This window comes from Paragemmobacter amnigenus, assembly GCF_009908265.2.
Lineage (GTDB): Bacteria > Pseudomonadota > Alphaproteobacteria > Rhodobacterales > Rhodobacteraceae > Paragemmobacter > Paragemmobacter amnigenus.
In genome coordinates, this window is sequence record NZ_JAAATX020000007.1 from 165,858 (window position 1) to 266,545 (window position 100,688).

Below are 100,688 nucleotides of genomic sequence, written 5' to 3' on the forward strand. Positions count from 1 at the left end.
CGAATCCTCGGCCGAACCGTCCCACTGGCGGATCGCCGCGAAGATCTCGTTCAGCTTCAGCTCATGCGCCTTGGACCCGGCGACGAGAGAGGCGACCTTCTGCTCCTCGATCACCTTCCAGTTGATGAACTGTTCGATATCGGGGTGATCCATGTCGCAGATCACCATCTTGGCCGCGCGGCGCGTGGTGCCGCCCGACTTGATCGCACCCGCCGCGCGGTCGCCGATCTTGAGGAAGCCCATCAGGCCCGAGGATTTGCCGCCGCCCGACAGTTTCTCTCCCTCGCCGCGCAGCGACGAGAAGTTCGTACCTGTGCCCGAGCCGTATTTGAACAGACGTGCCTCACGGACCCAGAGGTCCATGATCCCGCCTTCGTTCACCAGATCGTCGCTGACAGACTGGATGAAGCAGGCATGGGGCTGCGGATGCTCATAGGCGGAGTCCGACTTCGTCAGCTTGCCCGTCTGGTAATCGACGTAGAAATGCCCCTGCGACGGGCCGTCGATGCCATAGGCCCAGTGCAGGCCGGTGTTGAACCACTGGGGCGAGTTCGGCGCGGCCATCTGGCGGGCCAGCATGTAGCGCATCTCGTCGAAATAGGCACGAGCGTCGGATTCGGTGGTGAAATAGCCGCCCTTCCAGCCCCAATAGGCCCAGGCCCCGGCCAGACGGTCGAAGACCTGCTTGGCCGAGGTTTCGCCGGTGAACCGTTCGCCCTCGGGCAGGTCGGCCAGCGCCGCCTCGTCGGGGACCGAGCGCCACAGGAATTCGGGCACGCCCTTTTCCTTCACGCGCTTCAGACGCGCGGGAACGCCTGCCTTGCGAAAGTATTTCTGGGCCAGAACGTCCGAGGCGACCTGGCTCCAGCCTTCGGGAACCTCGACCGCCTCGTTGCGGAAGACGACCTTGCCGTCGGGGTTGCGGATTTCGGAGGTGGTGGTCGAAAAGGCCATCGCGCCATAGGCGCCGGTTGCCTCAGAGGTAAACTTGCGTTCGATCTTCATCGCTGCCCCGTCTCCAAATTCTTGCGGGGCCTGCGCCCCGTCCGGTTAAATCCCATCGCGGCAGGCAAAGCTTTTCCGTCCCTGCCCCAAGGGGGCAGGACCGCGGCATCCTGACCGATGCCGAACCCATGGTTGACTGAATGCCTTGCCTGTCAGACTGCCACTACATCTTGTGGCCTCACCGCTCACGTCGTCAAACTGTCGTAAACCTTGATCACGTTCAACGGGAATTTTTGGGGTTCCATGGTGATTTTCCGCTTGACGGTTTTCGTGCCACAGGGGCCGTGTCGGCACTCCGGCTGTGGACAGACCGGTGGATGATCGCGGGGATGGTGAAGGGAAATCCGCGAATTCTTGCGCGTTGGGGATGGTTTGGCACCGCAGGCTCAGCATGCGTGTGAATTGCGCCGGCGCGCGCCCTGCCCCGCGAAGCCGATTCTCAGCGCCGGTTGATCAGCACGATCCCCGCGCCGACCAGCGCGGCCGAGGCCACAAGGGAGGGCGTCACCGACTCACCAAGGAACATCCAGCCCAGAAAGATCGCAAGCACAGGGGTCAGAAAGGAAAAGCTCGCCACTGTCGCGGCCGGATAGACGGAAAGCAGCCAGAGCCAGCCGATGAAGCCCCCCGCCACGACGATAGAGGACTGAAAGACCAGACCCACAATATGTAGGGGTTCCAGATCCCGGATCAGCGGACCGAAAAGCGGCGCGGCCAGCAACAGGATCGGGGCCGATACCAGCACCATCCAAAACAGCTGCATCTCGGCCCCGATGTCCCGCAGCCGCGAGGCGCGCGCCACCATGGCCGTGGCGGCCCACCCCAACGCACCGCCAAGCGCCAGCAGATCGCCTGCAAGGCTGCCCCCTTCCAGCCCCGCCGCCCCCGAGCGCGACAGGATCGCCAGCGCCGTGCCCCCGAAGGCAAGCGCCAGCCCGATGCCCCGCAGCCGCGTGATCCGCTCGCCCGGCAGGGCGACATGGGCCATCAGGGCAAACCAGACCGGCATCGAATAGAAGATGACCGAGGCACGGCTCACCGCCGTCAGATCGAGCGCGAGGAACAGGCACAGGAATTCCGCCGCAAAGACGGTGCCGATCAGAAGGCCGGGCAGGATATGGTCGCGTCGCAGCACGGGCGGCCGCCCCCGCCAGACAAGCCAGCCGCCCACGAACAGGATCGCCAGAGCCGAACGCGCCCCCGCAAAGAAGACAGGTTGCAGACCCGCATTCACCCATTTCACGATGATCTGGTTGAACGCCAGAAGCAGCGTCACCCCGAAGAGCGCCGAAACCCCGAAGGCATCCAGCCTGTCCCTGCGCGCCATCCGCGTCCCCTGCCCGCCCGTGCCACCCGTCCGTCCCGCAAGACCCTGCGGCGCATTCCCCGCAGGCGCAAGCCGTGGGAACCATTTGAGAATCGTTAGCACTGGAACCGAAGGGGGATGATCCCGTAAACCCCAATCAAGGGAACGTGAATGAGGCAGGAGATGGCGGATATCATCGCCCGCTGCGAGGCCAAGGGCCTGCGCATGACAGACCAGCGCCGCGTCGTCGCGCGTGTCATCGGGGACTCGGACGATCACCCCGACGTCGAAGAACTCTATTCCCGCGCGGCCAAGGTCGATCCCCGAATCTCCATCGCCACCGTTTACCGGACCGTAAAACTGTTCGAAGAGGCGGGGATACTGGACAAGCTGGAATTCGGCGACGGCCGTGCACGGTATGAGGATGCCGAGCGCGACCACCACGACCACCTGATCGACGTGAATTCCGGCGACGTGATCGAATTCGTCGACCCCGAGATCGAGGCGCTGCAGGAACGGATCGCGGCGCGGCTCGGCTACAAGCTGGTGGGGCACCGTCTGGAACTGCTTGGCGTTCCGGTCAAGAAATCCTGACCTTGGACCAGTCTGCATCGAATCTCCGCGGCATCGCGCTGATGGTCGCGGCGATGGCGCTTTTCGCGGTCGAGGACATGTTCCTCAAGATTGCCGCCGCCGATCTGCCGGTGGGGATGGTGATCTTCGTGGCGGGGGCCTTCGGCGCGCCGGTCTTTGTCCTCATGGCACGGACCGAAGGGAGGCGGACCTTTACCCGCGCCGCGCTCCACCCTGCCGCCTTGGCCCGCAACGGGGGCGAGATGGCGGCAACCTTCGCCTATATCAACGCCTTGGCCGTGGTGCCGCTGTCCACCGTCTCGGCCGTGTTGCAGGCGCTGCCGCTGGCCGTGACGCTGGGCGCGGCGCTGTTCCTGCGCGAAACGGTGGGCTGGCGGCGCTGGCTGGCCATCGCGGTGGGTTTCGGTGGCGTGATGGTGGTGATCCGGCCGGGCTTTGACGGCTTTCGCCCCGAGGCGCTGTGGGTGCTGGTCACCGTGGCGGGACTGGCACTGCGCGATCTGGCGACGCGGGCGATCCCGCGCGACTGCTCCTCGGCGCAGGTGTCGGCATGGGGGCTTTTGTCGGTCGCGCTGCTGGGTCTTTTGATGATGATCCCCGGCGGGGCGGTGATGCCCGAACCGGTGCAGGCGGCCACCCTCTTTGGTGCCGTGATCTTCGGCACGGTCGGCTATTGGCTGGTCGTCTCCGCCTCGCGCACGGGCGAGGTCGCGGTTGTGGCGCCGTTCCGCTACACGCGCCTTGTCTTTGCCATCGCCATCGGCTGGGGCGTCTTTGCCGAAACGCCAGATGCGCCGATGCTGCTGGGGGCGGCCATGATCATCGGCTCCGGCCTTTACGCGCTGGCCCGCGAGCGCGCGCGCAAACGTGCCCTTTCCTTGCAGGGCGGCAGCGTTTAAAGCGGCGGACGAGAGCACCCATCGTTCCGTCAGGGAGGCAGTTACGCCCATGAGCACGATCATCGACATCCACGCCCGCGAGATCCTCGACAGCCGCGGCAATCCCACCGTCGAGGTGGACGTCCATCTGGAAAGCGGCGCCATGGGCCGTGCGGCGGTTCCCTCGGGCGCATCGACCGGCGCGCATGAGGCGGTGGAACGCCGCGATGGTGACAAGGCGCGCTACAAGGGCAAAGGCGTGCTGGAGGCAGTGGCCGCCGTCAATGGCGAGATTGCCGAAGAAATCGTTGGATTCGATGCACTTGAGCAGGTCGGCATCGACCGCACCATGATCGAGATGGACGGCACGCCGAACAAGGGCCGTCTGGGCGCGAATGCCATCCTGGGCGTGTCGCTGGCCGTGGCCAAGGCCGCGGCGGAACATACCGGCCAGCCGCTGTTCCGCTATGTGGGCGGCACGTCGGCCCGTGTCCTGCCGGTGCCGATGATGAACATCATCAATGGCGGCGAACATGCCGACAACCCGATCGACATCCAGGAATTCATGATCATGCCGGTGGGTGCCGAGAACATCCGCGACGCGATCCGCATGGGGTCCGAGGTGTTCCACACCCTGAAGAAAGAGCTTCAGAATGCGGGCCACAACACCGGGATCGGCGATGAGGGCGGCTTTGCGCCCAACCTGAACTCTGCCCGCGATGCGCTTGATTTCATTCTGAAATCCATCGAAAAGGCGGGATATCGTCCGGGCGAGGATATCTATCTGGCGCTGGACTGCGCGGCGACCGAATACTTCAAGGGCGGCCGGTATGAGATGAAGGGCGAGGGCAAGTCGCTGTCCATCGCCGAGAATGTCGATTTCCTTGCCGGTCTGGCCGCCGACTATCCGATCATCAGCATCGAGGATGGCTGTTCCGAGGATGACTGGGAGGGCTGGAAGCTGCTGACCGACCGTCTGGGCGGCAAGATCCAGCTGGTGGGCGACGACCTGTTCGTGACCAATCCGCGCCGTCTGGCCGAAGGGATTTCAAAGGGTTGCGCGAATTCGATGCTGGTCAAGGTGAACCAGATCGGGTCGCTGACCGAAACGTTGCAGGCCGTCGATATGGCCCATCGCGCGCGCTATACCAACGTGATGTCGCACCGGTCGGGCGAGACGGAGGATGCCACGATTGCCGATCTGGCGGTGGCCACCAATTGCGGGCAGATCAAGACCGGATCGCTGTCGCGGTCGGACCGTCTGGCGAAATACAACCAGCTGATCCGGATCGAGGAGATGCTGGGCGAGACGGCGGAATATGCGGGCCGGTCCATCCTGAAGGGCTGACCGGTCGTACCGCCGGCTGTGCCGACGGTTGTGCAGACAGCTGTACATACGCAGCGCACGGTCGCAACGGGCCATCGGCAATGCCGGTGGCCCGTTTCCGTTTCACCCGAAGAAGCGCGCGGGGCGGAAGGGGGCAAGCTCGGGCCGGTCGCCCTGCCCCGTCAGTTCGGCGGCCATGAGGTCGGCCACCACGGCGGCCAGCGTCGCGCCGGAATGCATCACGGCCATGGAGAGGCCGTCGGTTACGGGGCCGATGGCGGGCAGGCCGTCGGGCGGGACGGGACGGTCGGCCAGCATCAGCGCATCGGGGCGGATGTCGGCGGCGGGCAGAAGCGCGCGCAGGCGTGACAGGGTGTCGTCCATCGCCCCCTGCGGGTCGGGCGGGGTGTCGGCGCTGTCGGACTGATGCGCGGCGGCGGCGGGGGCGATGAGGTGGCCGGAGGGGAGTTGGCGCACCTCCTGCCATGGCGTGGCGAGGATGTGGTTCAGGACCCGAGGCAGGGGCTGGCTGCGGAAGATCGCGCCGGGGCGGTGCAGCATCGGGAATGGCAGGCCGAGGGGGGCGAGCAGCGCAGGCGTGCCGGTGCCGGTGGCGAGGAGCGTGTGGTGGGCGGTGATCTGCCCCGACGCGGTGCGGATGCCGGTGACGCGGCGGTCGTCATGGATCAGCGCGGCGGGGCCGGTGCCGGTGATGACCTGCGCCCCCTGCGCGGTGGCGGCCGAGAGGAGCCGCGCGGTCAGCGCGGGCAGGTCGAGCGCGGATTCGGTCGGGAAGAGCAGCGCGCGGTCGGGCGGCGCGGCTAGGGCGGGCTCAAAGGCGGCGATCCCCGCGCGGTCGAGGAGGCGCAGGGGATAGCCGAGGTCGGCGAGCGTGTCGCGGGTTGTGTCGAAGGCGTCACCCTGATCCTCGTACCACAGGCAGCCCTGAGGGGTGGCGGTCAGGCCCAGTTCGGCGGCAAGGGCGCGGTGGGCGGCCATGCCGGCAAGGCGCAGGTGGTAATGGGCGGGGGTCAGGTGGAAGCTGGCATTCACCCAGCCGAAGCTGCGGCCCGAAGCACCGCTGGCGGGGGGCATGGCATCGACCACGGTGACGGATGCGCCGAGCGTCGTGAGGCGGTGGGCCAGTGCCGCGCCGATGATGCCTGCGCCGAGGATGAGGAAGCGGGGTTGCATGGGTCCTCCCTTGCGCCGCAATCTGGCAGGGCTTGGCGTCGGGGGGAAGCATGGATCAGGCGGAACGCATCATCGCGGAACTGGGATTGCAGCCGCATCCCGAGGGCGGCTGGTACCGCGAGACATGGGCCGCGCCCGAGGTCGCGGGCCGCGCGGCGGGGACTGCGATCTATTTCCTGCTGCGCGCGGGCGAGCGGTCGCATTGGCACCGCGTGGATGCGGGCGAGGTCTGGCTGTGGCATGCGGGGGCGCCGCTGGATCTGCTGATGGCGGCGACGGAGGCGGGGCCTTTGTCCGTCACGCGGCTGGGTGGCGATGTTTTGGGCGGGGAGCGGCCGCAGGCGGTGGTGCCTGCGGGGTGGTGGCAGGCGGCCGAGGCGCGCGAGGGCTGGGCGCTGGTGAGTTGCTGCGTCGCGCCGGGGTTCCGGTTCGCGGGGTTCGAACTGGCGGCGGCGGGGTTCACCATCGGCGGGCGCTGAGGCGAAGTCTGGCGCAGAAACCGGCGGGAGGCGGGCGCGCGAGGCCGCATTATTGGATGACCTCTAGCTCATAATTTTTGACTATTGCTACCGTCACAATTCCGCATTGGCGCTTTGTGCAGCAAGCCGTTAGCACGGGGGGCATGAGCGATCCCGTCCCCACCCCGCCAAAGAACGAGGACAGCCCGAAGGGGTTGGTCCTTGCCGTGACCGCCTATCTGATGTGGGGGTTCCTGCCGCTTTACATGAAGGCGCTGGCCGACGTGCCGGTGCTGGAGGTGCTGGCCCATCGCGTGCTGTGGTCGGTGCCGGTGGCGGGGGCGATCCTGATCTGGCTGGGGCGGACGCGGGATCTGCAGACGGCGCTGCGGTCGCCGCGGATGATCGGGATGGCGGCGCTGACGGCGGGGCTGATCTCGGTCAACTGGGGGATCTATGTCTGGTCGATCCAGTCGGGGCAGGCGCTGGAGGCGGCGCTGGGCTATTACATCAACCCGCTGTTTTCCATCTTTCTGGGGCGCGTGCTACTGGGCGAGCGGATGAGCCGCGCGCAGGGGGCGGCGATCGCGCTGGCCGCGCTGGCGGTGGCGGTGCTGACATGGGAGGCGGGGCGGGTGCCGGTCATCGCGCTGGGCCTGACGGTCAGTTGGGGGTTCTATGCCTATCTGAAAAAGCGCCTGCCGCTGGGGCCCAATCAGGGCTTCATGCTGGAGGTGCTGATCCTGTCGCCGCTAGCGGCGGGGTGGCTGGTCTGGATCGGCGCGCAGGGGACGATGGTCTTTGGCGCGGATGCGTGGCTGACGGCGCTCCTGCTCTGCGCGGGGGTGGTGACGGCGGTGCCCTTGATGATCTATGCCAACGGGGCAAAGCTCTTGCGCCTGTCGACCATCGGCATCCTGCAATATATCGCGCCGACGATGATCTTCCTGACGGCGGTTCTGGTGTTTGACGAACCTTTCGGGATGGCGCGGGCGGTGGCTTTTCCGATGATCTGGGCGGCGCTGGTCATCTATACGGGGTCGATGATCCGGCGGAAGTAGGCGATGCACCTGCCCGCACGGGGTATTTGCGCCGGGATGAAGGGGCGGGTCAGTCGGGATGGCTGACCTTGCCGCCGCCGACGAGGGCGGCGACGCCCGTGGTGGCGGGGCCCGAGGTGGGCAGGCCGCGCGCGACGCGGACGGCGAGGAAGGCGAAGGCCTGCGCTTCCAGCATGTCGCCGTTCAGGCCTGCGGCTTCGACGGGTTCGACATCCGCGCGCAGGCGGGTGGCGAGTTCGGCCATGAGGGCCGCGTTGTGGCGGCCCCCGCCGGTGACGAGGAGGCGGGTGACGGGCACGGGGAAATGTTCCGCCCCCCGCGCCACGGCGGCGGCGGCGGCGGCGGTCAGGGTGGCGGCGGCGTCTTCGAGCGTGAGGTTGCCCACATCGAGCGCGGCGTGGAAATCGTTGCGGTCGAGCGATTTGGGCGGCATCCGGTGGAAGAAGGGATGGGCGAGGAAGGCGGCGAGGCGGTCTTCGTCCGGCCTGCCCCTGAGGGCGGTTTCGCCGCCGGGGTCGAGCGGTTGGCCCGTGCGGGCCTGCATCAGGTCGTTCAGCGGCGCATTGGCGGGGCCGGTGTCGAAGGCCAGAAGCGCGCCGTGGGATTCGGGGGCGGGCTGGCGCGGGTCGATCCATGTGACATTGCCCACGCCGCCGAGGTTGAGGATGGCAAGCGGCCGGTCTGCGCCGATATGGCGGGCACAGGCGAAGTGGAAGAAGGGGGCAAGCGGCGCGCCCTGCCCGCCCAAGGCCACATCCGCCGTGCGGAAGTCCCAGACCACGGGCAGGCCGAGCGCGCGCGCCAGAAGCGCGCCGTCGCCCGTCTGGTGCGTGCCCCTGCCCCGCGGGTCATGGGCCAGCGTCTGGCCGTGGAAGCCGATGAGGTCGGCCCCCGAGAAGCGGCTGAGGAGTTCGGCATGGGCGGTTTCCACCACCTCTGCCGCTGCGGCCACGCCCTCCTCGCCCGGCCAGCGGCCAAGGGCGGCGCGGATCGTGGCCTGTTCGGCGGGGGTATAGGGGCGGAAGGCGGTGGGGCCGAAGTCGAGGATGCGTTCGCCATCGGTGAGCAGCATGGCCGCATCCACCCCGTCGAGCGAGGTGCCCGACATGGTGCCCAAGGCCCAGACCGCACCGCCTTTCAGCATCTTCCTTTCACTCCCGCTGCCCGCTATACCGCCAGCGCAGTTTAAAGCACGGGTGCCCCATGACCTACCATCCGAAATCCGACTTCATGCGCGTGATGATCGAGCGCGGCTATCTGGCCGACTGCACCGATTATCAGGCGCTGGACGAGGCGTTCCTGAAGGGGGTGGTTCCGGGCTATATCGGGTTCGATGCCACGGCGAAGTCGCTGCATGTCGGCAGCCTGATCCAGATCATGATGCTGCGCTGGTTGCAGAAATGCGGGGGCAAGCCCATCGTCCTGATGGGCGGGGGGACGACGAAGATCGGCGATCCGTCCTTCCGCGCCGAGGAACGCCCGCTGCTGACCGATGCCCAGATCGGCGAGAATATCGCGGGGATCAAGCGGGCCTTCACGCCTTACGTCACCTTTGGCGACGGGCCGAATGATGCGGTGATGGTGAACAATGCCGAATGGCTGGATGCGCTGAACTACATCGGTTTCCTGCGCGATATCGGGCGGCATTTTTCCGTCAACCGGATGCTGTCCTTTGAATCGGTGAAATCGCGGCTGGATCGCGAGCAGTCGCTGTCCTTCCTCGAATTCAACTACATGATCCTGCAGGCCTATGACTTTCTGGAGCTGCACCGCCGCTATGGCTGTCTGTTGCAGATGGGCGGGTCGGACCAGTGGGGCAATATCGTCAACGGCGTGGACCTGACGCGGCGGGTGATCGAGCACGAGGTTTACGGGCTGACCTCGCCGCTTCTGACCACGAGCGATGGCAAGAAGATGGGCAAAAGCCAGAATGGCGCGGTCTGGCTGAATGGCGATCTGCTGTCGCCTTACGAATTCTGGCAGTTCTGGCGGAATACGACGGATGCGGATGTGGGGCGGTTCCTGAAGCTTTATACCGAATTGCCGCTGGAGGAATGCAACCGTCTGGGGGCGCTGGCAGGGTCCGAGATCAACGCGGCCAAGATCGTGCTGGCCAATGCGGTGACGACCCTTCTGCACGGGGCCGAGGCTGCGGCGGCGGCAGAGGCCACGGCGCGGGAAGTGTTCGAGAAGGGCGGGATCGGGGACGACCTGCCCACCGTGGCGCTGACGGTTGCGGAAGTGGCCGAGGGCGTGGGGATCGTGCAGCTTTTCGTGCGCGCGGGGCTGTCGGCATCGGGCAAGGATGCCAAGCGGCTGATCGCCGAGGGCGGGGCCAAGGTGAATGACGAGATCGTCACCGATGCGGGTCTGCGCTTTGGCGCGGGCGATCTGGCCGAGCCTGTGAAGCTGACCGCGGGCAAGAAGCGCCATGCGCTGGTGGTGATCGGGTAAGGCAGCCCGAGGAGGGCGGCGGTGACGGGCGGACCGCGTCAGGCATTGCCTGACTTCCCTGCCCCCTGTCCCTGCCCCACCCTTGGCGGATGAATTATCAGGGTATCCTGTACCGCGCGGTCGATCCGAAATACTGGCACCGGCCGCTGTCGGGCGAAGGGGCCGCGGCGCAGGCGCAGCGGTTCAATGCGCGGGGTGTGCCCGCGCTTTATACCGCCGCCGATCCGCAGACCGTCCTGCGCGAGAAGATGCAGGAGGGGCTGCTGCAACCCTTGCTGATCGTGGCGATCCGGGCAGAGGCGGGGCTGCTGTTCGATGCGCGGGACGCGGCGGCGCTGGCGGAGTATGGCATGAGCCCGCACGAGATCGGGCAGGAGGACTGGCGGGACGAGGCCGCGCGCGAGGGCTTGTCGCAGGGCCAGCGTCTGGCCGAGGCGCTGCGTGCGGCGGGGTATCCGGGGATGGTGGTGCCCTCCTATGCCGAGGGGGCCACGGCGCGGGATGTGAACCTTGTCTTCTGGCGCTGGGGTGTAGCCGGGGGCGCGCGGCTGGAGGTGGTGGATGACGCGGGCTGCCTGCCGGCAGGGGCGCGGGCCTAGCCTTCCTCCAGCGCCTGCCAGCGGACGCGGATCAGGCCCGGTTCGGCGGCGAGGCGTTGCACGGCAAGTTCCAGCATGTCATCCGTCACGCCTTCGCCCGAGATGGTGGCGGAAAGCTCCAGCCCCTCGCCCCCCTCGCCCGCGGCGACGGCGATTTCCGACAGGTGCAGTCCGCCGATGGTGAGCGTGCGCAGGATGAGCGCGCGCACCGCCGCCTCCTGATCGGGGCGGCAGGAGATGGCGACGCGGAAGGCGCGCAGAAGGGGCGTGCCCGCGCGGGTCTTGCGCTTGATCCATTTGACGAGCGGGCGCAGGCCGAGGTTGACGAAAACCACGAGGCCCGTGAGGAGCAGCGCATGGGGCCATGCCCCCGCTCCCGACATCATGCCGACCGCCGCCGAACACCAGAGCGTGGCGGCCGTGTTCAGCCCGTGCACGTTGAAGCCGTCGCGGAAGATGATGCCCGCGCCGAGGAAGCCAATGCCGGACACGATCTGCGCGGCGACGCGGGTGGGGCTAACCTCGTCGGGGTAGAGGCCGGAGAAGACGACGAAGGCGGCGGCGCCGAGGGCGACGAGGGCATTGGTGCGAAGGCCCGCCATGCGCTGGCGCACCTGACGTTCGGACCCGATCACCGCCCCGCAGGCGAGCGCAACGGAGAGGTTCAGCGCGGCGATTTGCAGGGCGGGCGGGAAGATGGTCGACAGCATGGAACCCCCAGTCGGAAAGGCCCCATCATGGGGCGCGTTCCGTCATGTAACGGTTTTGTAACGACCAATGCGCGCCGGTTTTCGCCATCTGCCGTGGCGTCAGGTCAATCTTCCAGTTCCGCATCCCAGTAGAGGTAGTCCATCCAGCTTTCATGCAGGTGGTTGGGGGGAAATTTGCGGCCATGGGCCTGCATCTCTTCGGCCGTGGGCTGGCGCGGGGGGCGCATCAGGTGGAGGCCGGATTGTTTGAGGGTGCGCGAGCCCTTGCGCAGGTTGCAGGGGGAACAGGCGGCGACGACGTTTTCCCACGAGGTGATGCCGCCGCGCGAGCGGGGCAGGACGTGGTCGAAGGTGAGGTCCCCTTTCGCGCCGCAGTATTGGCAGGAGAATTCGTCCCGCAGAAAAAGATTGAAGCGCGTGAATGCCACGCGCTTCTGGGGTTTGACGTAATCTTTCAGGACGACGACCGAGGGTATGCGGAACTCCTGCCTCTGGCTGCGGACGGTGTGGTCGTATTCCGCGACGATCTGCACACGGTCGAGGACCGCCGCCTTGATCGCCTCTTGCCAGGGCCAGAGGCTGAGGGGGTAGTAACTGAGCGGGCGGTAATCGGCGTTGAGCACCAAAGCGGGGTAATGCTTCAGCGCCGCCGGATCGCGTACGAACTGTGTCCTGAAATCGCCGTCCATTCCTTGCGAGACTCCGCTTTCGACCTGCGGCCCAACCGACCCAGGGCGGGGAGCCCCGCCCCGACAGGCCCACTATATCTGGCGTTTCAGGTCTGGCAAGCCCAAGAGGCTGTGGTCACCTGTCACGTTCGCCTGAAGGGGTTTGTGGCAGGAAAGGGTGACAGGGGCGTGACGGTTCCGCCTGTTTGGTGGGCAGATCAGGCGTGTCCCCGTCCCGGGCTTGACCCGGGACCTCCGCTTCGGCGGGCGGTGCGGGCGGATATCGGGGCCCCGGGTCAAGCCCGGGGCGCGGGGTTTTCACAATAGAAAGGGGCGGCCCGGTTGCCCGGACCGCCCCGAAGTCAAGTGCGACCGCTCAATGCGCGGCTTCGACCGCGCGCTTGGTCAGCACCTTCACGAGGTTCGCGCGATAGGCGGGCGTGCCGTGCAGGTCGCCGATCATGCCGTCGGGCGACACCGTCAGCCCCGCCACGCTGGAGGCGGCGAAGTTGGCCGAGAGGGCCTTTTCCGCCTCGGTCCAGCGGAAGACGCCGTCATTCGACGCCCCCGTCACCGCCACCCGCACGCCGTCTGCGAATTTCGCGACGAAGACGGCGGTCAGGGCAAAGCGGCTGGCGGGCTGGTTGAACTTCACATAGGCGGCCTTCTGCGGCACGGGGAAGGTCACGCCGGTGATGATCTCGCCCTCTTCCAGCGCGGTGGTGAACATGCCCTGGAAGTAGTCGTCAGCCGCGATCTTGCGCCGGTTCGTCACGATGGTGGCACCGGAACCCAGCGTGCCTGCCGGATAGCAGGCGGCGGGGTCGTTGTTGGCAAGGCTGCCGCCGATGGTGCCGCGGTTGCGGACCGCCGGATCGCCGATGCCGCCCGCGAGTGCGGCCAGCGCCGGATAATGGGCGGCGGCCTCTTTCGCCACGGTGGCATGGGTGGTGGCCGCGCCGATGGACAGGCCGTCCGCCCCCATGCAGACACCCTTCATCTCGGCAATCCCCGTGAGGGAGACGAGCGTGGCAGGTGCCGCAAGGCGCTGTTTCATCGTGGGCGTGAGCGTCTGGCCGCCCGAAAGGGCCTGCGCCCCCTCGGCCGACAGGGCCTTGACCGCATCCGCGATGGTCGAGGGTTTCACGAAGTCGAAGTTATGCATGTGCGTTCCCCTCTCAGCCGTTGATCGCCTGCCAGACGCGCGAGGGCGAAACCGGCATGTCGATATGTTTGACGTGGGTCATCCCGCCCCTGTGCAGGGCGTCGATCACCGCGTTGACGACCGCCGGAGGCGAGCCGATGGCCCCCGCCTCGCCGCAGCCTTTGACGCCCAGCGGGTTGTGGGTGCAGGGCGTGATGCAGGAATGGTCCACCGTGTAGAACGGCACGTCATCCGCGCGCGGCATGGCGTAATCCATGTAGGAGGCAGTCAGGAGCTGGCCGTTCTCGTCATAGGTGGTGTTTTCCAGCAGGGCCTGCCCGATCCCCTGCCCCACGCCGCCATGGACCTGCCCCTCGACGATCATCGGGTTCATCACGTTGCCGAAGTCGTCGGCGCAGGTGAAGGAGGCGATGTCCACCTTGCCGGTTTCGGGGTCGACCTCGACCTCGCACAGGTAGGCGCCGGCGGGATAGGTGAAGTTCGCCGGATCGTAGAAGGCCGTCTCTTCAAGGCCGGGTTCCAGCGTCTCGAGCGGGTAGTTGTGCGGGACATAGGCCGAGAAGGCGATCTCGCCGAAGGTCTTGGCCTTGTCGGTGCCCGCGACCGAGAACTTGCCGTCGGCAAAGACGATGTCGTTCTCGGAAGCTTCGAGCATGTGGGCCGCGATCTTCTTGCCCTTGGCGATGATCTTGTCGACAGCCTTGGACATGGCCGATCCGCAGACCGCCAGCGAGCGCGAGCCGTAGGAGCCCATGCCGAAGGGGATCTTCGAGGTGTCGCCGTGGACGATCTCGATCTGCGATTCCGCGATGCCCAGCTTTTCGGCCACCACTTGTGCAAAGACCGTCTCGTGGCCCTGACCGTGGCTGTGGGCACCGGTCATCACGCTGATCGTTCCGGTGGCGTTCACGCGGACGGTGGCGGCGTCGTAAAGGCCCACGCGCGAGCCGAGGACGCCGACGAGGTTCGAGGGCGCGATGCCGCAGGCCTCGATCCAGGTGGAAAGCCCCATGCCGCGCAGCTTGCCCTTGGCCTTGGAGGCCGCGGCGCGCTTGTCGAAGCCTGCCACGTCGGCCAGGTCGATCAGCTTGTCCAGCGTCGCCTGATAGTTGCCGGTGTCATACACAAGGCCCACGGGCGTGGTGTAGGGGAACTGGTCCGGCTGGATCAGGTTCTTGCGGCGCACCTCGAACGGGTCGAGGTTCAGCTCGCGGCACATCTTGTCGATGATGCGTTCAAGGCTGAAGGTCGCCTCGGGACGGCCCGCGCCGCGATAGGCGTCGACGGGGGCGGTGTTTGTGAAGACGGTCTTCACGTTCACATAGACATGCGGCACCTTGTAGGGACCGGCCATCAGCGTGCCGTGCAGGAAGGTCGGCGTCGCGGTCGAGAAGTTCGACAGGTACGCGCCGACATTGGCCAGGGTTTCCGTGCGGATGGCAAGGATTTCGCCGTCCTTGGTGCTGGCCAGTTCGATCCTGGTCACATGGTCGCGGCCATGGGCGTCGGAGAGGAAGCTTTCCGTCCGTTCCGCCGTCCAGCGCACGGGACGGGCCAGTTTCTTGGCCGCGGCCAGAACCACCGCCTCTTCGCCGTAGTGATAGATCTTGGACCCGAAACCGCCGCCCACGTCGGGAGCGACCACGGTCAGCTTGTTTTCCGGGATCCCGAGGACGAAGGCACCGACCAGAAGCCGCGTCAGGTGCGGGTTCTGCGAGGTGGTGGTCAGCTTGTAGTCGCCCGTGCCGGGGTAATATTCCCCGATGGAGGAGCGCGGCTCCATCGCGTTGGGCACGAGGCGGTTGTTGACCAGTTCCAGCGTGGTGATGTGCGGGGCCTTCTCGAAGGCCGCGTTCACGGCGGCGCGGTTGTCCTCGATCCAGCCCCAGTCGAAGCAGAGGTTGTCGGGGATCTCGTCATGCACGCGGTTCGAGGCGTCGGCCACGGCCTTCTTCATGTCGACGATGGCGGGCAGCTCCTCGATCTCGCTGTCATCAGCGAGCTGCTGGGCCGCGTCCTTGGCCTGGTTGTAGGTTTCCGCAATGACGGCGGCATAGGCGTCGCCCACATGGCGGACCTTGCCATGGGCGAGCACCGGACGCTTGGGTTCGCGCATCGGCGTGCCGTCGCGGCTGTTGATGAGCCAGCCTGCGGGGTTGCCGCCGACATCCTTGAAATCCTCGCCCGTGAAGATGGCAAGGACGCCCGGCATCTTGGCCGCGTTGGCGGTGTTGATCGACTTGATGCGCCCATGCGCCACGTTCGAGCGCACCATCACCGCATAGGTCTGGCCCGCAAGCGCGCTGTCATCGGTGTAGTATCCGCGCCCCGACAGGAAGCGCACGTCTTCGCGCCGCTTCGAGCTGGCGCCGATCCCGTGATCTTTCGGCATATAATTCCCTCCCTGAAACCGCTTTTATTCCGCCGCCAGTGCCGCGGCATCCTGACCGGATGCGGCCAGCACGGCCTTGACGATGTTGTGATAGCCGGTGCAGCGGCAGATGTTGCCTTCGAGATAGTGGCGGATCTCGGCCTCGGTCGGCTTGGGGTTTTCGGCCAGAAGCGCGGCCGAGGACATCACCATGCCGGGCGTACAGAACCCGCATTGCAGGCCGTGATGGTCCTGGAACGCCTGCTGGACGACCGAGAGCGAGCCGTCGGGGTTGTTCATCCCCTCGATCGTCTTGACCGTCGCGCCGTCCACGTCGGCGGCGAAGGTGGAGCAGGATTTGACGGCCTTGCCGTCGACATGCACCACGCAGGCCCCGCATTGCGAGGTGTCGCAGCCCACATGGGTGCCGGTCAGGCCCAGCCCTTCACGCAGGAAAGAGGAGAGCAGCGTGCGCCCCTCCACCTCGCGCGAGACGGTCTTGCCGTTCACGGTCATCGTGACTTTCGTCATTGTCGTCCTCCCTTGGACATCCCTGGGTAATTGGTTTGCGGTTCAGCCGATCAGACGCTTGAACCAGCCCTTCTTCTTTTCACCGCCCTCGGCAGTGTCTTCCTCGGCCCCCTCGTCCTGCGGGCCTTCGACGGCCTGCTGGAAGCGGGTAAAGAATTCGTCGGCCATCTTCTTGGCAAAGCCGTCGATGATGCGGCTGCCAAGCTGCGCGATCTTGCCGCCCACGCTGGCGTCGACCTCGTAGGAGAGCTTTGTGCCGCCCTCCATCGCTTCGAGCGTGACGACAGCGCCGCCCTTGGCGAAACCGGCAGGGCCACCCTTGCCTTCGCCGGAAATCTTCAGGCTTTTCCCTTCGATCCGGTCCGAGATGGTGACGGCGCCCTTGAAGGTGGCTTTGACGGGTCCGACCTTCTGGGTCACCGTCGCCTCGAATCCCTCGTCGGCATTGCCGGTCATGGACTCGCAGCCCGGGACGCAGTCCTTGAGCACATCGGGGTTCAGGATGGCGGCCCAGACGGTTGCGGGGTCTGCCTTGATCTCACGGTAATCACTCAGTTGCATCGCGGTCTCCTCACCTCGGCCGCAGATTAGGCGCAGCGGGGCGCGCCCGATATGGAACAATGGTCGTAGTCGGCCCGCGCATCCCTGCGTTATCCCGCCGCAGGCAGACCGGCGACGAACGCCTCGAGCGCGCGGGGTTCGAGGGGTTTCATCATCACCCCGATCCCCGCCGCGGCGCAAGCGGCATGAAGTTCGGCGCGGCGGTCCGCCGTGACGATGCGTGCGGGCACGGGGCCATGGCGGGCCTGCATTTCGGAAAGGAAGCGCAGGCCGTCCATCCCCTCGCCCAGATTGTAGTCCACGATGAAGCCGTCGGGCAGGATGCCCAGTTCGTCGATCAGGGACAGCGCCTCTTCGCCGCTGGCGGCGTCCAGAACGTTGACGCCCCATTTCTCGAGCAGGAGCCCCATCGCGCGGCGCAGGTCGGCGTCGTTTTCCACCAGAAAGACGATGCGGTTCTGGATCGAGGGGCGCGGCGGTGGCGAAGGGCGCGGGCCGTCGCTGGCAGCGGCGGATTCGGAGCGGGGAACCTGCACCATGAAACAGGTGCCGCGACCGATCTCGGACACGAGACCCAGCGGGTGGCCCAGAAGCGCGCAGGCCCGCTCGACGATGGCAAGGCCCAGCCCCATCCCCTCGGAGGCGGAGGCGCGGGCGTTGAGGCGGTGGAATTCCTTGAAGATGTTGTCCTGTTCCTCTTCGGGGATGCCGGGGCCGGTGTCGCGCACCTCGATCCGCGCCGTTGCGCCCTTGCGCCGCACGCCCACCAGCACGCGCCCGCGGTCGGTGTAGCGGATGGCGTTGCCGATCAGGTTTTGCAGGATGCGCCGCAGATAGGCAGGGTCAGAGGTGACGGTGATGCGGGCGGGCAGCACGGTCAGACGCAGCCCCTTGGCCGCCGCGATGGCACCGAATTCGTCGTTGAGCTGGGACAGAAGCCGGTCGAGCCGGACCGGCCCCACCGACACGGCCGCGCGCCCGCTTTCGAGTTTGGAAATGTCGAGGAGCGCGCCAAGGATGCCTTCGACCGACAAAAGCGCGTTCTGCGCCTTGTCCAGCGCGGCGCGGGCATCGGGGGCGAGCCCTTCGTCGGGGACGGAGGAGATGAAGAGCTTGGCGGCAGAGAGCGGCTGCAACAGGTCATGGCTGGCCGCCGCGACGAAGCGCGAGCGCGAGGCATTGGCGCGTTCGGCATTCCCCAGCGCGTCTTCCAGTTCCAGCGTGCGCGCCATCACCCGCGCCTCGAGCGTTTCATTGGCGCGGCTGAGCGCCTCGATCGCGGCGCGTTCGGCGGTGACATCGGTGAAGGACATCACGAAGCCGCCATCGGGCATCCCTTGGGCGAAGACGTCCATGATCATGTCGGGATCGCGCCGCAACTCGAACCGCAGCGCCCCGCGTCCGCCCGCGCCCTTGCCCGCCACCCAGTCGCCCAGCCGCCCTTCGGTCATGCCGTCCCCGAAGGCGAGGTCGGGGCGGAACCGGTCGAGGATGGCGTCAAAGCTGACGCCGCGGCGGAAGCGGGCCATGGGGATGGTCAGAAGCTGGCCCAGACGCTGGTTCCAGCCCACCAGCCGCGCCTCGGCGTCGAAGATGCAGACGCCCTGCCCGATATGGTCGAGCGTGGCGCGGATCACGCGGGCCTGATCGTCCAGCATCTTGCCGCGTTCGGAGCGTTCGGCGCGGATGATCTCGGTCACGTCGGTCTGCAGGATCACGGTGCCGCCATCGGCGGTACGGTGTTCGCTGACCTGCACCCAGCGGTCCCAGACCATGCGGACGTTGAAGATGACGTGCCGGTCCTGATGCCGCCTGCGCCGCGCGACGGCCCAGTCCTGCGCCGTCTCGCCCGGGGGGAGTTCGAAAAAGCGCGAGCGGCTGACGCGTCCGACATAGTCGTCGAAGGTCAGGCCCGGTTTCAGATGCGGGCGCACATCGGACATGTGCATTCCGAAGCGCGAGTTGCACATCACCAGCACGTCCTGCGCGTCGAAGAGCGCGAAGCCTTCCTGGATCGTCTCGATCGCATTGGCGAGGTTCTGGCGCGCGGCCTCGGTTGCGCGGTTGGCCTCGGCCAGACGGGCATTGCTGTCGTTCAGAAGGTCGAGCGCGCGTTCCAGGTCGCGGGTGCGTTCGCGGACCTGATCCTCCAGCATGGCGGCGCGCTGGAACTGGGCATAGGCGGCGCCGCTGTCATCGGTGATCTGTTCGACCCGCCGCATCAGGACCTGCGCGATGGTCAGCAGTTTCTGCGTCTGCCGTTCGGGCGGATCGGCGGGGTCGATGAGCGAGTCGATCATGCCGCCCCGTCCCCGACGGGGGGATAGATCGCGACGCCCGTCATCGTCTGGTTCACATGCATCGAATTGAGCTGTTCGCCATAGGTGGAAAAGCCGACCACCCCGTGCTGGCGCAGAAGGGCCGACACGGCGCCGGTCTTCTGTTTCTCCTGCGCCTCCATCCGGCGCAGGATGCAGTCGCAGGCGAGGATGGCCACGGGGCGGCCATGGGCAGCGAGCCCGTCGAGCTGGGTGGCGAGATGGGCAACCATGTCCTGCGGTTCGGCAAGGGTGAGGACCACGCCCTCGTCGATGGCCGAGAAGAAGACGAGATCGCCCCCCTCGCCCACCTGACGGATGGCGCGGACATGGTGCTTGCCCCCGATCCGCACGACGACGGGATGGGCGGCGAAGGTGAAGGTGGTCAGTTGCGCGGGATCCTTGCCCAGAAGGCGGGCATATTCTTGGGCGGCGGGTTCGGCGTTGATCTGGCGGACGATGCGGCGGGCGGGGTCGGCCTCGGTCACCACCATGCGGGCACCGGTGGGAAGCAGGTGGTCAAGGCTGAACACCCTGACGCGGCAATCGGTGCGGATCAGGGCCAGAACGGCGGCGTTCTGGAGCGCCTGCCCCTCGTGCAGGACATAGGTGGCGCGAAAGCGCGTGCCGTCCCCCGCCGAGCCGCCGAAAAGCGGGACGGGGCCAAGACCCGAGGCGAGCGCAGAGGCAAGTTCATCCTCGCGCACAGAAAGGCCGTCGACCATGAGGAAGGCGAATTCCCCCTCCCAGTCAGGGGCCTGTCGCGCGAGATCCTGCCGCGAGCGGATCAGGCGGCCGATCAGCTGTTCGCGTTCCAGCACCGACAGGTCGGGCACCAGCAGCACGTCGGCGGCGAAATGCGCGGCGGGCAGGGCCACGGCGACGATCTCGCCCTCGGCATAGCCGGCGGCGGAAATCTCGCCCGCGGTGGAACAGCCGATGACGCGCGCGCCGCCAAACCGTCCGGGAAGGCGCAGGGCAAGGGCGTCGAGATCGGCATCGGGCGAGACGAAGAGGATGACGAGGGCGAAGGGTCCGGGGCCGAGCGCCTCTTCCAGACGGCGCAGGGGGTTGGGGATGTCCACGGGGACCGAGGCGCGGGCCACCAGCGCAGCCCCGTCAACCGTGCCGGACGACACGGGAAAATCCAGTCCCTGCCGGTTCATCGCGTCCTCCCCAACGCAGGCGAGGCTAGCGGCGGCAGGCACGGCGGGCAAGCGTCGCGTGGGGGTGTCACCCGTTCTCGGGCATCAGGCGGTCGAAGCTGGCCTCGCGCGCGATGAGCACGGCCTGCGTGCGCGATTGCACGCCGAGTTTGCGCATGATCGCGGTGACATGGGCCTTGACCGTGGTTTCGGCGATGGTGAGTTCGTAGGCGATCTGCTTGTTCAGCATCCCCTCGCAGATCAGTTGCAGGATCTTGGCCTGCTGGCGGGTCAGCAGGGACAGGCGCGCGATGGCATCCTCGCGCTGGCTGGCGGGGGCGTCGGGATCGGCCTGTGGGACGAAGCCTTCGGGCACGAACCCCTCGCCCGCGCGGATGGCGTCGAAGGCGGCCTTGAACACCTCGCGCCGCGAATGTTTGGGCACGAAGCCCACAGCGCCCACCCGCAGCGCCGCGCCGATCACGCGGTTGTCGGCCAGCGAGGAGACGACGACAACCGGCACGTCGCCCGCCGTGGCGCGCAGGCGGATGAGGCCGTCAAGACCGTTCACGTCGGGAAGGTTCAGGTCCAGAACGATGATGTCGGGTGCTGGCGACAGGTCCAGCCGCGACAGCGCGGTTTCCAGACGGTCGGCCGTCTCGATCCCCTCGATCCCCGCCACGGCGCGCAGCGTCATCGACAGCGCGTCGCAGAAGAGCGGATGGTCATCCACGATCAGTGCCGTTGCCAGCCTGCGCCCCGCGTTGTCCACCATGTCGATGCCCCGTATCACTTGCGCGGTCAGGCTAGCAGTGCCCGCCGCCTGCGCCAACCGCGCCAAAGGTCGGACATGCCGCCGTCCGGACCGCGCGCGAAAAGCCGCGCGCGGGGCAGGCTTGCCCTTTCGCCCAGCGGTGCGCCCCGCTATCACGGGGCCGAACCCATCCCTTGCAGGTTGACCCATGCACGTTTCCCGCCGCCTGTTCCTTGCCCTGTCCCTGCCCGCGCTGCTGGCCGCCTGCGGCGGGGGCAGGGACAGGGAAGAGGCGCGCGGTCCGCAGGGTCCGGTCGAGATCAACCGGCTGATCACGAAATATGCCCGCATCCACGACATCCCCGAGCGGCTGATCCACGAGACGGTACAGCGCGAGAGCGGCTACAACCCCGCCGCCCGCAACGGGCCCTATTACGGGCTGATGCAGATTCATCCGCAGACCGCGCGGACCATGGGCTATCGCGGCGATCCGGCGGGGCTGCTGGATGCCGAGACCAACCTGATCTATGCGGGCAAATATCTGCGCGGGGCGTGGCTGGTGTCGCGCGGCAATTACGACCGCGCCCATATGTGGTACCGCAAGGGGTACTATTACGAGGCCAAGCGCATGGGCCTGCTGGAAGAGACCGGCCTGCGGTCCTGAGCGGCGCGCGGGTGACGGGGTACGGGGCGCGGTGCCCCCTGCCCCGTTCAGGTCACCACGTCGGGCGACAGGCGACCGGTGAATTCCGCGATGCGCGCGATCTGCTGTGCGGCGCGGATCACGGGGGCAAGGGCCATTTGCGGATCGAGGTCCAGCCCCTCGGGCCCTGCGGCATAGCGTTCGAGATAGAGCCGCAATGTGGCGCCTTCGGTGCCGGTTCCGGACAGACGCAGAACAAAGCGTGACCCATCGGCGAACATGATCCGCACGCCCTGTTTCGTGCTGACCGAGCCGTCGACAGGGTCGGAATAGGCGAAGTCGTCGGCGGCGGCGATGGTCATGTCTTCGACCACGCGGCCCCGCAGCGCGGGAAGGGCAGAACGCAGGGCACCCATCATGGCGTCGGCCTTGTCGGTGGCGATGGCTTCGAAGTCGTGGCGGCTGTAGTAGTTGCGGCCAAAGCGCGCCCAGTGGTCGCGCAGGATCTCGGCCACGGTCTGTTTGCGGACGGCGAGGATGTTGAGCCAGAGGAGGACCGCCCAGAGCCCGTCCTTTTCGCGCACATGGTCCGAGCCGGTTCCGAAGCTTTCCTCGCCGCAGATCGTGGCGCGGCCCGCATCCAGCAGGTTGCCGAAGAACTTCCAGCCCGTGGGCGTCTCGTAGCTTTGGATCCCCAGCGCCTCTGCCACGCGGTCCGCCGCCGCCGAGGTGGGCATGGACCGCGCCACGCCCTTCAGACCGCGCGCATAGCCCGGCGCCAGATGGGCATTGGCCGCAAGGACGGCGAGGCTGTCGGAGGGCGAGACATAGATACCGCGCCCGACGACCATGTTGCGGTCGCCGTCGCCATCGCTGGCCGCGCCGAAATCGGGGGCGTCGGGACCGAACATCTCGTCCATCAGGGCCTTGGCCCATGTCGGGTTGGGGTCGGGATGCATCCCGCCGAAATCCGGCAGGGGCGTGGCGTTGACCACCGTGCCCTTCGCCGCGCCGAGACGGTTTTCAAGGATTTCCACCGCATAGGGGCCGGTGACGGCGCACATGCTGTCCATCCGCATCCGAAAGCCGCCCGCGAACATGGCGCGGATGGCGGGGAAGTCGAAGAGCGTCTCCATCAGCGCGGCGTAATCCGCCACGGGGTCGACCACGTCGACCACCATCCCGCCCAGCGAGCTGCGCCCGATGCGGGCGAGGTCGACATCCTGCGATTCGACGATGTGGTATTGGGTGATTTCGGTCGTGCGGCGGAACATGGCCTCGGTCACCGCTTCGGGGGCAGGGCCGCCATTGGGCATGTTGAACTTGACCCCGAAATCCTCATCCGGGCCGCCGGGGTTGTGGGAGGCGGACATGATGATGCCACCATCGGTTTTGTTCAGCCTTATCAGGTGGCTGGCGGCCGGAGTTGACAGGATCGCACCCTGCCCCACGATCACCCGCGCCGCCCCGTTGGCGGCGGCCATCCGCAAGATCACCTGCGCCGCGCGGTCGTTGAAATAGCGCCCGTCCCCGCCAAGGACGAAGGTCTTTCCCTGCGCGCCCACCACGTCGAAGATGCTCTGGACGAAGTTTTCCAGATAGTGGCGGGCCATGAAGACGGGGGTTTTCTTCCGCAGGCCCGAGGTGCCGGGTTTCTGCCCTGCGATGGGCTGTGTGGCGACGGTGCGGATGGTCATGACGTTCCTCCGGTAGACGGTTTGGCCCCGTATGCGTTGGACTGCGCGGGGGCGCGGAAGACAAGAACGGATTGCGCGGGGGCGCGGGTTCCCGGACCGGCCGCTTCGCCGGACAGGTCGGGGCGGGTCGTGTCGAGCACGAGTTCCCATGCGGGGGCGGTGTCCGGCAGGCGCAGCACGCAGTCCGGACCGGTGTTGAACACGGCATAGACGGCGTGATGGCCGTGGTCCGGCCCTTCGGCGGCCATCCGCAATTCGACACCGAGGCAGCGGAACGAGGGGTCGTGCCAATCCGCGGGTGTCGGGCACTGGCCGTCGGCGCGGCGCCAGATCACGTCGGGCAGGCCATCCGCCGCGCGGGGGCGGGCATGGAGGAAGCGGCGCTGGCGCAGCACGGGATGGGACCGGCGCAGCGCGACCAGACGCGCGACAAAGGCCGCAAGCCCCGCATCGCCCGCCGCCCAGTCGATCCATGTCGTCGCGTTGTCCTGCGCGTAGGCATTGTTGTTGCCGCCCTGCGTATGCCCGACCTCGTCCCCCGCCAGAAGCATGGGCACGCCCTGCGCCAGTATCAGCGTGGCCAAGAGGTTGCGCTTTCGCAAGGCCCGGGCGGCGAGGATGACGGGATCGTCGGTCGGCCCCTCGGCCCCCATGTTGTCGGAATGGTTCTCGTGGTGGCCGTCGCGGTTTTCCTCGCCATTGGCCCAGTTGCGCTTGAGCGTGAAGGAGACCACGTCCTGCAGGGTGAAGCCGTCATGGGCGGTCACGAAATTGACCGAGGAGGTGGCCGCCCGTCCGTGATGGTCAAAGCGTTCCGCGCTGCCCAGTAGCCGCTTGGCCAGATCGGGCGCCATGCCGGCATCGCCCCGCCACCAGCGCCGGACGCCGTCGCGGAAGCGGTCGTTCCATTCGAGGAAGGGATGGGGATAGCCGCCCAGCTGATAGCCGCCGGGGCCGATGTCCCAGGGCTCGGCAATCAGCTTGACGCGGGCCAGAACGGGGTCTTGCCGGATCGCGTCGAAGAATCCGCCATTGGCGTCGAAGCCATGCGCCTCGCGCCCCAGAACGGTGGCAAGGTCGAAGCGGAAGCCGTCGACATGGCAGACCTCGACCCAGTAGCGCAGGGAATCCATCACCATCCGCAGCACCATGGGATGGGTCAGGTTCAGCGTGTTGCCCGTGCCCGTGTCGTTCACATAATGCCGCCCGCCGTGCAGCAGGCGGTAGTAGCTGGCATTGTCGAAGCCGCGGAAGCAGAGCGTGGGGCCGAATTCGTCGCCCTCTCCGGTATGGTTGTAGACCACGTCGAGGATCACCTCGATCCCCGCGGCATGGAAGCGGCGCACCATGGACTGGAATTCGCGCAGCTGCCCCTTGGCCAGATAGCGCGGCTCGGGCGCGAAGAAGCCGATGGTCTGGTAGCCCCAGTAGTTCCGCAGCCCCTTGGCCACAAGGAAACGCTCGTCCGCGAAGGCCTGCACGGGCAGGAGTTCGACCGTCGTGATCCCCAGCCGGACCAGATGGTCGAGCACCGCATCCGAGGCAAGGCCGAGGAAGGTTCCGCGCAGACCCTTGTCCACGGCCGGATGCAGCATGGTCATGCCGCGCACATGGGTTTCGTAGATCACCGTCTCGGTCAGGGGCACGCGCGGGGGGGCATCGTCGCCCCAGATGAAGGACGGGTCGGCCACCACCGATTTCGGCACGGCAAAGGCGCTGTCGCGCGTGTCATAGGACATGTCCGCGCGCGGACTGCCGACCTTGTACCCCATGAGCGCGTCGGACCATTTCAGCCGCCCCTCCAGCGCGCGGGCATAGGGGTCGATCAGCAGCTTGTGCGGGTTGAAGCGGTGGCCCTGTTCGGGGGCATAGGGCCCGTGCACGCGAAAGCCGTAGAGCGCGCCGGGCATCAGGCCGCCGACATGGCCGTGCCAGATGTCGCCATCGCGTTCCGGCAGGGAGATGCGGGCGGTTTCCTTGCGCCCGTCCGAGGAGAAGAGGCAGAGTTCCACCTTTTCCGCATGGGCGGAGAAGACGGCGAAATTCACCCCTTCGCCGTCGAAACTGGCCCCCATGGGCCAGGGGCGGCCTGCCGTGACGGAATGGCCCGCCGGACGCGGTGGATCGGACAGGCGCAAGGTCACTTGCCCAGACCTTCGTAAAGCGCGGCATAGGCGGCGGCGCTGGTTTCCCAGCCGACGGGGTGGGACATGGCGTTGCGCTGCAACCGCGCCCAGACCTTGCGGTCGCGGTAAAGCGCGCAAAGCTGGCGCAGCGCATGGGCAAAGGCCAGCGCGTCGGTCGGGTGGAACTGCACCCCCGTCGCCACACCGGCGGCAAGGGCCGCGGGCGAGGCGTGGATGACGGTATCGGCCAGCCCCCCCACCGCCGCCACGACGGGGATGGTGCCATAGCGCAGGCCATACATCTGGGTCAGCCCGCAGGGTTCGAAGCGCGACGGGACCAGCACCGCATCGGCGCCTGCAAAGAGGCGGTGGCTCAGCCCCTCGTCATAGCCGATCCGCACGGCGACGCGGCCGGGGAAGCGGCTTTCCAGCCCCCGCATGGCGGATTCCAGCGCGGGGTCGCCCGAGCCCAGTACGATCAGCGCACCGCCTGCGGCGACGAAATCGGGGATGACGGCGGGCAGGAGGTCGATGCCCTTCTGGTCGGTCAGGCGGCTGACGACGATGGCGAGGGGGCCTTCGGGTTCGGCCATGCCGAATTCGGCGCAGAGGGCGGCGCGGTTGGCGGTCTTGCCCTTCATCGCCTTGGGGCCGAAGGGGACGGGTTCCAGTTCCGGCGACCACAGGGCAGTATCGACGCCGTTCAGGATGCCCGACACCACCGCCCCCCGCGCGGCGATGACGCCCTGCAGGCCCATGCCATATTCCGCCCGTGTCAGTTCGGCGGCATAGCTGGGCGAGACGGTGGTGATGCGGTCCGCCGTCACCAGACCGGCCTTCAGGCTGGACAGGCCGCCGTAATATTCCAGATGGCCGGGATGGAACGCCGCGCGCGGCAGGCGCAGCGTGTCGATCAGGGTGGCCTCGGCCCATCCCTGAAAGGCAATGTTGTGCACCGTGATGACCGACCCCACGCCGCCGGTGCCGCCATAGGCCAGATAGGCGGGCGCGAACCCCGCCTGCCAGTCATGGGCGTGCAGCACGTCCGGCTTCCAGCCGTCAAATCCCTCGCGCGCCATCCGCGCGGCAACCCATGACAGCGCCGCAAACCGCTGGGCATTGTCCGGCCAGTCGCCAGCTGACGCATTGTAGGGCCCGCCGTCGCGGTCATATAGATGCGGCGCGTCGAGCAACAGCACCTCCACCCCCTCGACCGTTCCGGCATAGACCACGCCCTCGCCGCCCCAGAGCGCCGGCTCGCGCCAGACCTCGCGCATCGCGGCCAGATGCCCGCGCAGGCGGCGATAGGCGGGCAGCAGCACCCGCATCTCCCAGCCGAAGGGGCGCAGCGCGGCGGGCAGCGCGCCCACCACATCGGCCAGCCCCCCCGTCTTGATCAGGGGTACGCATTCCGAGGCCACCGACAGCACCCGCCCCTTCACCTGCATCCCCTGCCCCTTCATCCGTTCCCAAATATCCTCGGGGGGTCCGGGGGGCAGACAGCCCCCCGGGGCATCCGCCCCCGCGCCGCCCTCAGGACAGCTTCCGCGCCCGCGCGTCAAGCATGTCCTGCGTGATCAGGACGATGCCGCCTTCACTCCGCCGGAACCACTTGGCGTCCTCTTCGGGGTCCTGCCCCACGACCAGCCCTTCGGGGATGACCACGCCCGAGTCGATCACGCAATTGGTCAGTTCCGCCTTGCGGTTCACCACCACGCGCGGCAGGGCCACGACATATTCGAGGTTGGAATAGCTGTGCGTCCGGACGCCGGTGAAGAGGAGCGAATTCCGGACCTCGGACCCCGAGACGATGCAGTCGCCCGAAATCAGCGACGAGATCGCCATGCCGCGCCGCCCGTCCTCGTCATGGATGAACTTGGCGGGGGGGACGATCTCGGAATAGGTCCAGATGGGCCAGGTGTTGTCGTAGATGTCGAGTTTCGGGACGAAATCGGTCAGGTCGATATTGGCCTGCCAGAAGGCGTCGATCGTGCCCACGTCGCGCCAGTAGGGTTCATCCTCCAGCCCCGATTTCACGCAGCTGTCGGCGAACTTGTGCGCCATCGCCTTGCCGTTCTTAACGATGGCGGGGATAAGGTCGTTGCCGAAGTCGTGGCTGGAATTGGTATCCGCCATGTCGCGGATCAGCAGGTCGCGCAGGAAGGCCCAGTCGAAGACATAGATGCCCATGGAGGCCAGCGCGTGATCGGGATCGCCCGGGATGCCCGGCGGGTCCTTGGGCTTTTCGAGGAAGGAGGTGATGCGCATCTCCTTGTCCACCGCCATCACGCCGAAGGCCGTGGCTTCCATCCGCGGCACCGTCAGGCAGCCGATGGTCACATCCGCGCCGGTCGAGACATGCTGTTGCAGCATGATCTCGTAATCCATCTTGTAGATGTGGTCGCCCGCAAGGACGATCACGTATTTGATCCCGTAGCTGTCGACGATGTCGATGTTCTGCGCCACGGCATCGGCTGTGCCGAGATACCATTTCGTCTCGTCCACCCGCTGGGACGCGGGCAGGATGTCGAGGTATTCGTTCCGCTCCGCCCGGAAGAAGTTCCAGCCGCGCTGGCAGTGGCGGATGAGCGAATGGGCCTTGTACTGCGTGGCAATGGCCATCTTGCGGATACCGGAGTTCAGCGCGTTGGACAGCGCGAAGTCGATGATCCGCGTCTTGCCGCCGAAATAGACCGCAGGCTTGGCGCGGCGGTCGGTCAATTCCTTCAGGCGGCTTCCGCGGCCACCGGCAAGGACGAAGGCCATCGCCTGTGTCGACAGGCGCGCATTCGGTCTTGGCTGCATCATTCCCATTAACCCCTCCCTTGTGCGGCTTTGCCGCTTATGGCTTGACCTTCAAGACTTTGCCTGACGGAACCAGAGTGCCGAAAGCGGGGGCAGCGTGACAAGCGCGGATTGCGCCTGCCCGTGCCATGCGACCGCTTCGGTGGTCACGCCACCCATGTTCCCGCGATTGCCGCCGCCATAATGGGTGGCGTCGGTGTTCAGGATTTCGTCCCAATGCCCCGCCGCGGGCAGGCCCAGACGGTAGGACCGTTCGACCGGCGTCATGTTCACCACGCAGACCACCATCGGATCACCCGCGCGGCCCTTCCGGACCCAGGCATAGACCGAGGCACCCGCGTCGTTGCTTTCGATCCAGTCAAACCCTTCGGGCCGCGTGTCGTTCACATGCAGCGCGGGCGTGTCGCGATAGAGGCGGTTCAGGTCGCGCACCAACGCCTGCATGCCGCGATGGTCGGGCTGGTCGAGAAGGTGCCAGTCCAGCGACTGGTTGTGGTTCCATTCGCGCCCTTGGGCGAATTCGCAGCCCATGAAGAGCAGCTTCTTGCCCGGATGCGCCCACATGAACCCGTAATAGGCGCGCAGGTTGGCGAATTTTTCGGGCCCGTCGCCGGGCATCTTTTCCAGCATCGATCCCTTGCCGTGCACCACCTCGTCATGGCTGATCGGCAGGATGTAGTTTTCGGACCATGCGTAATGCAGGCCGAAGGTCATCTGGTGGTGGTGATACTGCCGGTAGATCGGGTCCTTGTGCATGTAGGACAGGGTGTCGTTCATCCAGCCCATGTTCCATTTGAAGCCGAAGCCCAGCCCCCCGTGGCTGACAGGGCGCGAGACGCCGGGAAAGGCGGTGCTTTCCTCGGCCACGGTCATGATCCCCGACACTTCGCCATAGACGGTGCTGTTCATCCGCTGCAGGAGCGAGATCGCCTCGTAATTCTCGCGCCCGCCGTCCTTGTTGGGGATCCACTCGCCGTCCTTGCGGGAATAGTCGCGGTAGAGCATGGAGGCCACGGCATCCACCCGCAGCCCGTCGATGTGGTATTCCTCGAGCCAGTAGAGCGCGTTGGAGACGAGGTAATTGGCCACCTCTACCCGCCCGTAATTGTAGATCAGGGTGTTCCAGTCCTGATGGAACCCCTCGCGCGGGTCGGCATGTTCGTAAAGCGCGGTGCCGTCAAAGCGGCCAAGGCCGTGCGGATCGGTCGGGAAATGGCCCGGCACCCAGTCGAGCAGGACGCCAAGCCCCCTGCGGTGCGCGGCATCGACCAGCGCGCGGAATTCGGCGGGGGTGCCGTGGCGGATGGTGGGGGCGAACATGCCGACGGGCTGGTAGCCCCAGCTTCCGTCGAAGGGGAATTCCGACACGGGCAGCAGTTCGATATGGGTAAAGCCCATGTCGGCCGCGTAACCCACCAACTGGTCGGCCAGTTCGAGGTAGGACAGCATCCGGTCGCCCGGCGCGCGGCGCCATGAGCCCAGATGCACCTCGTAGACCGAAATCGGCGCGTCGATCGTGTGGCGCGCGGCGCGGGTCGCCATCCAGCCGGCATCATCGAACCCGCCGCCGATGCGGCGCACGACAGAGGCATTGGCAGGCGGGTGTTCCGAGCCGAAGCCCACCGGATCGGCCTTGAGCGGGCCGACATAGCCGTTCTGGCCGCGGATCTCGTATTTGTAGGTCGCGCCCTCGCCCAGACTGGGGATGAAGGTTTCCCATATGCCGGTCGCCCCGCGCCGCCGCATCGGGTGGCGGCGGCCGTCCCAGATGTTGAAATCCCCGACAACCGAGACGCGTTCGGCATTGGGGGCCCAGACGGCGAAATGCGTGCCCTCCACCCCTTCATGGGTGATGACATGCGCGCCCAGCACCTGCCAGAGCCGTTTATGCGTGCCCTCGCCCAGCAGGTATTCGTCCATCTCGCCCAGCACGGGGCCGAAGCGGAAGGGATCGTCGAAGTCCCATGTCGTGCCATGGCCTTCGGCGCGCAGGCGGTAGGCCACCTGTTTCGGCAAGGCCGCGCAGAACAGCCCGTCGCAGCCGGGAACGGGCGTGGCGGGCACGGGCTTGCCTGCCTTGCCCGTCAGGACCGACAGATGGTCCGCCCCCGGCACGAAGGCGGTGACGACCCACGTCCCGTCGCGCCTGTGCAGGCCCAGCACGGAAAAGGGATCGCCGTGACGCCCTTCGACGATGGCCTTGGCGGCCGCGTGGTCGATCAGGTTTGCGGTCATGGCTGCCCCCCTCCTCCGAAGGCCCCACCCCGGCGCGTCAGAGCGCCGGAGTGACCCCCCAGATATCCTTCATGTAGCTGCGGATCGTGCGGTCGGACGAGAAGAAGCCCGAACGCGCCGTGTTCATCGCGGCCATCCGCAACCAGCGCGCGCGGTCGGCATAGGCGCGGTCCACCTGCCCCTGCGCGGCGTGGAAGGCGTCGAAGTCGGACGCCACGAGGAAATAGTCGTGATGCCAGACGCGGTGCACCAGCCCGTGATAGCGGTCGGGCTGGTCGGGCGAGAAGCGCCCCTCGGCGATCATCTGCAGCACGTCCTGCAGGGGCTGGCTCGCCTCGATCGCCTTGCGGGCATGTTCGGGGTCTTCGCGGCGCTTCGTCACCTCTTCCGCCGTCAGGCCGAAGAGGAAGAAGTTTTCCGCCCCCACCTCTTGCAGGATTTCCACGTTCGCGCCGTCCAGCGTGCCGATGGTGGGCGCGCCGTTCATCATGAACTTCATGTTGCCGGTGCCCGATGCCTCTTTCCCGGCGGTGGAGATCTGTTCGGACAGGTCGGCGGCAGGAACAAGGCGTTCGGCCATGCTGACATTGTAATTGGCCGGATAGACGATCTTCAGCAGATCGCCGGTGACGGGGTCATTGTTCACCACCGCCGCAACATCGTTGATGAGGTGGATGATTTCCTTGGCCACCGCATAGCCCGGCGCGGATTTGCCGCCGAAGATCTTGACCCGCGGCACCCAGTCGGCCTTGGGGTTGGCGCGGATCGCGTGCCAATGGGCGATGGTTTCGAGGATGTTCAGAAGCTGGCGCTTGTATTCATGGATGCGCTTGATCTGCACATCGAACAGCGCGTCGGGGTTCACCTGCACGCCGCATTCCGCGCCGATCCAGTTCGACAGCGCCACCTTGTTCGCGCGCTTGGCCGCGCCGAAGGCATCGGCAAAGCTGCGCGAGGCGACATGCGGCTCCAGCCCGCGCAGGCGGTCGAGGTCATCCTCCCACCCCTCGCCGATCGTGTCGGTGATCAGCCGCGCCAGAGGGCGGTTCGCCATCTTCAGCCAGCGGCGCGGGGTCACGCCGTTGGTCTGGTTGATGATCCGACCCGGATGCAGGCGGTCGAGTTCCGGAAAGAGGTTCTTCTTCACGAGATCGGAATGCAGCGCCGAGACGCCGTTGACCTTGTGCGCCATGATGAAGGCCAGCTCGCCCATACGCACCTCGTGATGCTTCACGATGCCCACGTAATGCGGGCGCGAGGGGTAGGTCATGCGGTGCCAGCTGTCGATCTTCTCCACGATCTGCATGTGCCGCGGCAGGACATTGCCGAAGGTGAAGGTGGCCCAGCGTTCCAGCGCCTCGGGCAGCAGCGTGTGGTTGGTATAGCCCAGACATCCCCGCGCGACGTCGAGCGCGTCTGCAAAGGGCATGGCGTGGTCGTCCATCAGCAGGCGGATCAGTTCCGGCCCCGCGATGGCGGGGTGGGTGTCGTTCATCTGGATCGCCACATGTTTCGGCAGGTCGCGCAGGTCGGAATGGCGGGCAAGATAGCGGCGCAGGATGTCCTGCAACGCGGCAGAGGTCAGGAAGAATTCCTGCTTCAGCCGCAATTCCTTGCCCTGATAGGTGGTGTCGTCGGGATAGAGGACGCGCGACAGCGTGCGCGCCAGCGCCTCGGGTTCCGCGGCGGCGGCATAGTCGCCACGGTTGAAGCGGTCCAGATCGAAGAGCGTGGTGGGCTTCGCCGCCCAGAGCCGCAGCGTATTGGCCCATTTGCCCTGCCAGCCGATCACCGGCGTGTCATGCGCCTCGGCCAGCACGGTTTCGCCCGGCACCCAGACCTCGCGCCCGCCTTGGGTTTCGACATGGCCCTTGAAGGGGATGGTGTAGGCGCTTTCGGGGCGGGCGAATTCCCACGGATGGGACTGGGTCAGCCAGTCCTCGGGCGTTTCGACCTGCTGGCCGCCTTCGAAGCGCTGGCGGAACAGGCCGTGTTCATAGCGGATGCCATAGCCATAGGCGGGGCAGCCCAGCGTCGCCATGCTTTCCATGAAACAGGCCGCCAGACGCCCCAGACCGCCATTCCCCAGCGCCGCATCGGGTTCGTTTTCCACGATGGCGCGGAAATCCTGACCGAAGCCTGCCATCGCCTCTTCGGCCACATCCCGCAGGCCAAGGTTGATCGTCGCATCCTCCAAGAGCCGGCCGATCAGGAATTCCATCGACAGGTAATGGACGCGCTTGCGATCCTCGGCCCATGTGCGGCGGGTGGAGGCGAACCACGGCTCCACGATACGGTCGCGGATCGCGAAGGACAGCGCCATCCGCCAGTCATAGACCGATGCATTCGGCGCGTCCTTGCCCAGTGTATAGGTCAGGTGGCGCGCGATATCGGCTTGCAGCGTGGTCGGGGTGAGACTCAGGTCGTTCACGTGATACATCCGCTTGTGGCACTGATGCGCCCACCCTAGGCCCCCTTCCCTGACGGTCAAGCAGACCCCTTGGGCGGCGCGGCGGGACGGACGGGCGCAAATTCTTTCAAACCGCTTTAAATGTTATCGCTATCAATCGCAATGGACTTGTTATCGGTGCAGCCCGTGATGCACCTCAAACCGGTTTGAATTTCCGAACACACACCGACTTTCCTGCTTTGACAGGCCGGTTCGACGGCCATCAACGGCCTGCTGCAAAACTGATCTGGATCATATCGGGCAAGGTGCACCCTGCATAAACCTTTGGCGGGAAAGACGCAGCGGCCAAGTCCGGAGCCAGACGATGAGACTCACCATACGAACTAATCTTGCCATGCGGACGCTGATGTTCTGCGCGGTGAATGCGGGGCGCACCGTCCGCAAGCACGAGGTGGCAGAGGCCTGCAATGCCTCGGAGAACCACCTTGCACAGGTGATCCACCTGCTGGCGCAGAAGAAATTTCTGCGGACGGTGCGGGGCCGTTCGGGCGGGCTGACGCTGGGCCGTGCGGCGGACAAGATCACCGTGGGCGAGGTGTTCCGCGAATTCGAATCCGTCCTGCCTTTCACCGAATGTTTCGCGGGGGGCGAGAACAACTGCCCGCTGGTCGGGGCCTGCCGTCTGAAATGCGTGCTTGGCGATGCGCTGAAGGCGTTTTATGCGGAACTCGACCGCGTGACCGTGGCCGATCTGGTGGCCGACAATGGCGAGCTTGTCTCGCTTCTGGAGGTTGCCTGACCGGCACACCTGCAGGAAGGACCGAAGATGACTGCCCCGCTTTCCGGCGCACCGCTGGCCGGACTGGTCGTGCTGGACATGACGCATGTTCTGGCAGGCCCCTTTTGCGCGACGATCCTGTCCGATCTGGGCGCGCGCGTGATCAAGGTCGAACGGCCCGTGACAGGCGACGATACGCGCGCCTTTCCGCCCTTTGTGCAGGGCGAGTCGGCCTATTTCGCCGCACTGAATGCGGGCAAGCAGTCCATCGCGCTGGACCTGCGGGCCGGGGGTGACCGTGCGATCTTCGACCGGCTGCTGGCACGGGCGGATGTGCTGCTGGAGAATTACAGACCCGGCGTTATGGAGCGGCTGGGGTACGGCTACGAGGTGCTGCATGCGCGTCATCCGCGGCTGATCTATGGCGCGGTGTCGGGCTTTGGCCATACGGGGCCGGATTCGCAGAAACCGGCCTATGACATGGTGGTGCAGGCCCGCGGCGGGGTGATGTCGATCACGGGCGAGGAAGGCGGCCCGCCCGTGCGCGTCGGTGCCTCGATCGGGGATATCGTGGCGGGGATGTATCTGGCGCAGGGCGTTCTGGCCGCGCTTTTTGCCCGCGAGCGGACGGGCGAAGGGGCCAAGGTCGATATCGGGATGCTGGATGCCCAGATCGCGATACAGGAACACAGCCTTGCCCTGACCACCGCCACGGGCCATGCGCCGGGGCCGACCGGTGCGCGGCATCCCACGATCACGCCGTTTTCCACCTTTCGCGCGGCGGACGGGTTCTTTGTCATCGCCGCCGGAAATGACGCGCTGTTTGCCAAGCTGTGCGAGGCGCTGGCCCTGCCGCTGGCCGATGATGCGCGCTTTGCGACCAATGCCGCGCGCTGCGAGAATGTGCATCTGCTCAAGCGGTTGATCGAGGCGGTCACGCTGGGCCAGACGGCGGATCACTGGGTGGCGGTGCTGGAGGCGGCGGGGGTGCCGACGGGGCGGGTGCAGGACATGGCGCAGGCGCTGCGCGACCCTCAGGTTCTGGCGCGCAACATGGTCTTGCCGGTCACGCCACGGGCGGGGGGACCGGCCTTTTCGGCGGCGGGCAACCCGATCAAGATGACGGGCCTGCCGGAACCCGCCGCGCGGGCCGCTGCCCCGCTGCTGGATGGCGACCGCGCCGCGATCCTTGCATGGCTTGACGCCGCCGGACGCTGACACGCCGCAAATCGCCATGGCCCGCGCGCCGGAGCGCCCTACAACAGCAGCTCGAACAGGAGAAATGCCCGTGCCCACCGCGACCGCCGTGGACCAATCCACCCTGCCCGACGAGTGCTGGGATGACCCCACGCGCGGGTCGATCCGCTTTCGCACGCTGATCTCGGCCCCGCGGACGGATAGCGACGAAATCACCTGCGGCATCGCGATCATGGCAGCGGGCGATACCTTCCCGCTGCATTCCCATCCGCAGGCCGAGGTCTATTTCGGGCTTGACGGCGAGGGCGAGGTGCTGGTCGACGGCATCCCCCACCGGCTTGCCCCCGGGGTTGCGCTTTACATCCCAGGCGGTGCCGTGCATGGCGTGCCGCGGGCCAAGGCCCCGCTGCGGTGGTTCTACACCTTCGCCGCGACCTCCTTTTCCGACATCGAGTACACATTCCTTACCAAAGCGGAACAGACGCCATGACCGATGCCGCCACCCAGGACGCGCTTGTGATCTTTACCCCTTCGGGCAAGCGGGGCCGTTTCCCGCTTGGCACGCCCGTGCTGACTGCGGCGCGGCAATTGGGGGTCGATCTGGACAGCGTCTGCGGCGGGCGGGGCATCTGCTCCAAGTGCCAGATCACGCCGAGCTATGGCGATTTTCCCAAGCACGGGGTGACGGTGGCGGATGGCGCGCTGACCGAGTGGAACAGCGTCGAGGAACGCTACAAGTCCAAGCGCGGGATGATCGACGGGCGGCGTCTGGGCTGTCAGGCCAAGGTGATGGGCGACGTGGTGATCGACGTGCCGCCGGAAAGCCAGGTTCACAAGCAGGTGATCCGCAAGTCCGCGACGCAGCGCGACATCGTGATGGACCCCGCGACGCGGCTTCTCTACGTCGAGGTGGCCGAGCCCGACATGCACGAACCCACGGGGGATTTCGAGCGGCTGGCGATTGCGCTTCGCGAGCAGTGGCAGGTGGAGGATGTGGTGGCCGACCTTGCGCTGCTGCGCCGGTTGCAGCCCGTCCTGCGGAAGGGGGAATTCAAGGTCACCGTGGCGCTGCACAAGGGCAACCATGACGACCGGCACCGTATCCTCGACCTCTGGCCGGGGTTCCATGAGGGCGGGCTTTACGGGCTGGCGATCGACCTTGGCTCGACCACCATCGCCGCGCATCTGTGCGATCTGAAGGACGGGTCGGTGCTTGCCTCGTCGGGGCTGATGAACCCGCAGATCCGCTTTGGCGAGGATCTGATGAGCCGCGTTTCCTATGCCATGATGAACCCCGGCGGGGATGTGGAGATGACGCGCGCCGTGCGCGAGGCGATCAATGCGCTGGCGGCGTCGATCGCCACCGAGGCGGGCATCGATGCGGGCGCGATCTACGAGGTGGTCTTTGTCTGCAACCCCGTGATGCACCATCTGCTGCTGGGCATCGACCCCGTCGAACTGGGTCAGGCGCCCTTTGCGCTGGCGACGTCGGGCAGCCTGAGCCTCGATGCGCGCGATCTGGAGCTGTCGAACCTGAACCGTGCGGCGCGGGTCTATGTCCTGCCCTGCATCGCGGGGCATGTGGGGGCGGATGCGGCGGCGGTGGCGTTGTCGGAGGAGCCGAACAAATCCAAGGACATGGTCCTGATCGTGGATGTGGGCACCAATGCCGAGATCCTGCTGGGCAACGAAACCCGCGTCCTTGCCTGTTCCTCGCCCACCGGTCCCGCCTTCGAGGGCGCGCAGATTTCCAGTGGGCAGCGCGCTGCACCCGGCGCCATCGAGCGGGTGGAGATCGACCCCGTCACGAAGGAGCCGCGGTTCAAGGTCATCGGCTGCGACCTGTGGTCGACCGAGGCGGGGTTTGCCGAAGCGACAAAGCAGACGGGTATCACCGGCATCTGCGGATCGGGCATCATCGAGGCGGTGGCGGAACTGCGTCTTGCGGGTCTGCTCGACCCCGGCGGGCTGATCGGCAGCCCCGAGCAGACGGGGACATGGCGCTGCTCGCCCGAGGGGCGGACGCATAGCTACGTCCTGCATGACGGCACGGCAGAGGGCGGGCCGAAGATCATGGTGACGCAGGGCGACATCCGCGCGATCCAGCTGGCGAAATCGGCGCTCTATGCCGGTGCGCGGCTGCTGATGGACGAGATGGGGGTGGAAAAGGTGGACCGCGTCACGCTGGCGGGGGCCTTCGGCGCGCATATCAGCCCCAAGCACGCGATGGTGCTGGGCATGATCCCCGACGTGCCGCTGGACGAGGTGACGAGCGCGGGCAACGCCGCCGGAACCGGCGCGCGCATCGCGCTGTGCAACGTGGCGGCGCGCGACCAGATCGAGGCGACGGTGCACCAGATCCATAAGGTCGAAACCGCGATCGAGCCGCGCTTTCAGGAGCATTTCGTCAACGCCAATGCCATCCCCCACGCGACCGACCCCTTCCCCGAACTGAACGCCATCGTCACCCTGCCCGATGTCAGCTTCAACGCGGGCGGTTCGGGCGGCGGGGGCGAGGGGCGGCGGCGGCGGCGCGGCTGATCGGGTCTTTCCTTCGCGGCGCGGCGGTTTACACTGCTTTCCGACGCGCGGCAGGAAGATGATGACGGACGACCCGGTTGCAGAGTTGATTATCCGGGTGGCCGCGCAGGATCGCGCGGCCTTCCGCACGCTTTACGGCCAGACCTCGGCGAAACTCATGGGCGTCCTGCTCCGTATCCTCGGCACAAGGTCCGAGGCGGAGGATGCGCTTCAGGAAGTCTTCACCCGTGTCTGGCTGCGCGCCGGACGCTTTGACGCGACGAAGGGGCGCGGCATGACCTGGCTGATCGCCATCGCCCGCAACCATGCGATCGACCGTCTGCGCGCCCGCCCCACGGCGGTGCAGGTCGTGGCACGGGACGCGGAAGACGCCGACCCTGTGGAACAGGTGCGCGACACCGCCCCCACCGCCGAGACGCGGATGATCGCGGCGGGCGAGGCGCGGCGCATCGCGGATTGCTTCGAGACGCTGGAGCCGGACCGGGCCGAGGCGGTGCGCGGGGCCTATCTCGGGGGGCTGTCCTATCTGGACCTTGCCGAACGGCATGGCGTGCCGCTGAATACGATGCGGACATGGCTGCGGCGCAGTCTGCTGAAGCTGAGGGAGTGTCTGGACGCATGACCGACGACCTTCCCCACAGCCCGCTGGACGAGGATGATGCACTGGCCGCGGAATATGTGCTGGGCGTGCTGGCGCTGGCCGAGCGGATGGCGGTCGAGGCGCGGGTCAGGAACGACAGCGCCTTTGCCGCCCGCGTGACGGCGTGGGAAAACCGGCTGGCCGGTCTGAACGACGGTTATGGCGATATCCCTGCGCCGGACCTGATGCCGAAGATCGAGGCGCGGCTGTTCCCGCAACCGGCCAAGGCGCGGCGGGGCCTGTTTGGCTGGCTCGCGGGGGCGCTGGCGGCGGCGGTTGTGGCCGTGGCGGCGGTCGTCCTGCTGCAACCCGCGCCCCCTGCCCCCGTCATCGCCACGCTGGGCGAGGCGGATGCCCCCCTGCGTTTCGAGGCGCGCTTTGACGGCGCGGCGATCACCGTGACGCGGGTGGCAGGCACACCCGCCCCCGCAGGTCAGGTGCAGGAGGTCTGGATCATCGCCCCCGACGCGGCCCCCGTCTCGCTGGGCCTGCTGGAGGGCGAGAGCCTTTCCGTCCCCTATCCGCAGGCCCCTGCGGGATGGACGCTGGCCGTGTCGCTGGAACCTGCGGGCGGGTCGCCCACCGGCGCGCCGACGGGGCCGGTTCTGGCGGCAGGCACGATCACGGAGCTGTGACCGAAGGATTTTCGGTCCGCCTGAAACTCGGGCGCTTCACCCCCCGTAGCTCCGGACACAAGGCAGGACGGTCCTGCCTCTGATCCGGAGGACACCACATGAAACTTCGTCTCGCAACCGCCGCCTTCGCCCTTGCCGCAGGCACCGCCTTTGCCGCCAGCCATGGCGGGGACAACCCGATGGTGGGCGGCGCGCCCATGTTCGCGGACAAGACCATCGTCGAGAATGCCGTGAACTCGGCCGACCACACCACCCTCGTCGCCGCAGTGCAGGCCGCCGGTCTGGTGGAAACGCTGCAGGGCGAAGGGCCCTTCACCGTCTTTGCCCCCACCAACGCGGCCTTCGCGAAGCTGCCCGCGGGCACCGTCGAAACCCTGCTGAAGCCGGAAAACAAGGACCAACTGGTCAAGATCCTGACCTGCCATGTCGTCGCCGCCAATGCGCTGGCCGCGGATATCAACAGGATGGTCGCCGATGACGGCGGGATGCATCCGGTCAAGACGGTGGGCGGCTGCGAATTCACCGCCATGATCGAAGGCGAGGCGATCAGGATCAAGGATGGCCAAGGCAATGTCGCCACGGTCGAGATCGCGGATGTAAAGCAATCGAACGGCGTCATCCACGTCATCGACACGGTCCTTCTGCCCGCGAACTGATCGCGCGGCAGAGGCTGCGCCGCGCGGGGCCGTCACTCCCCGCCGGCGGGCGGACCTGCGGCCCGCGCTGCCGCCATCTGTCCCCGAACCAAGGCCGTGGACCGCAGGCCGGGTCCCGCAGGTTTGCCCTGCGGGACCCTTTTTTTCCCGGCGGGGTCCGGTTGGCGCGGGGAGTCGCGGCTCTGCCCTTTACTTATTCCGTAGTTTGCATATGTAAGGCGGAACCCAAGCTGAAAGGCCCGACCATGACCGCCATCACCTCGATCCCCGAAGCCATCGCCGCCGCCGCCGAGGGCAGGATCACCCTGCTTGACGTGCGCGAGAGTGGCGAGATTGCCGCCTCGGGCACCGCACGGGGGGCGGTCCATATTCCGCTGGGGCTCTTGCCGCTCAAGGCCGATCCGAAGGCACCGGATTACGACCGGCGGCTGGCGGGCAAGCCTATCGCGGTGTTCTGCGCGGCGGGCGCGCGGGCGGGGCGGGCGGTCAGCCTGCTGCGGCAATTCGGGCATGAGGCGGTGAATATCGGCGGCTTCGGCGACTGGTGCGGCTGCGGCGGTCCGGTGCAGCGTCAGGCCTGACGGCGGCGCGCCTGTATCCAGTGCAGCAGGATCCCTGCCGCGCACAGCGGCAGGGCAAAGACGACCACACCCGCAGGACCGATCTGCGCGATCAGCAGGGCCAAGAGCGGCGTGCCGGTCGTGGTGCCCACATTGCCAAGCTGCGCCACCGCGCCCGAGGCGCGGGCGCGATCGCCGGCCGTATCGTTCAGCTGCGGGATGGAGGCGAAGCTGGCACCCTGCACGATCCCCATCGCGCCGGCCAATGCGAAGGCCGCCACAAGGGCCAGCACAGGCTGGTCCCATCCGGCCCAGAGCGCCAGTGTCGCCACCAGCCCCGCCCCGTAGCCCGCCTGCACCATCTGCACGGCACTGATGTAGCGCAGCCCCCAGACCCCCAGCGTCAGCGAGACGGCAATGGACAGAAGCGGCATCCCCGCCGCGGCCAGCGCGCGCTGGCCTTCCGGCAGGAGCGGGGGCAGCAGGGTGAGAAGCGCCACGTAAAGCGCGGTGTAGAAGACGAACCCCATCGCGGGTGCTGCCATGCGGGGCGAGGCGTAGATGGTCCCGTGCTGCCGGACCAACCCGCCGATCGAGGGCAGCGGCGGTGCGGCAGGATCGCGCGGCAGCAGCAGGGCAAGGATCACGGCCAGCGCGGCCATCCAGACGGCATGGGTCAAAAACAGCGCCGCCACGCTGCCCCCGGCCAGAAGCGGCGGGGCGATCAGGGCCAGCAGGGCATAGGTCACGCCGAAGAAGCTGCTCCACAGCGTCATGGCAAGGCCCTGGTGGCGCGGCGGGGCGAGGCCTGCGATCATCGTGGGGCCGACCACCACGATGGCAAGATGTGACACCCCTTCCAGCACGCGGGTCAGGATCAGCGCGGCATAGGGCAGCGGCAGGGTCTGGAGCGCAGAGACGACCGCCCCCAGCGCCAGCGCCGCGACGATGGCACGGCGCGGCCCGACGCGCGCGACCAGAAGCCCCGCCGTGGTGCCGAAGACCAGCCCGACGATGCCGACGATGGACACGATCAGCCCGATCCCCGCCGCGCCATGTTCGGGATAGCGCGCGGCCATAAGGTCGAAGGAAAAGGACAGCTTGCCGAACTGCGCCGCCGAACCCAGCCCCGCCAGCCAGAGGGCCAGCACCGTCACGACAGCGCGCATCCCCTGCCCCTTCCCCGTTGTCCAAATATCCTCGGGGGGAGTCATGGCGCAGCCATGACGGGGGGCAGACGGCCCCCCTGCCCGGCCCGATCCCCGCGCGGCGTCAGAAGTGCAGCGCGCGGCCGTAGGCGTCAAGCACCGCTTCGTGCATCATCTCGGACAGGGTGGGATGCGGGAACACGGTGTTCATCAGGTCTTCCTCGGTCGTCTCAAGCGACCGGCCCACGACATAGCCCTGTATCAGCTCGGTCACCTCGGCGCCGATCATGTGGGCACCAAGGAGTTCGCCGGTCTTGGCGTCAAATACGGTCTTGATCATGCCTTCGGATTCGCCAAGGGCGATAGCCTTGCCATTGCCGATGAAGGGGAAGCGGCCGACCTTGATGTCATAGCCCGCCTCTTTCGCCTTGGCCTCGGTCAGCCCGACCGATGCCACCTGCGGGTGGCAATAGGTGCAGCCGGCGATGGAATTGGGCTTGATCGGGTGCGGATGCTTGCCCGCGATGAGTTCGGCCACCATGACGCCCTCGTGGCTGGCCTTGTGCGCAAGCCACGGCGCGCCCGCGATGTCGCCGATGGCGTAAAGCCCGTCGACACCCGTGCGGCAGAATTCGTCGGTGATGACATGGGTGCGGTCGATCTTCACCCCCAGCGCCTCGAGCCCGAGGTTTTCGACGTTGCCGACGATGCCGACGGCGGAAATCACCGTGTCGAAGTCGTGGGTTTCGATCTTGCCGCCGATTTCGATATGCGCGGTGACGCCCACGCCCGGCTTGCGGTCCAGCTTCTTCACCCCAGCCTTTTCGAGGATCTTCATGCCCTGCTTGACGAACTGCTTTTTCGCGAAGGCGCTGATCTCTGCATCCTCGACGGGAAGGATGCGGTCCATCACCTCGACCACCGTCGTATCGGCGCCAAGCGTGTTGAAGAAGGAGGCGAATTCGATGCCGATGGCGCCCGAGCCGATCACGAGGAGCTTTTTCGGCATCCGTTTGGGTTGCAGCGCGTGCTTGTAGGTCCAGACCAGATCGCCATCCGCCTCGAGCCCCGGAAGTTCGCGGGCGCGGGCCCCGGTGGCGAGGATGATGTGCGGGGCAGTCAGGTCTTCGGTGCCCTTGTCGGTTTTCACCGAAACCTTGCCCTTGGCGGTGACGGTGGCCTGCCCCATCACGACCGCGATCTTGTTCTTCTTCATCAGGTGGCCGATGCCGGAGGACAGCTGTTTCGCCACCCCGCGCGAGCGGGCGACGACGGCGGGCAGGTCATAGCCGATCCCGTCAGCCTTCAGCCCGAATTCCTTGGCGCGGTGCATCAGGTGGAAGACTTCGGCCGAGCGCAAGAGCGCCTTGGTCGGGATGCATCCCCAGTTCAGGCAGATGCCGCCCAGATGTTCGCGTTCGACGATGACGACCTTCAGGCCCAGTTGCGCCGCACGGATGGCGGCGACATAGCCGCCCGGACCTGCACCGATCACGATCACATCATAGGCAGCGGCCATCGGATTTCCTCCCTCAAAGAAACTGGTTTGGCCTTAAACTACTTTTCGGACCCAAGCAACGCAGGCAGCGCCGCAGCCCCATGCAGCCAGCGCATGGCTCATTCCGCAGCCTGCAGGCGCCGCAGCTCGGCCGCGTAGCCGCCCTGATCGAGCCAGTCCTGTTCCTGCGGGGTGGAAAACCGCCCCATGGCCACGTTGCGGCCGGGAAAGCGGCCGAAGCGGGCGATGATCGCCTGATGCGCGCGGGCATGCAGCGCCATTGCGGGGTCCGAGGACAGGCGTTCGGCCATCAGCCGCACGGCAAGGTCCTGATCGGCGGTGTCTTCGGAATGTTCGAAGGGCATGTAGAAGAATTGCCGGTCCGGTTCCGGCGCGCCCATGTCCCAGCCTGCGGCAAGCGCGGTTCGGGCGGCATCACGGGCGCGGGCGTCGGTGGCGAAGCTGTCGGCGGTGCCGCGGAACATGTTGCGCGGCAGCTGGTCGGTCAGGATGAGGAAGGCCAGCGTGCCGACCGTGCCGTCGATCCAGTGGTCCAGATGGCCTTCGCGCGCGGCCTGCCAGAGATCGGCAAAGCGGTCGCGGCAGGCGGCGTCGATCTCCTCTCCCCCGGCATACCAGCCGTCGGGGCCGATCTCGCCCAGCCAGAAATCCAGCAGTTCCACCGGGTCCGACATGGGGCGTCCTTTCCTTTGTCACGGCCAGCGTGGCAGGGAACGCAGGGCGGCGCAACCGCGCTTTAGCGGTCCTTCTCGATCACTGCCGTGGCCGCGACGGGCGAGGCGGTGGGCACGATGAAGGCGGAGGGCCCGCTTCCCGCCGGCGACGCGCGGCGCGACATCCGCCAGATCGCATAGCCGGTCAGAAGGGCATAGAGCGCGGCGATGAACAGGAAGAAGCCGCCGGATCCGACCTGCGCCATGATCCAGCCCGTCACGATCGGCCCGAAGATCGCGCCGAAGCCGTTGAGGAAGATCATCCCCGCGCTGGCCGCCGCCATGTCGTCCTTGGACAGGAAGTCGTTGGTATAGGCGATGAGCAGCGCATAGACCGGATTGGTGATCCCCCCCAGCAGCAATGCCACCACCAGATAGGCCATAAAGGGCAGATCGAACAGACCGGCGACCAGCATGACGACCGTGGCGATGCCCGACAGGCCCGTGATCAGCAGGCGGCGGTCCATCCGGTCGGACAGCCAGCCGATGGGATATTGCAGCACCAGCCCGCCCACATAGAGCGCGCCGACGAAGATGGAGATGTCGCGGACCGACAGATCCTCCATCGCGCCCCAGACCGAGGCCATGCCGAACATGGCCGAAAACACCCCGCCCGTCAGCAGCATCCCCGCGCAGCCGAGGGGCGAGATGCGGAAGAGCGCGCGGAAGGACAGGCCCTTGGTGGATTCGAAGGTGGGCGCGGGGGTGGGGGCAAGCAGCATGGGCATGAAGGCCAGCGACACCAGAACCGAGGGGATCACGAACAGCACGAAGCCCGAGGGATCGCCCACGTTCAGGATGGCTTGGCTGGCGATGATCCCCACCATCTGCACGATCATATAGGCCGAAAGCGCCTGCCCCCGCGTCTCGTTCGTGGCGGCGTTGTTCAGCCAGCTTTCGGCGGTGATGTAGATGCCGGAAAAGCAAAAGCCGATCAGCACGCGCAGCGCCGTCCAGACCATCCAGTCGGCCGCCACCGGATAGACCACCAGCACCGCCGAGATGAGCGAGCCGAGCGCCGCGAAGACGCGCACATGCCCCACCTTGCGGATCATGGCGGGGGCGAGTTGCGAACCCACCAGAAAGCCCGCGAAATAGGCCGACATCACGAGCGAGATTTCAAAGGTCGAAAACCCCTCGATCGCGCCGCGGATGCCCAGAAGCGTGCCCTGTATGCCGTTGCCCACCATCAGGAGCATCACGCCCAGAAGCAGCGGCCAGGAGGTGGAGACGACTTTCAGCATGGGGCACCGCGGCAAGGGTCGAGGAAGACAGGATAGCACCGGCCGGATCACCGGCACGGAAGGAAAGCGACGCGGGCTCTGCCCCTCCCGTCAGGGGACGAGAAGCGAGGAATCCCCGTAGCTGAAGAAGCGGTAGCGGTTGGTCACCGCGTGGTCATAGATGCGGCGGATGCGGTCGGGGCCCATGAGGGCGGAGACGAGCATCATCAGCGTGGATTTGGGCAGGTGGAAATTGGTCATCAGCGCGTCGGTCACGCGGAAGCGGTAGCCGGGATAGATGAAGATGTCGGTGGGTCCGGTCCAGGGATGCAGGGTGCCATCGGCATCGGCGGCGGATTCGATCAGGCGCAGGGCGGTCGTGCCCACGGGGATGATCCGGCCCCCTGCCCGCCTTGTCGCGTTGATCTCGGCCGCGGCACCGGGGGTGATCTGGCCCCATTCGGCATGCATGCGGTGGGTGGTCACGTCGTCCACCTTGACCGGCAGGAAGGTGCCTGCGCCGACATGCAAGGTGACTTCGGTGAATGTCACGCCCTTCTCGGCCAAGGCGCGCAAGAGCGCCTCGTCGAAATGGAGCGAGGCGGTGGGGGCGGCGACGGCGCCCGCGTGGCGGGCAAAGACCGTCTGGTAATCAGTCGCGTCCTGCGCGTCGGGGGCGCGTTTGGCGGCGATATAGGGCGGCAGGGGCATCGCGCCCGCCTGCGCCAGCGCCGCGTCGAAATCGTCGCCGGTCAGGTTGAAGGTCAGGCGCAGGTCCGTCTCGCCCTTTTCGGCCACAGTGGCGGAAAGCGCGTCGGAAAAGCGGATCGTTTCCCCTTCGTTCACCTTCCGTAGCGGTCTTGCCAGCGCGCGCCAGCCTTCGGCGGCAGGTTCGAGAAGGGTGATCTCGACCTTGGCGACGGCCTCGCCCCGCGTGCGGTGGCCGGTCAGGCGGGCGGGGATGACGCGGGTGTTGTTCAAGACCAGCCGGTCGCCCGGGCGGAAGATGTCGATCAGGTCATAGACGTGGCGGTCGCTGATGCGGTCGCCCTCGGCCAGCAGGAGCCGCGCATGGGTGCGGGGCCGCGCGGGGCGGGTCGCGATCAGGTCTTCGGGCAGGTGAAAGTCGAAATCGGAAAGTTTCATCCGTCGGGATTTCCAAGCCTTGGCGGTTCACCCCGGAACAGTTCGCGGAACATGCCGGGCGTCAGGATCGACAGCGGGTTGACCGAGACGAGCGCGCGGTCCGACGATCCCCGGACCTTGTAGTTGAAGCCGAAGAGCCCCTCGCCGCGCCGCGTCAGGAAGGCCCCGATGCCGTTGACCATGTAGATCGGGGAGATCACCCCCTGCAAGGCCAGTTCCTTGGAGTCCGTACCATAGACCCCCGCCATCGACACGCCCATGGAATTGCCCACGGCCGAGCCGCGCGTGATCTCGACCGCGTTGGGGGTCAGGACGAATTCGCCCAAAGCCTGACTGAAGAGCAGCCCGTCGCCGTTGAGCTGTTCAAGGATGCCCACGACCGACACGGCGTTGAGGAGTTCGGCCAGCACGGGGGCGTCGACCACGCGGATGTTGCGGATATCGGCGCTGCCGTCATAGACCCCGCCCTGCGCGCGGGGGCGCAGCGTCATGTCGAGCCTGCCGCCCCGCGCCGAAGAAAAGACGCCGGCCGAGGCCATGACGCCGCCCGCATTGTCGGACTGCACCCGCACGGCGGTGCCATTGCGGGTGGGGACGACGCTGCCCGAGACGGCGGCCTTGCCGTTCACGAGACCCGAGAAGCTGCCGTTGAAGCCGCCGCGCGGGGTGAAATTGCCGTTGAAGCGCGTGAGGCGGATGCTTTCGGTGACACGCAGGCTGTCGAGCGTGACGGAAAGCGGGATGTCGGCCCCCGCGCCACCGCCCCCGCCGCCTGTGTCATCGTCGGGTTTGCGGCGCAGGTCGGCCGTCCCGCCAAGGACCGAGACGGCCACCGGCCGCCCCTCGCCCCGGCCTTCGATGGCGACCGCCCCCTCCATCCAGCCGCCCAGATCGACGCGGTCGAAGCGCGCGACCTCCAGCCCGCCTTGCGGGGTCAGGGTCACGCTGCCCTCGGCCGACAGGCCCGGCGCATCGAGCGTCAGGCGGTCGATGCGGGCTGGGCGCGACAGGGTGGCCGCGACCTCCAGCCGCCCCGTGGCGGCGGGGGGTTTGCGCCAGCCGGTGCCGGGGATGGCAAGGGTCAGCCGGTTCAGGTCCGAGATCAGAGTGAGCTTGGCGGGCTGGCCCTTGGGCAGGGTGATCCGCACCGTGCCGCTGCCGGTGCCAGAGGCCAGCGCCTCAGGCAGGCCAAGGCGGAATTCCTCGATGGTGCGGCGGGAGAGTTCGACAGTGCCTTCGATGCTGGCGGGGGGGGCGTCCTTGCCGAAGGGTTGGAGGAAGGTGACGTCGAAGGGCACCTCGCCCACCGTGCCCTGCCCCGAGACGCGCATCCCCTTCGGCTCTGCCGTGAGGGTCAGGAAGGGGGCGCGGACGGTCTTGCCCTCGACCAGTTTCGGGCTGGAGAAATCGCGCACCGTGCCGTCGACGCGGAAGCTGACATCGCCCGGCATCAGCTTTGGCACCAGCGGAAAGCGCAGCGTGGCCGCAATGGTGGCATCGCCGTCGCCCAGTTCGACGGGGCGACCCGCCTTGGCCAGAAAGCCGAAGGGCGGCTCGTCCAGCAGCGACAGCGCGGCGGTCAGGCTGGACCGGGTCTGCAACAGCACCTCGGCCTGCGCGGGGCGCTTGGTGATGTCGAGCACGGAAAAGACCGATCCCGCCATGTCGATCACCCCGCCTAGGGGCGGCGTGACCGATCCGCGGCTGACGACCATCGTGTAGCTCAGCCCCTCGATCGTGGCATAGCCGTCGGCCTGCCGGATGGGTGGCAGGGTCCGCAGGAAGCGCACGTCGGTATCGGTGAAGTCATAGCCCAGCGACAGCACCGGTTCCTTGCCCGGCGCGATGCGCAGCGCAGCCTTGACGTCGGTCAGGGTGCCTTCGAGCAGGTTCTGCGACAGCCAGTCGCGCGTCTTGGCCACCAGCCGCACGGGCCAGAGCGCGAGCAGATCGGTATGGCCGATCCGGTCGAGTTGCAGGTCGACCGAAGCCGTCCATCCCCCCGCCCCCGCGCCGACCGTGCCGCGCGCGGTGAGACGGCGGTCATCTTCCACCAGTGCGACCTGTCCGATATCGACGGCAAAGGGATCAAGCCGCAGGCGCAGGTCGATCGCGCCTTCGCTGAAACGGACGGGGGCCACGAAGAGACCTTCGGGATCGACCTGCATTTCCGAGATATGGACCTGCGTCAGGAAGGCATCGGGAAGCCGCGCGCCAAGGGGGCCGGTCAGGATGGTGCCGTCGGTGGCCGCCAGATAGCTGTGCCCCGTCGCCTTGAGACGCAATGTGGTGCTTTCCACGTCCAGCGCCGCCAGCTCTACCCGCCCGCGCGCCGGATCATAGCCGAGCTTGACCGTCGCGCGGTCAAAGGCGATGGCCTGTGCATCCGGCGCGGGTTTGAGCGCGCCCGCCCCGATGTCGAGCTGTGCCTGAAGCGCGGAGATGCCCTCGGCCCCTGCCCCGGCCGACAGGCGGCCCGAGATCGGGGCATCGAGGATGCCGAGGGGGGCAAGCGCGGGCAGGAAGGCCGCAAGATCGCCCGAGGGCACACGGTCCACCGTCGCGGAAAGGCGCGCGCTGTTCGTGCCCTTGGCCGAGACGACGGTCACCTGCGCCTGCGGGGCGACACCTGCGGTTTCCAGCAGGGTAAAGCCCATCTCGGCGCGCAACTCGGCGGGGCGGTTCTCCAGCCGCACCCGTCCGTCACCCAGATTCCACACCCGTCCGCTGCGCCGGTCGGTCAGCGAGACGGTCAGCGCATCCGCCTCGACCGCGACGAGCCGTGACAGGACCGGCAAGGCAAGCGCGCGGTCCACGGCGGCGAAGAGTTCGGGCAGGCTCTTGACCGGGCGCGCCAGTCCCGTCCCACCCAGCAGGATGTCCAGCCGCCCGTCCCGCTGGCGCGTCAGGTCCACCCGCGCGCCGGACAGGCGCAGGGTTCCGGGGCGGAGCTGTCCCTCCATCGCGGCGGCGGGGTCGAAGCTGATCTGCGTCTGCGGCAGGATCAGCACGGGCGCACCGTCGGGCTTGAGCAGGCGCGCATCCTCGAATTGCAGGCGGGGCACCCATGCCTCGTCCACGCCGATCTGGATGCCGCCGATGGCAAGCGAGGTGTCCGGCAGGCTTTCGGCAAGCCCGCGGTTCAGGCGGGTTTCGACCTCGGCCACGGCCCAGACCGGCAGGCGTATCTGGCTGCCCGTCAGGCCCAGCAGGGCAAAGCCGCCACCAAGGACAAGCACGACCAGCGTGACCAGTGTCACAAGGCCGCCACGCAGCAGGCGGCGCGGACGGCGGGCCGTGGCGGCACCGTCCGGCGGGGGCGCGGCAGGACGTGCTGCGAGGGAGGCGGACTCCGCCTCCTGCGCCGCGGGCGTATCTGTCCGTTCGGCCCCTGTTTCGGACACCTTCGCCGCCCTCTCCATCATCTCGTTGCCGGGATTGCCTTTATCTTCCTCCGAAGGCAACTAGAACGCAAAGGGTTGATCCTCAAAAGGCAAGGAGCCGCACATGATCTCCGCAGGCGATACCGCCCCCGATTTCACCCTGCCGCGCGATGGCGGGACCGAGGTGACGCTGTCCTCGTTCCGTCCGGGCAAGGTGGTGCTGTATTTCTATCCCAAGGACGACACGCCCGGCTGCACGCTGGAGGCGCAGGATTTCACCGCCCGTCTGGCCGATTTCACGGCGGCGGGGACGACGGTCATCGGCATCAGCAAGGACAGCGTCAAGGCGCATGACAAGTTCTGCAAGAAGCACGGGCTGGGCGTGATCCTCGCCTCGGACGAGGCGGGCCATACCTGCGAGGATTACGGGGTCTGGCTGGAAAAGAGCATGTACGGCAAGACCTATATGGGCGTGGAGCGCACGACCGTGCTGATCGACGGGGCGGGCAAGGTGGCGCGGGTCTGGAACAAGGTCAGCGTCAAGGGCCATGCCGACGAGGTTCTGGCGGCGGCAAAGGCGCTGTGAGGGGGGCCCTTTGATGCAGACGCTGGCCGAAATGGCGGTGGAGGTGCTGACCACCGCCGACGGGCGCGCCAAGACCGCGCTGGGGCGGCGGCATGCGGCCGCGTGGTTCGCCGCGCGGGCGGCGGGCGCGCCCCTGCCCGTTGGGCGGGCGGACCCGCCCCTGCGCCCTGCCCGTCCGGCCAGGCCCGAACTGCTGGACCCCCGCGACGTGCCGCGCCGCAGGCCCGGCTCGCCCGCGGGGCGCATCGCGCTGTTGCATGCCGTGGGGCATATCGAGCTGAACGCGGTCGATCTGCACTGGGACATCATCGCCCGCTTCACCGACCATCCCATGCCGCTTGGCTTCTACGACGACTGGGTCAAGGCCGCGGACGAGGAAGCCAAGCATTTCAACCTGATCTGCGACTGTCTTGAAGCGATGGGCAGCCATTACGGCGCCCTGCCCGCCCATGCGGGCATGTGGCGCGCCGCCGAGGATACGGCCGCGGACCTGCTGGGCCGTCTGGCCGTTGTGCCCATGGTGCTCGAGGCGCGGGGGCTGGATGTGACGCCCGGCATGATCGACATCTTCCGCAAGGCGGGCGAGGACGGGCCCATCGCCGCGCTGGAGACGATCTATGCCGAGGAGGTGGGCCATGTCGCCTATGGCTCCAAATGGTTCAACTGGCTTTGCGGGCGCGAGGGGCTGGACCCGAAGGAAGTGTTCCACGATCTGGTCCGCCGCTATTTCCACGGCGCGCTGAAGCCGCCCTTCAACGAGGAGAAGCGCGCCGAGGCGGGCATTCCGCCCGATTTCTACTGGCCTCTGGTCGGGGACGGGCTGTCGGTCGCGGACTGACGCGGCACCGGGCCGCTGCGCGGGACGCCCCGCCCATCGGCGGGAATTTGCCGAAGGGTGGCGGATTTCGGGCAGCGGACAGGGCCGTCCGACCAAAGATGTTGCGGGGTACGGGGGGGCTGGCTAATCAGGGGGCGCCTCCGCTTGGGAGATGCTCGCCCGTCCCTGTCACAACGTACGGAAACCTGCCAAGTGCTGACGCGTGTCGCCTACCGGATCAACGCCACACTCGAGCGTTACATCCCAGAACAGCGCCTGTTCCTGAAATCCGACACCGAGACGCGTTTCATCCGCCTGCGACCCGTGACGCAACTTGTCGCCATGACCGGCGCGTCCATGTTCATCGCCTGGACAATCGTGGCGACGGCCGTGCTGATGATGGATTCGATCGGGGCGGGATCGTCGCGCGAACAGGCGCAGCGCCAGCAGACCATGTACGAGGAGCGGCTGAACGCCCTCTCCGCCGACCGCGACCTGCGTGCCGAAGAGGCCGCGCGGGCGCAGGCGCGCTTCAACCTTGCGCTGGAGCAGGTGGCCGACATGCAGGCGCGGCTCCTGGCCTCCGAGGACCGCCGCCGCGAGCTGGAGACGGGGATCGAGGTGATCCAGTCCACCCTGCGCCGCACCATGACCGAACGCGACGAGGCGCGCGGCAAGGCCGAAGCCGCGACGCTGGCGCTGGCGCAGACCACCGGATCGGCGCGCACCGAGCAGGGCCGCGTGCAGGATACGGTCGCCACGCTGGACATCCTGACCGAAGCGCTGGGCCAGACCGCGCGGGAGCGCGACCTGATGGAAGGTGCCGCCGAGAAATCGGCCGAGCGGGTGGACGAGGTGCTGGCGCAGAAGCGCGCCATCGAGATGCAGAACGACGCGATCTTCGCCAAGCTGGAAGAGGCGGTGACCGTCTCGATGGAGCCGCTGGACAACATGTTCCGCGATGCGGGCCTGTCGCCGGACGATCTGCTGGGCCAGATCCGCAAGGGCTATTCCGGCAGCGGAGGGCCGCTGTCGCCGATCAGCCTGTCCACTTCGGGCGGTCAGGGGTCGGTCAGCGCGACGCGGGCCAATGCCATCCTGCAGGGGCTGGACCGCATGAACATGTACCGCATCGCGGCCTTCAAGACGCCCTTCGCCATGCCCGTGAACACCCCCGTCCGCTTTACCAGCGGTTTCGGCGGGCGCAGCGATCCCTTCGGTCGCGGCTGGCGGCGGCACGAGGGGCAGGATCTGGCCGGTAGCTATGGCGCGCCGATCCTTGCCACGGCTGACGGGGTCGTGACCTATGCGGGATGGGAGAACGGCTATGGCCGTCTGGTGAAGATCCGCCACGACTATGGCATCGAGACGCGCTATGGCCATCTGTCGCAAATCCGCGTCAATGTGGGCGATCGGGTATCGCGCGGCGACCGGATCGGTGATATGGGCAATTCTGGACGCTCGACCGGAACGCATCTTCACTACGAGATCCGTATCGGGGGCGAGGCAATCAACCCGATGACCTTCATAAAGGCAGCGAGAGATGTTTTCTAAGAGCCGAATCAACGAGCCGGGTCCGAAGCAGGCCGAGGCGGAAAAGCCCAAGGCACCGGAGACCAGCGTGACCAAGCCCAGCACCGACTTCACCCCTTCGGCCCCCAAGGGCAAGGCTGCGGCCTCCGTGCTGTCGTCGGATCTGACGGTGGTCGGCAACCTGCGCACCACCGGCGACATCCAGGTCGAAGGCACGGTCGAAGGCGACATCCGCGCGCATCTGCTGACGGTGGGCGAAAGCGCCACCATCAGGGGCGAGATCGTGGCGGATGACATCGTGGTCAATGGCCGCGTGATCGGCCGCGTGCGCGGGCTGAAGGTGCGGCTGACGTCGACCGCGCGGGTCGAGGGCGACATCATCCACAAGACCATCGCGATCGAAAGCGGCGCGCATTTCGAAGGGTCGGTCCAGCGTCAGGACGACCCGCTGGCACAGGGCCGCGCCCCCGGTGCGGCGCCGGTCAATCCGGCCCCTGCCACCCCGACGGTCAAGCCCGACGAGTTGTGATCCCCGCCCTTTGCGGAACGCGACGGGGCGCCTTCGGGCGCCCTTTTGCATGTCAGGCCCAGGCCACCGCGCGGCGGTAGAGGTGCCAGCTGGCATGGCCCAGCACCGGCAGCACGATGAAAAGCCCGAGGAAACCGGGCAGCATCCCGACAAAGAGCAGCGACGCGATGAAGGCCCCCCAGCCCAGCATGATGACCGGATTCTCGCGCACAAGGGCGAGAGAGGTCAGCATCGCGGTGACGAAATCCACCTCGCGGTCATCCAGCAGCATGGGCAGGCTGACCACGGTCAGGGCGTAAAGCAGCGTGGCAAAGACCGCCCCCACAGCCGTGCCGAAGGCCAGCATCGCCAACCCCTCGGGCGTGAGGAACACGCCCATCGAGGAGGAGACGTTGGTCATCGTCGACTTGCCGAGGAAAAGCGCGAAGATCATGTGGGACAGGAAGTTCCAGAACAGGAAGAACACCACGATCACCGCCGCCATGGAGGGGATCTGGCGGTCCTTCTGGCGGAACACCGCACCGAGGATTTCGGACAGCACCAGCGGCACCCCGCCTTCGCGGCGGCGGCTGATCTCGTAAAAGCCGCAGGCGACGAAGGGGCCGAGGATGGGGAAACCGGCGGCGGCGGGAAGGGTCCACCAGACCTGCCCCTTCAGCGTGAAGGCAAGGAACAAAAGCCAGCCGCCCGCGAAATAGACGGTGGCGAAGAAGGCGCCATAGGTCGGCTGGGCAAGGAAATCGCTCCAGCCTTCGCGCAGGGCGTGGCGCAGGTCGGACATGTCCAGCGACAGGATCTCAGGCCGCGCCGCGGGCGGCATGCCGGTCTGATAGGTCATGGTTCCCCTCCGCTTTTGCACGGAGCCTATGCGCGGGGGACCGGCGGGGCAAAGATGTTTTTTGGATGTAGCCTTAGTCTTCGGCGGTCGCTTCGGCGCGGGACTTGCCCGCCACGTCCATCGCCAGCGTCGCCGCCATGAAGCGGTCGAGGTCGCCGTCCAGAACCCCCTGCGTGTCCGAGGTTTCGACGCCGGTCCGCAGGTCCTTGACCATCTGGTAGGGCTGCAGGACGTAGGAGCGGATCTGGTTGCCCCATCCCGCCTCGCCCTTGGCCGCGTGCTGGGCGTTGATCTCGGCGTTCCGCTTGTCGAGTTCCATCTGGTAGAGCCGCGATTTCAGCGCGTTCATCGCGATCTCGCGGTTCTGGTGCTGGGATTTCATCGACGAGGTCACGACGATGCCGGTCGGAAGGTGGGTGATCCGCACTGCCGAGTCGGTGGTGTTCACGTGCTGCCCGCCCGCGCCGGAGGACCGGTAGGTGTCGATGCGGATTTCACTGTCGGGGACCACGATCTCGATATTGTCGTCCACCACGGGATAGACCCAGACCGAGCAGAACGAAGTATGCCGCCGCGCCGCCGAGTCATAGGGCGAGATGCGGACAAGACGGTGCACGCCCGATTCCGATTTCAGCCAGCCATAGGCGTTCTGGCCCGTGATCTTGTAGGCAGCCGACCGGATGCCCGCCTCTTCGCCCGCGGTTTCGGATTGCAGTTCGACCTTGTAGCCCTTCTTCTCCGCCCAGCGGACGTACATCCGCGCCAGCATCGAGGCCCAGTCGCAGGATTCCGTCCCGCCGGCGCCGGCGTTGATTTCGAGGAAGGTGTCGTTCCCGTCCGCCTCGCCGTCGAGAAGCGCCTCGAGTTCCTTGGCGGCGGCGATGTCGACCAGCGATTTCAGCGAAGCCTCGGCCTCGGCCACGATTTCCTGATCGCCCTCCATCTCGCCCAGTTCGATCAGCTCGACATTGTCGCGCAGTCCCGCTTCGATCATGCGGTAGGTCGACACGGCATCCAGCAGCGCCTGACGTTCGCGCATGAGCTTCTGCGCCTTGGCGGGGTCGTTCCACAGATCGGGCGCCTCGATCATGGCGTCGAATTCTTCCAGACGGTGGGGGGCGGTTTCCCAGTCCATGCGCTGCGCGAGCAGTTTCAGCGACTTGGTGATCGCATCGACATTGTTCTGCGTCTCAGAGCGCATGGCGGTCGTTCCTGTCTGTCTGGTTGCGGCGGGGTGATAGCGGTTGCGGCGGATGCGGGCAAGGGCGGCAAGGCCCGTCTAGTAGAGCCCGCCGGAACTGAGCGTTCCGAAATCCGCCTTTTCGGGGATCACGGCGGTTTCGCCGGTGGCCGTGGTCACCGTCGTCTCGCCCCCGCCATCGCTTTCGCCATAGGCGAAGAGTGGCAGGTTCGATCCCATGGCAAAGCCGCCGTCCACCATCATGTCCAGACCGATGATGCCGTCCACGCCTTCGCGGAAATATTCGACCTGCACGTTCGGCCCGCTGGCATCGTCGGGCAGCAGCGCGCCGGTGAAACGGTCAAGCTTGACCCAGCGCCCGCCGGGGGGGACGCGGAATTCGGCCCCGCCATATTTGGCGACGGCTTCCTTCATGAATTTCTGGAACACGGGCGCGCACATCCCGCCGCCCGAGGCGCCGGAGCCGAGGCTGCGCGGCTGGTCGTAGCCCATGTAGCAGCCCGCCACGATGTTCGAGGTATAGCCGATGAACCACACGTCCTTGGCATCGTTCGTGGTGCCGGTCTTGCCCGCCACCGGAACCGGCAGGTCGACCGCGCTGGAGGCGGTGCCGCGGGTGACGACGCCTTCCATCATCGAGGTGAGCTGATAGGCGGTGACGGCATCCATGACCCGTTCGCGCTCCGACCGGATCGTCACGCCTTCGCCTGCGGGCAGGTTGGCGGTGGCGCAGTCGATGCAGTCGCGCGTGTCGTGGCGATAGATGGTGCGGCCGAAGCGGTCCTGCACGCGGTCGACCAGCGTGGGTTCCACCCGCTCGCCGCCATTGGCGAACATGGCATAGGCGGCGACCATCTTGAACAGCGTGCTTTCCTGCGCGCCAAGGCTGTTGGCAAGGAAGGGGCGCATGGGGTCGTAGACGCCGAAGCGTTCGGCATAGCGGGCGACGGTTTCCATACCGATTTCCTGCGCGATCCGCACGGTCATCAGGTTGCGCGACTGTTCGATCCCCGTGCGAACGGGGGTCGGCCCGTAGAATTTGTTGGATGCGTTCTTGGGCGTCCAGAGCCCTTCGGCGGTTTCCACCTCGATCGGGGCGTCGACGACGATGGTGCCGGGGGTGAAGCCGTTGTCGAGCGCTGCGGCATAGACGAAGGGTTTGAAGCTGGACCCCGGCTGGCGGGTGGCCTGCGTGGCGCGGTTGAAGACGCTGTCCTGATACGAGAACCCGCCCTGCATCGCGATGACGCGGCCGGTGAAGACGTCCATCGCCATGAAGCCGCCCTGCACTTCGGGGATCTGACGCAGCGACCAGCGGACGAAGCTGCCATCCTCGTCAGACGTCACGGGGCGCACCAGCACCACATCGCCGACCGACACGAGGTCGCCCGCGCTGTTCGCCCTGGGGCCCAGCGACCCGTCGGCGTTGCGCTTGCGCGCCCAGGTCACGTCCTCGGCGGGAATCCAATGGCCATCGGCGTCATCCTCCACCCCCTCGATGCCGATGCGGGCGTCATTCTCGCCCACTTCCAGCACCACGGCGGGGGACCATCCGGCGATGTCGCGCGGCACCTCGATCTGGGTCAGGTTCGGGCGCCAGTCGGCCAGCTGTTCGGCGGGCATCACCTTGCCCGTCCCGCGCCATACACCCAGCGAGCGGTCGTATTTCTCCAGCCCCTCGCGCAGGGCGGCGGCGGCGACGGCCTGCAGGTCGGGATCGACCGTGGCGCGGATCGACAGGCCACCGCCGAAGAATTCCTCCTCGCCGAAGGTGGACGAGAGCTGGCGGCGGATCTCGTCGGTGAAATAGCCACGGGGGGGCAGCGCCTCGCGGAAGGCGGGGTAGTCGCCGTTCTGCACGGTGAGCAGCGGCTGTTCCGCCTCGGCCTTGGCCTGTTCACGGGTGATGTAGCCATCTTCGGCCATGCGGTTCAGCACATAGGCCCGACGTTCCAGCGCGCGGTCCTTGTTGCGGACGGGGTGCATTTCGGACGGCGCCTTGGGCAGGGTGGCAAGATAGGCCGCCTCGCCCGCCGTCAGGGCGGAGAGGGGTTTGTTGAAATAGGTCTGCGCCGCGGCGGCGACGCCATAGCTGTTCTGGCCGAGGAAGATCTCGTTCAGGTAAAGTTCGAGGATCTTGTCCTTGGACAGCGTTTCCTCAAGACGGGTGGCAAGGATGATTTCCTTGATCTTGCGTTCACCCGTGCGGTCGCCGGAGAGAAGAAAGTTCTTCATCACCTGCTGGGTGATGGTCGAGGCGCCGCGCAGATCCTTGCCGCGTGTCAGGATCGCATCGCGGAAGGCCGCCGCCATGCCGGTGACGTCATAGCCGTGATGGGCGTAGAAGTTCTTGTCCTCGGCCGCGATGAAGGCCTGTTTGACGACGGCGGGGATATCCTCGATCGGCACGAACAGGCGGCGTTCCTGCGCGAATTCGTCGATGATCCGCCCCTCGCCGGAATAGATGCGGCTGATCGTGGGGGGGGTGTATTGCGCGAGGCTTTCATGGCTGGGAAGGTCGCGCGAATACATCCAGAAGATCGCGCCGACCGTCAGGGCGGCAAAAAGGATGCCCAGCGTGACCGCCGTAAAGATCGCCCCGAAGAAGGACCCGATAAACCTTAGCACGCGCGCAAATCCCGAAATGCAGATGATGCCGCGCTTATACACGTCCCGCGCGGGAAAGGTCAAAACGATGCCGTGAAACCGGGCGCGGCGGCGGCGGGCCACCGCCCGTTCAGTCGCCCCTGACCAGCCCCGCCAGCGCCGCATCCTGCGCCGACCATGCGCGCAAGCCGTCGCGGATCGCCGCCGTCATCGCCGCGCGCCAGTCAGGATCGAGCAGCCGCTCCAGATCCGAGGCCGAAGAGAGGAAGCCCAGTTCGATCAGGACGGACGGGATATCGGGCGATTTCAGCACCGAAAAGCCCGCCTGCTGGATCGGATGGCGGTGCATCTTGAGCCCCGCGCCCGAGATGGACTCGCGCAGCGTGACGGCCAGACGGTCGATGCGCGGCTTCGTCTCGGTCCGTGCCATGTCCATCAGGACGGTCGCCACCAGATCGTCCTGCTGCGACAGGTCCAGCCCCGACAGCAGGTCGTCGCGGTCATGCCGTTCGGCAAGGGCGCGGGCGGCCTCGTCGCTGGCTTCATCGGCGAGGGTGTAGATGGTGGCACCCACCGCCTCGCCCTCGGCCAAGGCATCGGCGTGGAGCGAGAGGAACACATGCGCCCCCGCCGCACGGGCGATGGAGGTGCGGGTTTCGAGGGGGACGAAGACATCCTCCTCGCGTGTGAGGACCACGTTGAAGCCGCCGTCGCGGACCAGCACTTCCTTCAGTTCGCGCGCGAAGGTCAGCATCAGGTCGGCCTCGGTATGGCCATCGCGTTCGGCGCCGGGGTCGATGCCGCCATGGCCGGGGTCCAGCACCACCGTCAGCGGCCCCGCGCCCCGCAGGACAGGCGGCGGTAGGTCGGCGGCAGGCGGGAGCGCCCAGTCCGGCGGCTCGGGAAGTGCGGCGGCGGCGGCAAAGCTGGCCTCGTCCGCGGGCAGCAGGCGCAGGGTGACAATGGCGCCCTGCCCCGTCGCCATCTGCGCCTGATCCACGACAAGCGGCGCGGCAAGTTCCATCACCACCCGCGACCAGCCGGGGCGGAAGCTGCCCGCATGGATTGCGGTGATATGGCGGCTGTCCTGCGCCACATCCGGCAGGGTCGACCAGTCCACCTCGCGGAAATCCATGACCAGACGGCGGGGATCGTCGGCAAGACGCACGCGCCACGGCACCGGCTGGCTGAGCGACAGCGTGATCTCGAGCGCGTCGCCCCGGTCGGTGATGGAGGATGCCGCAGGCTCCAGCCGCGCAAGCGCGGACAGGTCCTGCGCCGTGGCGGCGGGCAGCCATCCGCATAGGACCACAAGGCAGGCCACAAGAAACGCGCGCATCGATACCCCTGCTTTGCCCCGACTATCGGGCCAGTCGCGGCCCTTGTCCATTCACGACCGCTTGGCCCGCGTCTGCATATGGGCCTGCAGGCGGCGCAGCCCTTCGGTGATGTCCGCCGTGGCGCGGGCATAGGAGAAGCGCAGGGTCCGCGCCCCGCGCAGGGGGTCGAAATCCAGCCCCGGCGTGACGGCGACCCCAGCCTCTTCCAGCAACTCGCGCGAGAGGGCGAGGCTGTCATCGGTCAGGTCCGAGACATCGGCATAGATGTAGAAGGCCCCGTCGGGCGGCGCGATGCGGGTGAAGCCCGCCTTGGGCAGCCCCTCGAGCATCAGGCGGCGGTTTTCGGCATAGACGGCGCGGTTCGCCTCCAGCTCGTCGACACAGTCCAGCGCGGCGAGGGCGGCGATCTGGCTGGCATGGGGCGGGCAGATGAACATGTTCTGCGCCAGACGTTCGACGGTGCGGATATGGTCCTCGGGGACCACCATCCAGCCGATGCGCCAGCCGGTCATCGAGAAGTACTTGGAGAAGGAGTTGATGACGTAAGCCTGATCCGAGATTTCCAGCGCCGATGTGGCGCGGTCGGCGTAATGCAGGCCGTGATAGATCTCGTCCGAGATGAAGGCGATGTCGCGGGCGCGGGCCGCCTGCATCAGCCCCGAAAGATGGTCGCGCGCGAGCATCGTCCCCGAGGGATTGCCGGGCGAGGCGACGATCAGCCCCTGCATGTCGATCCCCGCAAGGTCGGCGGGGACGGGTTGCAGGCGGTTCGCGTCGCTCGTGGGGATGCCCACGGGTTCCAGCGACAGGGCGCGCAGGATCTGGCGATAGCTGGGATAGCCCGGCTCGCCCAGACCCACGCGGTCGCCGGCATCGAACAGCGCGGTGAAGGCCAGCAGGAAGGCGCCCGACGATCCGGCGGTGACGATCACGCGGTCGGGGTCGAGGTCCACGCCATACCAGCGGGCATAGAGCTGCGCGATCCCGCGGCGCAACTCGGGGATGCCGAGCGCCACGGTATACCCCAAGGGCCCCGCCTCCATCGCGCGGGCAAGGGCGGCGCGGGCGGCGGCGGGGGCGGGCGTGCCGGGTTGGCCGACCTCCATATGGATGATCGACCGCCCCGCCTCTTCCAGACGGCGCGCGGCATCGACCACGTCCATCACGATGAAGGGATCGACCTGCCCGCGCCTAGACTTCCGCATCACTGCCCCCGTAAGGTATCGGGCAATGCTCTGTCCCTTACGGGGGCCGAGGTCAAGCCAATGCCCGACACGGGCCCCAGTCACGGAGCCATCCATGCGCCGCCTTCTTGCAGGGTCCGCCCTTGCCCTTGCCGCTGCCCTGCCCGCCCTTGCCGAAGGGTTGACCGACATGACCGCAACCGAGCGCGAGGCCTTCCGTGCCGAGGTGCGGGCCTATCTGATGGAAAATCCCGAAGTCCTGATGGAGGCCATCGCGGTGCTGGAAAACCGCGAACAGGCGGCGGCGATCGAGCAGGACAAGCAGCTTCTGGCGGAATATCACGACGCGATCTTCAACGATCCGGCAAGCTGGGTGGGCGGCAATCCGGATGGTGACATCACGGTGGTGGAATTCATCGACTATCGCTGCGGCTATTGCCGCAAGGCGTGGGAAGAGGTGGACAAGCTGGTCGAAGGGGACGGGAACATCCGCTTTGTCCTGAAGGAGTTTCCGATTCTGGGCGAGCAGTCGGTGCTGTCGTCGCGCTTTGCCATCGCGGTGCTGCAACTGCACGGGGGCGAAGCCTACAAGCAGGCGCATGACGCCCTTCTGTCGCTGCGCGCCGATGCGACGCCCGAGGCGCTGGTCCGCGTGGCCGAGGGGATGGGGCTGGAGCCGCAGCCGATCATGGAGCGGATGCAGGCGCCGGAAGTCACGAAGATCATCGAGGACAACCACAAGCTGGCCCAGACGCTGCAGATTTCGGGCACGCCGACCTTCGTGATCGACGGGACCTTCGTGCGGGGCTACGTGCCGCTGGACGGGATGCAGCAGATCGTGGCGCAGCAGCGGGCGGACGGTTAGGGACGGGGGCCGCGCCCCCTATTCCGCCGCTTCCTGCGCCTTCTCGGCGGCCTCGATCTCGGCCGCCTTGGCCTCGACCAGTTCGACGATGTGGTCGATCATCCGGTCATTGCCCATCTTGTGGCTTTGCTTGCCCGCCAGATAGACCATGCCCGACCCCGCCCCGCCGCCGGTGAAGCCGATATCGGTCATCAGCGCCTCGCCCGGGCCGTTCACCACGCAGCCGATGATCGAGAGAGACATGGAGGTGGTGATGTGGGCCAAGCGATCCTCGAGCGCGGAGACGGTCTTGATGACGTCAAAGCCCTGACGCGCGCAGGAGGGGCAGGAGATGATGGTGACGCCGCGATGGCGCAGGCCAAGGGATTTGAGGATTTCGTATCCCACCTTCACCTCTTCCACCGGATCGGCAGAGAGGGACACGCGGATCGTGTCGCCAATGCCCATCCACAAGAGGTTGCCAAGACCGATGGCGGATTTGACGGTGCCCGAGACAAGGCCCCCCGCTTCGGTGATGCCCAGATGGATGGGGGCATCGGTCGCCTCGGCCAGTTGCTGATAGGCGGCGGCCGCGAGGAAGACGTCGGAGGCCTTCACACTGATCTTGAATTCGTGGAAATCATTGTCCTGCAACAGCTTGATATGGTCCATGCCGGATTCGACCATCGCGTCGGGGCAAGGCTCGCCGTATTTTTCCAAGAGGTGCTTTTCAAGGCTGCCCGCGTTGACGCCGATGCGGATGGAACAGCCGTGGTCCTTGGCGGCCTTGACCACCTCTTTCACGCGCCGCGCGTCCCCGATATTGCCGGGGTTGATCCGCAGGCAGGCCGCGCCCGCCTCGGCCGCCTCGATCGCGCGTTTGTAGTGGAAGTGGATGTCGGCCACGATGGGAACGGGGCTTTCCGCCACGATCTCGCGCAAAGCGCGGGTCGATTCCTCGTCGGGGGTCGAGATGCGGACGATATCCGCCCCCGCCACCGCCGCGCGCTGCACCTGATCGATGGTGGCGGCGATGTCGGTGGTCAGGGTGTTGGTCATGGTCTGCACGCTGATCGGCGCGTCGCCCCCCACAAGCACCTTGCCCACACGGATCTGGCGGGACTTGCGGCGATAGATGTTGCGCCAGGGGCGGACGGCGTTCAGCGACATGGGGCGTTCCTGCAGGCGGTCGGATCAGCGATAGAGATAGGCACAAGAGGCGGGAACGGCAACCGCATCCGCGCGCCCGCTTTGGCCAGACTGTAAGGCAAAGCTGACAGTCAGTCGACTGTCAGTTCTTGCGGACCGGTCGCCTCGGCCACGTTCACGAAACGGGCAAGGTCGGCATCGCCGGAGACGTCAGCCTCGGCAAAGGTCTGGGTCAGGGAATCGGCCGAGAGCGAGACGTTCTTGACCACCGACGCCCCCGGAGCGGCCGGACCATAGGTCTTGCCGTTCACGGCGAAATAGACCGAACCGGAATTGCCCGCCCGCAGGACAGGCGGCGCCTCGAGTTGCGGGACAGAGTAGCGTTCGCCCGCATCGAGGATCTTTTCGAACAGCACCGTGCCATCGGCAGACTGCACCCGCACCCAGGACGGGCGCACGGCAATGACTTCCAGTTGCGGCGCGGCATCGGCCACCACCTGCACCCCGTCTTCGCCCAGAGCCTCGGCCACGGCGGTATCGACGGCGTCGGTCATGCCATCCGTCGCGGCGGTCGCAGCCAGCGTGCCGGTCTGGCGCGGATCGATCGCCGCGATGGGACCATCGCGCGAGGTCAACACCGGCACGTCGAGCGCCTGCGGACGATAGAGCCGGTCCATCAGGTCGGGCTGTGCCGATGTCTCGGCCTCGGCCATGGCGGTTTCGGTTGTTTCGGTAGTGTCGGCCGCGGTGCCTGCCACCAGCGGGGCAGCGGTCTTGACGCCCTGCAGCGGGTCGATCTCGGCCACCACGGCGGGGGCCTGATCCACGGGGGCAAGCTGGACGCGCTGCACTTCCTGCAGCACCGACCAGCCGCCATAGCCGATGGCCCCGATCAGCGCGGCGAGCACGACCAGCGAGCCGACCGCACCGGGTTCGACGCGGGCCATCAGGCTTTCGCTGCGGGGGATGAAGCTTGCGTTGGGATTGGCGAGGGGATCGCCCGACTCCTGCACCGCCCGCTTGGCCGTCATGGCGGTGGAAGAGGCGGACGCGCTCATCCCGTGGGCGACGGTGAAATTCGCCTCGTGGCAGAATTTGCGGAAGGCCCAGTCGGGATCCATGCCCAGATAGCGGGCGTAGGATCGGACATAGCCGGCCACGAACCCTTGCGTCTCGAAGGCCGAGACATCGGCGTTCTCGATGGCAGCGATGTAGGTGGCCTTGATCTTCAGCTCGCGCTGGACATCCAGCAGGGACTTGCCCAGCGTGGCGCGTTCACCCCGCATGAGGTCGCCAAGGCGCAGTTCGAAATCGTCAAAGCCCTTCGGCTTGTCGACCTCTGCCGTCGAAGGTTTTGCCCTCCGCCCGATCATGCACCAAGTCCCATCACTGCCCCGCAAACGCCCGAGTCGCTTTAGGCGCGACTCATCTTCTGTCGTATTCCGGATAAGCTAGCACAGGGCAAGCAATTTTGCATGCGCGGAAAGGGTCAGGCAGAGACCTCGGCGCGATTCAGCGCACAGTGCCGCCAGAGCGCATCCATGGCCTTTACCAGATGGTCGATCTGGCCCGCATCATGCACCGGCGAGGGGGTGAAGCGGAGCCGCTCCGTCCCGCGGGGAACCGTGGGAAAATTGATCGGCTGGACATAGATTCCGTACTGGTCGAGCAGCATGTCCGACAGCATCTTGCAGTGGACGGGATCGCCCACATGGACCGGAACGATATGGCTGCCATGGTCGATGATCGGCAGGCCCAGCCCCTTGAGCCGCATCTTGAGGATGCGCGCGTGGAGTTGCTGGGCGTCGCGCAGGTGCTGCGCGGTCTTGAGGATGCGGACCGAGGCCGCCGCCCCCGCCGCAACCGCAGGTGGCAGAGACGTGGTGAAGATGAAGCCCGGCGCATAGGAGCGGACGGCGTCGACCATCCTTGCGCTGGCCGCGATATAGCCGCCGAAGACGCCATAGGCCTTGGCCAGCGTGGCGTTGATGATGTCGATGCGGTGCATCTGGCCGTCGCGTTCCGCGACCCCTGCCCCCCTCGGGCCGTACATGCCCACGGCATGGACCTCGTCGATATAGGTCAGGGCGTTGAATTCCTCGGCCAGATCGCAGATCGCGGCGATGGGGCCGAAATCGCCATCCATCGAATAGATGGATTCGAAGGCGATCAGCTTGGGCGCAGCGGGATCGTCGGCTGCCAGCAATTCGCGCAGATGCGCCACGTCATTGTGGCGGAAGATCCGCTTGGCCCCGCCCCCGCGGCGGACGCCTTCGATCATCGAGGCGTGGTTGAGCGCATCGGAATAGATGATCAGCCCCGGAAACAGCAGGCGCAGCGTGGAAAGCGTGGCGTCATTGGCGATGTAGGCCGAGGAGAAGACCAGCGCCGCCTCCTTGCCGTGCAGGTCGGCCAGCTCGGCCTCGAGCCGCTTGTGATAGACCGTGGTGCCCGAGATGTTGCGCGTGCCGCCGGAACCGGCGCCGGTGGCATCCAGCGCCTCGTGCATGGCGGCCAGAACTTCGGGGTGCTGGCCCATGCCCAGATAGTCGTTGCCGCACCAGACGGTTATGTCGCGCTCGGTCCCGTCGGGACGGCGCCAGACGGCCTGCGGGAAATGCCCCTTGCGACGTTCGATGTCGATGAAGGTCCGGTAGCGGCCTTCGTCATGCAGGCGTTGCAGGCTGGCATCCAGCGCGGCTTCGTAGTCCATAGCGTCTCCTATCCGGCGTCCCTTTGCGCCGTCGTCAGTGCGCCTGCCCCCCTTCCCCGTAACGCGGGTCGGGCGGGGCTGCAATCGGGCGAAGGTCTTTATCCCTATCGGACTTTCCGCGAAAGCCGACATTGACATGCATCAATACGGCAAGAGGGCAAGCGTTCCTTCGCGGGCAGAGATGGGGCAGTCAGTCGGCAATGGCAACGGCGCAATCCGTCGCGGCAGGCTGGCGGGCGGTGCAGGCCGCCACGGCCTCGTCCGCGCTGGCGCCGATCCCCCAGGAGCCGGTCGCGGCGGAAATGGCCAGCGCGCCGGAGTAATTGGCAAAATCCTCGGACGCAGAGGCGGAAAGCTGGACGGGCCGCGCCTCCCATCCTTCGGGGCGGACGACGGCCACGATGACACATTCTGCCGCGCCCTTCTTCTTGGCGTTGCATTGCGACAGGGCGACGGCGGTTGCCGCCTCGACCGTGTGGTGGTTGGCAGCGGCCATCGTCGCCTCGGACATCAGCCCCTCGTCGGGAGAGATGGCGATGGCGGCGTAATAGGGTTGGTCCTTGGCGACCATCTCGAGCATCTTGGCCTGATCCTTAGGCAGGACGTCGCCTGCCGACATCTCGACCTCGGCCGGACGCGGGGGATAGAGCATCTGGGCCGCCTGATCGCCCGTCACGGTCTGGGCGGCGGCGGGCAGGACCGGCAGCAGCGCCGCAAGAATGGCGGTTGTGATGCGGGACATGGGACAAGCTCCTTCAACAGATCCGGCAGATATCTGGGCGTCGTCTTAGCGCGACCTGCGGGCTCTGGACAGGGGCAGATGTGCTGTTAGGGTCGGCCCGCCCATCACTTTCAGGAGACGCAGAAGATGACACTCGACGCCGTGCTTGCCCGTATCGACGCGGACCTTCCGCAGGCGCTGGAGCGGTTGATGGCGCTGCTCCGCATCCCGTCGGTGTCGACCGATCCCGCCTACAAGGGCGATTGCGCCCGCGCGGCGGAGTGGCTGGCAGAGGAGTTGCGGGGGCTGGGCTTCGACGCGGCAAGCCGTCCGACGCCGGGGCATCCGATGGTGGTGGGACATGGCGGCAGCGGTGGGCGGCATCTGCTGTTCTACGGGCATTACGACGTGCAACCCGTTGATCCGCTTGAACTTTGGGCGCGCGATCCCTTTGATCCCGCAATCGAGGAAACGCCGAAGGGCCGCGTGATCCGCGCGCGGGGATCGTCGGATGACAAGGGGCAGCTGATGACCTTCATCGAGGCCTGCCGCGCGTGGAAGGCGGTGCATGGCAACCTGCCCTGCAAGCTGACGATCTTTCTGGAGGGCGAGGAGGAATCGGGTTCTCCGTCGCTGATCCCCTTCATGCAGGACAATGCGGCCGAGTTGCGTGCGGACCTTGCGCTGATCTGCGACACGGGCCTGTTCGAGGATGCGGTGCCTGCGATCACCACTATGCTGCGCGGGTTGGCGAAAAGTGAATTCACCGTCCGTGCCGCGGATCGCGACCTGCATTCGGGGATGTATGGCGGGCTGGCGCGCAATCCGATCCATGTGATGACGCGGCTGCTGGCGGGGTTGCATGATGACGAGGGGCGCGTGCAGGTGCCCGGATTCTATGACGATGTGGCCGAGTTGCCGGATGCCTTGCGGTCGCAATGGCAGGCGCTGGCCTTTGACCATGCGAAATATCTGGGGGATGTGGGGCTTTCCCTTCCCGCGGGCGAGGTGGACCGCACGCCGCTGGAGATGATCTGGTCGCGGCCCACGGCCGAGGTGAACGGGGTCTGGGGCGGCTATACCGGCGCGGGGTTCAAGACCGTGCTGCCGTCCGAGGCCCATGCGAAGGTGAGCTTCCGTCTGGTGTCGCGGCAGGACCCCGAAAAAGTGCTCAAGTCGTTCAGATCATGGGCCGAATCGCGGATTCCGGCGGATTGCGAGATCCTCTGGCATGACGGCATCGAAGGCTCGCCCGCCAGCGTGATGGAGATCGGCGATCCCGCCTTCGAGGCGGCGCGGCAGGCGCTGGGTGACGAATGGGGGCGCGCGGCGGCCTTTGTCGGGTCGGGCGGGTCGATCCCGATTGCGGGATATTTCAAGTCGGTGCTGGGGATGGATGCGATGCTGATCGGCTTTGGCCGCGATGACGACCAGATCCATTCCCCGAACGAGAAATATGATCTTGAGTGTTTCCACAAGGGCATCCGGTCCTGGGCCCGCGTGCTGGAGCGGCTGCAATGACCGTGGTGATCCGTGACGCGGGCCCCGCGGACGAGGCGGCATGGCGCGGGCTGTGGCAGCAATACCTTGATTTCTATGAGGTCACGCTGGCCCCCGAGGTGACGGCGGCGACCTGGGCGCGACTGATGGACCCCGACAGCCCAGTCAAGGTGCGGCTGGCCTTTGACGGGGGGAAGATGGTCGGATTCGCCATCCACCTGCACCATCCGTCGACATGGGTGATCGGGGATGACTGCTATCTGGAGGACCTGTTCCTTGCGCCCGAGGCGCGGGGCAAGCGGATCGGCAAGCGGTTGATGAACGACCTGATCAAGCTGGCCCGTGCGCGGGGGTGGCAGCGGCTGTACTGGCACACCGACGAGGAAAACGCGGTTGCGCGGCGGCTTTATGACCGCTTCGTCAAGACGGACGGGCATGTGCGGTACCGCATGACGCTCTGACCGTTAAGGGCGCGATATTCCAACGGCTTGGCGGTGCTTGGTCGTGCCGCCCGCCGTGCAGGCGGCTGTGCCGCAGGCTGTACATACGCAGCGCACGGTCGCAAAGGGGCGGGGATGGTGAACGGACGCCCCGCCGCGCAGCGGCAGCTTGCCTTCAGGCCAGCGCCTTGCGCGCCAGTTTGGCGGCCAGCAGCAGGAAGGGCAGACCGTGCAGCAGGAGGTCGAAGATATCGACAGGGCGCGTCAGGCTGCCCGCCGCCAGCATCTTGAGCTTTTCCCAGATATGCGGTTCGGGAAAGAACGGCGCGAGGCCCAGCGTCAGCGCGGCGAGGATCACGAGGTTCAGGGGAATCTGGTCGAGAAGATGCATCGAAGGCTCCGGTCTTTGCGGAGCGGTATCAGACATTCATCTTCTTGCATCTGTGGTGAAGTGGCGCGGTTGACGGGGCTCGAACCCGCGACCCCCGGCGTGACAGGCCGGTACTCTAACCGACTGAGCTACAACCGCGCTGGTCACATTCGGGGAAGCGGGCGGTGGCGCGGTTGACGGGGCTCGAACCCGCGACCCCCGGCGTGACAGGCCGGTACTCTAACCGACTGAGCTACAACCGCGTGTCCGCCGCCCAGCTTCCCGAACGTGAGGGGGTATTACGGAAGGGCGCGGGCGGCGTCAAGCGACCTTTGGGGAAATTTATTGCGAGCAGGCAGGATGGGCAAAATTGTCCGTCCTACGGGCGCGGTTTGCAGGATGGGCAATATTGCCCATCCTACGGGGCAGGGATGAATTCGCCGTCGTCGCCGGGCGGCAGGCGGAAACGGCCATGCGCCCAGTCGCCTGCGCGCCATGCCTCTTTCGCGGCCTCGATCCGTTCCTTGGAAGAGGCCACGAAGTTCCACCAGATGTGGCGCGGGCCGTCCATCGTGGCCCCGCCCAGCAGCATGAGCCGCGCACCTTCGCCGCCTGCGCGGACCGAGACGCGGTCACCGGGGCGGAACACCAGCATCTGGCCCGCCGGGAAGGTCTGGCCCGCCACCGTCACCTCGCCGCCAAGGACGTAGACGCCGCGATCCTCGTGATCGTCCGGCAGGGGGATGGCGGCATGCGGGGCAAGGGTGGCGTCGGCATAGAAGACCTCGGACGGGGTGTCGACGTCGACGCGTTCGCCCCAGGCGTGGCCGAGGATCAGGCGGACCTGCTTCCCCTCGCCCTCGAGCTCGGGCAGCATGGTTTGGGGGGCGTGGAGGAAGGCGGCGGGGTCGTCCTCGTGCTTTTGCGGCAGGGCGAGCCATGTCTGGAGACCGAACAGCCCGTGGGGCTGTGCGCGCAGGGGGCCGTCGGTGCGTTCGGAATGGGTGATGCCATGGCCCGCCATCATCAGGTTGACGGCGCCCGGTTCGATCCACTGGTCGGTGCCGAGACTGTCGCGGTGATGGAGCCGCCCCTTGAGCAGATAGGTCACGGTCGCCAGCCCGATATGCGGGTGGGGGCGCACGTCGATGCCCTGCCCCGTCAGGAATTCCGCCGGTCCCATCTGGTCGAAGAAGATGAAAGGGCCGACCATCTGGCGCTGGACCGAGGGCAGCGCCCGCCGCACCTCGAACCCGCCAAGGTCGCGGGCGCGGGGCACGATGACGGCAGCGATCGAGTCGACGGCGTCGCCGATCGGGATGGTGGGGTCAAGGGCGGGGTTCCAGCTCATCGCGGCCTCCGGTGGTTGGGCAGGACCAAGATAGGCGCAACGGGCGCGCGGGTCACCCGCCCCTGCGCGCGCGCCCTCTGTGCGGCAGGGCACAGGGCAGAGAATCAGCCGCGCAAGGCGGAACGGGCGGGACACGGGTGGCGGGCAGAGCGTGGATGAAACGGCAAGCGGTTGATTTCACGCGATTTTGGCGGAGCGCACAGCAGAGTCGGGGGCGTATCAACCCCCGACGCGGCGGGGGGTTCCGGAAATTATCCTTTTGACAGGCTGTCGCCGCAGGTCGCAGGCTTGCGGCGTCTGATCCTGTCCAATCGTGGCCGGACGGGGGGCTTTCCCCTGCCCCGCCGCCCCATCCGGAGTGATGATCCCATGACCAAGACCCGTGCCGCCCTCCTTGCCGCCACGCTGGGCCTGACGGCCCTGCCCGCCCTTGCCGGCGGCTATGCCGAACCGGTGATGGAGCCCGTGATGGAACCCGCCGTGGTGGAGCAGAACACATCGAGCTCGGCCGGCGGGATCGTCGTGCCGCTGCTGCTGCTTCTGGTGATCGCGGCGGCGGTGTCGAACTAGACCCCGGCCCGCAGGATACGGTCGAGACGGTCGAGGAAGAAATCGACATTCTCGGCCGAAAAGACCAGCGGAGGGCGGATCTTCAGCACATGCCCCTTGGGGCCGGTGGCGGATATGAGGATCCGCTCCTCGCGCAGGCGGTTGACCAGACGCGCGGCGCGGTCGCGGTCGGGTTGCCCACCGGTGACGATGTCGAGCCCGAGGAAAAGACCGGCCGAGCGGATGTCGCCAAGCGCATCGTGGCACGCGGCAAGCCCTTCCAGACCGTCATGGAACAGCCGCCCCGTGCGGGCGGCGTTCTGCATGAGCCCTTCATCCTCGATCACGCCCAGCACGGCATTGGCCGTGGCGGCGGCCACGGCATTGCCGCCGAAGGTGTTGAAATAGCGCGCCTTTGCGCCGAATTCCGCCACGACGTCGGGGCGCAGGACAAGGCCCGCGACGGGATAGCCGTTGCCCATCGGCTTGCCCAGGCTGACCATGTCGGGGATCACGCCGTGGCGCTGGAATCCCCACATGGCGGCCCCCGTGCGGCCAAAGCCGGGCTGCACCTCGTCGGCGATGAACAGCCCGCCCGCGCGGCGGATGGCGGCGGCGGCGGGGGCGAGGAAGCCCGCAGGATCGGCAAAGACCCCGTCCGAGGAAAAGATCGTGTCGACGATCAGGACGGCAGGGCGGATGCCGTGGGCGGTCATGTCGGCAATGGCGGCCTCGACATTGGCGGTGAAGGTGGCGGCGGGATCGCCCTGCCGCGCATCGGGGGCGGGGATGATGCGGATATGGTCGCCTCCCGCCACGGCGGGGCCGAGCGAGGGCGAGAATTCCGCCACCGACGCCGTGACGCCGTGATAGGCGTTCTCCGTCACGATGATCCCCGTCCCGCCCGTGGCCGCGCGGGCAAGGCGGAGGGCCAGATCATTCGCCTCGGACCCTGTGCAGGTGAACATGACATGGCCCAGTTCCGGCGGGAAATGCGCGAGCAGCCGTTCGGCATAGTCCAGCACGCCGTCATGCAGATAGCGCGTATGGCTGGCCAGACGCGCGGCCTGATCGGCCATGGCCGCCACCACGCGCGGGTGGCAATGCCCGACCGAGGCCACGTTGTTGTAGGTGTCCAGATAGGCGTTGCCCTCGGGGTCATAGAGCCAGACGCCCTGCCCGCGCACCAGATGGACGGGGGTTTCGTAGAACAGCCGGTAGGCGGGGCCGAGCAGGCGCTGGCGGCGGGTCACCATCGCCTCTTCCCGCGGGGAGAGGTGGCCCTGACCGGGGACGAAGGCATTGGGCATGGTGTCGCGCGACATGGGCAGGTGTTCCTTCAGGGGCAGGCGGCGGCAAGGGCGGTGGTGACGGCGGCGCGGTCGAGACGGGCAAAGGCCGCAAGCCCTGCGCGGGCCGAGGGAAGGTTGCGCAGGATATAGGCGGCGTTTTCCGGATAGCGGGCGGCGCGGAAGGCGGTGATCGTCACCGTCGTGACCATCCGCGCGGCGACGAGGTCGAAGAGCAGGTCACGCTCGGCCCCCGTCAGCGGGTCGGTGGCGTGCCATGCGGCGGCAAAGTCGCACAGGCTGTCGAGCGCGGCGTCGGGGTCGATCCGGTAAGAGGCCGCGATGGCAAGGTCACAGACCAGCGGCGTGCGGACCATGTCGCCGAAATCGAGGATTCCCGTGACGCGGTCGGGATCGGCGGGATCGCCAAGGACATTGTGCGGGTTCAGGTCGCCATGCACGATCTGCCAGCGCAGGGCGGGCAGCGCGGGGGCGACACGGGCGTCGAAGCGGTCGAGCGCGGCGGTGGCCAGCGCGCGCAGGTCGGGGTCGGCCACATGCGGCAGGAGGGGGCGCAGGCGCGCGGCGTGGCGGATGTCCCATTGCAGCACATGGTCCGCCGCCGGATCGGACAGCCCGCGCAGCGCCCGCGCCAGACGCGCCCCCAGCCTGGCCAGCGCCCTGCCCTGCGCGCGGCCCTGCAGCAGGCCCGCCAGCGGCGCGCCGTCCAGCCATGTGATGACGCGCATCAGATGGCCTTCGGGCAGGTCCACATCATCCGCCCCCGTCCGCGTGGCGATGACGCGCGGGATGGGCAGCGTCGCATCCGCCGCCGCCGCATGGCGCAGCGCGCGGTTCTGGAAGCGCGTCAGCGCGCGGGGTTCGGCGGCATTGGCGATCTTGACCGTAAAGCGCCCCTGCGCCGCATCGAGACGGAGGTTCTGGTCCCGCTCCGAGGTCAGCGGGGCCAGCGTGCCGGACAGGCCCCAATGCGCCGCCAGAAGTTCTGCCACGCGGTCGGGGGACAGCGCGGGGGGCGGGCTGTCCAGAAGCGGGCCGAGGTCTGTGCTGGTCATGCGGGGCCGTCCTGTTGCTGGCGGCCAGTTTCAGCAGGGATTTGCGGCAAAGGAAAGGGGGAGATGGTGGGTGGTGAGGGACTCGAACCCCCGACATTCTCGGTGTAAGCGAGACGCTCTACCAACTGAGCTAACCACCCGACGGGGCGGGGTTTATCCCAAGGGGCGGGCGGGCGGCAAGTACAAAGCGGCGCGGGCCGGAAAGACAAAAGGCGCTGTCTGCGACAGCGCCTTTGCCTGATGATGGTGGGCGATAACGGATTTGAACCGCTGACATCTTCGATGTGAACGAAGCGCTCTACCGCTGAGCTAATCGCCCGATGGCGCGGTGTTTAGTCGTCTTCGCCGACCTCTGCAAGGGCCTCTTTCGGACCTTTGGGCGCATTTTTGGCCCCTGCCCCGCGCAGGCGGACCGTGGTCTGCGAGGCGGCCCCCTCGCCCGTCTGCTTGGTCACGCGGGCGCGGCCGAAGGGGGGAAGGTTCAGCGTTTCGCCCTTTTGCAGCGCGGCGCCGAGCGTGGCGAGCGTTGCCTCGACAATGTCCTTGACCGCGCCCTTCTTCTTGCCGTCCAGCGCCTCGACCACGCGGGCGATGAGTTCCTTTTTCTTGAGCTGGATCACCGGCGCTTTCGCCGCCGTGCGCGGGCTTTCCCCGCTGGCGGGGGCGGCGTCGGCGGGGGCTTCGGTCACGGGGGCCGTCACCTTGGCGGCCGAGATGCGCGGTTTGGCGGCGGTGGATTTCTTGGTCGCGGATTTCTTGGCGGAACTGGAAGCCATGACAAAACTGCCCTGTTGGTGGGTGCGGCGGGATGCCGATGGGGAAAGATTATCCGCCTTGTGGAAACAATGCCACCCGAAGGGATGGGTTTGCCGCAACTTTCGCACAAGACAAAGGGGACGGGCCTTGCGGCCCGCCCCCCTGCATCTTCCGGTCTGTGCGCGGCGCGGGACGGGCGTTGTGGCCCGTCCTGCCGGTCAGTGCGCCACCTGCGTGGGGGCGGCATCCGCCGCAGCCTTGGCCGCAGCGGCGGCAGCCTCTTCCGCGGCCTCGTCCCATTCCACGGGTTCGGGCTTGCGGACCAGCGCGTGGGCCAGAACCTCGCGCACGTGGCTGACGGGGATGATGGTCAGCCCGTTGCGCACGTTTTCCGGAATCTCCGGCAGGTCCTTGGCGTTCTCCTCGGGGATCAGCACGGTCTTGATGCCCCCGCGCAGGGCGGCGAGCAGTTTCTCCTTCAGACCGCCGATGGCCAGCGCATTGCCGCGCAGCGTCACCTCGCCCGTCATGGCGATGTCCTTGCGGACGGGGATGCCCGTCAGGACCGACACGATGGAGGTGACCATGGCCAGACCCGCCGAGGGGCCGTCCTTGGGCGTGGCGCCTTCGGGGACGTGGACGTGGATGTCGATGGTTTCGAATTTAGGCGGTTTCACCCCGAGTTCCGGGCTGATGGAGCGGACATAGGACGCCGCCGCCTCGATCGATTCCTTCATCACGTCGCCGAGCTTGCCGGTCGTCTTCATCCGCCCCTTGCCGGGGAGTTTGAGAGCCTCGATCGACAGCAGGTCGCCGCCGACGCTGGTCCATGCCAGACCCGTGACGACGCCCACCTGATCTTCCTTCTCGGCCAGACCATAGCGGAAGCGTTTGACGCCAAGGTAGTCTTCCAGCTTGGCGGGCGTCACCTCGACCGTCTTTTCCTTTTTCTTCACGATCTCGGTCACCGCCTTGCGGGCCAGCTTCGCGATTTCGCGTTCAAGGTTCCGCACGCCCGCCTCGCGGGTATAGGTGCGGATGACGTCGGTCAGGGCTTCGTCCGTCATGCGGAATTCGCCCTTGCGCAGGCCGTGCCCTTCGATCTGCTTGGGGATCAGGTGCTGCTTGGCGATCTCGCGCTTCTCGTCCTCGGTATAGCCCGCCAGCGAAATGATCTCCATCCGGTCCAGCAGGGGGCCGGGCATGTTGTAGGAGTTCGCGGTGGTGATGAACATCACGTTGGACAGGTCGTATTCCACTTCCAGATAGTGGTCCACGAAGGTCGCGTTCTGTTCGGGGTCCAGCACCTCGAGCATCGCGCTTGCCGGATCGCCGCGGAAGTCCTGACCCATCTTGTCGATCTCGTCGAGCAGGATGAGGGGGTTGGTCGTCTTGGCCTTTTTCAGCGCCTGGATGATCTTGCCGGGCATGGAGCCGATATAGGTGCGCCGGTGGCCGCGGATTTCGGATTCGTCCCGCACCCCGCCAAGCGAGATGCGGATGAATTCGCGCCCCGTGGCCTTGGCGACGGACCGGCCGAGCGAGGTCTTGCCGACGCCGGGGGGGCCGACGAGGCAGAGGATCGGGCCCTTGAGCTTCGCCGACCGCGCCTGCACGGCAAGATATTCGACGATGCGTTCCTTGACCTTTTCCAGACCGTAATGGTCCTTGTCCAAGACTTCCTGCGACTTGTGCAGGTCCTTCTTGACCTTGGACTTCACGCCCCACGGCACGCCCAGCAGCCAGTCGAGGTAGTTCCTCACCACCGTCGCCTCGGCAGACATGGGCGACATGGATTTCAGCTTCTTCAGCTCGGCCTCGGCCTTTTCGCGGGCCTCTTTCGAGAAGGCGGTCTTCTTGATGCGCTCTTCGAGTTCGGCAATCTCGTTCTGGCCGTCCTCGCCATCGCCCAGCTCGCGCTGGATCGCCTTCATCTGTTCGTTCAGGTAATATTCCCGCTGCGTCTTCTCCATCTGGGTCTTGACGCGGGACTTGATCTTTTTTTCCACCTGCAGGACGGACATCTCGCCCTGCATCTGGCCATAGACCTTTTCCAGACGCTCGGCCACGTCGAGGGTTTCCAGAAGCTCCTGCTTCTGGCCCACGTCGATGCCCAGATGGCCCGCGACGAGGTCGGCCAGACGGGCCGGTTCGCGGGTTTCGGCCACGGCGGCCAGCGCCTCTTCGGGGATGTTCTTCTTGATCTTGGCGTAGCGTTCGAATTCCTCGGCCACGGCGCGGATCAGGGCATCGACCGATGCCTTGTCGCCGGGGGTTTCCGAGAGGGACGCGACGCGGGCCTCGAAGAAGCGGTCATTGGGCAGGAAGTCGGTGATTTTCACCCGGCTCTTGCCCTCGACCAGCACCTTCACCGTGCCGTCGGGAAGTTTGAGGAGTTGCAGCACATTGGCCAGCACGCCCACGCGGTAGATCGCATCGGTGCCGGGATCGTCGACGGAAGGGTCGATCTGCGAGGACAGCAGGATCTGCTTGTCATCGGTCATCACCTCTTCCAATGCGCGCACCGACTTTTCGCGCCCGACGAAGAGCGGAACGATCATGTGCGGGAAGACCACGATATCGCGGAGCGGCAGCACCGGATAGCTGGGGGAAAGGGAATCGCTCATCATATTTCCTTGTCTGGCAGGAAGGCTCTGGTCCCGACTGGCGGCAACGCCCGGCCTTCCCCTGTTCGGCTTCCATATCTGGTGGTCGGGCAGGTCTGAGTCAACCAGCCGTCACCTACACTTGCGCCCATCTTGCGCCTGTGGCGCGGCGGGGGCAAGCGGGCTTTGGTCTGGTGGGCGGGTGGACCTTTCGCCGTGGCGAAGGGGGTTTTCCAAAGTGGGGCGGCCGCAGGATCAGAGCGGGTCGATGTCGCCCTCGGCCCGTTTCGCGTGGAAATCCGCCACGAACCCCGCCAGCCGCCCGCCCGCGATGGCATCGCGCAGGCCCTGCATCAGCTCTTGGTAGTAATGCAGGTTGTGCCATGTCAGCAGCATGGAGGCGATGATTTCCTGCGCGCGGTTGACGTGGTGCAGATAGGCGCGGGAATAGTTGCGGCAGGCGGGACAGGTGCAATCCTCGTCCAGCGGGCGGGGGTCGTCCTGATGGCGGGCGTTCTTGATGTTGATCTGCCCGCGCCGCGTCCATGCCTGCCCCGTGCGGCCCGAACGTGACGGCAGGACGCAATCCATCATGTCGATCCCGCGTTCCACCGCACCCACGATGTCATCGGGCTTGCCCACGCCCATCAGATAGCGGGGGCGATCCTCGGGCAGGAAGCCGGGGGCATAGTCGAGGACGGAGAACATCGCCTCCTGCCCCTCGCCCACGGCAAGGCCGCCGACGGCGTACCCATCGAAACCGATGGACTTGAGCGCCTCGGCCGATTCCTCGCGCAGATCGCGCGTGACGCCGCCCTGCATGATACCGAAGAGCGCGTGGCCCGGACGGTCGCCGAATGCATCGCGCGACCGCTGCGCCCACCGCATGGACAGGCGCATGGACTTTGCCACCTCCTCCTCGGTCGCGGGAAGGGCGGGGCATTCGTCGAAGCACATGACGATGTCGGAGCCGAGAAGCTTCTGGATCTCCATGCTGCGCTCGGGGGTCAGCATGTGTTTCGACCCGTCGATATGGGACGAGAAGCGCACCCCTTCCTCGGTCAGTTTCCGCAAGGAGGCCAGCGACATGACCTGAAACCCGCCGCTGTCGGTCAGGATGGGGCGGTCCCAGTTCATGAATTTGTGCAACCCGCCCAGGCGGGCGATGCGTTCCGCCGTGGGGCGCAGCATCAGGTGATAGGTATTGCCCAGAAGGATATCCGCCCCCGTGGCGCGGACGCTGTCGGGCATCATCGCCTTGACCGTGGCCGCCGTGCCCACGGGCATGAAGGCGGGCGTGCGGATCTCGCCCCGCGTGGTCTGGATGACGCCCGTGCGCGCCTTGCCGTCGGTGGCATGGACGGTGAAGCCGAAACCCTGCGCCATCTGTCGTGATCCTTCGTGGAAAGCGGTTCTTCCTTGCCGCGAAGGGGCGGCAGGGGCAAGCCTCTTTCCCCCTTGCGGCGGGGTCAGTGCCGGTGCCGCGCGGGGTGGCGCTGGGGCGGGTGGGGGTCGTCCCCGTCCAGCGCGCGGCGCAGGCGGCGGATCAGAGCGTTGCGGGTGCGTTCGTCGGGGGTGGCACGCAGCGCCTCGTTCATATCCAGCATCAGGCGCGAGACGTCGTTGTGCCAGTCGAGGCGGGCCACCTGTTCGGGCGCAAGGCGCGGGGGGGCGCTGCCCGCCTGTTTGACATAGCCGTCGGCAGTCAGGCGGAAGCTATCGTCCAGCGCGGGGATGACGCGGGCGTCCGACGGGACCACCCCTTCAAGACGGGCGGCAAGGCCCGCCTGCGCCTCTTCCTCGCCATGGACAAGGAACAGCGCGTGGCGGATGGGCAGGCGGTCGCGGATCCATGCCACCAGTTCCGGCCCGTCCGCATGGCCGGAATAGAGGTCGATCGACCGGATGCGGGCGCGGACAGGGAATTCCTCGCCCTGTATCCGCACCTGCCGCGCGCCGTCCTGCAACAGGCGGCCCAAGGTCGCCTCGGCCTGATAGCCCACCAGCAGGAGCGTGGCCGCCTCAAGCGAAAGCCAGTTCTTCAGGTGGTGGCGGATGCGCCCCGCCTCGCACATGCCCGAGGCGGCAAGGATGATGTGAAAGCCCCGCGCATGGGCCAGCGCGCGGGACTGTTCCACGGTTTCGGTGAAATGCAGGTGGTGGGATTTCAGCCCGTCCACCAGCGCCGCGCCGTTTTCCAGTTCGCGCGCATGGCTGCGGAAGATGGCGGTGGCGCGGGTCGCCATGGGGCTGTCGACATGGACGGGGCAGAAGGGGATGTCGCCCGCCATCATCAGCGTGGTCAGGTCCGCGATCAGTTCCTGCGCGCGTTCCACGGCGAAGGTGGGGATCATGAGCACGCCGTCGTCGCGCCATGCGGCCTTCACCTCGTCGCGCAGGGTGGCGCGGCGGTGTCCGGCGCTGGCCTCGATCCGGTCGACATCGCCATAGGTGGATTCGCAGATCACATAGTCGAAGCCGGAGGGCGCAATAGGATCGGGTTGCAGCAGTTTTGCATCCGGCCCGATGTCGCCGGAGAAAAGCAGGCGCAGGGGCGTGTTCTCGCCCGAAAGCTCCACCTCGACCGAGGCAGAGCCCAGAAGGTGGCCCGCATTCCACAGCCGCGCGCGGACGCCCGGCAGGACGGTGAACCAGTCCTCCATCCCCTCGGGGCGGAGAAGGTCCAGCGTGCGCGCCGCATCCCGCGCGTCATAGATGGGCGAGACATCCTCGCCCCCTTTCCGCCGGTTGCGGCGGTTGAGCATCTCGACCTCGCTCTCCTGTATGTGCGCGCTGTCGGGCAGCATCACGCCGCAAAGGTCGGCGGTGCCCGCGCTGGCATGGATCGCCCCCTTGAACCCGTCGCGGACGAGACGGGGCAGAAGGCCGGAATGGTCAATATGGGCGTGGGTCAGGATGACCGCGCGCAGGGTGGCGGGGTCGAAGGGAAAGGGGCGGTAATTCAGCGCCTTTTCCGTCTTCGACCCCTGGAACATGCCGCAATCGACCAGCACAGCCCCCGCCGCCGTCTCAAGCCGGAAGCACGATCCGGTGACCGCCCGCGCCGCGCCGTGGAAGGACAGGACGGGATCGCGTGTCATTCCAGCACCTCGAACTCCACCTCGACAGGGCGGCAGTCGCGCCCGTTGATGGGCACCATGTCCTGCGGGCAGGCGGACATGACGACGACGCAGTCGATCATCGCGCGCAGGATCACGAAATCGCCGGGTTTCGACAGCGGCTCGCCCCATGTGATGCGGCCATCGGGGGCGATGGGGATGTTCATCCACAGGTTCAGGGGGCTGGGCGTCTCGGTCCGCGGAAAGCCCAGCATGGCCAGCGCGGCATGCAGGTTGTCGGTGCAGTTGTCGTGATAATCGGTGCATCCCAGCGCGCGGTAGCGGTGCACGTCGCAGGCGGCAATCACCGTGTCGTGGCGGCCGGGCGAGGTGTCCTCTTCCAGCGTCAGGATGGGGCGGCGGCGATTCGTGACCAGCGCGTCGCCCTTGGCCGGAAAGACCGACCCGATGGCCCCGTGCAGATGTTCCATCGACAGGAATTCCGTCGGATCATCGGCGTTGAAGGCCCATGTATCCACCACCTGCGTCCCGTGCGTGTTGACGATGCGGATCGCCTGCCCTGCCCGCAGCCTGACCGCCCTGCCCCGCCGTGCCGGAACCGTCTCCATCCCCTGCCCTCCGTCCCTTGGTCCGATGTCAGGATGGGCAGTTGCGCGGCAAGGTGCAATCCCCGCCCGAAGGGAGGGCCGATCGCGCTTGACGCGGGGCGCGCGCGAGGGCGAAGGTCGGCGGCATGGACGCGCATATCCTGATCCTCGCTGCCGGTTATTCCTCGCGGATGCGGGGTGGGGACAAGCTGATGGAAGAGGTTGCGGGGCAGCCGCAGATCGCCCGCATCGCGCGGGCGGCGCTGGCGACGGGGCTGGGGGTGACGGTGGCGCTGCCGCCGGACCGTCCGGCGCGCGGGCAGGCGCTTGCGGGGCTGGGCGTGGCGCGGGTCACGGTGCCCGAGCCGGCGCAGGGCATGGCGGCCAGTCTGGTGGCAGGGCTTGCGGCGGTGCCTGCGGGGGCGGGTGTGCTGCTGCTGCTGGCCGACCTGCCCGAAATCACGGGCGCGGATCTGGAACGGATGCTGGAGGAATGGCGCGCCGAGCCGCAGGCTATACTGCGCGGCGCGGCAGCGGACGGGACGGCGGGGCATCCCGTCTGCTTTCCGCCCGACCTGCGCGAGGAGTTGCTGGCGCTGAAAGGGGACGAGGGCGCACGTTCCATCCTTGTGCGCCACCGCGCGCGGCTGCGGCTGGTGCCCCTGCCCGACCGCCACGCCACCACCGATCTGGACACGCCCGAGGAGTGGGCCGCCTGGCGCGCGGCCACCGCTGCGGCGACGCCCCGCTGACCGGCAGGCCTGCTCAGCGCCGCTGGCGGGGCGTCAGGTCGAAGCCGATGCGCGGCTTGGCATAGACAAGAGGGGTGCCGTCGGGGCCGAGAAGTCGGGCCATGCGGTTGCCGCTTTCCTGCACTTCCTGCCCCAGCGTCTTGCCCCATTGGTCCATGTCATGGTCGAACCAGTGCTGGGTGACGTTCAGCATACCCATATTCGTGTCGCAGCGGTGCTTCATTGTGGTTCCCCCTTGATGGTGCGGGGGGACTATCGCGCCGCGGCACGGGCGCGGCAATGCAACCGGTGGATGTGGCGCCACCGTCTAAAGTATTGCGTGAACGGGATTTCTTGCGCCAGATCAATCCGGCTGCCCGCGCGGGCGGCGGGCGTTCCCGCCCGTCTCGCCGCCTGCGGCACCCGGGGCGGGGCGTTCCGGCGACTCGGCCCGTTGCGCCGGTTCCGCCTGCCCTGCCGCCCGTTCCGCCGCGCGCTCGGATGCGCCGCGCCGCGCGGCCTCGACCGCCTTGGCGATGCCGCCGGTGCGGTCCTGCGCGGTGCCCTACCGTGCCTTCTTGCCTGCCATGGTCTGCCCTTTCCGCCGGAAGTCTTGCCAGAAACGCCCGCAGGCCGCCGCGTGGTTCCGACCGCCATGGCCGTTTGGCGGAAAGACGCGCCGCAGGGGCGCGCGGCTATACGCAAGCGGCCCTGTGCGCGGCGGCGCTCCGGTATATTTGATCAAAACCTGCGGCGACTTTGCCGCAGCACAGAGCAGTCCGCACCATAGCTGCCCCCGGTGCGGACTGTTCCTCTGGCGCGGGTGAGGCCGCAAGGCCCGACCACCGCCACGGCACTGCGCGCGAAAGATAGGCCCCTGCCCCAAAAGGGACTGGGTACCGTCTACAGCTGCCCGGACGCCTTCAGGGAGTGTCTTGAGGATTGGAAAGGACAACTGCGCTTCAAGCGCGTCGCCCCCACAGGTTGCCTCGACACCCCTATGCGGCGATCAGTCAGGTCCAGACGCCGGATTTTGCTGTGTTGCACGCGGCAGGTTTATTGTGACAGAGAAGATGGAGTTCACATAATCGATGGCAATTCTGCCGTTCAACATTTCCGTCAGGTGCTTTGCTATCGCCAGCCCCAACCCGGAACCGGATTTCCCCGAAACGTGGGAACCACGGTAAAACGGATCAAACAGGCGATCCAACGCTATTCCTTGCGGTGCGATATGCGTATTTGAAAAACGGATTGTGGCCAGAGTTTCAGTGTCCTGCCCTTCCTCCGCGCCGACCACCCTGATCAACGAACCGGGAGCGGCGTATTTGCTTGCGTTCTCCATGATCTGCTTGAACAATTGCAGGATCATGGAATGCTCGGCCCATACAAGCAGGCCACGGTCGCCCTCGAACACCACCGTATCGGCCAAGCCTAGTTTTTGCTGCGTCTCTACCACAATATCGTAAACTGATATGGCTCTGGCCTCCATCGCTTTTTCCATATCATCCGATCTGGAAAACAATCCAACCTGCTCGACCACCTGCAGTAGATCATCGATGGATTTGCGGACGCGGCTTGCCTTTCGGGGTTCCATCGATCGACTGTCAAAGCACAGGCTGATCACGGCCAGAGCATTGCGGACTTCATGTTCAAGCACCGAGTTAAGCATCCTGCGAAACTCGATCTCGCGCAGCTTTAGTTCGGTTTTCTGCTTTTCTTCAGCCAGGACACGCGCGGAAATATCCCTGGATACACCTGCCAGAAAGCTGAATTTCCCCTGTGCATCAAAGACCGGAACGGCATAGACGTCGGTTTTGATAATCGACCCGTCGGCATGATAGTAATCCAAGGTTCCTTGAAAAGGATCTGGTTTCCGGCCTGCTGCGATCTCACCAAGCATGTACATGAAATAGGCAACGGAACGTTTCGCCGACTCCGGAGGATGGACATCCTCCAGTTTCTGATGCCGCGCCTCGTCTGGCGTAATCCCACGCAAGAGATGGATTGCCGGACTCACATAGGTGACGGACCCATCCGGAGCCATGAGCCAGAGAACATCCCGAGAGAAGTCGAAAAGTTCCTTGAAGGTATCGATCACAAGCATATTCGGCCATGGGTCGCCTGTGCGTGGTTCCATGTCGATTACCTTGAGCTTTTGGGGTGGTCCGGCGTTTTTTGCCAGTGCCGGATGACATATCCAATTTTCATCCCGTCACAAAGACAATTCCGTCCAACTCGAAGGTATCGGACACCGCTTTGCACATGCCGGAGCGGGGAAGTGCAACCGGACCTGCGGGGGTGCGTGACATGGAGCAATGGCCCTTTCTACCCTGCGTTCGAAGGAAAAGACGCCGTCCATGAGGAACGAGAAAGGGCCGATTTGTCATAGGCCAATGCCCTGCGCCCGTGTGGTTTCGTCAAGAAAATCAAGGCGTAACAACGGGATATCGGCTAAGCTGGTGCCCAAGGTCGGACTCGAACCGACATGCCTTGCGGCGACGGATTTTGAATCCGCTGCGTCTACCATTCCGCCACTCGGGCCAGCGGGACGGGTCTAACCCCTGCCCGCGCGCCCGTCAACATGGCGTCACAGACGCGGGGCGCGGAAGGTGTCGCAGGCGTCGATCCGGCCGGACCCCTGCCCCGCGAGGAACCAGCGCATCCGCTGGTCGCTGGTGCCGTGGGTGAAGCTGTCGGGCATGGGCGTGCGGCCCGCCTCGCGCTGCAATGTGTCGTCGCCGATCTGGCGGGCGGCGTTCATCGCCTCTTCGACATCGCCGCGTTCGATGGAGCCGAAGCGCGCCGCGGCCTCATGCGCCCAGACACCGGCAAGGCAGTCGGCCATCAGTTCAACCCGCACGGAAATCTCGTTCGCCTGCGCCTCCGAGACCTGCTGGCGCAGGCGGGTGGTTTTCTCCAGCAGGCCCAGTTCGTTCTGGACATGATGCCCGATCTCGTGCGCCACGACATAGGCGGCGGCGAAATCGCCCCCCGCGCCCAGCCGCTGATCCAGCACGGTGAAGAAAGCGGTGTCCAGATAGACCTTGCGGTCCTGCGGGCAGTAGAAGGGGCCGGTCGCCTGCGACGCGCCCCCGCAGGCAGATTGCGTATAGTCCTTGAACAGCACCAGCGTGGCGGGACGGTAGTCCTGCCCCAGCTGTTCGGCAAAGAGCGCGGCCCAGACCTCTTCGGTATCGGCCAGCGTGACCGAGACGAATTCGCCCATCGCGCGGTCCTCGGCCGTCAGTTCCACCGGCGCGCCAGCGGGGCGCGCGCCCTGATCCTGCAAGAGCGGCGTGACATCCACGCCGAAGAACCAGCCGAGCAGAAGGACGACCACCACCCCCGCCCCGCCGATGCCCGCGCCGCGCCCGCCCCCGCCAAGACGGCGGCGGTCCTCGATATTGCTGCTGCCCCTGCGTCCGCGCCAGTCCATGACGTCCCCCTGCTGCCACATGCAATAGCGGCGCGCGCGCCTGCCGGTTCCCGCACCGGTTGCAGCATAGACGCGGGCGCGGCGCGCCACCAACCCCGTTCTGCGGCGGGCGCGGCTTGACGCCAACCCTGCGGCATGGTCGAAGCGGGCAAGGACGCCAAGGGGATGCCGGATGCTGCGCGCGCTATACGACTGGACGCTGCGCTGGTCCGCCTCGCGCCATGCGGGCACGGCGCTGGGGGTGGTGTCCTTCACCGAAAGCTCGGTCTTTCCGGTGCCTGCGGATGTGCTGTTCCTGCCCATGTGCCTTGCGCGGCCCGAGCGCGCGATGCGCTATGCCGCGATTGCCACGGTGGCCTCTGTCCTTGGCGGGGTCTTCGGCTGGGCGATCGGGGTCTGGGCCTTTGACGCCCTCGCGCGGCCCCTTCTGGAGCTTTACGGCAAGACGGCAGCCTTCGACGCGCTGAAGGGCCAGACGGGGACGTGGACGATCCTTGCCATGCTGGTCACGTCGGGCTTGTCGCATATCCCGCCGATGAAGGTGGTCACGATCCTGTCAGGGGTGGTTGCCTTCGACCTGAAGCTGTTCATCCTGTCCGCGATCGTCGCGCGCGGCGGTCGGTTCTTCCTGCTGGCGGTCCTGCTGCGGCGCCACGGGCTGCGGATCACCGCGTTTCTGGAAGCGCAGATGAACCGCATCGCCCTTGGCCTTGCAGGCGCGGCCCTGCTGGCCTTCATCCTGTTCGAGGTCCTGCGATGATCACCGATACCCGCACCTTCGCCATCCTTCTGGCGGCAGGCGGTTCCGCCGCGCTGCTGGCGGGGGCCTTCGCCTTCCAGTATCTGGGCGGACTGGCGCCGTGCCAGTTGTGCCTGTGGCAGCGCTGGCCCCATGCCGCCGCCGTGCTGGTGGGCGTACTGGCGCTGGTCGCGGCGCGGGGGATCGCGGGGCGCGCGCTGCCGCTCATGGGCGCGCTGGCGGCGCTGGCCACGGCGGGGATCGGGGTGTTCCATGTGGGGGTGGAGCAGAAGCGGTGGGAGGGGCTGGCCTCCTGCACCGCAGGGTCGATCAGCGGGATTTCCACGGCAGACCTTCTGAACCCCGATGTCGAGGTGGGCGCCGTGGTGCGCTGCGACGAGATCGCCTGGCAGATGCTGGGCCTGTCCATGGCCGGATGGAACGTCGTCCTGTCGGTCGCGCTGGCGCTGGTCTGGATCAGCGCCTATCGCCGGTCGGCACGCTGATCCCCGCCGAAGAGGCGGTTGTGTTCCTGGATCGCGAAGCGGTCGGTCATGCCCGCCACATAATCCGCCACGATCCGCGCCAGTGTCACCTGATCCTGCGCGGCCTCGACATCGGCGCGCCATTCGGCGGGCAGGTGTTCGGGCCGTGACAGGAACAGCGGGAACAGGTCGTTGACCATCGCCGTCACCCGCGCGCGTTCCTCCATCACGGAGGGCGCGCGGTACATGCGGGTAAAGAGGAAGGACCGGATCGCCTTGAGCTCCTGATAGAGCGGTTTGGAAAAGCGGATGATGGTCGTGCCCATGTGGCGGATGTCGTCCACCGATTTCGGCTGCGCGGCGGTCAGGCGGTTCTGGGCGACGGCGATGACATCCTCGACCATCCGGCCGAAGACGCGGCGCAGCGCCTCGTGCCGGCGGCGCATCTTTTCCAGACCGGGATAGAGGCGGTCCACCTCTTCGAAGGCGGGGCCGGTGACGGGCAGTTCCATCAGGTCATCTTCGGTGAAGAGGCCGGAGCGCAACCCGTCATGCAGGTCGTGGTGGGAATAGGCCACGTCATCGGCGATGGCGGCCACCTGCGCCTCGGCGCTGGCATGGGTGGAGAGTTCCAGATCCCATGCCTCGTTCACCTCGGCCAGCGCATAGGGCAAGGGGCCGTCATGTTTCGCATCGGCATTGGGGCCGGTGACGGGGCCGTTGTGTTTGGCGATGCCTTCCAGCGATTCCCATGTCAGGTTCAGCCCGTCGAAATCGGCGTAATGCCGTTCCAGCCGCGTGACGATCCGCAGCGCCTGCGCGTTGTGGTCGAAGCCGCCATAGGGCTGCATCAGAAGACCCAGCGCATCCTCGCCCGTATGGCCGAAGGGCGTATGCCCAAGGTCATGCGCCAGTGCGATCGCCTCGGCCAGATCGGTGTTCAGGCCCAACACCCCCGAAATGGTGCGCGCGACCTGCGCCACCTCGATCGAATGGGTCAGGCGGGTGCGGTAATAGTCGCCCTCGTGTTCGACAAAGACCTGCGTCTTGTGCTTCAGCCTGCGAAAGGCCGAGGAATGGATGATCCGGTCGCGGTCACGCTGGAAGGGCGACCGGAACGAGGACATCCGTTCGGGGTGCAGCCGCCCGCGCGATCCGTCGGGCTGGCAGGCATAGGGGGCGAGCATTCGGGTCTGCCTGTTCTTGTTCCGGCTTTTGTGCAAGCCTATATTGCAACTATCCCAACAGGACCACGGATTTCGTCATGGACCTTGCCCTTCCCCCCCGCGTCACCGACCGCGCCTATGCGCGGCTGAAGGAAATCTGCGAGGCGACGGGCGAGGAAAAGGCCCTGCGCGTCGCCGTCGAAGGGGGCGGCTGTTCCGGCTTCCAGTATGACATCAAGCTGGACGATCCCGCCGCCGACGATCTGGTTCTGGAAAAGGACGGGGCGAAGGTTCTGGTGGATGCGGTGTCGCTGCCCTTCCTTCAAAACGCCGTGATCGACTTTACCGAGGAACTGATCGGCGCGCGTTTCGTCATCGAAAATCCCAACGCCACATCGTCCTGCGGCTGCGGGACATCCTTCTCCATCTGACATAAATTCATATATGCTACCCTAGCCTTTCGGACAGGGCGCGCTAGGCTCCGTTTCACAGGAAAAACGGAGACGGAACAATGACCTGCGTTCTGATGCTGGGCTCGGGGCCCAAGGTGGTGGAGGCGGCGGGATGGCCGCGCGCGCCCTTCGACGCGGTCCTTGCAATCAACAACGCCCATGCGGTCCGGCCCGACTGGACGCATCATATCCACCCGTGGGATTTCCCCGAAAGCCGCCGCCCCGCCCCCCGCGCGGATCAGGTCGTGGTGACGGAAGCGGACTTTGTTCCCGCCCAGAACGCCTTTGGCGGATTTGTCTATGCGGGCGGGACCATGGCCTTTACCGCCGCCTACTGGGCGCTGCATGCCCTGCGCCCCCGCGTCGTCGCGGCCTTCGGCTGCGACATGCATTACCCCAAGGGGCAGACGCATTTCTACGGCGCGGGCAGCGCCGATCCGCTGCGCCCCGACATCACGCTGCAAAGCCTCGAGGCGAAGTCGGCGCGGCTGATGATCCTTGCCGCGATGGAAGGCTGCGCGATGGTCAACCTGTCCTTCGGCCCGTCACGGCTGGTCTATCCGCGCGTGTCGCGGGAACGGGCGGCCCATGCGCGGCCCCTGCCCTTTGACATCCGGCTGGCGGATCAGGCGCTGAAACGCGAGGACGCGCTGGGCTATCACGTCCCCTCGGGCCGCTACTGGGAAGAGGCCGACCGCTTCGATCCGGCCGAGTTGCGGCGTCTCGACATGCTCTGGCTCTCTGCGGCGCGGGCGGGGCTGGCGCAGTCCGCCTGATCCGAAGTCCCCGACTTGTGCGCCCCCTGCCCCGCGCCTAGAACGGTGGGGCAAGGGAGACGCCCATGAAACTCGCCACTTTCAACATCAACGGCATCAAGGCGCGGATCGAGGCGCTGCCAGCCTGGCTTGCAAGCGCGAAACCCGACGTGGTCTGCCTGCAAGAGATCAAGTCGGTCGACGAGGGTTTCCCGCGCGAGATCTTCGAGGACATGGGATACCGCGTCGAAACCCACGGGCAGAAATCCTTTAACGGCGTGGCGATCCTGTCGCGCCTGCCGCTTGAGGATGTGACGCGCGGCCTGCCGGGGGATGATGCCGACGAACAGGCCCGCTGGATCGAGGCGACGGTCATAGGCGAGAAACGCGCGATCCGTGTCTGCGGTCTGTACCTGCCCAACGGCAACCCCGCGCCGGGGCCGAAATACGATTACAAGCTCGCCTGGATGGCGCGGATGGAGGCGCGGGTGCGCGCCCTGCTGGCGACCGAGGAACCGCTTGCCTTCTGCGGCGACTACAACGTCATCCCCGAACCGCAGGACGCGGCGCGGCCCGAGGCATGGGTGACAGACGCGCTGTTCCTGCCCGAAACCCGCGCGGCCTTCCGCCGCATCGTCAACCTCGGCCTGACCGACGCCTTCCGCGCCCGCGACCCGCGCGCGGGGCAGTATTCCTTCTGGGATTATCAGGCCGGCGCGTGGGAGCGGAACAACGGCATCCGCATCGACCACCTACTGCTCTCGCCGCAATGCGCGGACCTTCTGTGCGAGGCGGGCATCGACAAGGGCGTGCGCGGCGGCGAGAAACCGTCGGACCACGTGCCGGTCTGGGTGGAACTGGACGCCTGAAGCCCGACCGGCCCGTGACAGCCCCGCGCCCCGCCGGCCCCTGATGCAGCGGGACCACAGCGGATTTCATGAAAAATTCAAGTATATTAATTTTCCCTTCCCGACGGCGGGCGGCGGTCTATCCTTGGGCAAGTCCCACCCGATCCGAGCGGAGCCCGACCGATCATGCGCCCCCTGACCCTTGGCCTGTCCGCGCTTCTGGCGCTTGCCACCGCCCTGCCCGCCGCCGCGCTGGACCGGCGGGTGGAGATCATCAACAATACCGGCTTCACCATCGTGGAATTCTACGGATCGAACACCGGATCGGACAGCTGGGAGGAAGACATCCTCGGCACGGATGTGCTGCCATCGGGCAGTTCGGTGGTGATCGATTTCGACGACCGCTCGGGCTATTGCAAATTCGACTTCCGCGCTGTGTTCGAAGATGGCGACGTGCTGGAGAAGGGCGGCGTGAACATCTGCGAGATCGCGACCTTCACCTATCAATAGGTCACCCGCGGCGGCTCAGCCCGCGGTGGCGTCATAGCCGTAAAGCCAGTCGAAGCGGCTGATCGCCAAGGACGGCGCCACCATGCCCGACAGGCGCAAGGCGGCATGGCCTATGGCGCGCTTTGCCCCCGTCAGGTGATAGTTGCGGGCATTGGCATTCGCGGCCTCGACGATCCGCGCGCAGCGGGGTTTGCGCGCGGCCTCCCATGCGGCCAGCGCCGCCGCGTCGCCGTCATGGCCCGCAAGGGCGGCGGCCAGCGTCCAGGCGTCCTCCAGCGCCATGTTGGCGCCTTGCGCAAGGAAGGGCAGCGTCGGATGGGCGGCGTCACCAAGGATCGCGGCGCTGCCCCCGGGCAGGATCGCGTGCCAGCGCTTCGCCACCGGATGGCGGAACAGACCCCAGAGCCAGACATCCTCCACCCGCTCCAGCCAGCCGCGCACGCGGGGGGAGAAGCCCGCAAAGGCAAGGCGCAGTTCCATCGGGTCGTCGCGCAGGGACCAGCCTTCCTCGACCCAGCGGCGGCGTTCCTCGACGGCGACGATGTTGCGCAGGGTGCCGCCGCGCAGGGGATAGCTGACCAGATGGCGGCCGGGGCCCATATGCACCTCGGCCACGGCGGGATCGGCGGGGTCGCCCGCGATGGTGGCCCGCCACGCGATCTGGTGGGTGAAGAAGGGCGCGACCTTGCCCGTCAGCGCGGCGCGCATCGGCGAATGCAGGCCGTCCGCCCCGATCATCAGCCCCGCCTGATGCGCCACGCCAAGCGCGCTGCGCGCCACCGGCTGCGCGCCCGACAGGTCGACCGCGTCGATCTTCTGCAAGAGCCGCAGTTCCACCCCCGCCTCGCGCGCGCCCTCCAGCAGCAGCGCGATCAGGTCGGCGCGGTGCACGAAATGCCAGCCCTGATCGGGGCGCAGGCGGGCAAGGTCCATCCGCAGCACGCCCGACCCGTCCAGCCCGTCCTTCAGTTCCACCGCCTGTGCGCGGACCGACACCGCCTCCAGCGCCGGACCCAGCCCCAGCGCCCGCAGCACCGCCGCGCCATTGGGCGACACCTGCAACCCCGCCCCCACCTCGCGGATGGCATCGGCCTGTTCCAGCACCGTGACCGCAGCCCCGCGCAGCGCCAGCGCCCGCGCCACCGCCAGCCCCGCCACGCCCGCGCCCAGAACCGTCACCTGCCGCCCGATCAGGCTCATGCCCGTCACCCCCGCCAAAGCAAAACGCCGGACCCTGCGGCCCGGCGTCACTGTTCCCCTGTGCGCGCCCCTGTGCAAGGGGCGGGGCCGCGATCAGTCGTCGCGGTGCACCTTCTCGCGGCGTTCATGCTTTTCCTGCGCTTCCAGCGTCATGGTGGCGATGGGGCGCGCGTCCAGCCGCTTCAGGCTGATCGGTTCGCCCGTCATCTCGCAATAGCCGTATTCGCCATTCTCGATCCGGCGCAGCGCGGCGTCGATCTTGGCGACCAGCTTGCGCTGGCGGTCGCGGGTCCGCAGTTCCAGCGCGCGGTCCGTCTCTTCGCTCGCGCGGTCGGCAAGGTCGGGGACGTTGCGGGCGCTGTCTTGCAGGTTGTCGATCGTCTCGGCCGACTGTTCCAGCAGCTCGTTCTTCCAGTTGATCAGCTTGCGCCGGAAATATTCCAGCTGCCGGTCATTCATGAAGGGTTCGTCCTCGGCGGGACGGTAATCGTCTGGAAGAAACGCTTCGGGTTTCATCACTGCTCTCTCCGTCTGGTCGGATCGCGCCGACAGGGGGTCTGCTTGCATGGCGCGCTCCTGTTGGGGGTGCATCTAGACCATCGGCAGGGGATTGTCACTAGCGGTTGCGACCGATTCCTGTCGCGGCTAGGGTCCAACCGACCCTTCCCCCAGACCCTGCGAGATGCGATGAAGTTTTCCTCAACCTCCGGTTACGTGGCCACCGATGACCTGACGCTGGCCGTCAATGCCGCCGTCACGCTGGAGCGTCCGCTTCTGGTGAAGGGCGAACCGGGCACGGGCAAGACGGAACTGGCGCGGCAGGTGGCGGCGGCACTGGGGCTGCCGCTGATCGAATGGCACGTAAAATCGACGACCAAGGCACAGCAGGGCCTTTACGAATATGACGCCGTCAGCCGGTTGCGCGACAGCCAGCTGGGCGACGAGCGCGTGCATGACGTGCGCAACTACATCCGCAAGGGCAAGCTCTGGCAGGCCTTCGAGGCGGCGGGCAAGGTCGTGCTGCTGATCGACGAGATCGACAAGGCCGACATCGAATTCCCCAACGACCTGTTGCAGGAGTTGGACCGGATGGAATTCCACGTCTACGAGACGGGCGAGACGATCCGCGCCACCCACCGCCCCGTGGTCATCATCACCTCGAACAACGAAAAGGAGCTGCCCGACGCCTTCCTGCGGCGCTGCTTCTTCCACTATATCCGATTCCCCGACATCGACACGATGCGCGCCATCGTGGCCGTGCATTTCCCCGGCATCAAACCCGCCCTCCTGACCGCCGCGCTGACCCAGTTCTACGAATTGCGCGAGGTGCCGGGGCTGAAGAAGAAACCCTCCACCTCCGAGGTGCTGGACTGGCTGAAACTCCTGCTGGCCGAGGACCTGTCGCCCGAGGATCTGCGCCGCGAGGGCGGGCCCGCCCTGCCGCGGCTGCACGGGGCGCTGTTGAAGAACGAACAGGACGTTCACCTGTTCGAAAGGATCGCCTTCATGGCGCGCAACACGCGATAGGCGAATCGCCAGAAATTGCCGTAACTTGGCCGCAGTTTTGCCACCATTCGGTAACGGCGACGACGTTTCTTGCAACAATTTGAAATGTTTCGTGACATGACGGGGCAGTGGTGGTGCCGCGCGCCGCGTCCGACGCCAGTGCTAGTCCGACTTTGGTCTTGGACTTTTCCCACAATTGACACGCGCAGGCCCCGCTCCTGACACTCGGCCCCATCCTATTGGGGGCGTCCGTCCCTGCGTTCAACAGGTTGCCGAAGTGTCAGTGCGTCCGAACCACAGCCCCATCATCGCCCCGTTCCGCACGGGTCTGGCGGGTGTTGCGCGCGACAGCGGCGGTCAGGCCATGCAGGGCGGATACGGCCAGGCGGCGCGGGGGCGCCGTCCGGCCCGGTGTGACGGCTGGCGCGATCCTGCGGCGGCCGGTTTCGGTGGGGCCGCACGGCCCTTTGGTTCCATAGACAAGCAGAGCTGCCACTCATGCGTTTCATTCCGGTCATTGCGACCCTCGCCACAGTCCTTGCCGCCTGCACGCCGACCCAGACGGCCCAAGTCACGATGAACAGCATCGCTCCGGTCTCGACCGGGGCATCCCTGCCGCCGATGCAGTCCTTTGCCGCCGTCCGTGGCACCCCGCCCGCGCGGGGCAATGCCGATATCGCCCGCGATATCCTCGATCTGGCCTTCCGGATGGAAAGCGGGCGGCCCCTGCCCGTCTTCACCCGTTTCGAGGGGCCGATCACCGTGGCCCTTGCCGGCGAGGTGCCGCCCACCGCCCATTCCGACCTTGCCCGCGTCATGGGACGGCTGAGGGCCGAGGCGGGGATCGACATCCGCTCTGCCCGTACGGGCGAAAATGCTGCGGTCACCATCGACTTCCAGCCCAAGGCCGCGATGCGCCGCGTCGTGCCGCAGGCGGCCTGTTTCGTGGTGCCGCGCGTGTCCTCCTTTGCCGAATACCGCGCCCGCCGCGGAAGCGAGGTGACGGATTGGGCCAGCGTCACACGGCGCGAGCGGGCGGCGATCATCGTGCCCTCGGACACCGCCCCGCAAGAGGTGCGCGACTGCCTGCACGAGGAACTGGCGCAATCCATCGGGCCGCTGAACGACCTGTACCGCCTGCCCGACAGCGTGTTCAACGACGACAACTTCCACACCGTCCTGACCGGTTTCGACATGCTGGTCCTGCGGGTGCATTACGACCCCGCCCTGCGCTCGGGCATGACCGAGGCCGAGGTGGCGGCGCGCCTGCCCGCGATCCTTGCCCGCCTGAACCCCGCAGGCGAAGGGCGCGGCACCGGCATGGACCGCATGGCGCCCCGCCCGTGGATCGACGCCGTGGGCGTGGCACTGGGCGGACAGGGGGGCGAGTCGCGCCGCCGCGACGCGGCCGAGCGGATGCTCTCCATCGCCCGCGCGCAGGGCTGGCAGGACAACCGCCTCGCCTTCAGCTGGTTCGCGCTGGGTCGCGCCAATGTGGGCCGCGACACCATCAGGGCGACGCAGGCCTTCGAACAGGCGCAGCGCATCTGGAACGGGCTGCCCGGCGGAGAGGTGCGCGCGGCCCATGTCGACATGCAGCTTGCCGCCTTTGCCCTTGCCGATGGCCGCTTTGCCGAGGCGCTGGCCCGCACCGACCGCGCCATTCCGGTGGTCCGCCGCGCCGAGAATGCGGCGCTGCTGTCGACGCTCTTGATGATCCGCGCCGAGGCGAATGCCGCCCTTGGCCGGTCGGACGAGGCACGGGAGGCGCGTCTCGACAGTCTGGGCTGGGCGCGCTATGGCTTCGGGACCGACGCGCAGGTCCGGGCACGCATGTCCGAGATCACGGGTCTGGCGGCCATGGGTCGCCGCAGCTGAGGGGGCGGGATGGCCTGCCCCTTCCCGAACGGGGCAAGAGGCAGGGCATGATCGTTATCGCGGGGCTGGTTCTGGGTGCGGCCTTGGGCGCGCGCACGGCGCTGAAACGGGGCGGCAAGCGGCTGGACGCGCTGCAATACGGCGCGGGCTACGGCATCGCCTTCGCGCTTCTGGGCCTGTTCCTGACGCTGTTCATCGACCGCATGGTCTGAGGGGGGCGGGATGTTCCTGCCCTTCTTCCAGACGCTGCGGAAGGAAGGCATCCCCGTCTCCTTGCGCGAATACCTCGCCTTTCTGGAAGGCGTCGCGGCGGGGCTTGTGACCTATGACGTCGATGGCTTCTACCACCTTGCCCGCACCGCGATGGTCAAGGACGAACGCCATCTGGACCGTTTCGACCGCGCCTTCGCCATGGCCTTCAACGGGCTGGAGACGATCACCGAGGCGCAGGTGCTGGAGGCCATCGACCTGCCCCGCGACTGGCTAGAAAAGCTGGCCGAAAAGCATCTGACGCCCGAGGAACGCGCGCAGATCGCGGCGCTGGGCGGCTTTGACGCGCTGATGGAGACGCTGCGAAAACGGCTGGAAGAGCAGAAGGGCCGCCATCAGGGCGGGTCGAAATGGGTGGGCACCGCGGGAACCTCGCCCTTCGGTGCCTATGGCTACAATCCCGAAGGCGTGCGGATCGGGCAGGATCAGGGCCGCCATGGCCGCGCGGTCAAGGTGTGGGACCGGCGCGAGTTCCGCAATCTGGACGACCGGGTGGAACTGGGCACGCGCAACATCAAGGTCGCGCTGCGCCGCCTGCGCCGCTGGGCGCGCGACGGAGCGGAACAGGAGCTGGACCTCGACGGCACGATCCGCGCCACGGCCGATCACGGCTGGCTGGACGTGCAGACCCGCCCCGAACGGCGTAACGCGGTGAAGGTGCTGCTGTTTCTGGACGTGGGCGGGTCGATGGACCCGTTCGTCAAGGTGATGGAAGAGCTCTTCTCCGCCGCGCGGTCGGAGTTCAAGCATCTGGCCCCCTTCTACTTCCACAACTGCCTGTACGAGGGCGTCTGGCGCGACAACCGCCGCCGCTGGGACGACCAGACCCCGACCATGGATGTGCTTCGGACCTACGGCCCGGACTGGCACTGCATCTTCGTGGGCGATGCCGCCATGTCGCCCTACGAGATCCTGCATCCCGGCGGCGCGAACGAACACTGGAACCGCGAGGCGGGTCAGGTCTGGCTGCAACGCGCCTGCGCGCAATGGCCCCGCCACCTGTGGATCAACCCCACGCCCGAGGCGCATTGGGGCTATACCCAGTCCACCCGCCTGATCCGCGACGTCTTCGGCGGCCGCATGGTGCCCATGACGCTGGAGGGGATCTCGCGCGGCATAAGGGAGCTGCGCTGATGCCCCGCCTGCGCGAGATCGCGAAAAGGAACCCCCTCCTGCTCATGGCCTTTGTTCTGGCCGTTGTGGCGACGCTGTTTTTCGCCGCCCGCGCAGTGACCTTTGCCGTCAGCCTGCACTGGCGGTCCGAGCAGCCGGTGGCAAGCTGGATGACGCCCCGCTACATCGTCCGCACCTACGGGCTGGAGCGCGCGGCGCTGGACGAGGTTCTGGGCACGACCGACCGCGACGACCTGCGCCAGCCGCTCTACACCATCGCGCGCGAACGCGGCATGACGACGGCCGAACTGATCGCCGCCGTGCAGGACGCCATCGACGCGCAGGACGGCGACGAATGACCGACACGCTGCTCGCGCTGGTGCCGGAATGGGGCGCGCTGGTCATCGCGCTGGCCAATATGCTGGCCTGCATGGCGCTGCCCATCCCTGCCTCGATCGTGATGCTGGCGGCGGGGGCCTTTGCGGCAGCGGGCGATCTGGATATCGCGCCGCTTCTGGCAGGCGCGCTGGCGGGGGCGGTCGCGGGGGATCAGGGCGGCTACTGGCTGGGCCGCGCCTTCGGCCCGCGTCTGATCGCGCGGCTGGAACGGCGGCGGCGCGCGGCGCGGCTGGTCGGGCGGGCCGTCGCATGGCTGGAGCGGCGCCGCCTGCCGGCTGTGTTCCTGTCGCGGTGGCTGGTCTCGGCGCTTGGCCCCTATGTGAACTTCGCCGCAGGGGCCGCGCGGATGAACTGGCTGGGCTTCACCCTGCCCTCGGTCGCGGGGGAATGCATCTGGGTCGCGGCCTTCATCGGGCTGGGCTACGGCTTTTCGGCCGATATCGAGGCGCTGGGATCGGTGCTGGCCAACCTTGCCGCCGCCATCGGCGCGGGCGTGGTGGCGGTGGTGCTGGGCCGGATGCTGTGGCGCGGCACGGGACACGGACGCGAGGACGGCTGATCCCCGCAAGGCAGCGCGCGGAACACCCGCCGGCACGGCAGAGCGGCGCGATTCGACCGGCCACCACCCCAGATTGCAGGCCATGCAGGGTTGAATCGCAAATGGCGAAACAATTGTTAATTTTGCCACCCTCGGTTCAAGTTTTCTATCCAAAGGGCTGTATTTTAGCCCAAAAGTTGACAGGTAAAGCGACCACTGGCTAGGCCGGATGGACAAGGGAATGGGTTTTCATCCCGTCCGATAGGTTCGCCATGCTTCGCACGTTTGCTTCTGTCTCTGCCCTCTGTCTTGCCACCTCGACTCCCTTTGCCGCCCTTGCGGCAGGCTCCGGCAGCGCCGTCTGTGCCAGCGCCGCCGCCGATCCGGCCGCCTTCATGCAGCGCGGCGATCTGGCCTCAGCCTTTGCCGAGATGTCGGGCGCCTGCCCCGAACTGGCGGCGACGCTGATGTCCACCGGAACCGTCCCCGCTCCGGCGCAGCGGGCCGACAACCGCGACCCCTCGCGCGGCACCACCACCGGCGGCGGAACCGGCGGGGCGCAGACCCCCGATTACGGCGACCTCATGGACCGTCTCGCCGTTGCCACCGACCGGCTGGATGATGCCACCGCCGATGTGGGCCGCGCGCAGTCCGCGCTCGACCGCACCATCCGCCGCGCCAGCCGCGCAGGCCTGTCAGAACCCACGCTGCGCCTTGTCGCCGCGCTCGCCTCGGACGACCTGTCGCGCGACGAGGCAAAGCGCATCCTGCCCGACTATACCGAGGCCAAGCGCCGCGCGCTGGAAAACTACCTCGACGCCCGCGACCGTCTGGAAACCGCCAATGCCCGCCTCGACACGGCGAAGAAGGCCGCCGAACCGCTGGTGGCCGAGGCCGCGCGCCTGTCGGGCCTTGCCGCCACCGCGCAATCCGGTCTGGCGGGCGCGCTGGACGGGCTGAGCGCGGAGGCGCGCAAGGCCGCGCTCGAGAACGCGATTGCCGCCGCGAAAGGGCAACTGGACGCGCTGGACGACCGCATCGGCGCGCTGGACAGCAGCATCAAGGATGCCAACGCTGCGCTGGAGGACGCCGCCGAGAAGATCGGTGAGGCAGAGAGCAAGGTCGGCTCCGAGACGCAAGACGTGAAGAATGCGGAAGGCGCGGTCGCCACTGCCACGGCGGAGGCGAAGGCGGCAAAGGACGCCTATGATGCCGCCTTCGACACGGCGCGCGACTGCAAGGGCAAGTGCGAGGCTGAAAAGGACGCGCGCGACGCCGCAAAAAACGCCTGGAACGAGGCCAAGACCGCCCTTACCAACGCCAACGCGACCCTTACCACGGAAAAAGACCAACTCGCCACGGCCCAGACCGAGCTTGCCACCGTAAAGGCGACCTATGACCTCGCCGCGCTCCAGTCCAAGGTGGATGCGCTGGCCAGCGATCTGGCGCAGGCAAAGGCACAGGAAGGCAGCCTCAAGTCCGCCATCGCCGCGGACGAGGGCAAGATCACCGAACTTGCCTCCCTGCTGGACGCGGCGGAAAAGGCCATGCAGCGCGCCACCGAAGCCTCCGAGCAGGCCCGCGCCGCGACCGCCGGCGAAGAGGCCGATGTGGCCTCCGCCAAGGCCGCGCTCGAGACCGCCCTGACCGAGGCGCAGGCCGCCCTTGCCGGCAGCCCCGCCGAGACCGAGGCCCTGCAGGATGTGCTGGACGCACAGGCAGAGCTTGCCCGCGCGCTCGGCGCACTGGGCGCCGCGCAGGACGAGGCCGAAAAGCTCGCCAATGAAGTCGCGGCGATCCCCGACGCACCGGATGCGGTGAGCGATGCCGCAGGCGATCTGGCGAAGGCCGGTGATGCGGGCACCGACATGTCCCAAGCGGCAGACGAGACCGCACGGCAGGCCGAAGAGGCGGTGGCGGACCATGACGAGGCACGGAAGGATCTTGAAAAGGCCCTCGCCGAGCCCGCCGCCCCGACCGGCAAAGCCCCTGCCGAAAGCTGAGCTGCAAGGTCGCAAAGAGCAAAGGCCGCCCCGACGGGCGGCCTTTTGCGTGTCTGGATGGTGCCCCCAGAGGGGCTCGAACCCCCGACCCCCTGATTACAAATCAGGTGCTCTACCAGCTGAGCTATAGAGGCACACCGCAGTCCGGATAGCCCGAAACGGGGGGCCGTGCAAGGGTCGGGCGGCGGGTCAGCGGCGGTTGGCGCGGGCCAGCAGCGCCACCGCCGACAGACCCACCGCCATCACGACCAGCGCGGCAGGCGCGGCCTCGCCCAGCCGCTCCAGACTGGCCAGCTCGAACACCCGCGTGGCCAGCGTGTTGAAGTTGAAGGGCCGCAGCAGCAGCGTCGCGGGCAGTTCCTTGACGCAGTCGACAAAGACCACCAGCAGCGCCGTCGCCACCGACCCCCGCATCAGCGGGAGGTACACCGCCCCCAGCGCGCCCCCCGCACTGCGCCCCAAGGACCGCGCCGCCATCGGCAGGCTGGGCGGGATCCGGCCAAAGGCCGCATCCACCGCCCCCTGCGCGATCCCGAAGAAGCGCACCGCATAGGCCAGGATCACCGCCCCCGCCGTACCCGTCATCAAAAGCCCCGGATCATGCCCCGTCAGCGCCAGCACCGCATCGGCCACGCGATTGTCCAGCGCGGCCAGCGGGATCAGCAGCCCCACCGCCAGCACCGCCCCCGGCGCGGCATAGCCCAGCGTCGTCAGCGGCAGCACCACCCGCGCCACGCCCCGCCCCGCCATCCGCACCGCATAGACCAGAAACAGCGCCGCCCCCACGGTCAGCGCGGCCGCCACCCCGCCCACCATCAGCGTATTCACCAGCGCCTCGACCAGACCCGGCGCGACCCAGACCTCGGGATTGGCCAGCGCGTGGTCCAGCATCACCCCGACCGGCAGCCCGAACCCCAGACCGAAGGGCAAAAGGCACAGCCCCGTCGCCACCCATGCCCGCACCCCCCGCAACTCGGTCGGCACCACGGGCCGGTCGGCGCGGCTGGCACGGTGGAACCGCGCATTGCGGCGGCTGATCCGTTCCAGCGCGACCAGCAGCAGGATCAGCATCAGGATCACCCCCGCGATCTGCGCCGCCCCCCCCGCATTGTTGCCGTTGAGCCAGGTGGAAAACACCCCCGTGGTCAGGGTCTGCACCCCGAAATGCGTGACCGTGCCGTAATCCGCCACCGTCTCCATCAGCGCCAGCGCCACGCCCGTGGCGATGGCGGGCCGCGCCAGCGGCAGGCCCACGCGAAAGAACAGCGCCCAAGGCCCCGCCCCCAGCGCGCGCGCCACGTCATAGGACGCCCCCGACTGCTCGCGGAAGGCCGCGCGGGCCAGCAGGTAGACATAGGGGTAAAGCGCCGCCGACAGCACCACCACCGCCATGCTGCGCGACCGCACCTCGGGGAACCAGTAGTCGCGCGCCGTCTCCCACCCCATCGCCGCGCGCAACCCCGTCTGCACCGGCCCCGCATATTGCAGGAAATCCACCAGCGCATAGGCCCCCACATAGGCCGGGATCGCCAGCGGGAACAGAAGCGCGTAATCCAGCCACCCCCGCCCCGGAAAGCGGTACATCACCACAAGCCACGCCGCCCCCGTCCCCACCGCCGCCGTCAGCAGGCCCACGCCCCCCATCAGCAGCAGGGTGTTGCGGAAGTAACGCGGCAGGACCGTGTCGATCAGATGCGGCCAGATGTTCTCGGTCGGGTGAAAGGCGATCCAGACCACCGCCAGCATCGGCGCCAGCACCACCGCCGCGATCAGCACCGCCCCGATGGACCAGCCATCGGGCCGCAGGCGCGGCAGGCCAAGGGGAACCCGACTGTTTTTATCAGAGATCATGGGCGCAGGGCTTAACCGAAAGCGGTTTCCCTGTCCAGAAAAGCCCGTATAGAATGCGGCCAAAGACGGCCAGAGAGCAGACCAGTCCCATGCGTATCGTTTACCACCTCGGCGCCCACTGCACGGATGACGAGCGCCTGATCCGCTGCCTCTGGAAGAACCGCGACAGCCTGTCGGAACAGGGCATCGTCGTGCCCGCCCCCACCCGCTACCGGTCGCTCCTGCGCGACACGGCCGTCACGCTCAAGGGCCGCGCGGCCTCGCGCGATACGCAGGCGATGGTGCTTGACCAGATCATGGAAGAGGACCGGGCCGAGCGGCTGATCCTCTCGTGGGACAATTTCCTGAGCTATCCGCAATGGGTGATCCGGGGTCGCACGCTCTATCCCGCCGCGGCCGAACGCATCCGCGCCTTCACCCAGATCTTCCCCGAGATCGAGGCCGAATTCCATCTGGCGATCCGCAACCCCGCCAGCTTCCTGCCCGCGCTTTTCGGGCAGTTGAAGGTCAAGACCTTCGCAGAATTCCTCGGCGGGGCGGACCCGCGCGAGCTGAGCTGGCTGAAACTGGTCGAAGAGGTCCGCACGCTCAACCCGCAGGCCAACCTGACCATCTGGTGCGACGAGGATACGCCGCTCATCTGGCCCGAGGTGTTGCAGGCCGTTTCGGGCCATGCGCCCGGCACCGTGCTGGAGGCTTCGGACGACCTGCTGGGCGAGATCATGTCGCCCGAAGGGATGGAGCGGATGCGCGCCTATCTGGCAGGCAATCCCCCCGCCAGCATCATGCACCGCCGCCGGATCGTTTCGGCGTTTCTGGACAAGTTCGCCCTGACCGACCGCATCGACATGGAACTGGACCTGCCCGACTGGGACGAGGATCTGGTCGATGAGATCACCGAAGGCTACCGCGCCGACATCGCGCGGCTGCGCGGCCTGTCGGGCGTCACCTTCATCGACGCCTGACAGGAACGCGGCGGCGCGTCAGGCCATTCCCAGCGCGGATTTGTACATCTCCAGCACGGCCTCTTCCTCGGCGATTTCGTCGGGCTTGCGCTTGCGCAGCGCGATGACCTTGCGCATCACCTTGGTGTCATAGCCGCGCCCCTTGGCCTCGGCCATCAGCTCTTTCTGCTGTTCGGTGACGTCCTTCTTCTCGGCCTCGAGCTGCTCGTAGCGTTCGATGAACTGGCGCAGTTCGTCGGCGGTGACGTTGTAGGCGTCGGTCGGGTCGCTCATCTTGGCCTCTTTGTTGAACGGTCATGCTGCACCCGCCCTCCCTACCCTGCCAACCGCCCCCTGTTCAAGCGGCCCGCCGCAGGCCGCTTGCCTCGCCCCGCCCCGTGGGCTAGACGCCGCGCGACGGGCGGCACGGGGTGCGGGCGATGGACTATCTTCTGACGGGCGGGATCGTGCTGACGCTGGCAGGCGTGGCGCTGCTTCTGGCCTGCGTCTGGCTGGCGGTGCGCGCCAAACGCTCGGGCCTGCCGGATGACCGGATGAAGGCCGCGCTGCAACGGGTGGTGGCGCTGAACCTCGGCGCGCTGGCGCTGTCGGCGCTGGGTCTGATGGCGGTCGTGATCGCCCTGATCCTCGGCTGATCTCTCCCTAGGCTTCCGTCAGCCGCGCCCCGTCCGCGATCAGCCGGTCAAACAGGGCCGACGGCGCATAAAGCTCCGGCGCCTCCACCGACCACAGCCGCAGGTCGCGGCGCAGCACCATCAACCCGCGCCGGTCGGCCTGATGCATCGGCCCCCCGGTCCAGCGTGCCGTGATCCCCGCCGCGATGGCGATGGCATCCACCTGCGCCGCATCCCGCGCCGCGCCGCTGTCCACCAGCCGCGCCCCCGCATTGGCCAGCGCGCCGAAACAGCGCCGCGCGATCACCTCCTCGGCCTGACGCGGCGCGCCCTCGCGCCCCTCGCCCGCGATGCCGGCAAGGGCCAGCGCCTGCGCCACCAGCGCGCGCGGCACGCCGCGGCCTTCCAG

General features: G+C 67.1%; 91 protein-coding genes, 6 tRNA genes and 1 pseudogene (1 of these 98 only partly in view). 40 read left to right on the plus strand and 58 right to left on the minus strand.

What is annotated here, in order from left to right:
• Both GU927_RS11525 and GU927_RS11530 read right to left on the minus strand, forming a co-directional pair.
• Window positions 1–1,005 carry the 5' portion of a vitamin B12-dependent ribonucleotide reductase gene (locus tag GU927_RS11525; protein ID WP_161762592.1) on the minus strand. Its footprint begins 2,655 nt before the window's first position, so only the first 1,005 of its 3,660 coding nucleotides appear in the window; it begins with the start codon at window positions 1,003–1,005; the stop codon falls past the left edge of the window.
• Window positions 1,006–1,444: 439 nt separating this feature from the next.
• The gene (locus GU927_RS11530) at window positions 1,445–2,332 is read right to left on the minus strand and encodes a DMT family transporter (RefSeq protein ID WP_161762593.1); all 888 of its coding nucleotides are present in this window, start codon (window positions 2,330–2,332) and stop codon (window positions 1,445–1,447) included.
• Window positions 2,333–2,494: 162 nt separating this feature from the next.
• Here GU927_RS11530 and GU927_RS11535 point away from each other — a divergent pair, with 162 nt between their 5' ends.
• The 3 genes from GU927_RS11535 to eno are packed head-to-tail and all read left to right on the plus strand — an operon-like array spanning window position 2,495 to window position 5,131.
• Window positions 2,495–2,905 (plus strand): Fur family transcriptional regulator, encoded by a 411-nt coding sequence (locus tag GU927_RS11535; RefSeq protein ID WP_161762685.1) that lies wholly within the window; start codon window positions 2,495–2,497, stop codon window positions 2,903–2,905.
• A gap of 2 nt (window positions 2,906–2,907) precedes the next feature.
• Window positions 2,908–3,804 carry a DMT family transporter gene (locus tag GU927_RS11540; RefSeq protein WP_269770121.1) on the plus strand — a complete coding sequence of 299 codons (897 nt, stop codon included), beginning with the start codon at window positions 2,908–2,910 and terminating at the stop codon, window positions 3,802–3,804.
• 49 nt (window positions 3,805–3,853) lie between these two features.
• Window positions 3,854–5,131 carry a phosphopyruvate hydratase gene (gene eno / locus GU927_RS11545; protein WP_161762594.1) on the plus strand — a complete coding sequence of 426 codons (1,278 nt, stop codon included), beginning with the start codon at window positions 3,854–3,856 and terminating at the stop codon, window positions 5,129–5,131.
• A gap of 102 nt (window positions 5,132–5,233) precedes the next feature.
• Here eno and GU927_RS11550 read toward each other — a convergent pair whose 3' ends face one another.
• Window positions 5,234–6,304 carry an NAD(P)/FAD-dependent oxidoreductase gene (locus GU927_RS11550; protein ID WP_161762595.1) on the minus strand — a complete coding sequence of 357 codons (1,071 nt, stop codon included), beginning with the start codon at window positions 6,302–6,304 and terminating at the stop codon, window positions 5,234–5,236.
• A 50-nt stretch (window positions 6,305–6,354) separates the two neighbouring features.
• Between GU927_RS11550 and GU927_RS11555 the strand changes: the two genes are divergently transcribed.
• Both GU927_RS11555 and rarD read left to right on the plus strand, forming a co-directional pair.
• Window positions 6,355–6,783, plus strand: coding sequence for a cupin domain-containing protein (locus tag GU927_RS11555; RefSeq protein WP_161762596.1), 429 nt, complete (start codon window positions 6,355–6,357; stop codon window positions 6,781–6,783).
• A 143-nt stretch (window positions 6,784–6,926) separates the two neighbouring features.
• On the plus strand, window positions 6,927–7,823 hold the full coding sequence (gene rarD / locus GU927_RS11560) for an EamA family transporter RarD (RefSeq protein ID WP_161762597.1): 897 nt from the start codon (window positions 6,927–6,929) through the stop codon (window positions 7,821–7,823).
• A gap of 49 nt (window positions 7,824–7,872) precedes the next feature.
• On the opposite strand, the gene GU927_RS11565 is transcribed toward rarD, so the two are convergent.
• The gene (locus tag GU927_RS11565; protein ID WP_161762598.1) at window positions 7,873–8,967 is read right to left on the minus strand and encodes an anhydro-N-acetylmuramic acid kinase; all 1,095 of its coding nucleotides are present in this window, start codon (window positions 8,965–8,967) and stop codon (window positions 7,873–7,875) included.
• A gap of 59 nt (window positions 8,968–9,026) precedes the next feature.
• Between GU927_RS11565 and tyrS the strand changes: the two genes are divergently transcribed.
• Together tyrS and GU927_RS11575 are read left to right on the plus strand one after the other, a co-directional pair.
• A complete protein-coding gene (gene tyrS, locus GU927_RS11570; protein ID WP_161762599.1) occupies window positions 9,027–10,277 on the plus strand; it encodes a tyrosine--tRNA ligase in 1,251 nt (416 codons plus the stop codon).
• 89 nt (window positions 10,278–10,366) lie between these two features.
• The gene (locus tag GU927_RS11575; protein ID WP_161762600.1) at window positions 10,367–10,876 is read left to right on the plus strand and encodes an RES family NAD+ phosphorylase; all 510 of its coding nucleotides are present in this window, start codon (window positions 10,367–10,369) and stop codon (window positions 10,874–10,876) included.
• On the opposite strand, the gene GU927_RS11580 is transcribed toward GU927_RS11575, so the two are convergent.
• The 9 genes from GU927_RS11580 to GU927_RS11620 form a co-directional block, all read right to left on the minus strand.
• The gene (locus GU927_RS11580) at window positions 10,873–11,586 is read right to left on the minus strand and encodes an MgtC/SapB family protein (protein ID WP_161762601.1); all 714 of its coding nucleotides are present in this window, start codon (window positions 11,584–11,586) and stop codon (window positions 10,873–10,875) included. The two genes, GU927_RS11575 and GU927_RS11580, sit on opposite strands and share 4 nt — an antisense overlap.
• Window positions 11,587–11,690: 104 nt before the next feature.
• The gene (locus tag GU927_RS11585) at window positions 11,691–12,275 is read right to left on the minus strand and encodes an HNH endonuclease (protein WP_161762602.1); all 585 of its coding nucleotides are present in this window, start codon (window positions 12,273–12,275) and stop codon (window positions 11,691–11,693) included.
• A 355-nt stretch (window positions 12,276–12,630) separates the two neighbouring features.
• A complete protein-coding gene (locus tag GU927_RS11590) occupies window positions 12,631–13,419 on the minus strand; it encodes an FAD binding domain-containing protein (RefSeq protein WP_161762603.1) in 789 nt (262 codons plus the stop codon).
• 13 nt (window positions 13,420–13,432) lie between these two features.
• Window positions 13,433–15,811 (minus strand): xanthine dehydrogenase family protein molybdopterin-binding subunit, encoded by a 2,379-nt coding sequence (locus GU927_RS11595; RefSeq protein WP_161762604.1) that lies wholly within the window; start codon window positions 15,809–15,811, stop codon window positions 13,433–13,435.
• Between the two features lie 24 nt (window positions 15,812–15,835).
• Window positions 15,836–16,321, minus strand: a complete 486-nt coding sequence (locus tag GU927_RS11600; protein ID WP_161762605.1) for a (2Fe-2S)-binding protein — start codon at window positions 16,319–16,321, stop codon at window positions 15,836–15,838.
• A gap of 42 nt (window positions 16,322–16,363) precedes the next feature.
• Window positions 16,364–16,882, minus strand: coding sequence for a CoxG family protein (locus tag GU927_RS11605; RefSeq protein ID WP_161762606.1), 519 nt, complete (start codon window positions 16,880–16,882; stop codon window positions 16,364–16,366).
• Window positions 16,883–16,971: 89 nt separating this feature from the next.
• Entirely contained in the window at window positions 16,972–19,182 is a 2,211-nt protein-coding gene (locus tag GU927_RS11610) for a hybrid sensor histidine kinase/response regulator (RefSeq protein WP_161762607.1), read from the minus strand.
• Window positions 19,179–20,366: an FIST N-terminal domain-containing protein gene (locus GU927_RS11615; protein ID WP_161762608.1), complete on the minus strand. Its 1,188-nt coding sequence runs from the start codon at window positions 20,364–20,366 to the stop codon at window positions 19,179–19,181. Before GU927_RS11615 ends, GU927_RS11610 begins: the two co-directional genes overlap by 4 nt.
• 67 nt (window positions 20,367–20,433) lie before the next feature.
• A complete protein-coding gene (locus GU927_RS11620; RefSeq protein WP_161762609.1) occupies window positions 20,434–21,120 on the minus strand; it encodes a response regulator in 687 nt (228 codons plus the stop codon).
• A 187-nt stretch (window positions 21,121–21,307) separates the two neighbouring features.
• Between GU927_RS11620 and GU927_RS11625 the strand changes: the two genes are divergently transcribed.
• Complete coding sequence (locus tag GU927_RS11625; RefSeq protein ID WP_161762610.1) at window positions 21,308–21,763, plus strand: lytic transglycosylase domain-containing protein; 456 nt, start codon at window positions 21,308–21,310, stop codon at window positions 21,761–21,763.
• Between the two features lie 47 nt (window positions 21,764–21,810).
• On the opposite strand, the gene GU927_RS11630 is transcribed toward GU927_RS11625, so the two are convergent.
• The 6 genes from GU927_RS11630 to GU927_RS11655 all read right to left on the minus strand — a co-directional run bounded on the left by GU927_RS11630 (window position 21,811) and on the right by GU927_RS11655 (window position 33,045).
• Window positions 21,811–23,439, minus strand: coding sequence for an alpha-D-glucose phosphate-specific phosphoglucomutase (locus GU927_RS11630; protein WP_161762611.1), 1,629 nt, complete (start codon window positions 23,437–23,439; stop codon window positions 21,811–21,813).
• Window positions 23,436–25,577 (minus strand): glycogen debranching protein GlgX, encoded by a 2,142-nt coding sequence (gene glgX, locus GU927_RS11635; RefSeq protein ID WP_269770125.1) that lies wholly within the window; start codon window positions 25,575–25,577, stop codon window positions 23,436–23,438. The genes GU927_RS11630 and glgX overlap by 4 nt, the downstream gene beginning before the upstream one ends.
• 2 nt (window positions 25,578–25,579) lie before the next feature.
• Window positions 25,580–27,013 carry a glycogen synthase GlgA gene (gene glgA / locus GU927_RS11640; protein WP_161762612.1) on the minus strand — a complete coding sequence of 478 codons (1,434 nt, stop codon included), beginning with the start codon at window positions 27,011–27,013 and terminating at the stop codon, window positions 25,580–25,582.
• Between the two features lie 85 nt (window positions 27,014–27,098).
• Entirely contained in the window at window positions 27,099–28,370 is a 1,272-nt protein-coding gene (gene glgC / locus GU927_RS11645; RefSeq protein WP_161762688.1) for a glucose-1-phosphate adenylyltransferase, read from the minus strand.
• A gap of 51 nt (window positions 28,371–28,421) precedes the next feature.
• The gene (gene glgB / locus GU927_RS11650; RefSeq protein WP_161762613.1) at window positions 28,422–30,605 is read right to left on the minus strand and encodes a 1,4-alpha-glucan branching protein GlgB; all 2,184 of its coding nucleotides are present in this window, start codon (window positions 30,603–30,605) and stop codon (window positions 28,422–28,424) included.
• A 37-nt stretch (window positions 30,606–30,642) separates the two neighbouring features.
• Window positions 30,643–33,045, minus strand: a complete 2,403-nt coding sequence (locus GU927_RS11655; protein ID WP_161762689.1) for a glycogen/starch/alpha-glucan phosphorylase — start codon at window positions 33,043–33,045, stop codon at window positions 30,643–30,645.
• 334 nt (window positions 33,046–33,379) lie between these two features.
• On the opposite strand from GU927_RS11655, the gene GU927_RS11660 reads away from it, so the two are divergent.
• From GU927_RS11660 to GU927_RS11695, 8 genes are all read left to right on the plus strand, one after another.
• Window positions 33,380–33,814: an RrF2 family transcriptional regulator gene (locus GU927_RS11660; protein ID WP_161762614.1), complete on the plus strand. Its 435-nt coding sequence runs from the start codon at window positions 33,380–33,382 to the stop codon at window positions 33,812–33,814.
• A 27-nt stretch (window positions 33,815–33,841) separates the two neighbouring features.
• Window positions 33,842–35,011, plus strand: a complete 1,170-nt coding sequence (locus tag GU927_RS11665) for a CaiB/BaiF CoA transferase family protein (RefSeq protein WP_161762615.1) — start codon at window positions 33,842–33,844, stop codon at window positions 35,009–35,011.
• A gap of 70 nt (window positions 35,012–35,081) precedes the next feature.
• Complete coding sequence (locus GU927_RS11670; RefSeq protein WP_161762616.1) at window positions 35,082–35,480, plus strand: cupin domain-containing protein; 399 nt, start codon at window positions 35,082–35,084, stop codon at window positions 35,478–35,480.
• Window positions 35,477–37,531: an ASKHA domain-containing protein gene (locus tag GU927_RS11675; protein ID WP_161762617.1), complete on the plus strand. Its 2,055-nt coding sequence runs from the start codon at window positions 35,477–35,479 to the stop codon at window positions 37,529–37,531. The genes GU927_RS11670 and GU927_RS11675 overlap by 4 nt, the downstream gene beginning before the upstream one ends.
• A gap of 58 nt (window positions 37,532–37,589) precedes the next feature.
• On the plus strand, window positions 37,590–38,153 hold the full coding sequence (locus tag GU927_RS11680) for a sigma-70 family RNA polymerase sigma factor (protein ID WP_217765602.1): 564 nt from the start codon (window positions 37,590–37,592) through the stop codon (window positions 38,151–38,153).
• Window positions 38,150–38,806: an anti-sigma factor gene (locus GU927_RS11685; protein ID WP_161762618.1), complete on the plus strand. Its 657-nt coding sequence runs from the start codon at window positions 38,150–38,152 to the stop codon at window positions 38,804–38,806. The genes GU927_RS11680 and GU927_RS11685 overlap by 4 nt, the downstream gene beginning before the upstream one ends.
• 98 nt (window positions 38,807–38,904) lie before the next feature.
• On the plus strand, window positions 38,905–39,462 hold the full coding sequence (locus GU927_RS11690; RefSeq protein WP_161762619.1) for a fasciclin domain-containing protein: 558 nt from the start codon (window positions 38,905–38,907) through the stop codon (window positions 39,460–39,462).
• Window positions 39,463–39,707: 245 nt separating this feature from the next.
• Window positions 39,708–40,043: a rhodanese-like domain-containing protein gene (locus tag GU927_RS11695; protein ID WP_161762620.1), complete on the plus strand. Its 336-nt coding sequence runs from the start codon at window positions 39,708–39,710 to the stop codon at window positions 40,041–40,043.
• On the opposite strand, the gene GU927_RS11700 is transcribed toward GU927_RS11695, so the two are convergent.
• The 6 genes from GU927_RS11700 to GU927_RS11725 all read right to left on the minus strand — a co-directional run bounded on the left by GU927_RS11700 (window position 40,034) and on the right by GU927_RS11725 (window position 49,196).
• A complete protein-coding gene (locus GU927_RS11700) occupies window positions 40,034–41,191 on the minus strand; it encodes an MFS transporter (RefSeq protein ID WP_161762621.1) in 1,158 nt (385 codons plus the stop codon). The two genes, GU927_RS11695 and GU927_RS11700, sit on opposite strands and share 10 nt — an antisense overlap.
• A 103-nt stretch (window positions 41,192–41,294) precedes the next feature.
• Complete coding sequence (lpdA, locus tag GU927_RS11705; protein ID WP_161762622.1) at window positions 41,295–42,689, minus strand: dihydrolipoyl dehydrogenase; 1,395 nt, start codon at window positions 42,687–42,689, stop codon at window positions 41,295–41,297.
• Between the two features lie 98 nt (window positions 42,690–42,787).
• The gene (locus tag GU927_RS11710; RefSeq protein WP_161762623.1) at window positions 42,788–43,363 is read right to left on the minus strand and encodes a DUF924 family protein; all 576 of its coding nucleotides are present in this window, start codon (window positions 43,361–43,363) and stop codon (window positions 42,788–42,790) included.
• Window positions 43,364–43,425: 62 nt separating this feature from the next.
• Window positions 43,426–44,646, minus strand: coding sequence for an MFS transporter (locus GU927_RS11715; RefSeq protein WP_161762624.1), 1,221 nt, complete (start codon window positions 44,644–44,646; stop codon window positions 43,426–43,428).
• Between the two features lie 90 nt (window positions 44,647–44,736).
• Window positions 44,737–45,771, minus strand: coding sequence for a tRNA preQ1(34) S-adenosylmethionine ribosyltransferase-isomerase QueA (gene queA, locus GU927_RS11720; protein ID WP_161762625.1), 1,035 nt, complete (start codon window positions 45,769–45,771; stop codon window positions 44,737–44,739).
• Window positions 45,768–49,196, minus strand: a complete 3,429-nt coding sequence (locus GU927_RS11725; protein ID WP_232489202.1) for a DUF3971 domain-containing protein — start codon at window positions 49,194–49,196, stop codon at window positions 45,768–45,770. Before GU927_RS11725 ends, queA begins: the two co-directional genes overlap by 4 nt.
• 82 nt (window positions 49,197–49,278) lie before the next feature.
• On the opposite strand from GU927_RS11725, the gene GU927_RS11730 reads away from it, so the two are divergent.
• The 4 genes from GU927_RS11730 to GU927_RS11745 all read left to right on the plus strand — a co-directional run bounded on the left by GU927_RS11730 (window position 49,279) and on the right by GU927_RS11745 (window position 52,619).
• Window positions 49,279–49,740 (plus strand): peroxiredoxin, encoded by a 462-nt coding sequence (locus GU927_RS11730; RefSeq protein WP_161762626.1) that lies wholly within the window; start codon window positions 49,279–49,281, stop codon window positions 49,738–49,740.
• A gap of 13 nt (window positions 49,741–49,753) precedes the next feature.
• Window positions 49,754–50,578, plus strand: coding sequence for a ferritin-like domain-containing protein (locus GU927_RS11735; protein WP_161762627.1), 825 nt, complete (start codon window positions 49,754–49,756; stop codon window positions 50,576–50,578).
• A 192-nt stretch (window positions 50,579–50,770) separates the two neighbouring features.
• Complete coding sequence (locus tag GU927_RS11740) at window positions 50,771–52,111, plus strand: DUF5930 domain-containing protein (protein ID WP_161762628.1); 1,341 nt, start codon at window positions 50,771–50,773, stop codon at window positions 52,109–52,111.
• Entirely contained in the window at window positions 52,101–52,619 is a 519-nt protein-coding gene (locus tag GU927_RS11745; RefSeq protein WP_161762629.1) for a bactofilin family protein, read from the plus strand. Before GU927_RS11740 ends, GU927_RS11745 begins: the two co-directional genes overlap by 11 nt.
• A 52-nt stretch (window positions 52,620–52,671) precedes the next feature.
• Here the strand turns inward: GU927_RS11745 and GU927_RS11750 are convergent, their stop codons facing one another.
• From GU927_RS11750 to GU927_RS11770, 5 genes are all read right to left on the minus strand, one after another.
• Window positions 52,672–53,457: a DUF2189 domain-containing protein gene (locus GU927_RS11750; RefSeq protein WP_394357671.1), complete on the minus strand. Its 786-nt coding sequence runs from the start codon at window positions 53,455–53,457 to the stop codon at window positions 52,672–52,674.
• Window positions 53,458–53,530: 73 nt separating this feature from the next.
• Window positions 53,531–54,658 (minus strand): peptide chain release factor 2, encoded by a 1,128-nt coding sequence (gene prfB, locus GU927_RS11755; protein ID WP_161762630.1) that lies wholly within the window; start codon window positions 54,656–54,658, stop codon window positions 53,531–53,533.
• A 78-nt stretch (window positions 54,659–54,736) separates the two neighbouring features.
• The gene (locus GU927_RS11760) at window positions 54,737–57,286 is read right to left on the minus strand and encodes a penicillin-binding protein 1A (RefSeq protein WP_161762631.1); all 2,550 of its coding nucleotides are present in this window, start codon (window positions 57,284–57,286) and stop codon (window positions 54,737–54,739) included.
• A gap of 109 nt (window positions 57,287–57,395) precedes the next feature.
• Window positions 57,396–58,604 (minus strand): N-acetylmuramoyl-L-alanine amidase, encoded by a 1,209-nt coding sequence (locus tag GU927_RS11765; protein ID WP_161762632.1) that lies wholly within the window; start codon window positions 58,602–58,604, stop codon window positions 57,396–57,398.
• 51 nt (window positions 58,605–58,655) lie between these two features.
• The gene (locus GU927_RS11770) at window positions 58,656–59,810 is read right to left on the minus strand and encodes a pyridoxal phosphate-dependent aminotransferase (protein ID WP_161762633.1); all 1,155 of its coding nucleotides are present in this window, start codon (window positions 59,808–59,810) and stop codon (window positions 58,656–58,658) included.
• A gap of 94 nt (window positions 59,811–59,904) precedes the next feature.
• Here GU927_RS11770 and GU927_RS11775 point away from each other — a divergent pair, with 94 nt between their 5' ends.
• A complete protein-coding gene (locus GU927_RS11775; protein WP_161762634.1) occupies window positions 59,905–60,654 on the plus strand; it encodes a DsbA family protein in 750 nt (249 codons plus the stop codon).
• An 18-nt stretch (window positions 60,655–60,672) separates the two neighbouring features.
• On the opposite strand, the gene ispG is transcribed toward GU927_RS11775, so the two are convergent.
• The 4 genes from ispG to GU927_RS11795 form a co-directional block, all read right to left on the minus strand.
• Window positions 60,673–61,803 carry a flavodoxin-dependent (E)-4-hydroxy-3-methylbut-2-enyl-diphosphate synthase gene (gene ispG / locus GU927_RS11780; RefSeq protein WP_161762635.1) on the minus strand — a complete coding sequence of 377 codons (1,131 nt, stop codon included), beginning with the start codon at window positions 61,801–61,803 and terminating at the stop codon, window positions 60,673–60,675.
• A 110-nt stretch (window positions 61,804–61,913) separates the two neighbouring features.
• Window positions 61,914–63,155: a helix-turn-helix domain-containing protein gene (locus GU927_RS11785; RefSeq protein WP_161762636.1), complete on the minus strand. Its 1,242-nt coding sequence runs from the start codon at window positions 63,153–63,155 to the stop codon at window positions 61,914–61,916.
• Window positions 63,156–63,271: 116 nt separating this feature from the next.
• On the minus strand, window positions 63,272–64,495 hold the full coding sequence (gene hemA / locus GU927_RS11790; RefSeq protein WP_161762637.1) for a 5-aminolevulinate synthase: 1,224 nt from the start codon (window positions 64,493–64,495) through the stop codon (window positions 63,272–63,274).
• Between the two features lie 190 nt (window positions 64,496–64,685).
• Window positions 64,686–65,237: a DUF4189 domain-containing protein gene (locus tag GU927_RS11795; protein ID WP_232489203.1), complete on the minus strand. Its 552-nt coding sequence runs from the start codon at window positions 65,235–65,237 to the stop codon at window positions 64,686–64,688.
• A gap of 126 nt (window positions 65,238–65,363) precedes the next feature.
• Here GU927_RS11795 and GU927_RS11800 point away from each other — a divergent pair, with 126 nt between their 5' ends.
• Window positions 65,364–66,737: a M20/M25/M40 family metallo-hydrolase gene (locus GU927_RS11800; RefSeq protein WP_161762638.1), complete on the plus strand. Its 1,374-nt coding sequence runs from the start codon at window positions 65,364–65,366 to the stop codon at window positions 66,735–66,737.
• Complete coding sequence (locus tag GU927_RS11805) at window positions 66,734–67,177, plus strand: GNAT family N-acetyltransferase (RefSeq protein WP_161762639.1); 444 nt, start codon at window positions 66,734–66,736, stop codon at window positions 67,175–67,177. The genes GU927_RS11800 and GU927_RS11805 overlap by 4 nt, the downstream gene beginning before the upstream one ends.
• Window positions 67,178–67,331: 154 nt before the next feature.
• On the opposite strand, the gene GU927_RS11810 is transcribed toward GU927_RS11805, so the two are convergent.
• The 4 genes from GU927_RS11810 to GU927_RS11825 all read right to left on the minus strand — a co-directional run bounded on the left by GU927_RS11810 (window position 67,332) and on the right by GU927_RS11825 (window position 68,877).
• Complete coding sequence (locus GU927_RS11810) at window positions 67,332–67,583, minus strand: RND transporter (protein WP_232489204.1); 252 nt, start codon at window positions 67,581–67,583, stop codon at window positions 67,332–67,334.
• 25 nt (window positions 67,584–67,608) lie between these two features.
• Window positions 67,609–67,685, minus strand: a tRNA-Asp gene (locus GU927_RS11815).
• A 27-nt stretch (window positions 67,686–67,712) separates the two neighbouring features.
• Window positions 67,713–67,789, minus strand: a tRNA-Asp gene (locus GU927_RS11820).
• Window positions 67,790–67,944: 155 nt separating this feature from the next.
• Window positions 67,945–68,877 (minus strand): pirin family protein, encoded by a 933-nt coding sequence (locus GU927_RS11825; RefSeq protein WP_161762640.1) that lies wholly within the window; start codon window positions 68,875–68,877, stop codon window positions 67,945–67,947.
• Between the two features lie 369 nt (window positions 68,878–69,246).
• Here GU927_RS11825 and GU927_RS11830 point away from each other — a divergent pair, with 369 nt between their 5' ends.
• Window positions 69,247–69,447, plus strand: a complete 201-nt coding sequence (locus GU927_RS11830) for a hypothetical protein (RefSeq protein ID WP_161762641.1) — start codon at window positions 69,247–69,249, stop codon at window positions 69,445–69,447.
• Here GU927_RS11830 and GU927_RS11835 read toward each other — a convergent pair.
• The 9 genes from GU927_RS11835 to GU927_RS11875 form a co-directional block, all read right to left on the minus strand.
• Window positions 69,444–70,751 carry an aspartate aminotransferase family protein gene (locus GU927_RS11835; RefSeq protein WP_161762642.1) on the minus strand — a complete coding sequence of 436 codons (1,308 nt, stop codon included), beginning with the start codon at window positions 70,749–70,751 and terminating at the stop codon, window positions 69,444–69,446. The genes GU927_RS11830 and GU927_RS11835 overlap by 4 nt on opposite strands.
• Window positions 70,752–70,765: 14 nt before the next feature.
• The gene (locus GU927_RS11840) at window positions 70,766–71,791 is read right to left on the minus strand and encodes a phosphotransferase (RefSeq protein WP_161762643.1); all 1,026 of its coding nucleotides are present in this window, start codon (window positions 71,789–71,791) and stop codon (window positions 70,766–70,768) included.
• Between the two features lie 64 nt (window positions 71,792–71,855).
• A tRNA-Val gene (locus GU927_RS11845) sits at window positions 71,856–71,931 on the minus strand.
• A gap of 104 nt (window positions 71,932–72,035) precedes the next feature.
• Window positions 72,036–72,110, minus strand: a tRNA-Val gene (locus GU927_RS11850).
• Window positions 72,111–72,123: 13 nt separating this feature from the next.
• Complete coding sequence (locus GU927_RS11855; protein ID WP_161762644.1) at window positions 72,124–72,567, minus strand: HU family DNA-binding protein; 444 nt, start codon at window positions 72,565–72,567, stop codon at window positions 72,124–72,126.
• 198 nt (window positions 72,568–72,765) lie between these two features.
• A complete protein-coding gene (gene lon, locus GU927_RS11860) occupies window positions 72,766–75,174 on the minus strand; it encodes an endopeptidase La (protein WP_161762645.1) in 2,409 nt (802 codons plus the stop codon).
• A gap of 234 nt (window positions 75,175–75,408) precedes the next feature.
• Window positions 75,409–76,539 carry a tRNA guanosine(34) transglycosylase Tgt gene (tgt, locus tag GU927_RS11865; RefSeq protein ID WP_161762646.1) on the minus strand — a complete coding sequence of 377 codons (1,131 nt, stop codon included), beginning with the start codon at window positions 76,537–76,539 and terminating at the stop codon, window positions 75,409–75,411.
• Window positions 76,540–76,622: 83 nt separating this feature from the next.
• Complete coding sequence (locus GU927_RS11870; RefSeq protein WP_161762647.1) at window positions 76,623–78,254, minus strand: MBL fold metallo-hydrolase RNA specificity domain-containing protein; 1,632 nt, start codon at window positions 78,252–78,254, stop codon at window positions 76,623–76,625.
• Entirely contained in the window at window positions 78,251–78,841 is a 591-nt protein-coding gene (locus GU927_RS11875; protein ID WP_161762648.1) for a DUF1989 domain-containing protein, read from the minus strand. The genes GU927_RS11870 and GU927_RS11875 overlap by 4 nt, the downstream gene beginning before the upstream one ends.
• 125 nt (window positions 78,842–78,966) lie before the next feature.
• Here GU927_RS11875 and GU927_RS11880 point away from each other — a divergent pair, with 125 nt between their 5' ends.
• Window positions 78,967–79,572 carry a nucleotidyltransferase family protein gene (locus tag GU927_RS11880; RefSeq protein ID WP_161762649.1) on the plus strand — a complete coding sequence of 202 codons (606 nt, stop codon included), beginning with the start codon at window positions 78,967–78,969 and terminating at the stop codon, window positions 79,570–79,572.
• Between the two features lie 13 nt (window positions 79,573–79,585).
• Here GU927_RS11880 and GU927_RS11885 read toward each other — a convergent pair whose 3' ends face one another.
• From GU927_RS11885 to ypfJ, 4 genes are all read right to left on the minus strand, one after another.
• Window positions 79,586–79,795, minus strand: coding sequence for a hypothetical protein (locus GU927_RS11885; RefSeq protein WP_161762650.1), 210 nt, complete (start codon window positions 79,793–79,795; stop codon window positions 79,586–79,588).
• Between the two features lie 765 nt (window positions 79,796–80,560).
• Complete coding sequence (locus tag GU927_RS11890) at window positions 80,561–81,688, minus strand: PAS domain-containing sensor histidine kinase (protein WP_161762651.1); 1,128 nt, start codon at window positions 81,686–81,688, stop codon at window positions 80,561–80,563.
• Window positions 81,689–82,008: 320 nt separating this feature from the next.
• A tRNA-Leu gene (locus GU927_RS11895) sits at window positions 82,009–82,092 on the minus strand.
• 46 nt (window positions 82,093–82,138) lie between these two features.
• Window positions 82,139–82,987 (minus strand): KPN_02809 family neutral zinc metallopeptidase, encoded by an 849-nt coding sequence (gene ypfJ, locus GU927_RS11900; RefSeq protein WP_161762652.1) that lies wholly within the window; start codon window positions 82,985–82,987, stop codon window positions 82,139–82,141.
• Between the two features lie 172 nt (window positions 82,988–83,159).
• Between ypfJ and GU927_RS11905 the strand changes: the two genes are divergently transcribed.
• Window positions 83,160–83,747: a YqaA family protein gene (locus GU927_RS11905; RefSeq protein ID WP_161762653.1), complete on the plus strand. Its 588-nt coding sequence runs from the start codon at window positions 83,160–83,162 to the stop codon at window positions 83,745–83,747.
• The gene (locus GU927_RS11910; protein ID WP_161762654.1) at window positions 83,744–84,232 is read left to right on the plus strand and encodes a disulfide bond formation protein B; all 489 of its coding nucleotides are present in this window, start codon (window positions 83,744–83,746) and stop codon (window positions 84,230–84,232) included. Before GU927_RS11905 ends, GU927_RS11910 begins: the two co-directional genes overlap by 4 nt.
• On the opposite strand, the gene GU927_RS11915 is transcribed toward GU927_RS11910, so the two are convergent.
• Entirely contained in the window at window positions 84,211–85,398 is a 1,188-nt protein-coding gene (locus GU927_RS11915; protein WP_161762655.1) for a deoxyguanosinetriphosphate triphosphohydrolase, read from the minus strand. The two genes, GU927_RS11910 and GU927_RS11915, sit on opposite strands and share 22 nt — an antisense overlap.
• Window positions 85,399–85,475: 77 nt before the next feature.
• On the opposite strand from GU927_RS11915, the gene erpA reads away from it, so the two are divergent.
• The 4 genes from erpA to GU927_RS11935 all read left to right on the plus strand — a co-directional run bounded on the left by erpA (window position 85,476) and on the right by GU927_RS11935 (window position 87,942).
• Window positions 85,476–85,808 (plus strand): iron-sulfur cluster insertion protein ErpA, encoded by a 333-nt coding sequence (gene erpA, locus GU927_RS11920; RefSeq protein ID WP_161762656.1) that lies wholly within the window; start codon window positions 85,476–85,478, stop codon window positions 85,806–85,808.
• 80 nt (window positions 85,809–85,888) lie between these two features.
• Entirely contained in the window at window positions 85,889–86,605 is a 717-nt protein-coding gene (locus tag GU927_RS11925; RefSeq protein WP_161762657.1) for a hypothetical protein, read from the plus strand.
• A gap of 65 nt (window positions 86,606–86,670) precedes the next feature.
• On the plus strand, window positions 86,671–87,453 hold the full coding sequence (xth, locus tag GU927_RS11930) for an exodeoxyribonuclease III (protein WP_161762658.1): 783 nt from the start codon (window positions 86,671–86,673) through the stop codon (window positions 87,451–87,453).
• Window positions 87,454–87,618: 165 nt separating this feature from the next.
• Window positions 87,619–87,942, plus strand: coding sequence for a coproporphyrinogen III oxidase (locus GU927_RS11935; RefSeq protein WP_161762659.1), 324 nt, complete (start codon window positions 87,619–87,621; stop codon window positions 87,940–87,942).
• Between the two features lie 15 nt (window positions 87,943–87,957).
• Here the strand turns inward: GU927_RS11935 and GU927_RS11940 are convergent, their stop codons facing one another.
• Together GU927_RS11940 and dksA are read right to left on the minus strand one after the other, a co-directional pair.
• Window positions 87,958–89,142 (minus strand): FAD-dependent monooxygenase, encoded by a 1,185-nt coding sequence (locus tag GU927_RS11940; protein ID WP_161762660.1) that lies wholly within the window; start codon window positions 89,140–89,142, stop codon window positions 87,958–87,960.
• 93 nt (window positions 89,143–89,235) lie between these two features.
• A complete protein-coding gene (gene dksA / locus GU927_RS11945; RefSeq protein WP_161762695.1) occupies window positions 89,236–89,658 on the minus strand; it encodes an RNA polymerase-binding protein DksA in 423 nt (140 codons plus the stop codon).
• A gap of 171 nt (window positions 89,659–89,829) precedes the next feature.
• Here dksA and GU927_RS11950 point away from each other — a divergent pair, with 171 nt between their 5' ends.
• From GU927_RS11950 to GU927_RS11980, 7 genes are all read left to right on the plus strand, one after another.
• Window positions 89,830–90,669, plus strand: a complete 840-nt coding sequence (locus GU927_RS11950; protein ID WP_161762661.1) for an AAA family ATPase — start codon at window positions 89,830–89,832, stop codon at window positions 90,667–90,669.
• A gap of 477 nt (window positions 90,670–91,146) precedes the next feature.
• On the plus strand, window positions 91,147–92,526 hold the full coding sequence (locus GU927_RS11955; protein ID WP_161762662.1) for a DUF2927 domain-containing protein: 1,380 nt from the start codon (window positions 91,147–91,149) through the stop codon (window positions 92,524–92,526).
• A gap of 47 nt (window positions 92,527–92,573) precedes the next feature.
• Window positions 92,574–92,738, plus strand: a complete 165-nt coding sequence (locus GU927_RS11960) for a hypothetical protein (RefSeq protein WP_217765604.1) — start codon at window positions 92,574–92,576, stop codon at window positions 92,736–92,738.
• A gap of 10 nt (window positions 92,739–92,748) precedes the next feature.
• Window positions 92,749–93,930: a vWA domain-containing protein gene (locus tag GU927_RS11965; protein ID WP_161762663.1), complete on the plus strand. Its 1,182-nt coding sequence runs from the start codon at window positions 92,749–92,751 to the stop codon at window positions 93,928–93,930.
• Complete coding sequence (locus tag GU927_RS11970) at window positions 93,930–94,268, plus strand: hypothetical protein (protein ID WP_161762664.1); 339 nt, start codon at window positions 93,930–93,932, stop codon at window positions 94,266–94,268. Before GU927_RS11965 ends, GU927_RS11970 begins: the two co-directional genes overlap by 1 nt.
• On the plus strand, window positions 94,265–94,867 hold the full coding sequence (locus GU927_RS11975) for a DedA family protein (protein ID WP_161762665.1): 603 nt from the start codon (window positions 94,265–94,267) through the stop codon (window positions 94,865–94,867). Before GU927_RS11970 ends, GU927_RS11975 begins: the two co-directional genes overlap by 4 nt.
• Before the next feature lie 251 nt (window positions 94,868–95,118).
• Window positions 95,119–96,849 (plus strand): hypothetical protein, encoded by a 1,731-nt coding sequence (locus GU927_RS11980; RefSeq protein ID WP_161762666.1) that lies wholly within the window; start codon window positions 95,119–95,121, stop codon window positions 96,847–96,849.
• 58 nt (window positions 96,850–96,907) lie between these two features.
• On the opposite strand, the gene GU927_RS11985 is transcribed toward GU927_RS11980, so the two are convergent.
• Together GU927_RS11985 and GU927_RS11990 are read right to left on the minus strand one after the other, a co-directional pair.
• Window positions 96,908–96,983: transfer RNA gene (locus tag GU927_RS11985), tRNA-Thr, on the minus strand.
• 55 nt (window positions 96,984–97,038) lie between these two features.
• On the minus strand, window positions 97,039–98,700 hold the full coding sequence (locus GU927_RS11990; RefSeq protein WP_161762667.1) for an ABC transporter permease: 1,662 nt from the start codon (window positions 98,698–98,700) through the stop codon (window positions 97,039–97,041).
• An 89-nt stretch (window positions 98,701–98,789) separates the two neighbouring features.
• Between GU927_RS11990 and GU927_RS11995 the strand changes: the two genes are divergently transcribed.
• The gene (locus GU927_RS11995) at window positions 98,790–99,665 is read left to right on the plus strand and encodes a hypothetical protein (RefSeq protein WP_161762668.1); all 876 of its coding nucleotides are present in this window, start codon (window positions 98,790–98,792) and stop codon (window positions 99,663–99,665) included.
• Window positions 99,666–99,683: 18 nt separating this feature from the next.
• On the opposite strand, the gene GU927_RS12000 is transcribed toward GU927_RS11995, so the two are convergent.
• Window positions 99,684–99,938, minus strand: a complete 255-nt coding sequence (locus tag GU927_RS12000) for a DUF2312 domain-containing protein (protein ID WP_161762669.1) — start codon at window positions 99,936–99,938, stop codon at window positions 99,684–99,686.
• Window positions 99,939–100,084: 146 nt separating this feature from the next.
• On the opposite strand from GU927_RS12000, the gene GU927_RS12005 reads away from it, so the two are divergent.
• A complete protein-coding gene (locus GU927_RS12005) occupies window positions 100,085–100,300 on the plus strand; it encodes a hypothetical protein (RefSeq protein WP_161762670.1) in 216 nt (71 codons plus the stop codon).
• A 7-nt stretch (window positions 100,301–100,307) separates the two neighbouring features.
• Here the strand turns inward: GU927_RS12005 and GU927_RS12010 are convergent.
• Window positions 100,308–100,688, minus strand: a pseudogene (locus GU927_RS12010) (hypothetical protein); the annotation flags it as partial.

Coding starts and splice junctions, on each gene's coding strand:
- eno (WP_161762594.1), top strand. CDS start 3,854: ATGAGCACGATCATCGACATCCACGCCCGCGAGATCCTCGACAGCCGC.
- GU927_RS11875 (WP_161762648.1), bottom strand. CDS start 78,841: ATGGAGACGGTTCCGGCACGGCGGGGCAGGGCGGTCAGGCTGCGGGCA.
- GU927_RS11995 (WP_161762668.1), top strand. CDS start 98,790: ATGCGTATCGTTTACCACCTCGGCGCCCACTGCACGGATGACGAGCGC.
- GU927_RS11690 (WP_161762619.1), top strand. CDS start 38,905: ATGAAACTTCGTCTCGCAACCGCCGCCTTCGCCCTTGCCGCAGGCACC.
- GU927_RS11745 (WP_161762629.1), top strand. CDS start 52,101: ATGTTTTCTAAGAGCCGAATCAACGAGCCGGGTCCGAAGCAGGCCGAG.
- GU927_RS11610 (WP_161762607.1), bottom strand. CDS start 19,182: ATGATCGACTCGCTCATCGACCCCGCCGATCCGCCCGAACGGCAGACG.
- GU927_RS11800 (WP_161762638.1), top strand. CDS start 65,364: ATGACACTCGACGCCGTGCTTGCCCGTATCGACGCGGACCTTCCGCAG.
- ypfJ (WP_161762652.1), bottom strand. CDS start 82,987: ATGGACTGGCGCGGACGCAGGGGCAGCAGCAATATCGAGGACCGCCGC.
- GU927_RS11950 (WP_161762661.1), top strand. CDS start 89,830: ATGAAGTTTTCCTCAACCTCCGGTTACGTGGCCACCGATGACCTGACG.
- erpA (WP_161762656.1), top strand. CDS start 85,476: ATGGACCTTGCCCTTCCCCCCCGCGTCACCGACCGCGCCTATGCGCGG.
- GU927_RS11910 (WP_161762654.1), top strand. CDS start 83,744: ATGATCACCGATACCCGCACCTTCGCCATCCTTCTGGCGGCAGGCGGT.
- GU927_RS11905 (WP_161762653.1), top strand. CDS start 83,160: ATGCTGCGCGCGCTATACGACTGGACGCTGCGCTGGTCCGCCTCGCGC.
- GU927_RS11695 (WP_161762620.1), top strand. CDS start 39,708: ATGACCGCCATCACCTCGATCCCCGAAGCCATCGCCGCCGCCGCCGAG.
- GU927_RS11830 (WP_161762641.1), top strand. CDS start 69,247: ATGACCAAGACCCGTGCCGCCCTCCTTGCCGCCACGCTGGGCCTGACG.
- GU927_RS11980 (WP_161762666.1), top strand. CDS start 95,119: ATGCTTCGCACGTTTGCTTCTGTCTCTGCCCTCTGTCTTGCCACCTCG.
- GU927_RS12005 (WP_161762670.1), top strand. CDS start 100,085: ATGGACTATCTTCTGACGGGCGGGATCGTGCTGACGCTGGCAGGCGTG.
- GU927_RS11785 (WP_161762636.1), bottom strand. CDS start 63,155: ATGATCGGGCGGAGGGCAAAACCTTCGACGGCAGAGGTCGACAAGCCG.
- GU927_RS12000 (WP_161762669.1), bottom strand. CDS start 99,938: ATGAGCGACCCGACCGACGCCTACAACGTCACCGCCGACGAACTGCGC.
- GU927_RS11575 (WP_161762600.1), top strand. CDS start 10,367: ATGAATTATCAGGGTATCCTGTACCGCGCGGTCGATCCGAAATACTGG.
- GU927_RS11855 (WP_161762644.1), bottom strand. CDS start 72,567: ATGGCTTCCAGTTCCGCCAAGAAATCCGCGACCAAGAAATCCACCGCC.
- GU927_RS11550 (WP_161762595.1), bottom strand. CDS start 6,304: ATGCAACCCCGCTTCCTCATCCTCGGCGCAGGCATCATCGGCGCGGCA.
- GU927_RS11965 (WP_161762663.1), top strand. CDS start 92,749: ATGTTCCTGCCCTTCTTCCAGACGCTGCGGAAGGAAGGCATCCCCGTC.
- GU927_RS11555 (WP_161762596.1), top strand. CDS start 6,355: ATGGATCAGGCGGAACGCATCATCGCGGAACTGGGATTGCAGCCGCAT.
- GU927_RS11615 (WP_161762608.1), bottom strand. CDS start 20,366: ATGAACCGGCAGGGACTGGATTTTCCCGTGTCGTCCGGCACGGTTGAC.
- GU927_RS11735 (WP_161762627.1), top strand. CDS start 49,754: ATGCAGACGCTGGCCGAAATGGCGGTGGAGGTGCTGACCACCGCCGAC.
- GU927_RS11870 (WP_161762647.1), bottom strand. CDS start 78,254: ATGACACGCGATCCCGTCCTGTCCTTCCACGGCGCGGCGCGGGCGGTC.
- GU927_RS11715 (WP_161762624.1), bottom strand. CDS start 44,646: ATGCTGAAAGTCGTCTCCACCTCCTGGCCGCTGCTTCTGGGCGTGATG.
- GU927_RS11805 (WP_161762639.1), top strand. CDS start 66,734: ATGACCGTGGTGATCCGTGACGCGGGCCCCGCGGACGAGGCGGCATGG.
- GU927_RS11585 (WP_161762602.1), bottom strand. CDS start 12,275: ATGGACGGCGATTTCAGGACACAGTTCGTACGCGATCCGGCGGCGCTG.
- queA (WP_161762625.1), bottom strand. CDS start 45,771: ATGAAACTTTCCGATTTCGACTTTCACCTGCCCGAAGACCTGATCGCG.
- ispG (WP_161762635.1), bottom strand. CDS start 61,803: ATGTCGCTGAACGCCGTCCGCCCCTGGCGCAACATCTATCGCCGCAAG.
- tyrS (WP_161762599.1), top strand. CDS start 9,027: ATGACCTACCATCCGAAATCCGACTTCATGCGCGTGATGATCGAGCGC.
- rarD (WP_161762597.1), top strand. CDS start 6,927: ATGAGCGATCCCGTCCCCACCCCGCCAAAGAACGAGGACAGCCCGAAG.
- GU927_RS11880 (WP_161762649.1), top strand. CDS start 78,967: ATGGACGCGCATATCCTGATCCTCGCTGCCGGTTATTCCTCGCGGATG.
- GU927_RS11530 (WP_161762593.1), bottom strand. CDS start 2,332: ATGGCGCGCAGGGACAGGCTGGATGCCTTCGGGGTTTCGGCGCTCTTC.
- GU927_RS11885 (WP_161762650.1), bottom strand. CDS start 79,795: ATGAAGCACCGCTGCGACACGAATATGGGTATGCTGAACGTCACCCAG.
- GU927_RS11665 (WP_161762615.1), top strand. CDS start 33,842: ATGACTGCCCCGCTTTCCGGCGCACCGCTGGCCGGACTGGTCGTGCTG.
- GU927_RS11700 (WP_161762621.1), bottom strand. CDS start 41,191: ATGCGCGCTGTCGTGACGGTGCTGGCCCTCTGGCTGGCGGGGCTGGGT.
- GU927_RS11660 (WP_161762614.1), top strand. CDS start 33,380: ATGAGACTCACCATACGAACTAATCTTGCCATGCGGACGCTGATGTTC.
- xth (WP_161762658.1), top strand. CDS start 86,671: ATGAAACTCGCCACTTTCAACATCAACGGCATCAAGGCGCGGATCGAG.
- GU927_RS11535 (WP_161762685.1), top strand. CDS start 2,495: ATGGCGGATATCATCGCCCGCTGCGAGGCCAAGGGCCTGCGCATGACA.
- GU927_RS11605 (WP_161762606.1), bottom strand. CDS start 16,882: ATGCAACTGAGTGATTACCGTGAGATCAAGGCAGACCCCGCAACCGTC.
- GU927_RS11835 (WP_161762642.1), bottom strand. CDS start 70,751: ATGTCGCGCGACACCATGCCCAATGCCTTCGTCCCCGGTCAGGGCCAC.
- GU927_RS11600 (WP_161762605.1), bottom strand. CDS start 16,321: ATGACGAAAGTCACGATGACCGTGAACGGCAAGACCGTCTCGCGCGAG.
- dksA (WP_161762695.1), bottom strand. CDS start 89,658: ATGAAACCCGAAGCGTTTCTTCCAGACGATTACCGTCCCGCCGAGGAC.
- GU927_RS11680 (WP_217765602.1), top strand. CDS start 37,590: ATGATGACGGACGACCCGGTTGCAGAGTTGATTATCCGGGTGGCCGCG.
- GU927_RS11935 (WP_161762659.1), top strand. CDS start 87,619: ATGCGCCCCCTGACCCTTGGCCTGTCCGCGCTTCTGGCGCTTGCCACC.
- GU927_RS11775 (WP_161762634.1), top strand. CDS start 59,905: ATGCGCCGCCTTCTTGCAGGGTCCGCCCTTGCCCTTGCCGCTGCCCTG.
- prfB (WP_161762630.1), bottom strand. CDS start 54,658: ATGCGCTCTGAGACGCAGAACAATGTCGATGCGATCACCAAGTCGCTG.
- tgt (WP_161762646.1), bottom strand. CDS start 76,539: ATGGCGCAGGGTTTCGGCTTCACCGTCCATGCCACCGACGGCAAGGCG.
- GU927_RS11890 (WP_161762651.1), bottom strand. CDS start 81,688: ATGGAACCACGCACAGGCGACCCATGGCCGAATATGCTTGTGATCGAT.
- GU927_RS11580 (WP_161762601.1), bottom strand. CDS start 11,586: ATGCTGTCGACCATCTTCCCGCCCGCCCTGCAAATCGCCGCGCTGAAC.
- GU927_RS11655 (WP_161762689.1), bottom strand. CDS start 33,045: ATGTATCACGTGAACGACCTGAGTCTCACCCCGACCACGCTGCAAGCC.
- GU927_RS11590 (WP_161762603.1), bottom strand. CDS start 13,419: ATGCATAACTTCGACTTCGTGAAACCCTCGACCATCGCGGATGCGGTC.
- GU927_RS11770 (WP_161762633.1), bottom strand. CDS start 59,810: ATGCGGAAGTCTAGGCGCGGGCAGGTCGATCCCTTCATCGTGATGGAC.
- hemA (WP_161762637.1), bottom strand. CDS start 64,495: ATGGACTACGAAGCCGCGCTGGATGCCAGCCTGCAACGCCTGCATGAC.
- GU927_RS11960 (WP_217765604.1), top strand. CDS start 92,574: ATGATCGTTATCGCGGGGCTGGTTCTGGGTGCGGCCTTGGGCGCGCGC.
- glgA (WP_161762612.1), bottom strand. CDS start 27,013: ATGCAGGTGAAGGGGCGGGTGCTGTCGGTGGCCTCGGAATGCGTACCC.
- GU927_RS11975 (WP_161762665.1), top strand. CDS start 94,265: ATGACCGACACGCTGCTCGCGCTGGTGCCGGAATGGGGCGCGCTGGTC.
- glgC (WP_161762688.1), bottom strand. CDS start 28,370: ATGCAGCCAAGACCGAATGCGCGCCTGTCGACACAGGCGATGGCCTTC.
- GU927_RS11925 (WP_161762657.1), top strand. CDS start 85,889: ATGACCTGCGTTCTGATGCTGGGCTCGGGGCCCAAGGTGGTGGAGGCG.
- GU927_RS11915 (WP_161762655.1), bottom strand. CDS start 85,398: ATGCTCGCCCCCTATGCCTGCCAGCCCGACGGATCGCGCGGGCGGCTG.
- GU927_RS11765 (WP_161762632.1), bottom strand. CDS start 58,604: ATGCGCGCGTTTCTTGTGGCCTGCCTTGTGGTCCTATGCGGATGGCTG.
- GU927_RS11955 (WP_161762662.1), top strand. CDS start 91,147: ATGCGTTTCATTCCGGTCATTGCGACCCTCGCCACAGTCCTTGCCGCC.
- GU927_RS11630 (WP_161762611.1), bottom strand. CDS start 23,439: ATGACCATCCGCACCGTCGCCACACAGCCCATCGCAGGGCAGAAACCC.
- GU927_RS11970 (WP_161762664.1), top strand. CDS start 93,930: ATGCCCCGCCTGCGCGAGATCGCGAAAAGGAACCCCCTCCTGCTCATG.
- GU927_RS11620 (WP_161762609.1), bottom strand. CDS start 21,120: ATGGTGGACAACGCGGGGCGCAGGCTGGCAACGGCACTGATCGTGGAT.
- GU927_RS11840 (WP_161762643.1), bottom strand. CDS start 71,791: ATGACCAGCACAGACCTCGGCCCGCTTCTGGACAGCCCGCCCCCCGCG.
- GU927_RS11725 (WP_232489202.1), bottom strand. CDS start 49,196: ATGATGGAGAGGGCGGCGAAGGTGTCCGAAACAGGGGCCGAACGGACA.
- lpdA (WP_161762622.1), bottom strand. CDS start 42,689: ATGGCCGCTGCCTATGATGTGATCGTGATCGGTGCAGGTCCGGGCGGC.
- GU927_RS11625 (WP_161762610.1), top strand. CDS start 21,308: ATGCACGTTTCCCGCCGCCTGTTCCTTGCCCTGTCCCTGCCCGCGCTG.
- GU927_RS11595 (WP_161762604.1), bottom strand. CDS start 15,811: ATGCCGAAAGATCACGGGATCGGCGCCAGCTCGAAGCGGCGCGAAGAC.
- GU927_RS11940 (WP_161762660.1), bottom strand. CDS start 89,142: ATGAGCCTGATCGGGCGGCAGGTGACGGTTCTGGGCGCGGGCGTGGCG.
- GU927_RS11685 (WP_161762618.1), top strand. CDS start 38,150: ATGACCGACGACCTTCCCCACAGCCCGCTGGACGAGGATGATGCACTG.
- GU927_RS11675 (WP_161762617.1), top strand. CDS start 35,477: ATGACCGATGCCGCCACCCAGGACGCGCTTGTGATCTTTACCCCTTCG.
- GU927_RS11990 (WP_161762667.1), bottom strand. CDS start 98,700: ATGATCTCTGATAAAAACAGTCGGGTTCCCCTTGGCCTGCCGCGCCTG.
- GU927_RS11825 (WP_161762640.1), bottom strand. CDS start 68,877: ATGAGCTGGAACCCCGCCCTTGACCCCACCATCCCGATCGGCGACGCC.
- GU927_RS11810 (WP_232489204.1), bottom strand. CDS start 67,583: ATGTCTGATACCGCTCCGCAAAGACCGGAGCCTTCGATGCATCTTCTC.
- GU927_RS11565 (WP_161762598.1), bottom strand. CDS start 8,967: ATGCTGAAAGGCGGTGCGGTCTGGGCCTTGGGCACCATGTCGGGCACC.
- lon (WP_161762645.1), bottom strand. CDS start 75,174: ATGAGCGATTCCCTTTCCCCCAGCTATCCGGTGCTGCCGCTCCGCGAT.
- glgB (WP_161762613.1), bottom strand. CDS start 30,605: ATGACCGCAAACCTGATCGACCACGCGGCCGCCAAGGCCATCGTCGAA.
- GU927_RS11750 (WP_394357671.1), bottom strand. CDS start 53,457: ATGACCTATCAGACCGGCATGCCGCCCGCGGCGCGGCCTGAGATCCTG.
- GU927_RS11710 (WP_161762623.1), bottom strand. CDS start 43,363: ATGTCGGACCCGGTGGAACTGCTGGATTTCTGGCTGGGCGAGATCGGC.
- GU927_RS11730 (WP_161762626.1), top strand. CDS start 49,279: ATGATCTCCGCAGGCGATACCGCCCCCGATTTCACCCTGCCGCGCGAT.
- GU927_RS11795 (WP_232489203.1), bottom strand. CDS start 65,237: ATGTCCCGCATCACAACCGCCATTCTTGCGGCGCTGCTGCCGGTCCTG.